The sequence below is a fragment of the Rhodococcus sp. 14-1411-2a genome (assembly GCF_002259485.1).
Lineage (GTDB): Bacteria > Actinomycetota > Actinomycetes > Mycobacteriales > Mycobacteriaceae > Rhodococcoides.
The window spans coordinates 223,795-335,533 of sequence record NZ_NPGA01000015.1; the positions used below are offsets into that span (position 1 = coordinate 223,795).

General features: G+C 65.3%; 122 protein-coding genes (2 of these 122 running past the window's edge). 86 read left to right on the top strand and 36 right to left on the bottom strand.

The window, feature by feature from the left end:
• From CH291_RS14685 to CH291_RS14695, 3 genes are all read left to right on the top strand, one after another.
• Positions 1-84, top strand: the 3' end of a protein-coding gene (locus tag CH291_RS14685; RefSeq protein WP_068046235.1) for a helix-turn-helix transcriptional regulator. Its footprint begins 129 nt before the window's first position; only the last 84 of its 213 coding nucleotides appear in the window; its start codon lies off the left edge, out of view; its stop codon occupies positions 82-84.
• On the top strand, positions 81-602 hold the full coding sequence (locus CH291_RS14690) for a hypothetical protein (protein WP_068046232.1): 522 nt from the start codon (positions 81-83) through the stop codon (positions 600-602). The genes CH291_RS14685 and CH291_RS14690 overlap by 4 nt, the downstream gene beginning before the upstream one ends.
• Before the next feature lie 225 nt (positions 603-827).
• Positions 828-1,262 (top strand): hypothetical protein, encoded by a 435-nt coding sequence (locus CH291_RS14695; protein ID WP_094687890.1) that lies wholly within the window; start codon positions 828-830, stop codon positions 1,260-1,262.
• A gap of 11 nt (positions 1,263-1,273) precedes the next feature.
• Here the strand turns inward: CH291_RS14695 and CH291_RS14700 are convergent, their stop codons facing one another.
• Entirely contained in the window at positions 1,274-2,320 is a 1,047-nt protein-coding gene (locus CH291_RS14700) for an agmatine deiminase family protein (protein WP_179276542.1), read from the bottom strand.
• Complete coding sequence (locus CH291_RS14705; RefSeq protein WP_068046224.1) at positions 2,317-3,303, bottom strand: nitrilase-related carbon-nitrogen hydrolase; 987 nt, start codon at positions 3,301-3,303, stop codon at positions 2,317-2,319. The genes CH291_RS14700 and CH291_RS14705 overlap by 4 nt, the downstream gene beginning before the upstream one ends.
• A gap of 82 nt (positions 3,304-3,385) precedes the next feature.
• Between CH291_RS14705 and CH291_RS14710 the strand changes: the two genes are divergently transcribed.
• From CH291_RS14710 to CH291_RS14720, 3 genes are all read left to right on the top strand, one after another.
• Complete coding sequence (locus CH291_RS14710; protein WP_068046221.1) at positions 3,386-4,003, top strand: TetR/AcrR family transcriptional regulator C-terminal domain-containing protein; 618 nt, start codon at positions 3,386-3,388, stop codon at positions 4,001-4,003.
• A gap of 64 nt (positions 4,004-4,067) precedes the next feature.
• Complete coding sequence (locus CH291_RS14715; RefSeq protein ID WP_068282347.1) at positions 4,068-5,279, top strand: MFS transporter; 1,212 nt, start codon at positions 4,068-4,070, stop codon at positions 5,277-5,279.
• A gap of 18 nt (positions 5,280-5,297) precedes the next feature.
• On the top strand, positions 5,298-6,065 hold the full coding sequence (locus tag CH291_RS14720; protein ID WP_179276543.1) for a MerR family transcriptional regulator: 768 nt from the start codon (positions 5,298-5,300) through the stop codon (positions 6,063-6,065).
• A 16-nt stretch (positions 6,066-6,081) separates the two neighbouring features.
• Here the strand turns inward: CH291_RS14720 and CH291_RS14725 are convergent, their stop codons facing one another.
• From CH291_RS14725 to CH291_RS26555, 5 genes are all read right to left on the bottom strand, one after another.
• A complete protein-coding gene (locus tag CH291_RS14725) occupies positions 6,082-7,599 on the bottom strand; it encodes an APC family permease (protein ID WP_068046212.1) in 1,518 nt (505 codons plus the stop codon).
• The gene (locus CH291_RS14730) at positions 7,592-8,446 is read right to left on the bottom strand and encodes a universal stress protein (protein ID WP_094687893.1); all 855 of its coding nucleotides are present in this window, start codon (positions 8,444-8,446) and stop codon (positions 7,592-7,594) included. The genes CH291_RS14725 and CH291_RS14730 overlap by 8 nt, the downstream gene beginning before the upstream one ends.
• A 28-nt stretch (positions 8,447-8,474) precedes the next feature.
• The gene (locus CH291_RS14735; RefSeq protein ID WP_094687894.1) at positions 8,475-10,412 is read right to left on the bottom strand and encodes a primary-amine oxidase; all 1,938 of its coding nucleotides are present in this window, start codon (positions 10,410-10,412) and stop codon (positions 8,475-8,477) included.
• Positions 10,409-11,848 (bottom strand): gamma-aminobutyraldehyde dehydrogenase, encoded by a 1,440-nt coding sequence (locus CH291_RS14740; protein WP_094687895.1) that lies wholly within the window; start codon positions 11,846-11,848, stop codon positions 10,409-10,411. The genes CH291_RS14735 and CH291_RS14740 overlap by 4 nt, the downstream gene beginning before the upstream one ends.
• 98 nt (positions 11,849-11,946) lie before the next feature.
• Positions 11,947-12,609: a TetR family transcriptional regulator gene (locus tag CH291_RS26555; protein WP_179276544.1), complete on the bottom strand. Its 663-nt coding sequence runs from the start codon at positions 12,607-12,609 to the stop codon at positions 11,947-11,949.
• 70 nt (positions 12,610-12,679) lie between these two features.
• On the opposite strand from CH291_RS26555, the gene mqo reads away from it, so the two are divergent.
• Both mqo and CH291_RS14760 read left to right on the top strand, forming a co-directional pair.
• Entirely contained in the window at positions 12,680-14,002 is a 1,323-nt protein-coding gene (mqo, locus tag CH291_RS14755) for a malate dehydrogenase (quinone) (protein ID WP_094687897.1), read from the top strand.
• A gap of 9 nt (positions 14,003-14,011) precedes the next feature.
• Positions 14,012-15,007, top strand: coding sequence for an MBL fold metallo-hydrolase (locus CH291_RS14760; protein ID WP_256980853.1), 996 nt, complete (start codon positions 14,012-14,014; stop codon positions 15,005-15,007).
• A 6-nt stretch (positions 15,008-15,013) separates the two neighbouring features.
• Here CH291_RS14760 and CH291_RS14765 read toward each other — a convergent pair whose 3' ends face one another.
• A complete protein-coding gene (locus CH291_RS14765; protein WP_094687898.1) occupies positions 15,014-15,802 on the bottom strand; it encodes an LLM class flavin-dependent oxidoreductase in 789 nt (262 codons plus the stop codon).
• 33 nt (positions 15,803-15,835) lie between these two features.
• Complete coding sequence (gene ramB, locus CH291_RS14770) at positions 15,836-17,248, bottom strand: acetate metabolism transcriptional regulator RamB (RefSeq protein WP_068046182.1); 1,413 nt, start codon at positions 17,246-17,248, stop codon at positions 15,836-15,838.
• Between the two features lie 147 nt (positions 17,249-17,395).
• On the opposite strand from ramB, the gene CH291_RS14775 reads away from it, so the two are divergent.
• Positions 17,396-17,800 (top strand): SPW repeat domain-containing protein, encoded by a 405-nt coding sequence (locus tag CH291_RS14775; protein ID WP_094641043.1) that lies wholly within the window; start codon positions 17,396-17,398, stop codon positions 17,798-17,800.
• A gap of 87 nt (positions 17,801-17,887) precedes the next feature.
• On the opposite strand, the gene CH291_RS14780 is transcribed toward CH291_RS14775, so the two are convergent.
• Positions 17,888-18,769, bottom strand: coding sequence for a DUF559 domain-containing protein (locus CH291_RS14780; protein WP_094687899.1), 882 nt, complete (start codon positions 18,767-18,769; stop codon positions 17,888-17,890).
• Between the two features lie 531 nt (positions 18,770-19,300).
• Here CH291_RS14780 and aceA point away from each other — a divergent pair.
• The 4 genes from aceA to CH291_RS14800 all read left to right on the top strand — a co-directional run bounded on the left by aceA (position 19,301) and on the right by CH291_RS14800 (position 23,131).
• Positions 19,301-20,590 carry an isocitrate lyase gene (gene aceA / locus CH291_RS14785; RefSeq protein ID WP_037186862.1) on the top strand — a complete coding sequence of 430 codons (1,290 nt, stop codon included), beginning with the start codon at positions 19,301-19,303 and terminating at the stop codon, positions 20,588-20,590.
• A 162-nt stretch (positions 20,591-20,752) separates the two neighbouring features.
• Complete coding sequence (locus CH291_RS14790) at positions 20,753-21,628, top strand: 3-hydroxybutyryl-CoA dehydrogenase (RefSeq protein WP_094641045.1); 876 nt, start codon at positions 20,753-20,755, stop codon at positions 21,626-21,628.
• Positions 21,629-21,718: 90 nt separating this feature from the next.
• Positions 21,719-21,994, top strand: coding sequence for a hypothetical protein (locus tag CH291_RS14795; RefSeq protein ID WP_068046176.1), 276 nt, complete (start codon positions 21,719-21,721; stop codon positions 21,992-21,994).
• A 96-nt stretch (positions 21,995-22,090) separates the two neighbouring features.
• Positions 22,091-23,131, top strand: coding sequence for an NAD(P)-dependent alcohol dehydrogenase (locus CH291_RS14800; protein WP_068046175.1), 1,041 nt, complete (start codon positions 22,091-22,093; stop codon positions 23,129-23,131).
• Positions 23,132-23,210: 79 nt separating this feature from the next.
• On the opposite strand, the gene CH291_RS14805 is transcribed toward CH291_RS14800, so the two are convergent.
• Positions 23,211-24,068, bottom strand: coding sequence for a PPK2 family polyphosphate kinase (locus CH291_RS14805; RefSeq protein ID WP_068046172.1), 858 nt, complete (start codon positions 24,066-24,068; stop codon positions 23,211-23,213).
• A gap of 33 nt (positions 24,069-24,101) precedes the next feature.
• Here CH291_RS14805 and CH291_RS14810 point away from each other — a divergent pair, with 33 nt between their 5' ends.
• Positions 24,102-24,563, top strand: a complete 462-nt coding sequence (locus tag CH291_RS14810) for a PPOX class F420-dependent oxidoreductase (RefSeq protein ID WP_094688079.1) — start codon at positions 24,102-24,104, stop codon at positions 24,561-24,563.
• Positions 24,564-24,633: 70 nt separating this feature from the next.
• Here CH291_RS14810 and CH291_RS14815 read toward each other — a convergent pair whose 3' ends face one another.
• Both CH291_RS14815 and CH291_RS14820 read right to left on the bottom strand, forming a co-directional pair.
• Positions 24,634-25,623 (bottom strand): iron-siderophore ABC transporter substrate-binding protein, encoded by a 990-nt coding sequence (locus CH291_RS14815; RefSeq protein WP_094687900.1) that lies wholly within the window; start codon positions 25,621-25,623, stop codon positions 24,634-24,636.
• 16 nt (positions 25,624-25,639) lie between these two features.
• Positions 25,640-26,185: a type 1 glutamine amidotransferase domain-containing protein gene (locus CH291_RS14820; protein WP_176460410.1), complete on the bottom strand. Its 546-nt coding sequence runs from the start codon at positions 26,183-26,185 to the stop codon at positions 25,640-25,642.
• A 62-nt stretch (positions 26,186-26,247) separates the two neighbouring features.
• On the opposite strand from CH291_RS14820, the gene CH291_RS26795 reads away from it, so the two are divergent.
• Positions 26,248-26,424, top strand: coding sequence for a hypothetical protein (locus CH291_RS26795; protein ID WP_179276545.1), 177 nt, complete (start codon positions 26,248-26,250; stop codon positions 26,422-26,424).
• On the opposite strand, the gene CH291_RS14825 is transcribed toward CH291_RS26795, so the two are convergent.
• Positions 26,421-27,161, bottom strand: a complete 741-nt coding sequence (locus tag CH291_RS14825) for a TetR/AcrR family transcriptional regulator (protein WP_068046163.1) — start codon at positions 27,159-27,161, stop codon at positions 26,421-26,423. The genes CH291_RS26795 and CH291_RS14825 overlap by 4 nt on opposite strands.
• Positions 27,162-27,234: 73 nt before the next feature.
• On the opposite strand from CH291_RS14825, the gene CH291_RS14830 reads away from it, so the two are divergent.
• The 5 genes from CH291_RS14830 (at position 27,235) to CH291_RS14850 (ending at position 31,301) form a co-directional block, all read left to right on the top strand.
• Positions 27,235-28,509, top strand: a complete 1,275-nt coding sequence (locus CH291_RS14830) for a DUF445 domain-containing protein (protein ID WP_179276546.1) — start codon at positions 27,235-27,237, stop codon at positions 28,507-28,509.
• A 73-nt stretch (positions 28,510-28,582) separates the two neighbouring features.
• The gene (locus CH291_RS14835; RefSeq protein WP_052047273.1) at positions 28,583-29,050 is read left to right on the top strand and encodes a helix-turn-helix domain-containing protein; all 468 of its coding nucleotides are present in this window, start codon (positions 28,583-28,585) and stop codon (positions 29,048-29,050) included.
• Positions 29,043-29,831, top strand: coding sequence for a heparin-binding hemagglutinin (locus CH291_RS14840; RefSeq protein WP_094668994.1), 789 nt, complete (start codon positions 29,043-29,045; stop codon positions 29,829-29,831). The genes CH291_RS14835 and CH291_RS14840 overlap by 8 nt, the downstream gene beginning before the upstream one ends.
• 67 nt (positions 29,832-29,898) lie before the next feature.
• Positions 29,899-30,192 carry a DUF2516 family protein gene (locus tag CH291_RS14845; RefSeq protein ID WP_068046153.1) on the top strand — a complete coding sequence of 98 codons (294 nt, stop codon included), beginning with the start codon at positions 29,899-29,901 and terminating at the stop codon, positions 30,190-30,192.
• Positions 30,193-30,269: 77 nt separating this feature from the next.
• The gene (locus tag CH291_RS14850) at positions 30,270-31,301 is read left to right on the top strand and encodes an alpha/beta fold hydrolase (RefSeq protein ID WP_179276547.1); all 1,032 of its coding nucleotides are present in this window, start codon (positions 30,270-30,272) and stop codon (positions 31,299-31,301) included.
• Between the two features lie 3 nt (positions 31,302-31,304).
• On the opposite strand, the gene purU is transcribed toward CH291_RS14850, so the two are convergent.
• Both purU and CH291_RS14860 read right to left on the bottom strand, forming a co-directional pair.
• On the bottom strand, positions 31,305-32,189 hold the full coding sequence (gene purU, locus CH291_RS14855) for a formyltetrahydrofolate deformylase (protein WP_094687901.1): 885 nt from the start codon (positions 32,187-32,189) through the stop codon (positions 31,305-31,307).
• A gap of 13 nt (positions 32,190-32,202) precedes the next feature.
• Positions 32,203-33,045 (bottom strand): class I SAM-dependent methyltransferase, encoded by an 843-nt coding sequence (locus CH291_RS14860; RefSeq protein ID WP_094687902.1) that lies wholly within the window; start codon positions 33,043-33,045, stop codon positions 32,203-32,205.
• Positions 33,046-33,104: 59 nt separating this feature from the next.
• On the opposite strand from CH291_RS14860, the gene deoC reads away from it, so the two are divergent.
• Positions 33,105-33,758: a deoxyribose-phosphate aldolase gene (deoC, locus tag CH291_RS14865; RefSeq protein ID WP_373455131.1), complete on the top strand. Its 654-nt coding sequence runs from the start codon at positions 33,105-33,107 to the stop codon at positions 33,756-33,758.
• A gap of 94 nt (positions 33,759-33,852) precedes the next feature.
• On the opposite strand, the gene CH291_RS14870 is transcribed toward deoC, so the two are convergent.
• Positions 33,853-34,599: an LmeA family phospholipid-binding protein gene (locus CH291_RS14870; protein WP_068046137.1), complete on the bottom strand. Its 747-nt coding sequence runs from the start codon at positions 34,597-34,599 to the stop codon at positions 33,853-33,855.
• Positions 34,600-34,709: 110 nt separating this feature from the next.
• On the opposite strand from CH291_RS14870, the gene CH291_RS14875 reads away from it, so the two are divergent.
• Positions 34,710-35,297, top strand: a complete 588-nt coding sequence (locus CH291_RS14875; RefSeq protein WP_094687904.1) for a type IV toxin-antitoxin system AbiEi family antitoxin domain-containing protein — start codon at positions 34,710-34,712, stop codon at positions 35,295-35,297.
• Positions 35,298-35,349: 52 nt separating this feature from the next.
• Here CH291_RS14875 and CH291_RS14880 read toward each other — a convergent pair whose 3' ends face one another.
• The 3 genes from CH291_RS14880 to CH291_RS14890 form a co-directional block, all read right to left on the bottom strand.
• The gene (locus tag CH291_RS14880) at positions 35,350-36,048 is read right to left on the bottom strand and encodes a class I SAM-dependent methyltransferase (RefSeq protein ID WP_256980854.1); all 699 of its coding nucleotides are present in this window, start codon (positions 36,046-36,048) and stop codon (positions 35,350-35,352) included.
• Between the two features lie 113 nt (positions 36,049-36,161).
• Positions 36,162-36,665 (bottom strand): DUF2505 domain-containing protein, encoded by a 504-nt coding sequence (locus CH291_RS14885; protein ID WP_032380350.1) that lies wholly within the window; start codon positions 36,663-36,665, stop codon positions 36,162-36,164.
• Positions 36,666-36,676: 11 nt separating this feature from the next.
• Entirely contained in the window at positions 36,677-37,186 is a 510-nt protein-coding gene (locus tag CH291_RS14890) for a DUF2505 domain-containing protein (protein WP_068046123.1), read from the bottom strand.
• Between the two features lie 57 nt (positions 37,187-37,243).
• Between CH291_RS14890 and CH291_RS14895 the strand changes: the two genes are divergently transcribed.
• The 3 genes from CH291_RS14895 to CH291_RS14905 all read left to right on the top strand — a co-directional run bounded on the left by CH291_RS14895 (position 37,244) and on the right by CH291_RS14905 (position 41,155).
• On the top strand, positions 37,244-38,260 hold the full coding sequence (locus CH291_RS14895) for a UDP-N-acetylmuramate dehydrogenase (protein WP_094687906.1): 1,017 nt from the start codon (positions 37,244-37,246) through the stop codon (positions 38,258-38,260).
• 62 nt (positions 38,261-38,322) lie between these two features.
• Complete coding sequence (locus CH291_RS14900) at positions 38,323-39,873, top strand: MBL fold metallo-hydrolase (protein ID WP_094687907.1); 1,551 nt, start codon at positions 38,323-38,325, stop codon at positions 39,871-39,873.
• Between the two features lie 85 nt (positions 39,874-39,958).
• The gene (locus CH291_RS14905; protein WP_179276548.1) at positions 39,959-41,155 is read left to right on the top strand and encodes a L,D-transpeptidase; all 1,197 of its coding nucleotides are present in this window, start codon (positions 39,959-39,961) and stop codon (positions 41,153-41,155) included.
• A 67-nt stretch (positions 41,156-41,222) separates the two neighbouring features.
• Here the strand turns inward: CH291_RS14905 and CH291_RS14910 are convergent, their stop codons facing one another.
• Positions 41,223-41,978: an SDR family NAD(P)-dependent oxidoreductase gene (locus CH291_RS14910; RefSeq protein WP_094687909.1), complete on the bottom strand. Its 756-nt coding sequence runs from the start codon at positions 41,976-41,978 to the stop codon at positions 41,223-41,225.
• Positions 41,979-42,310: 332 nt separating this feature from the next.
• On the opposite strand from CH291_RS14910, the gene CH291_RS14915 reads away from it, so the two are divergent.
• The 16 genes from CH291_RS14915 to CH291_RS14990 all read left to right on the top strand — a co-directional run bounded on the left by CH291_RS14915 (position 42,311) and on the right by CH291_RS14990 (position 60,018).
• A complete protein-coding gene (locus tag CH291_RS14915; protein WP_179276549.1) occupies positions 42,311-43,585 on the top strand; it encodes an ROK family protein in 1,275 nt (424 codons plus the stop codon).
• Between the two features lie 11 nt (positions 43,586-43,596).
• Positions 43,597-44,475 (top strand): alpha/beta fold hydrolase, encoded by an 879-nt coding sequence (locus tag CH291_RS14920; RefSeq protein ID WP_373455132.1) that lies wholly within the window; start codon positions 43,597-43,599, stop codon positions 44,473-44,475.
• 48 nt (positions 44,476-44,523) lie between these two features.
• Entirely contained in the window at positions 44,524-45,852 is a 1,329-nt protein-coding gene (gene mshA / locus CH291_RS14925) for a D-inositol-3-phosphate glycosyltransferase (RefSeq protein ID WP_176460405.1), read from the top strand.
• Positions 45,849-46,337 (top strand): YbjN domain-containing protein, encoded by a 489-nt coding sequence (locus tag CH291_RS14930; protein WP_068046105.1) that lies wholly within the window; start codon positions 45,849-45,851, stop codon positions 46,335-46,337. Before mshA ends, CH291_RS14930 begins: the two co-directional genes overlap by 4 nt.
• 57 nt (positions 46,338-46,394) lie before the next feature.
• Positions 46,395-47,843 (top strand): nucleobase:cation symporter-2 family protein, encoded by a 1,449-nt coding sequence (locus CH291_RS14935; RefSeq protein ID WP_094687910.1) that lies wholly within the window; start codon positions 46,395-46,397, stop codon positions 47,841-47,843.
• A gap of 71 nt (positions 47,844-47,914) precedes the next feature.
• Positions 47,915-49,006, top strand: a complete 1,092-nt coding sequence (locus CH291_RS14940; RefSeq protein WP_231893693.1) for a BMP family lipoprotein — start codon at positions 47,915-47,917, stop codon at positions 49,004-49,006.
• A gap of 3 nt (positions 49,007-49,009) precedes the next feature.
• Positions 49,010-50,512, top strand: a complete 1,503-nt coding sequence (locus tag CH291_RS14945; protein ID WP_094687911.1) for an ABC transporter ATP-binding protein — start codon at positions 49,010-49,012, stop codon at positions 50,510-50,512.
• Positions 50,496-51,743, top strand: coding sequence for an ABC transporter permease (locus CH291_RS14950; RefSeq protein WP_256980855.1), 1,248 nt, complete (start codon positions 50,496-50,498; stop codon positions 51,741-51,743). The genes CH291_RS14945 and CH291_RS14950 overlap by 17 nt, the downstream gene beginning before the upstream one ends.
• Positions 51,740-53,008, top strand: coding sequence for an ABC transporter permease (locus CH291_RS14955; protein ID WP_094687912.1), 1,269 nt, complete (start codon positions 51,740-51,742; stop codon positions 53,006-53,008). The genes CH291_RS14950 and CH291_RS14955 overlap by 4 nt, the downstream gene beginning before the upstream one ends.
• Before the next feature lie 99 nt (positions 53,009-53,107).
• Positions 53,108-54,697, top strand: coding sequence for an AMP-binding protein (locus CH291_RS14960; protein WP_094687913.1), 1,590 nt, complete (start codon positions 53,108-53,110; stop codon positions 54,695-54,697).
• Positions 54,698-54,949: 252 nt separating this feature from the next.
• Complete coding sequence (locus CH291_RS14965) at positions 54,950-55,483, top strand: DUF3558 domain-containing protein (protein ID WP_256980876.1); 534 nt, start codon at positions 54,950-54,952, stop codon at positions 55,481-55,483.
• Positions 55,484-55,510: 27 nt separating this feature from the next.
• Complete coding sequence (locus CH291_RS14970) at positions 55,511-55,900, top strand: hypothetical protein (protein ID WP_256980856.1); 390 nt, start codon at positions 55,511-55,513, stop codon at positions 55,898-55,900.
• A gap of 227 nt (positions 55,901-56,127) precedes the next feature.
• Positions 56,128-57,270: a low temperature requirement protein A gene (locus tag CH291_RS14975; RefSeq protein WP_094688084.1), complete on the top strand. Its 1,143-nt coding sequence runs from the start codon at positions 56,128-56,130 to the stop codon at positions 57,268-57,270.
• Positions 57,267-58,022, top strand: coding sequence for a phosphoglyceromutase (locus CH291_RS14980; protein WP_068046501.1), 756 nt, complete (start codon positions 57,267-57,269; stop codon positions 58,020-58,022). The genes CH291_RS14975 and CH291_RS14980 overlap by 4 nt, the downstream gene beginning before the upstream one ends.
• 137 nt (positions 58,023-58,159) lie before the next feature.
• Positions 58,160-59,332 carry a sensor histidine kinase gene (locus CH291_RS14985; RefSeq protein WP_094641061.1) on the top strand — a complete coding sequence of 391 codons (1,173 nt, stop codon included), beginning with the start codon at positions 58,160-58,162 and terminating at the stop codon, positions 59,330-59,332.
• Positions 59,329-60,018, top strand: coding sequence for a response regulator transcription factor (locus CH291_RS14990; RefSeq protein WP_032380369.1), 690 nt, complete (start codon positions 59,329-59,331; stop codon positions 60,016-60,018). The genes CH291_RS14985 and CH291_RS14990 overlap by 4 nt, the downstream gene beginning before the upstream one ends.
• A 68-nt stretch (positions 60,019-60,086) precedes the next feature.
• On the opposite strand, the gene CH291_RS14995 is transcribed toward CH291_RS14990, so the two are convergent.
• Complete coding sequence (locus tag CH291_RS14995; protein WP_179272174.1) at positions 60,087-60,839, bottom strand: hypothetical protein; 753 nt, start codon at positions 60,837-60,839, stop codon at positions 60,087-60,089.
• A gap of 38 nt (positions 60,840-60,877) precedes the next feature.
• Between CH291_RS14995 and CH291_RS15000 the strand changes: the two genes are divergently transcribed.
• From CH291_RS15000 to CH291_RS15045, 10 genes are all read left to right on the top strand, one after another.
• Positions 60,878-61,192, top strand: a complete 315-nt coding sequence (locus CH291_RS15000) for a Ppx/GppA phosphatase family protein (RefSeq protein ID WP_373454855.1) — start codon at positions 60,878-60,880, stop codon at positions 61,190-61,192.
• Entirely contained in the window at positions 61,189-62,346 is a 1,158-nt protein-coding gene (locus tag CH291_RS15005; RefSeq protein ID WP_094687915.1) for a hypothetical protein, read from the top strand. The genes CH291_RS15000 and CH291_RS15005 overlap by 4 nt, the downstream gene beginning before the upstream one ends.
• Positions 62,347-62,358: 12 nt before the next feature.
• Positions 62,359-63,201: a sugar phosphate isomerase/epimerase family protein gene (locus CH291_RS15010; RefSeq protein ID WP_094641063.1), complete on the top strand. Its 843-nt coding sequence runs from the start codon at positions 62,359-62,361 to the stop codon at positions 63,199-63,201.
• A gap of 22 nt (positions 63,202-63,223) precedes the next feature.
• Entirely contained in the window at positions 63,224-64,081 is an 858-nt protein-coding gene (locus tag CH291_RS15015) for a thioesterase family protein (RefSeq protein WP_094641064.1), read from the top strand.
• Between the two features lie 18 nt (positions 64,082-64,099).
• Positions 64,100-64,915, top strand: a complete 816-nt coding sequence (gene proC / locus CH291_RS15020; protein ID WP_068282380.1) for a pyrroline-5-carboxylate reductase — start codon at positions 64,100-64,102, stop codon at positions 64,913-64,915.
• A 127-nt stretch (positions 64,916-65,042) separates the two neighbouring features.
• Positions 65,043-65,279 (top strand): helix-turn-helix domain-containing protein, encoded by a 237-nt coding sequence (locus tag CH291_RS15025; RefSeq protein ID WP_008713658.1) that lies wholly within the window; start codon positions 65,043-65,045, stop codon positions 65,277-65,279.
• Positions 65,280-65,498: 219 nt separating this feature from the next.
• Positions 65,499-65,600: a 30S ribosomal protein bS22 gene (locus tag CH291_RS15030; protein ID WP_003402602.1), complete on the top strand. Its 102-nt coding sequence runs from the start codon at positions 65,499-65,501 to the stop codon at positions 65,598-65,600.
• Positions 65,601-65,744: 144 nt separating this feature from the next.
• Positions 65,745-66,890 carry an NAD-dependent epimerase/dehydratase family protein gene (locus tag CH291_RS15035; protein ID WP_306437687.1) on the top strand — a complete coding sequence of 382 codons (1,146 nt, stop codon included), beginning with the start codon at positions 65,745-65,747 and terminating at the stop codon, positions 66,888-66,890.
• Positions 66,887-67,936, top strand: a complete 1,050-nt coding sequence (locus CH291_RS15040; RefSeq protein WP_094670491.1) for a lysophospholipid acyltransferase family protein — start codon at positions 66,887-66,889, stop codon at positions 67,934-67,936. Before CH291_RS15035 ends, CH291_RS15040 begins: the two co-directional genes overlap by 4 nt.
• 22 nt (positions 67,937-67,958) lie before the next feature.
• Positions 67,959-68,447 (top strand): GNAT family N-acetyltransferase, encoded by a 489-nt coding sequence (locus CH291_RS15045; RefSeq protein ID WP_094641470.1) that lies wholly within the window; start codon positions 67,959-67,961, stop codon positions 68,445-68,447.
• An 18-nt stretch (positions 68,448-68,465) separates the two neighbouring features.
• Here CH291_RS15045 and CH291_RS15050 read toward each other — a convergent pair whose 3' ends face one another.
• Complete coding sequence (locus CH291_RS15050; RefSeq protein WP_068046474.1) at positions 68,466-69,401, bottom strand: HAD family hydrolase; 936 nt, start codon at positions 69,399-69,401, stop codon at positions 68,466-68,468.
• A 206-nt stretch (positions 69,402-69,607) separates the two neighbouring features.
• Between CH291_RS15050 and CH291_RS15055 the strand changes: the two genes are divergently transcribed.
• The 17 genes from CH291_RS15055 (at position 69,608) to CH291_RS15130 (ending at position 82,084) form a co-directional block, all read left to right on the top strand.
• Complete coding sequence (locus tag CH291_RS15055; RefSeq protein ID WP_068046471.1) at positions 69,608-69,889, top strand: glutaredoxin family protein; 282 nt, start codon at positions 69,608-69,610, stop codon at positions 69,887-69,889.
• A gap of 157 nt (positions 69,890-70,046) precedes the next feature.
• Complete coding sequence (locus CH291_RS15060) at positions 70,047-70,877, top strand: redox-sensing transcriptional repressor Rex (RefSeq protein WP_094687917.1); 831 nt, start codon at positions 70,047-70,049, stop codon at positions 70,875-70,877.
• Complete coding sequence (locus tag CH291_RS15065; RefSeq protein WP_094670492.1) at positions 70,874-72,286, top strand: glutamyl-tRNA reductase; 1,413 nt, start codon at positions 70,874-70,876, stop codon at positions 72,284-72,286. The genes CH291_RS15060 and CH291_RS15065 overlap by 4 nt, the downstream gene beginning before the upstream one ends.
• Positions 72,283-73,260 (top strand): hydroxymethylbilane synthase, encoded by a 978-nt coding sequence (gene hemC, locus CH291_RS15070; RefSeq protein WP_094687918.1) that lies wholly within the window; start codon positions 72,283-72,285, stop codon positions 73,258-73,260. The genes CH291_RS15065 and hemC overlap by 4 nt, the downstream gene beginning before the upstream one ends.
• Positions 73,253-73,423 carry a hypothetical protein gene (locus tag CH291_RS26800; RefSeq protein ID WP_156516050.1) on the top strand — a complete coding sequence of 57 codons (171 nt, stop codon included), beginning with the start codon at positions 73,253-73,255 and terminating at the stop codon, positions 73,421-73,423. Before hemC ends, CH291_RS26800 begins: the two co-directional genes overlap by 8 nt.
• Positions 73,420-74,982 (top strand): uroporphyrinogen-III synthase, encoded by a 1,563-nt coding sequence (locus CH291_RS15075; protein ID WP_068046447.1) that lies wholly within the window; start codon positions 73,420-73,422, stop codon positions 74,980-74,982. The genes CH291_RS26800 and CH291_RS15075 overlap by 4 nt, the downstream gene beginning before the upstream one ends.
• A 46-nt stretch (positions 74,983-75,028) precedes the next feature.
• Positions 75,029-76,003, top strand: coding sequence for a porphobilinogen synthase (gene hemB, locus CH291_RS15080; protein WP_094641072.1), 975 nt, complete (start codon positions 75,029-75,031; stop codon positions 76,001-76,003).
• Complete coding sequence (locus CH291_RS15085; protein ID WP_094687919.1) at positions 76,000-76,638, top strand: hypothetical protein; 639 nt, start codon at positions 76,000-76,002, stop codon at positions 76,636-76,638. The genes hemB and CH291_RS15085 overlap by 4 nt, the downstream gene beginning before the upstream one ends.
• A 96-nt stretch (positions 76,639-76,734) precedes the next feature.
• Positions 76,735-76,908, top strand: a complete 174-nt coding sequence (locus CH291_RS26805) for a hypothetical protein (protein ID WP_176460379.1) — start codon at positions 76,735-76,737, stop codon at positions 76,906-76,908.
• Positions 76,909-76,977: 69 nt separating this feature from the next.
• Positions 76,978-77,418, top strand: a complete 441-nt coding sequence (locus tag CH291_RS15095; protein WP_082898607.1) for a hypothetical protein — start codon at positions 76,978-76,980, stop codon at positions 77,416-77,418.
• Positions 77,419-77,443: 25 nt separating this feature from the next.
• Positions 77,444-77,932, top strand: coding sequence for a hypothetical protein (locus CH291_RS15100; RefSeq protein WP_094670501.1), 489 nt, complete (start codon positions 77,444-77,446; stop codon positions 77,930-77,932).
• Entirely contained in the window at positions 77,929-78,180 is a 252-nt protein-coding gene (locus tag CH291_RS15105) for a hypothetical protein (protein WP_068046434.1), read from the top strand. Before CH291_RS15100 ends, CH291_RS15105 begins: the two co-directional genes overlap by 4 nt.
• 16 nt (positions 78,181-78,196) lie before the next feature.
• The gene (locus tag CH291_RS15110; RefSeq protein ID WP_032393890.1) at positions 78,197-78,478 is read left to right on the top strand and encodes a metal-sensitive transcriptional regulator; all 282 of its coding nucleotides are present in this window, start codon (positions 78,197-78,199) and stop codon (positions 78,476-78,478) included.
• 19 nt (positions 78,479-78,497) lie between these two features.
• Complete coding sequence (locus CH291_RS15115) at positions 78,498-78,701, top strand: heavy-metal-associated domain-containing protein (protein WP_068046431.1); 204 nt, start codon at positions 78,498-78,500, stop codon at positions 78,699-78,701.
• Between the two features lie 123 nt (positions 78,702-78,824).
• On the top strand, positions 78,825-80,000 hold the full coding sequence (locus CH291_RS15120; RefSeq protein ID WP_094688085.1) for a PQQ-dependent sugar dehydrogenase: 1,176 nt from the start codon (positions 78,825-78,827) through the stop codon (positions 79,998-80,000).
• A gap of 111 nt (positions 80,001-80,111) precedes the next feature.
• Positions 80,112-81,287, top strand: a complete 1,176-nt coding sequence (locus CH291_RS15125; protein ID WP_094641075.1) for a PQQ-dependent sugar dehydrogenase — start codon at positions 80,112-80,114, stop codon at positions 81,285-81,287.
• On the top strand, positions 81,287-82,084 hold the full coding sequence (locus tag CH291_RS15130) for a cyclase family protein (RefSeq protein WP_094641076.1): 798 nt from the start codon (positions 81,287-81,289) through the stop codon (positions 82,082-82,084). Before CH291_RS15125 ends, CH291_RS15130 begins: the two co-directional genes overlap by 1 nt.
• A 31-nt stretch (positions 82,085-82,115) precedes the next feature.
• Here the strand turns inward: CH291_RS15130 and CH291_RS15135 are convergent, their stop codons facing one another.
• The 3 genes from CH291_RS15135 to CH291_RS15145 are packed head-to-tail and all read right to left on the bottom strand — an operon-like array spanning position 82,116 to position 85,723.
• Positions 82,116-84,083: an acyl-CoA dehydrogenase family protein gene (locus CH291_RS15135; RefSeq protein WP_094641077.1), complete on the bottom strand. Its 1,968-nt coding sequence runs from the start codon at positions 84,081-84,083 to the stop codon at positions 82,116-82,118.
• Between the two features lie 43 nt (positions 84,084-84,126).
• The gene (locus CH291_RS15140) at positions 84,127-84,333 is read right to left on the bottom strand and encodes an inositol 2-dehydrogenase (protein ID WP_094641078.1); all 207 of its coding nucleotides are present in this window, start codon (positions 84,331-84,333) and stop codon (positions 84,127-84,129) included.
• 46 nt (positions 84,334-84,379) lie between these two features.
• On the bottom strand, positions 84,380-85,723 hold the full coding sequence (locus tag CH291_RS15145) for a serine hydrolase (protein ID WP_094670498.1): 1,344 nt from the start codon (positions 85,721-85,723) through the stop codon (positions 84,380-84,382).
• 72 nt (positions 85,724-85,795) lie between these two features.
• On the opposite strand from CH291_RS15145, the gene CH291_RS15150 reads away from it, so the two are divergent.
• The 4 genes from CH291_RS15150 to CH291_RS15165 are packed head-to-tail and all read left to right on the top strand — an operon-like array spanning position 85,796 to position 89,603.
• The gene (locus tag CH291_RS15150; protein ID WP_094687920.1) at positions 85,796-87,082 is read left to right on the top strand and encodes an adenosylmethionine--8-amino-7-oxononanoate transaminase; all 1,287 of its coding nucleotides are present in this window, start codon (positions 85,796-85,798) and stop codon (positions 87,080-87,082) included.
• A 25-nt stretch (positions 87,083-87,107) separates the two neighbouring features.
• Entirely contained in the window at positions 87,108-88,256 is a 1,149-nt protein-coding gene (locus tag CH291_RS15155) for an 8-amino-7-oxononanoate synthase (protein ID WP_094688086.1), read from the top strand.
• Positions 88,253-88,951 carry a dethiobiotin synthase gene (bioD, locus tag CH291_RS15160; protein WP_094688087.1) on the top strand — a complete coding sequence of 233 codons (699 nt, stop codon included), beginning with the start codon at positions 88,253-88,255 and terminating at the stop codon, positions 88,949-88,951. The genes CH291_RS15155 and bioD overlap by 4 nt, the downstream gene beginning before the upstream one ends.
• A gap of 46 nt (positions 88,952-88,997) precedes the next feature.
• Positions 88,998-89,603, top strand: a complete 606-nt coding sequence (locus CH291_RS15165) for a hypothetical protein (RefSeq protein WP_094687921.1) — start codon at positions 88,998-89,000, stop codon at positions 89,601-89,603.
• Here the strand turns inward: CH291_RS15165 and CH291_RS15170 are convergent.
• Positions 89,600-90,133 (bottom strand): pyridoxamine 5'-phosphate oxidase family protein, encoded by a 534-nt coding sequence (locus CH291_RS15170; RefSeq protein ID WP_068046380.1) that lies wholly within the window; start codon positions 90,131-90,133, stop codon positions 89,600-89,602. The genes CH291_RS15165 and CH291_RS15170 overlap by 4 nt on opposite strands.
• A gap of 76 nt (positions 90,134-90,209) precedes the next feature.
• On the opposite strand from CH291_RS15170, the gene CH291_RS15175 reads away from it, so the two are divergent.
• From CH291_RS15175 to CH291_RS15210, 8 genes are all read left to right on the top strand, one after another.
• Complete coding sequence (locus CH291_RS15175) at positions 90,210-90,638, top strand: DUF1707 SHOCT-like domain-containing protein (protein WP_094687922.1); 429 nt, start codon at positions 90,210-90,212, stop codon at positions 90,636-90,638.
• 71 nt (positions 90,639-90,709) lie between these two features.
• Positions 90,710-92,029: a glutamate-1-semialdehyde 2,1-aminomutase gene (gene hemL / locus CH291_RS15180; protein WP_094687923.1), complete on the top strand. Its 1,320-nt coding sequence runs from the start codon at positions 90,710-90,712 to the stop codon at positions 92,027-92,029.
• A gap of 52 nt (positions 92,030-92,081) precedes the next feature.
• Entirely contained in the window at positions 92,082-92,744 is a 663-nt protein-coding gene (locus CH291_RS15185) for a histidine phosphatase family protein (RefSeq protein ID WP_068046369.1), read from the top strand.
• A complete protein-coding gene (locus CH291_RS15190) occupies positions 92,737-93,324 on the top strand; it encodes a TlpA disulfide reductase family protein (protein WP_094687924.1) in 588 nt (195 codons plus the stop codon). Before CH291_RS15185 ends, CH291_RS15190 begins: the two co-directional genes overlap by 8 nt.
• 8 nt (positions 93,325-93,332) lie before the next feature.
• On the top strand, positions 93,333-94,142 hold the full coding sequence (locus tag CH291_RS15195) for a cytochrome c biogenesis CcdA family protein (RefSeq protein ID WP_068046420.1): 810 nt from the start codon (positions 93,333-93,335) through the stop codon (positions 94,140-94,142).
• Positions 94,139-95,758 (top strand): cytochrome c biogenesis protein ResB, encoded by a 1,620-nt coding sequence (gene resB / locus CH291_RS15200; RefSeq protein ID WP_094687925.1) that lies wholly within the window; start codon positions 94,139-94,141, stop codon positions 95,756-95,758. The genes CH291_RS15195 and resB overlap by 4 nt, the downstream gene beginning before the upstream one ends.
• A 3-nt stretch (positions 95,759-95,761) precedes the next feature.
• Positions 95,762-96,727 (top strand): c-type cytochrome biogenesis protein CcsB, encoded by a 966-nt coding sequence (gene ccsB, locus CH291_RS15205; protein WP_094687926.1) that lies wholly within the window; start codon positions 95,762-95,764, stop codon positions 96,725-96,727.
• Positions 96,728-97,303: 576 nt separating this feature from the next.
• Positions 97,304-98,590 carry a MinD/ParA family ATP-binding protein gene (locus CH291_RS15210; RefSeq protein ID WP_373455141.1) on the top strand — a complete coding sequence of 429 codons (1,287 nt, stop codon included), beginning with the start codon at positions 97,304-97,306 and terminating at the stop codon, positions 98,588-98,590.
• 13 nt (positions 98,591-98,603) lie between these two features.
• On the opposite strand, the gene CH291_RS15215 is transcribed toward CH291_RS15210, so the two are convergent.
• Both CH291_RS15215 and CH291_RS15220 read right to left on the bottom strand, forming a co-directional pair.
• On the bottom strand, positions 98,604-98,801 hold the full coding sequence (locus CH291_RS15215; RefSeq protein ID WP_032393904.1) for a hypothetical protein: 198 nt from the start codon (positions 98,799-98,801) through the stop codon (positions 98,604-98,606).
• 136 nt (positions 98,802-98,937) lie between these two features.
• Positions 98,938-99,153: a BldC family transcriptional regulator gene (locus CH291_RS15220; protein WP_037187021.1), complete on the bottom strand. Its 216-nt coding sequence runs from the start codon at positions 99,151-99,153 to the stop codon at positions 98,938-98,940.
• Between the two features lie 198 nt (positions 99,154-99,351).
• On the opposite strand from CH291_RS15220, the gene CH291_RS15225 reads away from it, so the two are divergent.
• Positions 99,352-99,705, top strand: a complete 354-nt coding sequence (locus CH291_RS15225) for a DUF4229 domain-containing protein (RefSeq protein WP_082899469.1) — start codon at positions 99,352-99,354, stop codon at positions 99,703-99,705.
• Positions 99,702-100,784, top strand: coding sequence for a PLP-dependent cysteine synthase family protein (locus CH291_RS15230; RefSeq protein ID WP_094687927.1), 1,083 nt, complete (start codon positions 99,702-99,704; stop codon positions 100,782-100,784). Before CH291_RS15225 ends, CH291_RS15230 begins: the two co-directional genes overlap by 4 nt.
• Positions 100,785-100,790: 6 nt before the next feature.
• Here CH291_RS15230 and CH291_RS15235 read toward each other — a convergent pair whose 3' ends face one another.
• From CH291_RS15235 to CH291_RS15245, 3 genes are read right to left on the bottom strand one after another with little or no spacing between them, the layout of a single operon-like run.
• On the bottom strand, positions 100,791-101,102 hold the full coding sequence (locus CH291_RS15235; RefSeq protein ID WP_094641482.1) for a hypothetical protein: 312 nt from the start codon (positions 101,100-101,102) through the stop codon (positions 100,791-100,793).
• Between the two features lie 5 nt (positions 101,103-101,107).
• The gene (gene pepN / locus CH291_RS15240) at positions 101,108-103,567 is read right to left on the bottom strand and encodes an aminopeptidase N (protein WP_094687928.1); all 2,460 of its coding nucleotides are present in this window, start codon (positions 103,565-103,567) and stop codon (positions 101,108-101,110) included.
• A gap of 25 nt (positions 103,568-103,592) precedes the next feature.
• The gene (locus tag CH291_RS15245; RefSeq protein WP_143545929.1) at positions 103,593-104,999 is read right to left on the bottom strand and encodes an HNH endonuclease signature motif containing protein; all 1,407 of its coding nucleotides are present in this window, start codon (positions 104,997-104,999) and stop codon (positions 103,593-103,595) included.
• Positions 105,000-105,179: 180 nt separating this feature from the next.
• Between CH291_RS15245 and CH291_RS15250 the strand changes: the two genes are divergently transcribed.
• Both CH291_RS15250 and CH291_RS15255 read left to right on the top strand, forming a co-directional pair.
• Complete coding sequence (locus CH291_RS15250; protein WP_094670939.1) at positions 105,180-105,521, top strand: nitroreductase/quinone reductase family protein; 342 nt, start codon at positions 105,180-105,182, stop codon at positions 105,519-105,521.
• A gap of 44 nt (positions 105,522-105,565) precedes the next feature.
• The gene (locus CH291_RS15255; protein WP_037187032.1) at positions 105,566-105,946 is read left to right on the top strand and encodes a phage holin family protein; all 381 of its coding nucleotides are present in this window, start codon (positions 105,566-105,568) and stop codon (positions 105,944-105,946) included.
• Here the strand turns inward: CH291_RS15255 and CH291_RS15260 are convergent.
• The 3 genes from CH291_RS15260 to CH291_RS15270 form a co-directional block, all read right to left on the bottom strand.
• Positions 105,943-106,812 (bottom strand): 1,4-dihydroxy-2-naphthoate polyprenyltransferase, encoded by an 870-nt coding sequence (locus tag CH291_RS15260; protein ID WP_094687930.1) that lies wholly within the window; start codon positions 106,810-106,812, stop codon positions 105,943-105,945. The two genes, CH291_RS15255 and CH291_RS15260, sit on opposite strands and share 4 nt — an antisense overlap.
• Positions 106,813-106,859: 47 nt before the next feature.
• Positions 106,860-108,116: an Hsp70 family protein gene (locus tag CH291_RS15265; protein WP_143545930.1), complete on the bottom strand. Its 1,257-nt coding sequence runs from the start codon at positions 108,114-108,116 to the stop codon at positions 106,860-106,862.
• Between the two features lie 194 nt (positions 108,117-108,310).
• On the bottom strand, positions 108,311-109,090 hold the full coding sequence (locus CH291_RS15270; RefSeq protein ID WP_094687932.1) for a PIG-L family deacetylase: 780 nt from the start codon (positions 109,088-109,090) through the stop codon (positions 108,311-108,313).
• A gap of 62 nt (positions 109,091-109,152) precedes the next feature.
• On the opposite strand from CH291_RS15270, the gene CH291_RS15275 reads away from it, so the two are divergent.
• Both CH291_RS15275 and CH291_RS15280 read left to right on the top strand, forming a co-directional pair.
• Entirely contained in the window at positions 109,153-110,829 is a 1,677-nt protein-coding gene (locus CH291_RS15275) for an alpha/beta hydrolase (protein WP_179276552.1), read from the top strand.
• Positions 110,830-111,022: 193 nt separating this feature from the next.
• A complete protein-coding gene (locus tag CH291_RS15280) occupies positions 111,023-111,397 on the top strand; it encodes a nuclear transport factor 2 family protein (RefSeq protein WP_094687933.1) in 375 nt (124 codons plus the stop codon).
• Between the two features lie 261 nt (positions 111,398-111,658).
• Here CH291_RS15280 and menE read toward each other — a convergent pair whose 3' ends face one another.
• Positions 111,659-111,739, bottom strand: partial view of an o-succinylbenzoate--CoA ligase gene (menE, locus tag CH291_RS15285; RefSeq protein WP_218829035.1) — the 3' end only. Its footprint extends 1,008 nt past the window's final position; only the last 81 of its 1,089 coding nucleotides appear in the window; its start codon lies beyond the right edge, outside the window; its stop codon occupies positions 111,659-111,661.

Consider the following 111,739-nt stretch of genomic DNA (forward strand, 5'->3'; position numbering starts at 1 on the left):
GTCTACCTGGCGCTGCGATTGGCCCGCGCACTCGATACGACGGTGGAAACACTGTTCGGAAACGAAGGAGAGGCAGAATCATGAGCGCATTCGTCAGAGCAGCCCGATTCGTCGGCGACCTCGACGACGAGTTCTACGCCGACGAACTCCAACGCGACATCTGGAACGAGGCCTCGGCCGTCGGATTCCAGTCGCTGCTGTGGATCGGGCTGATCGCAGGCGCGATCCTGCCCTTCGCGGCAGGCGTCACCGGAGCGTGGGTGGCGTTGGGCATCTACGTCGCGCTGATCGTCGTGGCCTACGTGGTTATCGGGTACGCACGCGCGCGGGGGATCGACATGTACACCGTGCAGGAGCTTCGGCGTGCCCGCATAGCCGTTGCCTCGGCGCTCTTCGTCCTCTGTGGAGGGGGAGCCGCAATTCGTCTGCTCGCTCGTTACGGTGACGGCAATCTCGGGTCGCTGTGGATCGGGGTGGCCGTCGGTGCGCCGCTCGGCTTCGCCGCGGCGGTCGTTGGAGTCAAGGCGCATCAGCGTCGCCGGCGAGAAGCCGAGCTCGCCGCCGAGAAGGCCGAACTACAGGGCTTCGAGGAAACGGACTGACTCTCGTGTCCTTGATCACTCGCGCCGAGTATTACATGGTGCAAGGATACGTAAAGATATCGTTTCGAACAGTCCGCTCGCAGATCGGAGGAGCGAGAGGTATGTTCTGACCGATGACATCGAGATTCCCTGGATGTTCGCGGCTGCGGGTGGGCTGGTCGGAGGCGGGTTCGTAACGCGGACGATTGCGCCCCCGATGTAAAGAGAGGCTCGGGGTCGAGGCCGATGACGACGTGTGAAACCAATCCGTCTTCCATCGCGCCACGAAGCACCAACGAGACCACGTCGGACGTCCACCTTCTGGTGGAGCACGCTAACAGGGAAGTCGAGGCCGTGCGCAGAGACAAGAGTTACCTCAGACTCGTCGGGTCGAGCACGCCGCAGCCCACCATCGAGGCACTCGGCGGACCGAAGGCCATCACGGTCCACGTCGGCAACGTCCTGCCGGGTCAGATGTGCGAGGTTCTGCACAACGGGATGCTGTCGTTGAGTCAGCGCGTGATCGTGGACGAGAACGCCACCAGCATCACCATCACCACGTTCAACCTCAAGCCGGGCGAATACAACGTCTCACTGCGTCTCGACGGACGCTTGGACTGCGTGACCGAATCGCTCACCGTCACCGTCGGCGAGGAGCTCGAGGTTCGTCGCAGCTCGTAGGACCCCACTTCTCACTGGAGATTCCTCGCCGCAGGCTGATGCTGGGTGATGCAGTGGATCCCGCCGCCTCGCTCGAACAGTGGCCTCGCATCGACGGTCACCACATCCCGGCCCGGGTACGCGTCGCGCAGGATCGCGGCCGCTTCGGCGTCGGACGGGTCGTCGTAACTGCAGGCGATCACGCCGCCGTTGACGACCAGATGATTGATGTAGCTGTAGTCGACGAATCCGTCGGCATCACGCAGTGTCCGCGGAGCCGGCACCTCGACGATGTTCCAGTCCGCACCCGAGCCGTCGTGGGTGGCCCGCAAGGTGTCGACGATCAATGAACTGACCTCGTAGTCGGGGTGAGCCCGGTCGTGTTGCCGATGCACCAGCACTGTTCCCTGTGACGGAATGGCCGCGACGATGTCGACGTGTCCTCGGGTACCGAAACGCATGGAATCGCGCGTCAGTCCGCGCGGCAGCCAGATGACATGCTGCGCACCGATGGTTCGTGCCAGTTCCGCTTCGATGTCGGCTTTCGACAGCCCGGGGTTGCGCCCCGGATCGAGCTGTACGGTCTCGGTCACCAGCACGGTGCCTGTGCCGTCGACCGCGATGCCGCCGCCCTCGTTGACGATTGGCGACGTGATTCGCTGCACAGCAGCCTGATTCGCGACGAACTCGCCGATACGACTGTCCTTGTCCCACTGCGCCCAGTCCTGCGCACCCCAGCCGTTGAAGACCCAGTCGACGGCGGCGACCGAACCGTCCTGTGCATGAACGAATGTCGGACCGATATCGCGCATCCAGGCGTCGTTCAACGGTGCTTCGACGATGTCGATGTCGCGCGAGAGGTACGTCGCAGCCACGGCGCGTTCGGCCGGATCGACGACGACGGTCACCGGCTCGAACGCGGCAACAGCGTGTGCGACGGCCGCCCACGTGGAGCGGGCCTCGTGCTTGGCCGCCGGGTCGTCCCCGAGGGAGTAGCCCTCGCACGGGAACGCCATCCACACCTTGTCCTGCGGAGCGGTCTCGGACGGCATCGTGAATGTCGTTGCAGTGGTTGTCATTTGATCACCGGAGTCGCGGGATGTCCGTCACCGTACGGGGCGTCGGTGTTCACCGGTTCGGTGAGGCGGCCGTACGTGTCGGGTCTGCGTGTCAGTAGGAACGGAAAGAGCTCCAACCATTCTCGACGCTGATCGAGGTCGAGATCGGCGACGAGGACGGCCGATTCGTCGCGGGGTGCCTGAACCAGGACGCGGCCGAACGGATCGGAGATGAACGACGAGCCGTAGAAGGTGATCGCGCCTTCGTTGCCGCAGCGGTTGGGTACCACCATGAACAGGCCGTTCGAGATGCCGTGGCCGACGATGACGTGTTGCCACAGCGGTTGGGTGTCGAAGGCCGGGAACGACGGCTCGGACCCGATGGCCGTCGGATATGCGAGAATCTCTGCGCCGCCGAGCGCGTAACTGCGCGCGACCTCGGGGAACCACTCGTCCCAGCATGTGGGTAGGCCCACTCTCGCTCCGCCGAGTTCCGCGGGGGAGTACACGGGATACGGGTCCTCGGCCGGACCGGCCCGGAAGTAGGTGTCCTCGTAGTAGCCGGCCGAGATGGGGATGTGCAACTTGCGGGTTCTCGCCAGCAGTTCTCCCGTCGGCGAGACCATGATGGCGCTGTTGAACCCCAATCCGTCTGCGGCTTCGGACTTCTCGTACAGCGAGGCATGGACGATGACGCCGTTCGCGGCTGCGGCCTCGGCAGCGAGAGTGAACGTGGGCCCGGTCAGCAGATCCTCGGCTTCACTGCCCGGGTTGGCTCCGGCGCGGGTGTCGGCGGGGTAGCGCAACAGGGTGATCTCGGGCAGGAAGACGACCTTCGCCCCGAGGTCTGCGGCAGCGGCGATGGCGTCGAGCAGTTCGGCCTTCAAGCCTGCGGCATCGGGGTTCCAGCGATGCTGCACCAGTCCGACGCGGAGCGGCGCGCGATCGGTCGGGGTGGTGCGGGTCAGAGCCTCGGGGGCCGAGAGATTGGTGAGTGTCAGCATGCTGATCTCCTGTTAAAACGAATGCGATTCGTTAAGTATCGTGGATGTCTGCCTCGAACGCAACAGATACGGGAGAAATGCTGTGGGACGACCGTCGGCACCCCTGCTCGACCTCGATCGCATCACGACGGCGGCCCTGACTCTCGTCGAAGAGTCGGGTGGATTCACCATGCCTCAGCTGGCCAAGAGGCTGAAGGTCAGTCCGTCCTCGCTCTACAACCACGTGGCCGGACGTGACGAGATCATCGAGTTGCTGCGGGGCCGGGCGATGTCCGAGGTGGCGATGCCGGAGGTCGGTGTGCCGTGGCGTGAGGCGCTCGCCTGGATCGCACGCGGCTACCGAAACAGCTACGGACGCTACCCGCGGCTGATTCCACTGCTGACGGCTCAGGCCGTGAACAGCAGCGCTGCGTTCGGGATGTACAACACGCTGGCGCGGGTGCTGACTGACGCCGGCTTCGTGCCGGGCGACGTGCTCCGCATCATCACCGTGCTCGACAGTTACGTGTTGGGTTCGGCGTTGGATCTGGCAGCTCCCGAGGCACCGTGGCTCAGCAGTCGCGACGTGGAACCGGAACTGAGAGCTGCCCTGGACACCGCGGGAGATCTGCGAGAGCGATCCGAGGATGCCTTCGAATACGGACTCCGAGCGCTGCTGGCCGGATTCGATCCCACGCCTGCGGACATGCTCGACGGTTAGGTCTTCGGCAACACCTGCAGGTTCATCTTGACCTTGACGCAACGTCAATGCCGATCATCGAAGCATGAGTCGAATCCGTCTTGCCGTTCCTCTGTACATCGGTGGCGCTTCGTTGTCCCTTTTCGGCAACTCGGCGATCACGATCGTCCTACCCTGGTTGGTGCTGGCCACGACCGGAAGTCTGGCGTCGGCAGGTCTGATCGCTGCGGCAGCGGGCATCGCTGCGGTGCCGGCAACATTCGCCGGTGGTCGCCTGATCGACCGATTCGGAGCACGCAACGTGGCCGTCGTCTCCGATCTCGGCAGCGCAACTGCGGTACTCGGCTTGATCGTGGTGAGTGCGACGGTGGGGTTGTCGGTGCCGTGGTTCGTGGTGCTGGGAGTTGCAGGCGCGGTCTTCGATGTTCCGGGGATGACGGCTCGTCAAGCGATGCTCGCCGACGTCGCGTCGATCTCGGGAACGTCGGTCACCACGGTGGCCGGGTTCTTTCAGACCGGGTTTTCACTGGCGTTCCTGGCCGGACCGGCTCTGGCGGGCCTGCTGTTGAGCGTGCTGGATCCGATCGAGGTCGTTGCCGTCACCGCAGCCTCGTCGGCGGCCGCTGCATTGCTGACTGCGATTGTTCCGGTCATGGGGCAGGCGTTCGCGACGGACTCCACGGGTTCTGGCAGTGCCCTGGACCTGATCCGTGCCACGCCCGCGCTGCGAGCAATGCTGATTTTCGCATTCCTGGCGAGCCTGGTCACCCCGCCGATGATCAGCCTGCTCCTGCCCGGTCACTTCAACGAGATCGGCGAACCCGGGCAGCTGGGCCTGGCGATGTCGGCGTTCGCGATCGGTGCGCTGGCGGGGTCGGCACTGTTCGCTGCGTTGGCCGCCCGATCTCGACGGGCCACCTTCGTGACGGGAATGGCCGCGATGACGGCAGGTATCTGGCTGTTCGCACAGTTGCAAGGGTTCTGGATCGTCGCAGCGGGGATGCTGGTCATGGGTCTCGGATCCGGGCTGTTCGGTCCGATCTGGAACGTCTACGTCGCCGAGCGTGTCCCCGCAGACGTTCGGGGGCGCGTCCTCGGCTGGCTGAACATGGGCGGGCTCGTGGCGGGTCCGATGGGGTTGGGGCTGATGTCGGTGGTGCTCGTCGGCGGAGATCTCGGTCTCGGGGCTGTCGTCATGGGCGTCGGATGGACCGCTGTCGCCGCCTATGCGGTTCTGAGTCCGGGTGCACGTGAGCTGACCGAACCGCTGCCGCAGTCTGCCCGGGTGGACGATTGATCGGCCAGAATGGTTGCCATGCTGCGCATCGGTGAGCTGGCTTCCTACGTGGGAGTGACAACCCGAACCGTCCGGTTCTATCACCAGCAGGGTCTGTTGGACGAGCCGCAGCGCAATACATCGGGCTACCGCCTCTACGACGGGGAGGCCGTCCTGAGGCTGTCACGCGTCGTTGCTCTTGCCTCCGCCGGTGTGCCACTGGCGCGCGTTCACGAGCTACTCGACGCCTCGCAGGAATCACTCGACCTCGCCTTGGCCGAGATCGACGCCGACCTGAGCAACAGGATCGAACGTCTGGAGAAGGATCGCGACAGACTCCGGCTGTTGCGTGCCGGCGACGCGCTTGTCCTTCCAGATGTGATCGTCGGCCTGATCACGCACCTGCGCAAAGCGGGTATCGACCCCGACGTTGTCGATCACTATCGCGATGCCTGGGTGCTGACGTATGCCGTCTACCGGCCCAGGCTCGATCCCTGGCTGGAATCGGTAGGCGGCACCATGCTCAGGGACCCGGGCTATCTGGCACTCATGGTGCGCTCCTTTCGAGCAGCCGAGCTCGAACCCGAGGACCCACAGATCCAGCAGCTCGCGGACGACACGGTCGAGTGGATGGTGAACGCCTGGGACAGTGACGCCCTCGAGTGGTCGTTCGAGCGCGGTCTCGACGATCCGGCGGCCAACTCGCTGCTCGAGGCGCAGTGGGCCGATCGGCCCGCCTGGGTGCGCGTCACCGAGCTGATCGTGCAAGGGCTGCAGGAGCGCGGCATCGAGCACCCTCGACCCTGACGAGGGCCGAGGGGCGTCAGTCTTCGACGATCAGCGACGGAGTATCACGGCGGAGAATGTTGCCCTTGAAGAATTCCGGCTTGCGCAGTGCAACCACTGCCATGACGACCATGCCGAGCACGATGATGCCGACGCCGATGAGGAACACCATGCCGATGCCGAACAGTGATGAGCCACTGCCGAATTCGGGGTCCCAAGCGTCGACCGAGGTCTGCACGAACACCACTGCCATGCCGACGCCACCGAGCAGCGGAGCCAAGAACTTGAAGAACACGTTGCGGGTGCTGGTGAACAGCTCTTCGCGGAAGTACCAGACACAGGCGAATGCGGTGATGCCGTAGTAGAAGCAGATCATCAGTCCGAGCGCGGCGATGGTGTCGGTGAGAACGTTGTCGCTCACCACCCGCATCACGGCGTAGAAGCCTGCGGACGCTCCGCCTGCCACCAGCGTCGCGAAGCCCGGGGTGCTGAATCTCGGTGTGATGGAGGCGAATCGCTTCGGTAGGGCCTGGTAGTGGCCCATCGCCAGCAACGTGCGGGCCGGCGAGATGAACGTGGCCTGCAGCGAGCTGGCGGAGCTGCTCAACACGGCCAGGGACAGCAGGATCGCGAACGGACCCATCACCGGCCCCGCGAGGGCGGCGAACACGTTGTCGGTGGTGTCGGGATTCTGCAGTCCGTTTCCGGTGTCACCTGTGCCGGCGAAGAGCAGGGTTGCCACTGCGGTGAGCAAGTACAGAACGATGATGAAGAACACCGTGACCAGCGCAGCGCGTCCGGGAATCTTTGCGCTGCCGGAGGTTTCCTCGTTGACGGTCAGGCAGACGTCCCAACCCCAGTACATGAAGATCGACAGTGACAGGCCGGCAGTGAACGCGGAGAAGCTCGGGATTCCGAACGGGTCGAACCAGTCCAGGCTGAACGAGATGTCCTCGGCCCCGTCGCCTGCACCGACCTTGACGAACGCGGCCACGATGAACCACGCCATGACCAAAAGCTGGAAGCCGAGCATCGTGTACTGGACACGCTTGGTCTCCTGCATGCCGCGATAGCAGAGCCACGCTGCCAATGCCATGAACACCAGGCACGTGACGATGTTGACGAGCTTGTTGCCGGTCAGGTCGGCCAGTGAGTCGTTGCTGGTGACCTGGGCGAGAAAGAGATAGAAGAAGTCGACGGCCACTCCCGCCAGGTTCGAGAGCACGATGATGGTGGCCGCGATCAGGCCCCATCCGCCCATCCAGCCGACGTACGGGCCGAAGGCCTTCGACGCCCACGTGAACGACGTGCCGCTGTCGGGCTCGGCCGCGTTGAGCTCTCGATAACCCAACGCCACCAACAACATCGGAATGAAGCCGACGATGAAGATCGCGGGCAGATGGACCCCGACCTCGGTGACCGTCGGCCCGAGCGAGGCGGTGAGCGCGTACGCGGGTGCAATGGTCGAGATGCCCAGGACCACACTTGCGAGCAACCCGAGCTGGCCGGCGGACAGGCCCTTGGACTCGACGTCCACTACCTTGTGCTCATTCATCGCCGGCCTCTCTCGGAACAACGATCATCGGAACGGGAACGACCCGGAGCATCTTGGCGGCAACCGATCCCAGGAAGAGACGGTGAGGCTGGGCGAGTCGAGACGACCCCACCATCAATACGTCGCCGTCGTGCCAGTCGAGCGAAGAAGCGGCCTTCTCGATGCCGGAGCCCTCCGCCACCTTCAACTGCACGTCCGATCCCGCGGGCAATTCCGCTCGCACGGTGCGCAGCACTTCCTCGGCCTTGGCAAGACCGCCCTGTCCCTGCGCCGATTGCTCGTCCGCGGAAACGAGGGAGAGCAGGCGCAACGGCAACTCTGCGGTGACGGACAGGTCGGTGGCTGCCTCGATGAGCTCCGCTGCCCCCGGACGATTTCCGATGGCGCAGGTGATCTCTCGAATGCGTTGCGGCGGAGAATGTCGATACCCCCGCGGAGCCAGCGCGAGCGGCACATGCGCCACGTGCAGCAGATCGCTGGTGACGGTGCCGATCGAATGGCGTCCGAGCAGACCGTCACCGGCCGCACCGACCACGATCATGTACGCGTCGAACTCTCGGACGGCGTCGAGCAGGCCCTGAGCGAAGGACTCGTCGAACAACAGGTGCGCGCGTGCCTGTACGTCTTCGGGTACGAGGGTGAGTGCCTCGTCGAGCCAGCCGGTGGCCCGATCGATCAGGATGTCGTCGTATCCGGCCTCGACCGGCGCTTTGGACGGCACCGGACGCTCCTGCGGCAGCACCAGACAGATGTCCAGCGACGCCTGCAGCGAACGCGCAAGCGTTGCCCCCAGGGCGATTCCGTCAGCGCCACTCGGTGTTGCCTGGTACCCCACGATCAGACGCATGGGCGGACCTTCCCTGAGATTGGGCGAGCTAATGGCAGGTGCTACCGGGATCGGTGTGGCACGACTTCGGTTCCGACGGTGCGACGTCGAGCGAGGGATTGCGATCGAAGAACCCGAACGGCTTGAGCCAGAACGAGACCGTGTCCGCGGGCATCACCGGCCAGTCCTCCGGCCGAGTGATGTGGTGGATGCCGAAGGTGTACCAGACGACGACATCGGTGTTCTCGATGCTGCGATCCTTCTCGGTCCACTCCGGGAGCCCGCGGTCGACGCCGCTCTGGTTGACGAACTCGCCGCTGGGCCAACGTTCGTCGGGAGAATTGGGTGTGACCCAGACGGTGTGGCCGATCACCTGGGCACGCTGGAAGATCGGCGATGCGGGATCGAACATCGACGGGATCGCCGCTCCCGGAACCAACTTGTAGGCGGGCCGAGTGCCGAGGCCGTTGGTGACGTTGTCGTTGACGACCTTCCACGCCTTCTGGGTGTTCCAGTCGTAATCCTGCTTGCCCTCGGACTCGGTGGTCAGGGGAGTGTTGACCTGAGTCAGTGCGAGACCGTAAGGATTGTCCGGACCCATCGGAACGCGTTGCGTCTCACTGGCATAGACGGTGTTCTCGGTGCCGTCGATGTCCAGATCGAGTCGGGCCACCAGGAAGTGCTGGTGGTAGGGCGCGTAGGTCCGGTTGTCGACCAGCGTTCCCGACGGGTGCGTGCCGCCCTCGTCGAAGTGGGTGACCACCATGATGCCCGTCGCGCGAACCTCGCACTCAATGTTGCCGTCCTGATAGAACCGCCAGTAGACGAGGTACTCGTAATTCGCCACGGTGGCATGGAAGCTGACCGTGAGCCGACGCATCCGCCGCACCTCGGCTCCGGCGTCGTGATCGACGTGCTTCCACAGCACGGCGTTGTCTTCCTCGTGGATGCAGATCGCGTTGGTGATCGTGTACGGCTCACCCTTGCTGTTGTGCAGTACAGCGTCGAGATAGCGGATCTCGCCGAGGCAGTCGCAGCCCAGCTCGAGCGAGGTGGTCATGAAACCGAGACCCCACTCGCCGATGTCGAACGCGGTGCGGCGGTAGTGGTCCTCGGTGTGATCGCGATAGGGAACGACCATCTCCGCGAACGACATTCGATTGGCGACGGACCGCACGTTCCCGTTGTCGTTGTAGCTGACGGCGTGCAGTGTCATGCCCTCGCGATAGTTGAAGCCGACCCGCAGCGACCAGTTCTGCCACGTCAACTGGTTGCCGTCGAGCTCGAACGAGGGCCCGTCGGACTGAGTGATCTCGAGGCGCTTCAAGGGCGGGCGTGTACTCGCGTTTCTGATTCGCTCCGGGATATGGCGAGGGACGTACTCGCCCATGATCTCCGGACGCTCGACGCGATACGTGTCCTCGATCTCGAGCAATTCCATCGTGTTCACGTCGATCACGCAGTGGAATCCGCCCACCGGTCCGGCGTAGGGATTGGCACCCTCGGCAGCCTTGACCCACGTGTCGGACCAGCCGAGGCGTCGACCCTTGTACTTCTCGGGCGTCACCGCCTCGCCGTAGGTCCAGGTGTCCATGAACACCAGATCCAGATCGGTGATACCGCGATCGGCAAGGGCGGCAATCACATCGGGGTGGGCGCGGAGGGCCGCGTCGGCCTCCTCCCACTCGTCGACGGTGAAGTTGGGCTGCACATCCGGGATGTGCGTCCACGATTCGGTGGTGCGATCGTCCAACGACACGACGGCCTTGAAGGTCGTGTTCTCGGTGCGGTTCAACACCACCGAGACAGCTCGACGCGCAGGCACTGTTCCGTCTGCGTCGAACGCGGCGATCTCGGACTTCGCGGGTTCGATCATCTCGATCGAGGCGTAACGCCAACCGTCGCCGACGCCGTGATCGCGGCCGAGAACCTCGGCCACGGTGGTGAATTCGTCGCTGGACAGGGGGTTGAGGGGATGAAAGGTCATCGAAGAGTCTCCGTCGAGCTCATGACGTGCTTGATGCGGGTGTAGTCCTCGACGCCGTACGCCGAGAGGTCCTTGCCGTAACCGGAGTACTTGAATCCTCCGTGCGGCATCTCCGCCACCAGTGGAATGTGACAGTTGACCCAGACGGCACCGAAGTCCAGCGCTGCCGAGATACGCAGTGTGCGTCCGTGATCGGAGGTCCAGACGCTCGACGCGAGACCGAAGTCGACGTCGTTGGCCAGTGCGATCGCCTCCGCCTCGTCGGTGAACTTCTGCACCGTGAGCACCGGGCCGAATGTCTCTTCCTGCACGATGGGGTCGGACTGCTGCACGCCGGTGATGATGGTGGGCTCGAAGAAGAATCCCTTGTCGCCGATGCGCTTGCCGCCGGTGACGACGGTGGCATGAGCGCCGATGCCGTCGACCTTTGCGCTCACCTGACCGAAGTGGTTGACGTTGTTCAGTGGGCCGAGGAAGGTGTCGGGGTCGTCGGGCAGGCCCACCTTCAGCGTCTTCGCCTTGGCGACAAGGGCATCGACGAGTGCGTCGTGTACCGACTCGTGCACCAGTACGCGGGTGACGGCGGTACAATCCTGGCCCGCGTTGAAGAACGCGGCCTCGGCAATTCCGTCCGCGGCCTTGCTGATGTCGACATCGTCGAACACGATTGCCGGTGCCTTACCACCCAATTCGAGGTGGGCCCGCTTGAGCTGCTTGGCGGCGGCCACGGCCACCGCGATGCCGGCGCGGACAGATCCGGTGATCGAGACCAGTCCTGGAGTCTTGTGTTCGACGATCGCGGCTCCGGTGCCGCCGTTGCCGAGAACGACATTGAACACCCCGTCCGGAACAATGCCCTTGGACAGCTTCGCCAGTACCAACGTGCTCTCGGGGGTGGTGTCACTTGGCTTGAGCACGATGGTGTTTCCGGCGGCCAGCGCTGGACCGATCTTCCAGATCGCCATCATGAACGGGTAGTTCCACGGCGTCACCTGGCCGACGACACCGATCGGTTCGCGTCGAACATAGGAGGTGAAGCCGTCCATGTACTCGCCCGCCGACTTGCCCTCGAGCATCCGGGCCGCGCCTGCGAAGAATCGAATCTGATCGGCACCGACGGTGACTTCCTCGGCGGCGATGGTGGCCTTGGGCTGGCCGGTGTTGCGGCTCTGCGCCTCGACGATCTCGTCGCTGTGCGCTTCGATGGCGTCGGCCAGCTTCAGCAGCACCTTCTGCCGTTCGCCCGGCGTCGTCTTGCCCCAGGTCCCGAACGCGCTGGCAGCGGCCGACATCGCGGCCTCCACATCGGCGGCGTCGGACACGGGGGAGTGGGCGACAACCGACTCGTCCACCGGATTCACCACATCGAGCATCTCGGTGCCCGAGGGCGTCACGAACGCCCCGTCGATGTAGTTCTGCAGGACAGGCACCGTCATCACTGAAACCCCTAGCGTCGACTGTTTCGGTTCTGCAAAGCCTGCACCTACGGACGAGACTTCGCCACCCGACAAGATGTCCAATACTTCCCTTCGAATCAGGACGAGATGTCGGTCTGTCTCGCCAGAGCTCTGACGCCCGCGATGAAGGTATCGAGACCGAGTTTCTCGAACGCCGCTCTAGCCGTGGCATCGCCCAGATGCGGGGCGGCAGCGAGGATGTTCGGGAACTCGTCCGGATCGAGTGATTCCATCGTCGACGCCACCTCGTGCTCGACGTGTGCCCGACGCTCCGGCTCGACCTCGACGCCGGTGAACAACGGTTCCGTGATCAGAGAAATGGCGACCCGAACACCCTGGCGAGCGAGCTGGGTGGCGTCGGGAACGGAGAAACCGGCCTCCCGCAGGAGTTTCAGGCTCAGTTCCATCGCCGCTCTGCTATTGGGAGCGAACAGCATTCGGGGTACCACGATGGTCGCGGCTCCCGGGTGTGCGCGTAGGGCGCGCATGAAGTCCTCGTGCACGGTTCGCAGTTGGTCCCACCACGCAGCGGTGGGATCCGCGGTGATCTCGATGTCCTGGCAGACGCGGTCGCCCATGGCGTCCAGTAGCTCGTCCTTGTTCTCGACGTGCCAGTAGATCGCCATGGGGGACACGCCCAGTTCGGTGGCGATCTTGCGGATGGTGAGCGAGTCCAATCCGCGGCGGTACGCGACGTCCAGCGCGGCGTCGACGACGGCAATCCTGGTCAGGCGGGGCATCGGCAGAACTATACAGCTGTACGAGTTGGTGCTAACGTGACTTGTACTTAGTACGAGAAAGGGGCTGGAGATGGACGACGTCATCCTCGTCGGCGGCGGAATCATGAGCGCGACTTTGGGAACGCTGCTGCAAAGACTGGAACCGAGTTGGTCCATCCGAGTACTCGAGCGATTGCCTCGCGTGGCAGCCGAAGCATCCGACGGATGGAACAACGCCGGCACCGGTCATGCAGGTCTGTGCGAGACCAACTACACGACACTGCGATCCGACGGGTCGGTCGACATCGATCGAGCCGTGGGGATCGCCGAGCAGTTCGCGTCCACCCGGCGCTTCTGGTCGACGCTGCCCCAGGCGGACTTCGTGCGTCCGGTGCCGCACTTGACGCTCGTACGGGGTGCCGAGAACGTCGAGTTCCTGCGCGCACGGCACAGGGCGTTGCGTGCGCATCCTCTGTTCGACGCAATGGAGTACACCGAAGACGCTGCGGTGCTTCGGCAATGGGCACCGCTGGTGGCAGAGGGCAGGACGGGGACGTGGGCGGCGACCCGAGATGCCACGGGTACCGACGTCGACTTCGGCTCCGCGACGCGGCAGCTGTTCGATGTCATGTCTGCCGCGGGCGCGAGCGTCGAGACCGGCCGTGAAGTGCGAGGATTGACGCAGGACACAGATGCATCCTGGCGACTCGATGTGCGCGGCGGTCGGCCGGTGGAGCGTGCTCGTTTCGTGTTCGTCGGAGCCGGTGGCTGGGCTCTGAAGCTGCTGCGCCGAGCCGGAATTCCCGAGGCGCGAGGCTACGGACTGCTGCCGATCAGCGGGCAGTTCCTGCGCTGTGATCGACCCGAGCTGGTCGATAGGCACGACGCCAAGGTGTACGGCACTCCGCCCATCGGAGCTCCGCCGATGTCGGTGCCGCATCTGGACACTCGAATCGTCGACGGGAAGCGATCGGTTCTGTTCGGGCCGTATGCCGGGGCGAACCCGAAGTTTCTGAAACACGGATCCCTGATGGACCTTCCGCGCTCGGTCAACGCGGACAACATCGGCTCGCTGCTGTCGATGGCCCGCAGCAACACTCCGTTGATCGGGTTGCTGCTCTCCGAGTTGACCGCGACGCGGAGCAGGAAGATCGCTGCGCTCCGTGAGTTTCTGCCGCGCGCCGATTCGGCGGACTGGTCCATCGCCGACGCCGGGCAGCGCGCCCAGATCGTGAAGGACGGTGCACTGCAATTCGGCACCGAAGTGGTTGCCTCGAAGGACGGTACGATCGCCGCCGTGCTCGGCGCGTCTCCAGGGGCATCCACTGCAGTGCCCATCTTGATCGAGCTGTTGACTCGGTGCTTCCCGGAACGACGGTGGGACTCCCACCTGAACGAGCTGCTCACCGGCTAGCCTGTGGCGGTGGCAGACACAGAGGTGGGGTACCGACAGATCGCCGACGACACCTGGGCATTCATGCGGCCGCCCGGAAGCTGGGGCCAGACGAATACCGGATTGATCGTGGGGCCGGGTTCTGCGTCGATGCTGATCGACACGATGTGGGACGTGAACTGGGCAGAACGCGTCGTTGCCGACACCGCCGAGCTGGTGGCCGACGCGCCGATCACCGAAGTGCTCAACACCCACTCCGACGGTGATCATTGGTGGGGAAACGACACCGTCCCCGCCACGGCTCGCATCACCACCAGTGCCGCTTCACTGCACGCCATGAAGGAGGAAACACCTCCGAAAGGTGTGCACGCGTTCGCCTCTCTCGGTGCGAAGATCGGTTGGGTGCCGGGACCGGTCGGTGCAATGGGCTCTTACATGAACCGGGTCCGCGGTGACGCCACCTTCCCCGGCGCTCTGCCGCGGCTGCCGGACCACACCTTCGAGACCACCGAGACCATCGATGTGGCAGGACGATCCGTGCACCTGCGCTACCTGGGCCCGGCGCACACCGAAGGCGACCTCATCGCACACGTACCCGACGTCGGAGTGGTGTTCGCCGGCGACCTGTTGTTCATCGACGCCACCCCGGTGCTCTGGCACGGTCCACTGCAGAACTGGATCGACGCCCTCGACCACCTCCTCGAGCTCGATGCCGCCGTCTACGTCCCGGGCCACGGACCCCTGTGCGGCACCGCCGAAATTCGCGCCCTCCGCAACTACTGGACCTGGGTGTCCGAGGCCGGGCGCAGCTGCTTCGACGCTGGACTCGCGCCCACCGAAGCCGCCCAGAACCTGCTGAAATCAAGCGAATTCGGGCAGTATGCGCACTGGGACTCACCCGAACGACTCATCCTGAGCATGAGCACCCTCTACCGCCTGTGGCGAGGTGAGCCGCCTGCGCCACCCACGCTGACGCGTCGAGCACGTGCGTTCGCGGACGCGGGGAGGTACTTGCGAGAGCACTAGGTGTGCTCATCGCGAGTGCGGCTCCGGCGCACCGAACTGCTGTGTCAACGATGCCGCGTGTGCGAACAATGTGGTCGGATCCGGTTCGGCCGCAGAGGGTTCCAGCACGAGGGTGGTGGCACCGGCATCGATCCAGCGTTGCAGGCTGCTCGCCGCGGCATCGGAATCGGAGCCCGCGGCCACGTAGACCACCACGTCGTGGGCGGGTCCGCCGTCGATGTGCCCGATGGCCGTTCGCACCTGATCCGGTGACGTCTCGCTCGTGAGGATGGTTCCCACAGCGGTGCGGCCGCTCAGGGCGAGAGTCTTCGGCCCCGTCGCACCGACGAGCAGCGGCGGCGGTTGCAGCGGAGGCCAATTGAGCTGCACGTTGTCGAGTGAGACGTACCGACCCTGCACGGTGACGCTCTCGCCCGCCAACAGTGCGGTGAGCGCTGTCATCTGCTCGCTCAGCAACGTCAGTGGCGACTGCACGCGCGCCCCGATCTGGCCCATCCACGACTGCACACCGTGCCCGAGCCCGACGCGGAGTCGTCCCGGATGGACTCGGGCGACGGTGGCGATCTCCATGGCGGTGGCTGCCACGTTCCGCATCGGAGTGGGTAGCACCCCGATGCCGACGTTCAGGCGTTCGGTGTTCGCGAGAACCAGTGCAGCGGTAGTCAGTCCGCCGGAGTAGAAGCAGTCTTCCCATATCCACACTTCGTCGATGCCTGCCCGGTCGGCTGCACGTGCCGCCTCGACGAGATCCTCCGGCGCAAGTTCGGGTCTGAGTACGACGCCGATTCGTGTCATTGCAGTCTTCCTTTCTTCTCAGCGAACGTATTCTCAGCGAACGAGGTAGGGGGACACGGAACTTCGGTGCTCGTCGATGTCGAGGTCCTTACCCAGTGGCGGGAATGCGCGTTGCGGGCAGTTCGATCGCTCGCACACCCGACAGCCCGCTCCGATCGGCGTCGCCGCTGCCGAACCCTGTACGTCCAGACCGTCCGCGTACACCAGCCGTCCGGCGTGGCGCAGTTCGCAACCGAGGCCGATGGCGAAGGTCTTGCCGGGCTGACCGTATCGTGCGGCGCGTCGCTCCACGGTCCGCGCGATCCACAGGTAACTGCGGCCGTCGGGCATCTCGGCGATCTGCGTCATGATCTTGCCCGGATACGCGAACGTCTCGTACACATTCCACAGCGGGCATGTGCCGCCGCTGGACGAGAAGTGAAAACCTGTGGCGGACTGACGCTTCGACATGTTCCCGGCGCGGTCGACGCGCACGAACGAGAACGGCACACCCCGCAACTCGGGTCTCTGCAAGGTGGAGAGTCGATGGCAGATGGTCTCGTAGCTGACCGAGAAGAAGGCCGAGAGCCGCTCGATGTCGTACCGGAAATCCTCGGCCACGTCATGGAACTGGTGATACGGCAACACCGTCGCGGCCGCGAAGTAGTTCGCGAAGCCCAGCACCGCCAACTTCTTCGACGACTCACTGGTGAAATTGCCTTCGTCGGCCATCTTCTGCAGCAGGTCCCCGCATTCGAGATACGCGAGTTCGGCGGCGTACTTGAACACCTTCTGCCCGCCGGAGAGATGCGGTGAAATCTCCAGTACTCGCGTCTGGGGATCGAATCGGTGCAGCACGTTCTCGCCGAGGTCGATCCGATTGACGATCTGCACGTCGTGGACCGTCCGCAGCCGCTTGGCGATCTCGCCACCGATATCAGCGCGATGGAACCGGATCCTCGAGGTCAGAGCCTCTGCCGCAGTGTCCAGTTCGTGCAGATAGTTCTGCCGCTGATAGAAGTAGTCGCGCACTTCCTCGTGCGGCTTGCTGATGGAACCGCTGCCACTGCCGTCCGAGAAACGCTCCTCGGTAGCGGCCAACAGCTGAGCCGTCGTATTGCGGTATCGGCGGTGCATGTTGACCATCGCCCGCGCCAGCTGCGGGTGCGAGCTGACCATCTGCGCGATCTCGTGCGCGTCGGCGTCGATCCCCATGTCCTGATCGAGCGCGACCTCACGGAGTTCGGCAACCAGTCTGGTGTCGTCCTCGGAGGAGAAGAACGACGTGTCGACGCCGAACACCTCGGAGATCCGCAGCAGCACCGGCACCGTCAGTGGACGCACGTCGTGCTCGATCTGGTTGAGATAGCTGGCCGAGATTCCCAGCTTCTGCGCCAGCGACACCTGACTCATGCTGCGTTCGCTGCGGAGCTGCCGAAGCCGCACGCCGACGAAGGTTTTGGACATATCGCCAGGCTACGCCTGCGAAGAATTGCCTTAACAGCATTGGCAATCGGCTGCTGAGTCACAATTCGGCGTTCATCGGGAACATTAGCCGAAGTAAAGGCGTATACCGGTATACGAGCTATTCACCACGCACCACGAGGAGCGGTCATGTCCAACCGTCAACGCACATCGGAAATTTTCAGGGACGTCGTCGTATTCGTCACCGGAGCCGTACTCGTCGCATCGACCGTCTGGCTTCCCGTCCAGGGCGACCAGGAAGTCACCGGAGCCATCCTGGTGCTCGGCATTCTCGCTGCATCGACCGCGCTGTGGGCCATCGGATCGTCGTCGAGGCAAAGCCACTGGACCCACGTCGGCCTCGGCCTGCTGCTCGCGGTCTCGCCCGCGCTGATGGTGTTCCCGTCCGGATTGCTGGCTGCTGACCTGTTCGCCATCGTCGGCGGACTCGTGATCGCCGCGATGGGTGCGCTCGGGGTGCTCTCGTCGCGTCGGACACCGACCACGTCGCGAGTGGTTGCGTCCAGTGACGAGCGCAGCGGCGTCCGGATCTGAGCCTTCTTTGCAACTGGTGCTCCACTCCCGGGGGGGCGGACGCGATGAATGTCGTGCACGGCTCCGGGAGTGGAGCATTTTGTGCAGTCATCGCCTCGATTCCCGGCGTCGTCGGATCACCGACGCGATCTCGCCGGCGATGACGTCCGGTGCGGCCAGTACGTCGAATGCCGAGTACCGCAGCACCAGCCAGCGATCGAGCACCAGCGCGTTCTGCCTGCGCCGATCCTTGCTGAATATTCCAGCTGCACTGTGGAATTCGCGTCCGTCCACTTCGATGATCGTTCGGCTGCGACGGTCGACGAGGTCGCAGATGTACGGACCGACTGCCGCATTCATCTCCAGGTACAGCCCGATCCGGTGCAGCGCGCGTCCCAACGCCCGCTCCGGTTCCGAGGCGAACCTGGTCACTGCCAGCCGAACTTGGCGAGCCAACTCTGCGTTGCCGCGTCGACCCGGGAATCGTTCGAGCAGGCGGAGCAACGACGCGGGGTCGAGTCCGAACTTCAGGCGTTCGTCGATCAGCAACTCGGCCTCGGCGCGGGGGAGTACCGCCAGGCAATCGAGAATCGTCTGTGCGGGCGTGGTGCACGGCAGGGTCTCGACCTCGTCGACGAGCCTGGAATCGAGTGCCCGACGATGTAGCCGAAGCCAGGGCGGTGGCCGCAACCTCGCGGAGCGAGGGACCGTGGCGTCGAGGGTGGTCGGTTCGGTCGTCCAGCCCCGTAGGTAGGCGGCCGACCGGTGACTGAGCACGGCGTCCGGTCGCCACAGCGAAACTGCCCGACATCGATCCATCGTCGACGGTTCCCCGCGCATGTGGACCGTCGGCAGAACACGGGTGAAGCGTCGCGAGACGGTGCTGGGGTGGAGTCCGGAGGCCAGGAGCTGCTGAAAGGTGGCGGGGCCGGGAGTGGAGCCTGCGGAATGACCCTGGGGTGTGGGAGTGGAGCCTGCGTCGGGTGTCATGTTTGCAGCTTCGGGGATGGCGCAGATGTCCCCCGAAGCTCGACCTGGGGGAATGGAATGCCCTGTGGATAGCTGCGTGGCTGTGGATGAGTGCACGTTGCGCTCCACTCAGGGGCGTCGGCGGCGTCATTCCCGAGGCAAAGGCGTCGAGTGGAGCACCCCATGCATGTCCACATTTTGAGATCGGAGCACTGTGATGTCGGTCACAGCAGCGTCGGTTTCTGACTCGATTCAGACGGCTGCGCCAAACCGTACAAGCGTCCTGTATGAGTTTTTGTTCATTGCGTTCATCAACTGGGGTTTCATCGCTACTGGCGAGTAACCATGCCGTCCGATCCGAGAGGTTTGCGTCGACCAAAAATTTGCAACATTAGCAAGGTGCTCGGGAAAGCTAGCCAAGATTGGCACTAACAACTGGTAGACGCATGTTTTCGGTTGTGCCATTGTTTTGGAGTACACCAGAAGGGCCTGGCAACGATGTGAAGATTCGTCTCGAGGCAGGCCGAGAAGCAGAAGAGACTGGAGCTGAAGATGTCGACCACCGGCACCCCGAAGACCATCGCCGAGATCCAGCAGGATTGGGACACCAACCCCCGCTGGAAGGGCGTCACCCGTAACTTCACCGCACAGCAGGTCTCCGACCTCCAGGGCACCGTCGTCGAAGAAGCGACCCTCGCTCGCCGCGGCAGCGAGATCCTGTGGGACCTCGTCAACAACGAGGACTACATCAACTCGCTCGGTGCCCTCACCGGCAACCAGGCCGTGCAGCAGATTCGCGCCGGCCTCCAGGCGATCTACCTCTCCGGCTGGCAGGTCGCAGGCGACGCCAACCTCTCGGGCCACACCTACCCGGACCAGAGCCTCTACCCGGCCAACTCGGTCCCCTCGGTCGTCCGTCGCATCAACAATGCACTCCTGCGTGCCGACGAGATCGCCAAGATCGAAGGCGACACGTCCGTCAAGAACTGGGTCGCCCCGATCGTCGCCGACGCCGAAGCCGGCTTCGGTGGCGCACTGAACGCCTACGAGCTGCAGAAGGCCATGATCGTGGCCGGCGCCGCAGGCGTGCACTGGGAGGACCAGCTCGCATCGGAGAAGAAGTGCGGCCACCTCGGCGGCAAGGTTCTGATCCCCACCCAGCAGCACATCCGTACCCTGACCTCGGCACGCCTCGCGTCCGACGTCGCCGACGTCCCGTCGGTCATCATCGCCCGCACCGACGCCGAGGCAGCCACGCTGATCACCTCCGACGTCGACGAGCGTGACCGTGAGTTCCTCGACGGAACCCGCACCGCAGAAGGCTTCTTCGGCGTCAAGAACGGCATCGAGCCCTGCATCGCCCGTGCGAAGGCCTACGCCCCGTACGCAGACCTCATCTGGATGGAGACCGGCGTGCCGGACCTCGAGGTCGCCAAGAAGTTCTCCGAGTCGGTTCGCAGCGAATTCCCGGATCAGCTGCTCGCCTACAACTGCTCGCCTTCGTTCAACTGGAAGGCGCACCTGGACGACGCGACCATCGCCAAGTTCCAGAAGGAACTCGGAGCCATGGGCTTCAAGTTCCAGTTCATCACCCTCGCCGGCTTCCACTCGCTCAACTACGGCATGTTCGACCTGGCACACGGCTACGCCCGCGAAGGCATGACCGCGTTCGTCGACCTGCAGGAGCGCGAGTTCAAGGCTGCCGAAGAGCGCGGCTTCACCGCCATCAAGCACCAGCGTGAGGTCGGTGCCGGCTACTTCGACCGCATCGCCACCACCGTCGACCCCAACACCTCGACGGCAGCACTGAAGGGCTCCACCGAAGAAGGCCAGTTCCACTAGAGGTACCGCCTCTCCTCACCTTCAGCGCACTAGTCAGGCGGTCCGCAACTTCCGTTGCGGGCCGCCTGTTCTGTACAACGAAGGTCTTGGGTGTACCCGGCAAGAGTTACCCCCATCTCACGAGAGATGTTGTAGCGCAACGTTTGTTGAAGGAGTGTCACTGTGGCGGTCGAGAGGGTGGGGATCGTCGGAGCGGGGCAGATGGGGGCAGGAATAGCCGAGGTGTGTGCCCGCGCCCATGTCGACGTGTTGGTCCACGAACAGACCCGCGAACTGACCAGTGCCGGACGCACCCGCATCCTGAGGTCCCTCGACCGCGGAGTGAGCAGCGGCAAGATCACCGAACGCGAGCGAGAACACGCCGCGGCCAGGCTGCGATTCACCTCCGACCTCGCCGACTTCGGCGATCGCCAACTCGTCGTCGAAGCAGTACTCGAAGACGAGAAGATCAAAGCCGACATCTTCGCCGAGCTCGACTCGGTGGTGACCGACCCCGACGCCGTCATCGCCTCGAACACCTCCTCCATTCCCATCGTCAGCCTGGGAGCCGCGACGACGGCACCCGGCCGCGTCGTCGGTCTGCACTTCTTCAACCCGGTCCCGGTACTGCCACTCGTCGAACTCGTCACCACCGACCTGACCGCACCGGCAGTGGCCGACCGCGCCGAGCGCTTCGCAGGCGACGTTCTCGGTAAACAGGTCGTGCGCTCGGCCGATCGCTCGGGCTTCGTCGTCAACGCGTTGCTCGTGCCGTATCTGCTCTCTGCGATTCGCATGGTCGAATCCGGATTCGCCACCAAGGAAGACGTGGACAAGGCGACGGTGCTCGGTCTGGCGCACCCGATGGGGCCGCTCGCACTCGCCGATCTCGTGGGGCTCGACACGGTCAAAGCCATTGCCGACGCCATGTATTCGGAGTTCGGAGAACCTCTCTTCCTGGCACCCCCGCTGCTGCTGCACATGGTCGAATCGGGGCACGTGGGCAAGAAGGCCGGAGCCGGGTTCTACCGCTACGAGAACGGCCGGATCGCAAAGTAGACCCCGCAGCGGGCGGGTTGCCCCGCGGCGGTCATCGGAGCGCTATTGTCGGTCTGCGAACGCAGTCACTTCGATCACAGGAGCGTGTCAGTGAGCAAGTCCACGAAGTCGAACGGTGTGGTTCCCAAGGCATTCGGGATCGGGTTGGCCGCGACCGGTGCCGCCCACTTCGTGGTGCCGGAGGCGTTCGAGGGAATCACCAAGCTCCCGTTCCCAAAGGACACTCGAACCTGGATCAGTCGCAACGGAGCCACCGAATTGGCCGTCGGCGCGGCGATCGCATACCCCGGGACGCGTAAGATCGGACTGGTCGGTCTGGTGGCGTACGTTGGGTGGCTTGGCATCAATATCGCCAAGAACAGCTGACGTTACTGTTGCGAACGACTCGTTTAGAGCAGGAATAGCCTGGTCGAGGCGGTAGCTGCCTTGCGCTCGCACTGATGCGTAGGTAGCAATATAGATATGACTTCAGCTACCGCTTACCAGGCCACCGCTCCGGACGCCCCGCTCGAGAAGGCGACGATCGAGCGGCGCGCCGTCGGACCGAACGACATCCTCATCGACGTCAAGTTCGCGGGCATCTGCCACTCCGACATCCACACCGCCCGTAACGAGTGGGGCGGCACCACGTACCCCGTCGTTCCCGGGCACGAGATCGCAGGCATCGTGGCCGAGGTCGGCTCCGAGGTGACCACCCGCAAGGTGGGCGACCGCGTCGGCGTCGGCTGCTTCGTCGACTCCTGTGGCGAGTGCGAGGCGTGCAAGGACGGCGACGAGCAGTACTGCACCAAGGGCGTCGTACAGACCTACAACTCGGAGACCTACGAGGGCGAATTCACCCACGGCGGCTACTCCACCCAGATCGTCGTGACGGAGAAGTTCGTCCTCGGCATCCCGGAAGGCGTCGAGCTCGACGTCGCCGCGCCTCTGCTGTGTGCAGGCATCACGCTGTACTCGCCGCTCAAGCACTGGGGAGCCGGCCCCGACAAGAAGGTCGCCATCATCGGTATGGGCGGCCTCGGACACATCGGCGTCAAGATCGCCCACGCCATGGGTGCCCACGTCACCGTCCTGAGCCAGACCGACGCCAAAGAGGCCGACGGCAAGGCCTACGGTGCCGACGAGTACTACGCAACCAAGGACACCACGGCGCTGAAGGATCTGCAGGGCAAGTTCGACCTGATCCTCAACACCGTCTCGGCGAACCTGCCCATGGGCAAGTACCTCGGACTGCTCGCCCGCAACGGCACCCTCGTCGAGCTCGGCGTTCCCGAGAAGCCGCTCGAGGTGCCCGCCTTCAACCTGCTGGCCAACCGTCGTTCGTTCGCAGGATCCATGGTCGGCGGCATCGCCGAGACCCAGGAAATGCTGGACTTCTGCGCCGAGCACCACATCGGTGCCGAGATCGAGGTCATCCCGGCCGAGAAGATCAACGAGGCCTACGACCGCGTCATCAAGTCCGACGTGCGCTACCGCTTCGTGATCGACGCAGCCACGCTGTAACTGTCACCTTGGACGAGTGAATGGTCCATCGACCTGCCCAGACGGGGGTCGATGGACCATTCACGTCTTCGAAGTGGGTTCAGCTCTCGGCCAGTCGCTTCTTCTCGTGCTCGACGTCGAAATCCGCAGCGGGCCAATCGAGGTCGAGCTTCTCCAACGTGTCGATCAGAATTTCCGTGACGGCCAAGCGGCTGTACCACTTGCGGTCGGCGGGGACGACGTACCAGGGCGCATGATCGAAGTCCGTGCGATCGAGAACCCGCTGATACGCCGCCCGGTACTGCGGTAGAAAACCACGCTCGGTGACGTCGCCCGGGTTGTACTTCCAGTGCTTCTCGGGTCGGTCGAGTCGCTCCTGCAGTCGCTTCTTCTGCTCGTCGGCCGAGACGAACAAGGCCACCTTGACCACGACGGTGTCCTCGTCGACCAAATCCTTCTCGAAGGCGTTGATCTCGTCGAACCGCTTCTCCCACACCTGCCGCGGCACCAGATCGTGAACCGCGACGACGAGAACGTCCTCGTAATGGGACCGGTCGAACACCCCGATCCGGCCGGCCCGCGGAAGTGCCTTGCGGATGCGCCACAGGTAGTGGTGCTGCTTCTCTTCCTGAGTCGGAACCCCGAACGAGGCGAGGTCGACGCCCTGCGGATCGACCATCCCGATGACGTGCTTGACCATGCCGCCCTTGCCCGCGGTGTCCATGCCCTGCAGCACCAGCAGAACCGACTTGGTTCCGCCCGCGCGACCGTGGGCATAGAGCTTCTCCTGCAGCGCTGCCAGCACTGCACCGCGCTGTTCGAGCACGTCGTTGCCGTGCGCCTTCGCGCCGTCGAAACCCGGAGTTGCCGTGAAGTCGATGTCCTCCACACGGGGAGAGGAACTGGCCCGCAGCACATCGACGGGAGAAAGAGTCCACAGTTTCGACTTGTCGGCCATAGCCGAGAAGACTACTTCTCTACCATGGGATTCATGGCCCCTACCATTGCAAAAGCAGAAACCGTGTCGCGTGAGCAACTGCTCGAATTCGTATCTCCGCGGCACCAACACACCCTGATCACCCGTAAGCGCGACGACGGTCTGCAGGTCTCCCCGGTCTCGGCCGGAGTGGACTCGGAAGGCCGCATCGTCATCGCCACGTACCCCGAGCGCGCGAAGGTGCACAACATCCGCCGCAATTCCGCCGTCACGGTGCTGGTGCACAGTGATGACTGGAACGGCGACTACGTCCAGGTCGACGGCACCGCCGAAATCATCGATCTTCCCGACGCCGTCGAGCCGCTGGTTGAGTACTTCCGCAGCATCGCCGGCGAGCACTCGGACTGGGACGAGTACCGCGCGGCGATGGTGAAGCAGGGAAAGTCGTTGATACGCATCGTGATCGACACCTGGGGCCCGATCGCCGCGGGTGGATTTCCCCCGGGAAGAGTGTGACAAGCCCGCCCGGGAGAGTGTGACAAGCCCACCAGGGAGGGTGTAACAAGCCCCCCGGGGAGGGTGTGATCTAGCCCTTCAGTGGTGCCGCGAACAGTGGCACCGCGTTTTCCAGTGCGTATCGGGTGCCTGCGACCGAGGCGGCCGAGAATGCGTTGGACAGGTCGGTGTCACCGAGGACCACGAGGCGTCCGTCCCGTGCCGACGGCAGGCCCTGGATCGACGGGTTGTCGGTGATCACCTCGGGTCCGGTGCCGATGGGGAACATGACGGTGAGGTCGGCGTCGAGTGCGGAGATGTTCTCCTCGGACAGTTCGATGCTGAACGCTCCGGGTTCGGCGCGGTCCTGGACGGCCGGAGTGTTGGTCAGGCCGAGTGATTCGAGGAAGTCGACGCGGGTGTCGCCGCGGACGTAGGCACCGACCTGTCCGCTGTAGAGAGTGCCGACGGCAACGGTCTTGTCGGCGAATTCGGGGTTGGCCGCGATGGTGTTGTCGAACAATGCCCTGGTGTCGTCGACGAGCTGCTTGCCCTCGTCGACCTTGCCCAGTGCCTGCGCGACGATCTCGGTCTGCCCGTCCCAGGTGGTGCCGTAGGCGACGTCGGTTCCCGGAGGTGCCGCGACGGTCGGCGCGATGTCGGACAGGTCGTCGTAGACGGCCTTGTCGTTGGTGCTGCGCGTCCACAGAATCAGGTCCGGTTCCAAAGCCGCCACCGATTCCATGTTCACGTCGAAGGTGCCGACGATCGTGGGGTCGGTGTCGTAGGACTCGTCGACCCACGGTCCTAGGCCGTTGCCGCCGACGCCGAGCCAGTCACTGGCTCCGACGGGTTGTACACCGAGGGCGAGCGCAGTTTCGGCATCGGACCAACCGAGTGCGACCACTCGCTGCGGGTTCGCAGGGACTTCGACGTCGCCGAACATGTCGGTGACGACGACACCGCCGGCCTGGGAGGAATCGGCGCTGTCGCCGTCGCCGGCGTCGGAGCTGCATGCGGAAAGGGTGAGAGCGAGGGCCAGGACTGCCGCAGGCAGGGCCAAAGAACGAGAGATGCGCATAGGGCACGCTAACCTATCAAGCGCTGAAATGCTCCACGATCTTCGCGCAGAAGGCAGGCAGGTCGTCCGGGTTCCGGCTCGAGATCAGATTGCCGTCGACGACCACTTCCTCGTCGACGACCGTGCCACCGGCGTTGCGAATGTCGGTTCGGATGCTCGGGTAGGACGTCAATGTCCGGCCCTTCAGAACGTCGGCTTCGACGAGTGTCCAGGCCCCGTGGCAGATCACGCCGACGGGCTTGCGGGCTTGTACGAACGAGCGGACGAACTCCACGGCGTCCGCGTCGACGCGGAGTTGATCGGGGTTGGTGGTTCCGCCGGGCAGGATCAGCGCGTCGAAGTCGTCGGCCGAGACGTCGGCGACGACGCTGTCGACGGTGAAGGTGTCTGCGGCATTGACGTCACCCTCCATGGCTTGGATGTCGCCGTGGTCGAGCGAGACCAATGTGACTGAGGCCCCGGCATTTTCGACTGCTTCGCGGGGCTGCACCAGCTCGACCTGCTCGACGCCGTCGGTGGCGAGAATCGCGATGCGGCGTCCGGTCAATGTTTCGGTAGTCATACCCTCTCGGATGTCCGACCGGGCCTGATCTCAAACTGACGAGCGATGGTACGAATGGAGACATGAGCGACTCACCCATCGAAACCCCGACCGAGGATCGCGTCGAACAGAATCTCCCGATCGCGGACGAGCCGGACGAGCCGAACGCAGATGATCTGCCCATCGAGGCCGACGCCCGCGACGTGCTGGATCAACGAGCAGAAGTGCCCGTGGAGGACGACGGGTACGACGAGCGCTAAGGCGTGTTCGGCTCCTCGTCGACCAACGGATGCGGCTGTGACTTGAATTTTGCGGGGGAGCCGTCGGCCATCGCTACCCCGTGGATTCCGCCCCACATCATCATGCAGAGGTAATCGATCAGATCGTCTGCGGACATCGACTTGTTGGAGATCCACCAGTGCGTGGCCAACTGGACCGCGCCGACGATGGCGAAGGCCCACGGCACCGAACCACCGGAATCCATTTCGCGTTGCCGTAGGCGTTCGCCCAGCACCGTGGAGAGCAGCTCGGCGATCATCCGCTCGGACTCGGCGACGACATCGCGGTTGTTGCCGGCGTTGTTCGCCATGACGTAGAGGTAGACCTCGGGATCGGTGGCCACCGTCTCGACGTAGGCGGTCACGACGATGCGGGTGAGCTCGTACTCGTCGAGTTCGTGTGCGATCGCCGAGTAGATGCGCGGGGCAAGCGTGGTCTCGACGTACCGAGACATGGTGGCGCTCGTCAGATCGTTCTTGTCGGTGAAGTAGCGGTAGAGCACCGTCTTGGAGATACCGATCTCCGACGCGATCTCGTCCATCCCGATCTCGCGGCCGCGCAACCGGATCGCGGCCAACGTGCCGTCGACGAGCTCCTCGCGGCGAGCGATCTTGTGCTCACGCCACCGACGTTTACGGCCGTCCGGCTTCTCGACCTTCGGCTTGTCCTCGCTCGGCTCGGACTCGTCCAGCTTTGCCTCCGTCGTATTTCTCGCCACAACCCCACCCTATGCGCCTTGTCCGACACCATTGCAGGCTGCGTCCGGTTGGTCTGCCGAGATTCTGGGCACAATGTCGGTTGTGCAGCTCATGAACTTCGACGACGAGACCAAACGTCGCGACCTCCGCAAGATGAAAACAGTCGCGACGGGCTTTCTCGTCTTCGCATCGATCGTCTACCTCTTCTGCCGGTGGCAGGAGTCGACGGGTGCAGGTGCCTGGGTCGGCTACGTCCGCGCGGCGTCGGAAGCGGGCATGGTCGGCGCACTCGCGGACTGGTTCGCGGTGACGGCACTGTTCAAGCACCCGCTCGGTATTCCGATCCCGCACACGGCTCTGATCAAGAAGAAGAAGGACCAGCTGGGCGCGAGCCTGAGCTCGTTCGTCGGTAGCAATTTCCTCGCTCCCGAGGTGGTGTCCGAGAAGGTCGCGTCGGCGCAGGTTCCGTTGCGGCTGGGTACCTGGCTCGCTCAGCCCGACAACGCCGAACGCGTCGCGGCCGAGGCGGCGACCGTGTTGCACGGCGTCGTCGACGTGCTCAACGACGAGGACATCACCGCCGTCATCGACAGCACCATCGTGCGGCGTCTCGCCGATCCGCAGTGGGGCCCGCCCATCGGCCGGATCCTCGACGAGTTGCTCCGCGAGAACCGTCAGCTGCCGTTGATCGACATGCTCGCCGAACGCGCTCACCAATGGGCGCTCGGCAGCCAGGAGATGATCGATCGCGTCGTGGCGCGGGACTCGCCGAACTGGTCGCCGAAGTTCGTCGACACGTTGCTGGGGGAGAAGGTCTACAAGGAACTCGTCGAGTTCACCTGGAAGATCAGGTCCAACCCCGAGCACGACGTGCGTCTGGCCGCCAACAAATTCTTGGTCGACTACGCCAACGATCTGCAGCACGACCCGACGACCATCGAGAAGGCGGAGAAGCTCAAGGCGCAGATCATGGGCCGCGAGGAGATCACCGGGCTCGCGGCAGCGACCTGGAAGGTGGCCAAGCGGCTGATCACCGAGTCGGTCGACGATCCGACGAGCACGCTGCGCACCAAGATCAAGGAGAACACCGTCAACCTCGGCGTGCGGCTCCGCGACGACGAGGAGCTGCGCGCAAAAGTGGACGGTTGGCTGCTCGGCGGAGCGAGCTACATCGCCGCGAACTATGCCGACGAGATCACCACGATCATCGGTGACACCGTCGCTCGGTGGGACGCCGAGGAAGCGAGCAAGAAGATCGAACTGCAGGTCGGACGCGATCTGCAGTTCATTCGAATCAACGGAACCGTCGTCGGATCCATCGCCGGACTGGCCATCTACACGATCTCGGATCTCATCTTCGGACACTAGTGCTAGCAGAGTGCTTGCAATAGTTAGCACCCTTCGGTACCGTCCAGTAGGACACCGAAAACAGGAGGCCGAGATGGCCGATGACGAGGGGGATCTGGTCGCCAAGGCGACCGAGGCGACGCAGGTCGTCGCCGAGGCGGGGGATCTTGTCGCCGCAGTCGTGACGACTGCAGCTCAGGACATCGGAAGCTACATCCGGTCGCAACGGGAAGCCGCGCAGGTATCGATGCGGCAACTCGCCAGCCGAGCCGGAGTGAGCAACCCCTACCTGAGCCAGATCGAACGCGGACTGCGCAACCCGTCCGCAGAAGTGCTAGCGCAGATAGCCAAGGGTCTGCGCGTCTCCTCGGAGGTGCTGTACGTCCGGGCCGGGATCTTGGAAGCGCGTCCCCACGGTCCGGTGCGCGAAGCTCTGCTCGGCGATGAGCACATCACCGAACGGCAGAAGCAAGTGCTGATCGAGATCTACGACTCGTTCTGTCGTGAGAACGAGTCGACGCAGGAGCCCGAACCCGACGAACAGGAGACACCCGATGTCTGATTCCAAGAACTTCGAGAACGTCAAGACCCCCATCTTCGCCGCCGTCGGCGCGGGCGACGCCGTCGTCCAGGCAGTAGCGGACGTCGTCGCTCAGGTGCGTTCGCGCGCCGAGAGCCGCACCAGCGAGGTCAACGCCCGCATCGCCGACCTCTCCGAGGACGTCACCGAAGGCGTCGAGAGCCTGCGCGAGCGGCTGGCGAACCTGCCTGCAGAGCTTCCCGACGAGATCGCCGAACTGCGCGAGCGCTTCACCCCCGAAGAGCTCCGCAAGGTTGCCGAGGCATACCTCAAGGTCGCCTCCGACCTCTACACCTCGCTCGCCGAGCGCGGCGAAGAGACCGTCGAGCGCATCCGCCGCACCCCGGCCGTCGAAGAGAGCCTCGAGCGTGCCAACACCGCAGCCAACGACGTCGTCGACCTCACCGAGCAGGCCCTCGGAACCGTTGCCTCGCAGACCCGCGCAGTCGGCGAGCGCGCCGCTGCCCTGGCCGGCCTCGCGTCGGACAAGGTTCGTGAAGGCGCCGAGGAGATCTCCGAGGCCGCCGACGAGCTCGCCGAGAACATCGACGAAGCAGGCGACGAGGCCAAGGACAAGGCCGTCGAGGCTTCGGACAAGGTGAGCGGCGTGGCAGGCAAGGTCGAGGCCAAGACCCGCAGCAGCGCGAACTCGCCGATCAAGAAGACCCCGGCTCCGGCCAAGAAGACGGCTCCGGCACCGGCTGCCAAGAAGACCGCACCGGCTCCGGCCAAGAAGGCTCCGGCGAAGAAGACCACTCGCTAAAGCATTCGTAAAGAAAACGACCCCTGCGCCGCGCGGCGCAGGGGTCGTTTCTCGTACACTGGCGCACGTGAGCATCGCCGGCAGCTTCAGCTACTACATCCTGACCTTTCTCCAGATCCTCGGAGTGGTGGGCGCAGGATTCGCGATCTTCCACGCACTGCGCCAGCGCCCCGACGCCTTCCCTGCCGTGGACAAGCTGACGAAGACCAAATGGCTGGCCATTCTGTTCATCGGTCTACTGCTCATTCTCGTCTCGGGGGTGATCGGCTTCCTGGGCATCATCGGCGTCGTCGCCGTGTGCGTGTACCTCGTCGACGTCCGTCCCAAGGTCGACAGCATCCAGCGCGGACCCCGCTGGTAGGTAAGTCGCATCGACGCCCACTTCTGTGTGGGCGTACCCTCTACCGCACCCGCTCGGGGGGACACAGGTAGAGGGGAATGTCAGTGGTTTCACGCAAGGTAATCGAACGCGCGCTGCTCGGAATAGGCAGCGCGGCCGCGGCGGCCTCCGTCGGAGCTTTCGTCGTTCGGCGGCGTCGCCTGCACTCGTTCACCAAGACGACCGACGTGCAGCCCGACGAGTTGCTCGAGCGTCCCACGTTCGAGCCGCACATCACCGAGGTGGTCACCGACGACGGTGCGCACCTGCACGTCCGTAGCTACGGGGACGCCGATGCCGAACCGATCGTCTTCAGCCACGGGTGGACCTGCTCGGCCGATTACTGGTACCCACAGATCAATGCCCTTGCCGGCCGCTACCGCGTCGTCACCTACGACCAGCGCGGTCACGGTCGAAGCGACGTCGGGACGCGACCGTTGAGCCCCGACGTGCTGGCCGACGACCTCTCCGCGATCCTTTCCGCCACGGTGGCCGAGGACAACAAGGCCGTCATGGTGGGACACAGTATGGGCGGCATGTCCATCATGGCCTGGGCCGGCAACTATCCCGAACAGGTCGACCGACTCGTCAGCGCTGTGCTCCTCGCCAGCACCGCAACCGACTCCCTGATTCGCGAAACCACCGTCATCCCGCTGCCGCAACGCTTTCCACGGGTCCCTACCCCGGTGGGGCGCGCGGTACTCGGCTCGGCACTTCCGCTGCGGCCGTCACCGGTGGTGCGCCAAGCCATCAAGTACATCTCGATGGCACCCGGAGCGACACCCGCCGAGGTGGCGTTCTGCGAGAAGATCGTCCTCGAATGCGCCCCGCGCACCCGCGGTATCTGGGGTGCAGCGCTCACCGACCTCGACATCCGCGAGGCCCTGGCGAACATGTCCGTCCCCACCAGCGTGCTCGTCGGGTCTGCCGATCGCTTGACCCCACCGGTGCACGCCCGCAAACTCGCCCGCGCCCTGGACGACCACGATCACCTGAGCAGACTGATCGTGATTCCCGGCATCGGACACATGAGCTCCGTCGAGGCAATCGACGAATTCAACACCGAAGTGGTTCGGCTCCGGAATCTCTAGATTTCAGCTGAACACCACGGTCTTGCGGCCGTGCACCAGGACACGATCCTCCAGGTGCCACCGCAGACCGCGGGAAAGCACCAGCTTCTCGATGTCGCGGCCCTGACGCACCATGTCGGCCACCTCGTCGGAATGATCGACGCGGATGACGTCCTGCTCGATGATCGGACCCGCGTCGAGCTCGGCCGTCACGTAGTGGCACGTCGCACCGATCAGTTTCACGCCCCGCGCGAATGCCTGGTGGTACGGACGAGCGCCGACGAACGACGGCAGGAAGCTGTGATGGATGTTGATGGCCCGGCCAGCCCAGTGCGCGCACAGCGACTCGGGGAGAACCTGCATGAACCGTGCCAGCACCACCGCGTGCGGGTCGTAGGAATCGACCAGCGACCGCACCTCTTCGAAGGCGGGACCGCGCTGGGCCGGATCCTTCGCGAACTCGACGTGATGGAACGGTGTGCCGTGTGCGGCGGCGATCGGCTCGAGTGACTTGTGGTTGCCGATCACCGCGGAGATCTGAGCGGGCAGTTCGCCGCCCGCGGCGCGGCCGAGGAGGTCGTGCAAGCAGTGCGCTTCCTTGCTGACGAGCAGGACCACGCGCTTGGGCTCACCCGAATCATGAAGTGTCCATTCGGTTTCCGGGCCGAGTTCGGCGGCCACCGCGGCGAAACGTGTGCGCAGCTCCTCGATGCTCATGTCCACGGACGACGCGCGTACGGCCTGCCGGGTGAAGAACCACCCGGTGTCGGGATCGGCGTGATAGGCGGCCTCGACGATCCATCCACCGACCTCGGCGAGGAAGGTCGAGATACGGGCGACGATGCCCGTCTTGTCGGGGCAACCGAGCGACAGAACGTAACGGCGATCCTCGGATACTGAAGAACTCATGACGCCGATTGTCTCAGGGCGTCCGCACCCCGGTTGCCACCAGTGTCCCGAGATCGATCGAATCGATTCCACGCTCGGTCAGCAGCGCGGAGAACTCGACACGGATCTGCGTCCGGGTCGCCTCGTCGAACGGTGTCAGTGCGCCCCGCATCGCGCTGCCCAGCACGAGATCCCACACGAACGACTCCGTCGCGGGAACGTGATTGGACAGCTCCACGACCTCGACATCGGTGGTGCCTGCCGCGGTGAGCCATGCGGACAGAAGGTCTACCGTCTCCATCCGCCGGATCGGGTGCTTGTCGTAACCGTCCTGCGCGAGTGGCCCGTCGTGCTCGCTCGGCGGTGAATGCGCGCCGATCACCTCGAAGTACGTGCCCGCGAACGCCTCGATCGCACCCTTGCGCCACACCGTCACCCCGACGCGACCGCCCGGACGAACCAGAGACACCAGACGAGCGAAATCCCCCTCGGGATCGGGCAGAAAGAAGATGCCGTACGAACAGGCCAACGCGTCGTAGCCGGCATCGGGAACCGTCGACGGCGGCTCCCACTCGGTGGCGTCGGCGAGGACGAAGTCGATGTTGCGCAGCGCACGGGCGGTGGCTTTCACCCGGCCCACCTCCAACAGGTCGTCGGCCAGATCGATGGCATGCACGAGACCGTCGGGGCCCACAGCCGCCGCCGCGGGAATCGCCGACGCCCCGGTGCCGGAACAGACGTCGAGAACCGCGTCCCCGGTGGCCAATTCGAGCGCGAAGGCGAGCGACTGCCCGGCCGGGCCCCACACCTGCGGCGTCAGGCCGTCGAACTCCCTGCTGGTGGCGTTGAAGGTGGCGGCGAGCGAGGCTGCGGTCATGACCGAAAATCGTAGACCGACAGGGTTACGAATGGCAGAGCTGTGAAAAGCTGGACCGCATGACACTCACCCGCGCCGCCCTCGCCGGAATGGTCGACCACACGCTGCTCAAGCCCGAAGCCACGCAGGCCGACGTGGCCGCCCTCATCGAGGAAGGTCGCGAACTCGGAGTGCTCGCGGTGTGCGTATCGCCCTCGATGCTGCCGATTCGCGCCGAGGGAATGCTCACCGCCGTCGTCGCGGGTTTCCCGTCGGGCAAGCACCATTCGTTGATCAAGGGATCCGAGGCCAGGCTCGCGGTACAGCAAGGTGCCGACGAGGTCGACATGGTGATCGACGTCGGCGCGGCCATCGCAGGCGACTACAACGCTGTGCTGGCCGACATCGTCACCGTCCGAGAGGGGATCGCCGGAAGCGCTGTCCTGAAGGTGATCATCGAATCGGCAGCACTGTCCGACGAGGCGATCGTCGAGGTGTGCCGCGCGGCCGAGAAGGCCGGTGCCGACTTCGTCAAGACGTCCACCGGATTCCACCCGGCCGGCGGCGCGAGCGTCGAGGCCGTGCGATTGATGGCAGAGACCGTCGGCGGGCGACTGGGTGTCAAGGCCAGCGGCGGCATCCGCACCACGGACGCCGCCCTGGCCATGATCGAGGCGGGCGCAACACGATTGGGACTGTCGGGAACACGCGCGGTACTGGACGGTCTGGACTAGAGCGACTGCGTCGCATGTGCACGCTGCGCCTTCGGGTCGTTCCGCAGGCTCCACTCCTGCCTCGTAGCAGGCTACGAGGTTCCGCGCACGTGGGTTAAGCGACGAGCGAGCAACCCTCGGGAGTCGGCTGGCTCTGATCCTGCTGGGTCACCGGAATCGTGTACTGCCCGCCTTCGAGGGTGAGCTCGATGCCGGAGTCGGTGACGGTCAGCGACGTCGGAGCCATGTCCAACGGGTAGGCCTGCAGGCTGTCGGTCAGCACGCCGACGACCGAGTCGACCAGATCGGTGGGAATGCCGAGACCCAGGATCGACGCGTCGACGGTCTGGACGTCGACTCTGCCGTCCACGACCTCCGGCTTGACAGTCAGATTCGCCAGAGCGCCGACGGCGAAGTCGAGGGTGCCCGCCGATGCGTCCGAGGTGACGCCGGAGACGATCGCACCGATGCCCTGGCTCTGCAGGGTGCGGGTGATGCCGTCGGTGGACCACGAGATGTCGGCACTCGAGCTGCCGATGGTGCCGCCGGAGTCGGCGGTCTGCGTCAGGTTCAGGTCACGTGCCTCGGCCTGGACGACCATGCCCTCGGCGGGTCCGAAGCGTGCGTCGTTGCTGTCGACGGTCACCGAGGAGACCTTCTTGTCGACCAGTGAGAGCAGGACCGGCTTCAAGCCGAGACCGACCTCGACCTGGCTGCCGAGCTCGGATTCGAGCTGACCGGCGAGGCAGGATTTGATTTGCTGACGCACGAACAACTCGCCACCGATGACGGCGACGAGGAGGACGACAACGACGGAGACTGCGATCAGCGGTGCTGTGCTGCGCCTGGCTGTGGATGACATTCCTGGCAGTCTTCCCGATGATTCTGAGCAAGCTCTGTGAAACTCGCCGAACCTGTGTAGCCGGTACCAAAGTTTGTGACCTGTAACACATTGTGACGTACTCTTGCGTTATGAGTACGACAGGACCGAGCGTGCACGAGCTGCACTCGTTGGCCACTCGTCAGGACGGCTATTTCACCGCCGAGCAGGCCGCTGAGCTCGGCTTCGATTCTGCGATGGTGCGCGTCAATCTGGCCACGAACACGTGGACTCGCGTCGAGCGCAACCTGTTCCGACTCGGCCAGTGGCCGCACAGCGAACTCGAACTGTTCGCCATGTGGTGCGCCTGGTTCGGCGGCGAGGCCGTGATCTCGCACCAGAGTGCGGCCGAGCTACACGGATTCGGGCACCTCCACCCGCAATTCGTGCACGTCTGCGCATTCGGCGACCTACGACTGACCGACACCAGGCTGGCGGTTCATCGTCTGAGGCTCGAGCCGCGGGACGTCGAATCGGCTGGCACGTTCAACCTCACCACCCCGGTGCGCACGGTGCTCGACCTCGCCGCAGGTGGCATCTCGCAGATCACCCTCGACGAGGTGGTGTGCGACGCCGTCGCGATCGGTCGCGTCGACCCGCACGCGCTGTACACCGAGGCCGGAAACAGCACCGATCGAGTGGCCGAACGCGTCGAACTGGCACTGTCCGCCTGTACGTAGCCGCGAAATCGGGTGCAGTTGACCGCGCTCACCGCGGTCAGCTGCACCCGATTCACGGTGCAGGTGCGACCGAGGACCACGGGACCGTGAGCACGTTGTCTCGCATTCGTCGGCGGGGGAGTGTGATCGGAAGACCTTGTTCGGCAAGCACTTTCATGGCGGCGCGCCATCGAATTCGAGGCCCGAACGGTGCCAGCGGTGCCGACACCGACCACGCTCTGTCGGCCCGTCGAAGCAGATCGTGCACGAGCTCACCCTCGATGTTGCGATGAATCAACACCTTCGGTAGCCGCTCCGCGATGTCCGACGGCATCTCGACGTCGAACGGATCCCATGCCAGGGTCAGCGAGCGCGGCCCATCGGCGTCGAGCAACACCCAGGCGCAGCGTCGACCGAGCTCGTCGCAGGTGCCGTCGATCAGCAGGCCGCCCGGCGCCAGGCCCGACAGAATGCGTTGCCAGGCAGCAGGTACCGCATCCTCGGGATACTGCCGCAGTACGTTGAACGCCCGGACCAGGTTGGGGCGCAATCCCGCCAGCTCGAAACCGCCGCGGGCGAACTCGACGCCGTCACTCCCCGGAACGACGCGTGCGGGGTCGATCTCCAGACCGGTGACTCGGAGATCGGGCCGGACGGTGCGCAGTCGACCGGCCAGCTCGAGGGTCGTGTTCGGCATCGCCCCGTACCCGAGGTCGACGACCAACGGGTTCGGTGATTCGAGCAGAACGCGTCGAACATCGGGACTGTGCATCAGCCACCGGTCGCTACGACGCAACCGATTGATGCCGGTGGTGCCGCGGGTGATGACGCCTTCGGGGGCAGGAGTGGAGCCTGCGGAACGACCCCTGTTCGGTTTGCTCAGGGCTAGGCGTTCTTTTCGAGCCAGTCGGCGGTTACTTCGCCTTCACCGCGCCACAGGTCGATGAGGTTGACGAGCATGAGTTGCTCGAGTTTGCCGCCGATGAACGGCAGGAAGACCTTGGCCTCGGAGGAGGTGCGCAGCGTCGAACCGCCGTTGGTGGGGAAGAGCGAGGTGGTGCCCTTCAGCGAGCCGGGTCCGGCCGGAATCGACGCGTCGTAGTGGCCCGCGGTGACTTCCTCGTAGGCGTCGAAGTGCACGTTGCGGGTGATGACCATGTCTTTCTTCATCACCGTCTGCGCGATGTCGGGCAATTCGGTGCGCGGGATGACGTGGTGCATCACGATGTCGATTCCGGCGTCGGACACCTCGAAGCTCTTCAGCTCGTTCTCCGAGTACTTACGCATCTCCTCGATGCGCGCATCCCAGTGATCGCGACTGGAGAGCGCTGCATAGACCTGCTGCGTCGAGTGGGTGAACCGGGCGGAGTAGTTCATTCGGCGAGCCATAGTGCGCCAGGCTAGCCGTTGCCCTGCGCGGCGATCCAGTTACCGGTGAAGTCCTGCTCGTTGTCGATGAGCGAGAGCACCTGCTCGCTGATCATCGCTTCGATCTTGCCGCCGAAGATGGGGACCTTGACCTCGGTGGTGCCGGCCAGTGCGATGGTCGTCGTCTCGCCGGTGGCGTCGAGCGTGGTGGTGCCGGTGATGCGGGCCGGTGCGCCTTCGACGGTCGCTCCGAAGGTGCCGGCAGCGTGGGTACCGTCGAAGGGTCCCCAGCTCTCGGTGCGTTCGATGATGAGGTCGCCCTTCTTGAACGCAGTCACCGCGGCCGGCAACTCCTCTTCGGGGACGGCCTGGGTCATGACGACGTCGATGGTGCCGTCGCCGACGGTGATGCTCTTCACGCTGGCGCTGGGGCCGCCGATCTGCTCGATGCGGTCCTTCCAGTACTGCTCGGACGTCAGTGCAGCGTGGACCTTGTCGGCGGAGGCGGGCACAGTCGAGCTGTGCTCAATGGGGCGAGGCATCCCCGCAGGTTACCGGGTGGGTCCGACGCTTGTGCGCGACCGGTAGCGTGAGAGTCCGTGCCTACTGCAATTTCGGAGCTCACCACCATTCGGGTGGGCGGCCCGGCCCGTGAATTCTGCGTCGCGACGACCGGCGACGAGCTGGTCTCCCTCGTGCGCGACGCGGATCGCGCGGAGACCGATGTGCTGGTCGTCGGCGGTGGATCCAATCTGGTCGTCGGCGACGAGGGGTTCGACGGCCGGGTGATTCGGGTGACCGGTTCGCGGCTGGACATCGACGGCGAGATCGTGACGGTCGACGCCGGTGTCGAGTGGGATGCCGTCGTGCAGGCGACGATCGAAGCGGGGCTGTCCGGCATGGAGGCGCTGTCGGGCATTCCAGGAACCACCGGCGCGACGCCCATCCAGAACGTGGGCGCGTACGGCGCGTCGACGTCGGAGTTGCTGCACGCTCTCACCGTCTACGACCGACAGACCCAGGAGACTTCGGTGTGGACGCCGGAGCAGTGTGGTTTCGGAACGCATCGATCGTCGGTGTTCAAGCGGTCCTCGCGGTACGTGATTCTGGACGTGAGCTTCGCGCTGAAGAAGACGACCGAGTCGCTTCCGGTGCGGTACGCGGCGTTGTCGGAGCGTCTCGACGTGCAGATCGGCGACGTCGTACCGGTGCCGGACGTACGCGCGGCCGTGCTGGCTCTGCGCGGTGAGCGGGGCATGGTGCTCGACGCCAGCGATCACGACACGTGGAGCGTCGGATCGTTCTTCCTCAACCCGGTACTGCCCGAGGTGCCCGAGGCCGCCGCGCACGCGCCCAGCTTCCCCGACCCCGCGGGAACCAAGATCCCGGCTGCCTGGCTGATCCAGAACGCGGGCTTTCCTCGCGGTTACGGCACCGAATTCGGGCGCGGCACTGCGGCGTTGTCGTCCAAGCACGTGCTGGCCGTCACCAACAGGGGTGGGGCCACCGCGTCGGACATCATGGCGCTGGCCGCGCACGTGCGAGACGGGGTGCAGGAGAAGTTCGGCGTTACGCTCACGCCCGAGTGTGACCTCGTCAACTGCGCGCTGGGTTAGGACCGGTCGAAACGGCGCATACGATGGAGCTTTGCAAGTGAAAGCTCGTAGGAGGTAAATCAGTGCAGGTCACCAGCGTGGGACATGCGGGATTCCATATTCGGACCGACGCCGGAAGCATCCTGTGCGATCCGTGGGTGAACCCGTCGTTCTACGCGTCGTGGTTCCCGTTTCCCGACAACTCGGGCCTGGACTGGGACGCTCTGGGTGATTGCGACTACCTCTACGTCTCGCACCTGCACAAGGACCACTTCGACCCTAAGAATCTGGCCGAGCACGTCAACAAGGACGCCACGGTTCTGCTGCCGGACTATCCGGTGCTCGATCTCAAGCACGAGCTCGAGAAGCTCGGGTTCCACAAGTTCTACGAGACGACGGACTCGGTCAAGCACACGATCTCCGGGCCCAAGGGCGATCTCGACATCATGATCATCGCGCTGCGTGCGCCCGCCGACGGTCCCATCGGCGACTCGGGTCTGGTCGTCTCGGACGGCAAGACCGTCGCGTTCAACATGAACGACGCGAGGCCGGTGGACCTGGACGTGATGACCGAGAACTTCGGTCCCGTTGACGTGCACATGCTGCAGTACTCGGGCGCGATCTGGTACCCGATGGTCTACGACATGGTCTCGCGCGCGAAGAAGAACTTCGGCATCCAGAAGCGTCAGCGCCAGATGGATCGGGCGCGCCAGTACATCGAGCAGGTCGGCTCGACGTGGGTGATTCCGTCCGCGGGCCCGCCGTGTTTCCTCGACGACGAGCTGCGCTCGCTCAACGACGTCTACGGCGACCCGGCCAACGTGTTCCCGGACCAGATGGTGTTCCTCGAGCAGATGCGACTGCACGGGCACGACAAGGGCCTGCTGATGATGCCGGGCACTGCCGCAACCTTCGACGGTTCCGAATTGCTCTCGCACGAGCATCCGATCCCGACCGCCGAAGCCGAGGCCATCTTCACCACCGGCAAGGCCGACTACATCGAGGCCTACGCCCAGCGTCAGGCGTCGGTCATCGCTGCCGAGAAGGCAGCCTGGGCCCCGGTCGAGGGCGAGCCCCTGCTCGAACCGATGCGAGGCCTGTTCGAGCCGATCATGGCGCAGACCGATCTGATCTGCGACGGCATCGGCTACCCCGTCGGAATCACGATGGGTGACGAAACCGTCGTACTCGACTTTCCGAAACGGATTGTGCGCGAACCGATTTCGGACGAGAAGTTCCGCTACAGCTTCACCATCCCACCGGAGCTGGTACGCACCGCCATACGTGACCAGGAGCCGGACTGGGTCAACTCGATCTTCCTGTCCACCCGCTTCCGGGCCCGACGCGTGGGCGGCTACAACGAATTTCTCTACACGTTCTTCAAGTGCCTCACCGACGAGCGCATCGCCTACGCAGACGGTTGGTTCTCCGAGGCGCACGACGACACCGCCACGATCACGATGGGCGGCTACGAGATCCAACGCCGCTGCCCACACCTGAAGGCGGACCTGACGAAGTTCGGCATCGTCGAGGGAAAGAAGCTCACCTGCAATCTGCACGGATGGGATTGGAACCTCGAGACCGGCCGCTGCCTCACCTCGAAAGGCCACGAACTGCGCACGCGCAAACTCTGAGTTCATTCCGCAGGCTCCACTCCTGCACCTGTGATCCTGCCCCCGAAAATCGGGGTAGTTCGCAGACGCAGGTACGTTGGACAACGTGCATGAGCAGGTAGAACAGACAAAACGGACGCGCACGGTGTGGTTGATCGCCGTGCTCGTCGCCTTGGTGGCACTCGTGGCAGGCTGCACCGTCGGATCGGGCGATGGCAGCTCGGGTGCCGCGGCCCCGACCACCGAGGCAGCTCCCGTCGCCCAGGTCACCGAGAACCCGGTCGCAGGTGCCGTCGACGTCAGTCCCGTCGCCCCGATCTCGGTCTCGGTCGCCGACGGAACGCTCACCCAGGTGGCGTTGACCAACCCCGACGGCAAGGTCGTCCAGGGCGCGCTCTCGCCCGACAAGACCTCGTATGCCGTCACCGAGCCCCTCGGCTACGGCGTGCAGTACACGTGGTCCGGCACCGCACTGGGCAGCGACAACAAGACCGTCGACATCACCGGGGCCTTCACCACCGTCGAACCCGACAGCCGTACGTCGGTGAGCACCAACATCGGCGACGGCCAGGAAGTCGGCATCGCCGCGCCGATCATCCTGCAGTTCGACTCGGCGATCGCGGACAAGGCGGCCGTCGAGAAGGCATTGACGGTGACCACCAACCCGCCGACGCCCGGCGCGTGGGCCTGGTTCCCCGACGACAACGGCTCGCGCATCCACTGGCGTCCCACCGACTACTGGGCTCCCGGCACGACGGTCTCGGTGGACGCCAAGCTCTACGGCGTGAACTACGGCGACGGCGCGTACGGTGCCGACGACGTCACCCTGAACTTCAGCATCGGACGCAGCCAGGTGGTCATCGCCGACGCGACCAGCCACCGCATGCAGGTGGTCCGTGACGGCCAGACGATCATGGACATCCCCGTCAGCTACGGCGAGGGCAACGAGGATCGCAACGTCACCCGCAGCGGCATCCACGTCGTCACCGAGAAGCACGAGGACTTCCTGATGTCCAACCCGCCGTTCTACGAGAACGTTCGCGAACGCTGGGCGGTGCGCATCTCCAACAACGGTGAATTCATCCACGCCAATCCGCTGACCACCGGAGTGCAGGGCGCGTCGAACGTCACCAACGGGTGCATCAACCTCTCCGACGCCGATGCGCAGGAGTACTTCCAGACGGCGATGTACGGCGACCCCGTCGAGGTCACCGGAACTCGCATCGACCTCTCGGCCGCGGACGGCGACCTGTACGACTGGGCCATCGACTGGCCGACGTGGGAGTCGATGAGTGCGGTGTGAGCGCTGCGCGCAGGTGAGCGAAAACTCGTAGCAGGGGTCGAGTTTCCGCTCACGTGCGGCGAAGCCGCTACGTGCGGGAGAAGCGCCCCGGACCGGCCTGGTCACGTGGCTTGATGATGATCTGGTCCAGGTTGACGTGCGAGGGGCGCGAGGCCACGAAGCCGATGACCTCGGCGATATCGCTCGCCACCAGCGGTGTGATGCCCTGGTAGACGGCATCGGCCTTGGCCGCGTCGCCGTCGAACCGGACGAGGGAGAACTCGGTTTCCACGGCACCCGGCGCAACCTCGGTCAAGCGAACCGGCTTGCCCAGCAACTCTCCGCGCAGCGTCCGATGCAGCACTGCCTGAGCGTGTTTGGCCGAGGTGTAGCCCGAACCGTTGTCGTAGGCCTCGAACGCGGCAACGGATGTGATGGTGACGATCAGGCCGTCACCGGAGTCGATCAGCTTGGGCAGCAACGACTTCGTCACCCGCAATGTACCGAGCACGTTGGTCTCCCACATCCAGCGCCAATCGTCGAGGTCGGCGTCGATCACCGGGGCCAAGCCCTTGGCGCCGCCGGCATTGTTGATCAGCACGTCGACGCGGGGAATGACCGCGGTGAACGCCGCGACCGAATCCTCCTCCGTCACATCGAGTTCGAGGGCAGTACCACCGATCTCCGACGCCAACTCCTCCAGCCGGTCGAGGCGGCGGGCTCCGATCACGACGTGGAATCCGTCGGCGGCGAGTTGGCGGGCGGTGGCCGCGCCGATGCCGGAGCTCGCTCCGGTGACGACGGCGATTCGGGCATCGGGGGAAATGTGTTCGGACGAGGTCATGGCGAAATTCTATGCCCGGCGTACCCCGTTCTTTCCGATGCCCGATTGGACACCGGACGCGAGGGTGCTAATTTTGGACCCATGTCCGCCAGTGAGACCACCGCGATGCGGGTCACCTATGTGACCGCGTCCCTCGGTTCTCGCTTGCCGCTTCCTCGGGAACTGTGTTGTCCCGGCCAAGGAATCTGTCTCTAGCCTTTCCGCTACGGGCAGTCGATTCGCGTGCCGTGGTCCCTTCGTGGCCGCCGCATTCACCCTTGACCTGCATCACTTCGCTCTTCCGTCGTTGTCCGTTCACGGCGGAGGTCTGCCACTGCCGAGGATCACAACGAATGTCCGTATCAACGCTGCACCACCACTCCGGCCCAACCTCCGTGCGGTCTCTGCCGAGGCCTCGATCGCGCGTCCAACTCGTCGCACCCGATCTGCGGATCGCCGACAGTCCCGCCGCGTCGGTGCTTCGAGTCGCCTGCGTCGAAGGGCCCATCTCGCGCGAGCGTGCCGCTCGCGCAACCGGTTCGAGTATCGCCACGGTCAACCGTCAGGTGTCGGCCCTGCTCGCCGTCGGACTGCTCCGCGAGCGCGCAGACCTGACGGCACCCGGCGCGATCGGACGCCCGCGGGTGCCGTTCGAGGTCAACCACGAACCGTTCTCTACCATCGGCATCCACATCGGAGCCGTGGTCACCGGCATCACCGTCAGCGATCTGCGCGGACGCATCCTCGGTGCCGTCGAAATACCCACGCCCGCCGGCTCTTCCGAGGCAGCGCTGGCGTCCGTCACCCGCAGCGCAAGTGCCTTTGCCGGACGTTGGCACCGCCGCACCCCGCTGTGGGTCGGGGTGGCGATCGGTGGACGCGTCGACACCACGAGCGGCACCGTCGACCACCCGCGGTTGGGATGGGAGAACGGCCGAGTCGCCGGCATCATCGGCGGTGGCCTGGGGCTGCCGATCTCGGTCTCCGGCCACGTCGAGGCCATGGCGGCGTCGGAGCTGCTCCTTGCACCGCGGCTGTCGGACAGCGATGTGGCGCAGAGCACCAGCGGAACGTCGCTGTACTTCTACGCCCGTGAGACCGCGGGCATGGCGCTGACCATCGACGGCCGCGTGCACACCCCCACGAGCGGACCGGGCTCCATCGCGCATCTACCCACCGGATCATCGGCGTTGTGCGACTGCGGGAATCGTGGATGCCTCGAGGCGTCCGTGAGCGATCGAGCGGTGGTCGCCGCAGCCGTGGACCGCAAAATTGTTGCACCGCAGCCTAATTCGAGCATCGCGGCGGTGTACCAGGCGGCGCGGGGTGGCTCGGAGGCGGCGCGGGAGCTGCTCGTCGAGCGGGTGCAGATTCTGGGTCGGACGGTGGCGCTGCTGCGCGACATGTTCAATCCGGACCGCGTCGTACTCGGAGGTCAGGCGTTCACCGCTTACCCGGCCGGAATTCCGCACGTGGGACAGGCCTTCGCTACCTATTCGACGTTGGAGCGCAGGGACATTCGGGTGACCGGCTTCGGTGACAAGGTGCAGGAGTATGCCGCAACCGTGGTCTCCCTCAGCGCCCTGTACTCCGATCCGCTCGCCTCGATGCGCAGAGCCGCCGCGTAGGTTCACTCACTATGAGCATGCCCGATACGAGCACCCGTGCAGCAGGACCGATCCGTCAGGCCACCGGCATCGACGGAGCCAACATCGTCTACCGCGTCAGCGGTGACCCTGCGGCGCGGCCACTGATCCTGCTGCACGGGTGGGCCCAGAGTTCGGCCTGCTGGGGCGAGGGACTGCTGGCCGACCTGGCCGAGCGCTATCGCGTTCTCGCGGTGGATCTACGCGGACACGGCTACTCCGACGCCCCGTCGGCCGGTTACGAAAACTCGAAGAACTGGGCGGGAGACGTGGCTGCCGTGCTGGCCGCCGAGAACATCACCGCCGACGCGGTGCTGCTGGGGTGGTCGTACGGCGGACTGGTGATCTGCGACTACCTCGCCGAACACGGCACGGTCGCGGTGGCGGGCATCGTGCTCGTCGGCGCGATCACCAGCATCGGCAGGGGAGAGGCAGGCGGCCGCGTCGGGACGGCGATGCGAGCGGCGATCCCCGGGGCGATGGCCGAGGAGCCTCGCGTCGCGATCAAGGCGCTCGGGAGTTTCGGGCACGCGCTGACCGGGCCAACGGACGGTAAGGGCACCGAAGCGCAGGCGCTGTTCGGGCTGACACTGTCCACGAGGCCACGGGTTCGCGCCGCCCTGTTCGATCGAGCGGTCGGCCACGACGACCTGCTGCGCGGCCTCGACATCCCGGCGTTCGTGCTGCACGGAACCGAGGACACCGTCGTCGACGTCTCTGCCGGACGGCACGCTGCGGAGCTGATTCCCACGGCGGTGGCGTCGTACTGGGAGGGCGTCGACCACGGCCCGTTCGTGGCCGATCCGCAGCGATTCCTCACCGAGGTGAGCGAGTTCGTCGACGGTCTCGGTGTGACGCAGGGCCAGCCGTGAGAAGGGGTAGTTATCGAGACGTAATGTGGAGGCGTGCACACTGAAGAAGTGACTGGACGCCAGCTGAACAGGGTCGCTGTGTTGTCCTTGCATACCTCCCCGCTGGCGCAGCCCGGAACGGGCGATGCGGGCGGCATGAACGTCTATGTGCTGCAGAGCGCGAAAGAGCTGGCCAAACGAGGTGTGGAGGTCGAGATCTTCACCCGCGCGACGGCGTCGACCGATGCTCCCGTCGTCGAGGCAGCTCCCGGTGTGCTGGTGCGCAACATCGTCGCGGGTCCGTTCGAGGGCCTGGACAAGCACGACCTGCCCACACAGCTGTGCGCCTTCGCGGCCGGGGTGCTGCGCGAGGAAGCGCGCCACGAACCCGGCTACTACGACCTGGTGCACTCGCACTACTGGCTCTCCGGTCAGGTCGGCTGGCTGGCGCGCGATCGCTGGGGAGTACCGCTGGTCCACACCGCGCACACTCTCGCCGCCGTCAAGAACGCGTCTCTGGCGCAGGGCGACTCGCCCGAGCCCGCCGCGCGTCAGATCGGTGAGCAGCAAGTGGTCGCCGAGGCGGACCGGCTCATCGCCAACACCACCGAGGAAGCGAAGTCCCTCGTCGAAATCTACGGGGCGCAGCAGGGTTCGATCGACGTGGTGGCTCCGGGAGCCGATCTGGCGCAATACAATCCGGGGGACAAGCTGGCGGCGCGCGCGGAACTCGGGTTGAACCCCGACGAGTCGATCGTCGCATTCGTCGGACGCATCCAGCCGCTCAAGGCTCCCGACGTGCTGATCGCCGCGGCTGCCGAAGTGCTGCAGCGCAATCCGAGAACGCCACTGCGCGTCCTCATCGTCGGCGGCCCGTCCGGCAGTGGACTGGATCGACCCGACAGCCTCATCGATCTGGCCGAGAACCTGGGGATAGCTGCTCGGGTGACGTTCATGCCGCCGCAACCGTCGGCGCGACTGGCCCAGATCTACCGCGCCGCGGACATCGTCGCCGTGCCGAGCTACAACGAATCGTTCGGCCTGGTCGCCATCGAAGCCCAGGCCTGCGGAACTCCTGTCCTGGCCGCCGATGTGGGCGGACTCGGCGTGGCGGTGCGGTCGGGCGAAACCGGACGCCTGGTGCAGGGCCACCGCACCGACGATTGGGCCGATGCGCTGTCGTCGATGCTGTCGGACCCAGTTGCGTTGGCCGACATGGCGACCGCAGCACCGCTGCACGCCCGCAACTTCTCGTGGGAGCACACCGCCGACGGACTCATCGAGAGCTACCGGCAGGCCAAGTTCCACTTCGACCGCGGTGAGGGACCGAGCGAGTTCTCTCCGCGCCGCGTCCGAGGATTGTCGAAACTACGCAGATCAGGAGCTGTGACTGCATGAGCGAGACTGCCGAACTGATCGACCGGGCACTGAAGGACCGCGAGCTGGACTACACCCGGCGCGGGGACGTGTTCACCGTCGAACTGCCCGGGGAACGCAAGCTCAAGACAACGACGATGCTGACCGTCGGGCATCACGGGGTGCGCATCGAGGCGTTCGTCTGCCGCAAACCCGACGAGAACTTCGAGGGCGTCTACAGGTACCTGCTGCGACGCAACCGCCGCCTGTACGGAGTGCACTACACGATCGACAAGGTCGGCGACATCTACCTCGTCGGCCGAATCTCGTTGCACGCCGTCACCGGTGACGAACTCGATCGCATTCTCGGACAGACCCTCGAAGCCGCGGACGGCGACTTCAACGTGCTGCTCGAACTGGGATTCGCCGAGTCCATCAAACGCGAATGGGCGTGGCGCGTCTCGCGCGGCGAATCGTTGGCGAACCTGAAGGCATTCGAGCACCTGGTGGACGAGCGGGAAGCGTAACTCGCCGGAAATGGGACGGCGTTGCTGCCGGTAACGTCCGGTTCCTAGCCTAGGGCCATGACCAGGCCAGAGGACGCTCGCCCACCGGTGCTGCAGATGTTCGGCTACGGCCTGCAACACATTCTCTCGATGTTCGGCGGCGTCATCGCCGTTCCGATCATCGTCGGTGGAGCGGCCGGACTGTCGGGGACCGATCAGGCACTGTTGATCTCCTGCGCACTGTTCGTCAGTGGCGTGGCAACTGTGCTGCAAACGATCGGCATCCCGTTCTTCGGCTCGCAACTGCCGCTGGTGCAGGGCATTTCGTTCGCGTCGGTCTCGACGGTTCTGACGATCATCGGTAGCGCGGAGGACGGGCGAACCGGACTGCGCACGGTACTCGGAGCCGTTCTGGTGGCCGCGCTGATCGGATTGGCCATCGCTCCGTTCTTCTCCAAGATCGTTCGGTTCTTCCCGCCGTTGGTGACCGGAAGCATCATCACCGTCATCGGACTGTCCCTGATGCCGGTGGCCGCGCGCTGGATCACCGGCCAGGAGATGGTGGGCGGAGCGCCGAACCCGAACTATCTGGACCCCGGCAACATCGGGCTGGCGATGTTCACCCTCCTCGCCGTGCTGGTGATGACCAAGATCCCCGGACTGTCGCGGCTGTCGATCCTGCTCGGACTCGTCGTCGGCACCATCGCGGCTCTGATCGTCGGCAGGACCGACTTCGACGGCGTCGCCGACGCGTCCGTGGTGGCCGTCCCAACACCCTTCGCCTTCGGCTCACCGATCTTCGCAGTCGGTGCCATCGTGTCGATGACCATCGTCATCCTGGTGATCATGGTCGAGACCACCGCCGACATCCTCGCCGTCGGCGAAGTGGTCGGAACCGACGTGGACTCCAAGCGCGTCGGCGACGGTCTGCGCGCCGACATGGTCTCCTCTGCCGTCGCCCCGATCTTCAACACCTTCCCGGCCACGGCCTTCGCACAGAACGTCGGCCTGGTCGCGATGACCGGCATCAAGAGCCGCTTCGTCGTCGCAATGGGCGGTGGCGTGCTTGCGCTGCTGGGCCTTTCGCCGATTCTGGCGGCCGTCGTCGGGGTCGTCCCGTTGCCCGTGCTCGGCGGCGCAGGAATCGCGCTGTTCGGAACCGTCGCCGCCAGCGGTATCCGCACCCTCGGCAAGGTGAACTACGACAACAACTCCAACGTGGTCATCGTGGCGGTGACCTTGGCGTTCGGTCTCATACCTGTTGTCGCGAGCGACTTCTGGGACGAGTTCCCGGACTGGTTCGTCACGATCTTCCACTCCGGAATCAGTGCCGCCAGCATCGTGGCGGTGGTACTCAACGTATTCTTCAACGTGTTCAAGCCCGGTACTCCGCCGAACCCCTCGGTGGTGGCAGCGGGGCCGGCAGTGATGGTGCGTGAGGACGAAGCACGAATACTCCGTGAAGGCGGCAGCTTGCCCGACGATCTCTCTTCCGAGAAGGCCGTGCCCGACAAGACACCTGAGTGAAATCCTGCGCACCCTCGCCCGCGCGAGTAGCGTCCCGACCCAGACGAAGTACACCTAAATTGGAGGACATCTTGTCATTCGTTACCCGCACGAGTACGCGGAAGGCAGCACTCGGCGGCGTTGCGTCGCTCGGTGCCATCGCCCTGATCGCAGGCTGTGGATCTGCCCCCGAAGACGAAGGATCGGGCGGAAGCGCATCGAGTGACTTCCTGCCCTGCATGGTCTCCGACAGTGGCGGATTCGACGACAAGTCGTTCAACCAGCTCGGGTTCGAGGGCCTGACCGAAGCCTCCGAGGAGCTCGGCGTCGAGCCGCGCACCGTCGAGTCCGCGTCGCCCACCGACTACGGCCCCAACATCAACAACCTCGTCGATCAGGGCTGCAACCTCATCGTCACCGTCGGATTCGATCTGGCCGACGCCACCAAGGTCGCCGCCGAGGCCAACTCCGACATCGACTTCGCGATCATCGACGACTCCACCATCGATCTGCCGAACGTCAAGCCGCTGACCTACGACGCGTCGCAGTCGGCATTCCTCGCCGGTTACGCGGCCGCCAGCTACAGCACAACCGGAGTGGTCGGTACGTTCGGTGGCTCCCAGCTGCCGACCGTCACCATCTTCATGGACGGTTTCGCCGACGGCGTGAACTACTTCAACGAGCAGAAGGGCGAGGCAGTCCGCGTCATCGGCTGGGACGTGCCCTCGCAGAACGGCTCGTTCACCGGCGGATTCACCGCCAACGAGGTCGCCAAGAACACCGCCCAGGGTCTGATCGACCAGAACGCCGACGTCATCTTCCCGGTCGGTGGACCCATCTATCAGAGTGCGGCACAGGCCATTCGGGATTCCTCGCGTCCGGTCGCCCTCATCGGTGCCGACGCCGACGTCTTCGAATCCGACCCGTCGGTCGGCGACCTGTTGCTCACCTCGGTGACCAAGGGGCTCAAGACCAGCGTCGACGAGGTCGTCGCCAACTCCGGTGCCGATGCATTCGACAACACCCCGTACGTGGGCACGCTCGAGAACGACGGAGTCGGTATCGCACCGTTCCACGATTTCGAGTCCGAGGTCGACCCCGCACTGCAGGGCGAGCTGGACACGATCAAGGCCGGCATCATCGATGGGTCCATCACCGTCGAGTCTCCCTCGGCACCCAAGTAGTTCATGAAGCTCGAACTTCGCGGTATCACCAAACGATTCGGCTCGTTGGTTGCCAACGACCACATCGATCTGACCGTCGAATCCGGCGAGATCCACTGCCTCCTCGGCGAGAACGGTGCAGGCAAGTCCACGTTGATGAACGTGCTCAGCGGCCTGTATCGCGCCGAGGAGGGCCAGATCCTGCTCGACGACGTCGAGCAGAACTTCGCCGGACCGGGCGAGGCCATGACTGCCGGGATCGGCATGGTGCATCAGCACTTCATGCTGATTCCGGTGTTCACCGTTGCCGAGAACATCGTGCTCGGCAACGAAACCACCTCGCTCGGTGGACGTCTCGACCTCGTGGCAGCGCGGAAGCTGGTGCGGGAGATATCCGCGAGGTTCGGCTTCGACCTCGATCCCGATGCTCTCGTCGACGACCTCCCCGTCGGCGTGCAGCAGCGGGTCGAGATCGTCAAGGCACTCTCTCGTGAGGCCAGGGTGCTCGTGTTCGACGAGCCGACTGCTGTGCTGACGCCGCAGGAAACCGACGATCTGATGCGGATCATGCGGGAACTCGCGGCGTCGGGCACCACGATCGTCTTCATCACCCACAAGCTGCGCGAAGTACGCGAAGTAGCCGACAAGATCACCGTCATCCGGCTCGGCAAGGTCGTCGGAGAAGCAAAGCCCACCGCCAGCAACACCGAGCTCGCTGCACTGATGGTGGGACGCGATGTGCAGCTGACCGTCTCGAAGGATCCGGCCACGCCGGGGGACGCGGCACTGGTGATCGAGAACCTGTCGGTGTTCGACGCCCAGGGCAACAAGACAGTCGACGACGTCAGCCTCGAAGTCGCGGCGGGAGAGATCCTCGCCATCGCCGGCGTGCAGGGCAACGGTCAGACCGAGTTCGTCGAAGCCCTACTCGGGTTGCAGGACAACGTATCCGGCAAGATCAGCCTCGACGGCAAATCGCTCGTCGGGTCGACGGTCCAGGACGTGCTCGACGCAGGCGTCGGCTTCGTCCCCGAGGACCGCACCGTCGACGGACTGGTGGGTGAATTCTCCATCGCCGAGAACCTGATGCTCGATCGCTCCAACAGCATGCCGTTCGTGCGGCGCGGCGCGGTGCAACGCCAGTATCTGGACACGTTCGCGTCGGAGAAGCTCAGCGAATTCGACGTTCGCGCACCGGGAATCGGCACCGCCGTCGGACGCCTGTCCGGCGGTAATCAGCAGAAGGTGGTGCTCGCGCGAGAACTGAGCCGAGACCTGCGTCTGTTCGTCGCAGCGCAGCCCACTCGCGGAATCGACGTGGGATCCATCGAATTCGTACACAAGCGCATCGTCGCCACCCGGGATTCGGGGATCCCGGTCATCGTGGTGTCGAGCGAACTGGACGAGGTCGCCGCACTGGCCGACCGCATCGCCGTCATGTATCGAGGAGCAATCGTGGGAATCGTCCCCGGGGATACGTCCCGCGAAACACTCGGCTTGATGATGGGCGGTGAGCGTGGTGAGTGAGGCCGAACAGCCCCCCAAATCCCAGGAACCGTCGAAGTCGCATGTGGTGCTTCGGCAGATCTTCACCGGCAGTGCGATCATCTCGGTTCTCGCGGTACTCCTGGCGCTGATCGTGGGTGCGGTGCTCATCGCCGCCACCAACTCCGGCGTCCAGGAATCGGCCGGGTACTTCTTCTCCCGTCCCTCGGACATGCTGACGGCGATCTGGGATTCTGTTTCCGGGGCGTACTCGTCGCTGTTCCAGGGTTCGGTCTACAACTTCCGTCGACCCGGATTCGAGAACGGCATCCGGCCACTGATGGAGACGCTGACCTTCGCCACCCCGCTGATCGTCGCCGGACTCGGTGTGGCCCTTGCCTTCCGCGTCGGCATGTTCAACATCGGTGGTCGAGGCCAGATGCTCATCGCCGCGGCGTGCGCCGGCTGGGTCGGGTTCGGCGTGAACCTGCCTGCCGGGTTGCACCTGTTGGTCGCCGTTCTCGCCGGTGTTCTCGGCGGCGCGGTGTGGGGCGGCATCGCCGGATTCCTCAAGGCGCGCACCGGCGCTCACGAGGTGATCGTCACCATCATGCTCAACTACATCGCGTTCTACCTCGTCGCGTACCTACTGCGCACTCCCGGCGCTCTGCAGGCCCCGGGATCGAACAACCCCAAGACCGCGCCCATCGCGTCGACGGCGGTGTTCCCGAAGCTCTTCGGCGACCGATACAGCCTGCACCTCGGTTTCGTGCTGGTGATCTTCGTGACGATCGCGGTGTGGTGGCTGCTCGAGCGATCGAGCCTCGGATTCCGTTTCCGCGCTGTCGGTGAGAACCCGCACGCGTCCCGCGTTGCCGGCATGAACGTCAACCGGATCTACCTGTACGCCATGATCATGTCCGGTGCGCTCGTCGGTCTGGCCGGAGTGTCGCAGGTACTGGGCACCGTCACCACCGGCTTCAGTGCCGACATCGACGCAGGCATCGGATTCGACGCCATCACCGTCGCACTGCTCGGCCGATCGAAACCGTGGGGCGTGTTCGTCGCGGGAATCCTGTTCGGCGCGTTCAAGGCCGGCGGATTCGCGATGCAGGCAGGCGAGGGCATCCCCATCGACATCGTGCTCGTCGTGCAGTCCGTGATCGTGCTGTTCATCGCCGCACCGCCGCTCGTGCGAGCGGTGTTCCGATTGCCGAAACCAGGCGAGGAGAAACTCGCGAAAGCCGAGACCGCGAAGGTGGGTGCACTGTGACCACCTCGACCGACACCGCCGCTGACGCGGTACTCGGCCGGAGCTGGAAGGTCCCGTCGATCCTCGGTCTCGTGACGCTGCTGGCCCTGCTGCTGTTCGTGGTCCGAAAGGGTTCGGGAACAAGCACATTCGCATTGGCGTCGGAGGACGATTTCTTCGCACTGCCGGCCGTGGGCGTGCCGTCGTACGGCACCGGTCTCGTCGTGGTCGTGTTGCTCGCCGTCATCACTGCATACGCGGCGTTGCTCGCCTCGCAGTACCGCTCGACGCCGCTGTGGCTGCTGGCAGTATTCGCGGTGCTGTTCGTCTTCGGTTTCCTCGCCTGGGCAGCGGACGGCGAGACCATCCCGGTGCCCGGATTGCTCATCGGCGCAGTCGCTCTGAGCACGCCACTGATCTTCGGTGCCATGGGCGGCGTCATCTCCGAGCGAGTCGGCGTCATCAACATCGCCATCGAAGGTCAGTTGCTTGCAGGTGCATTCGTCAGCGCTGTCGTCGCGTCGATCACCGGTTCGACCTATGTGGCTCTGCTCGCGGCTCTGGTAGCCGGAGCGCTGACCGCGTCGTTGCTGGCGGTGTTCTCCATCCGCTACTTCGTCAACCAGGTCATCGTGGGTGTAGTGCTCAACGTGCTGGTCGTCGGGTTGACCAGCTTCCTGTACTCGGTGGTGCTGACCAAGAACGCCGAGACGCTCAACTCGCCGCCACGGTTCGGGCGCATCGACATCCCGGTGCTCTCGCAGATTCCGATTCTCGGACCGGTGCTGTTTCGGCAGACACTCATCGTGTACCTGATGTACATCGCCGTCGCGCTCGTGTTCTTCGGCCTGTTCCACACCAAGTGGGGACTGCGACTGCGCGCCGTCGGCGAGCATCCCCAAGCCGCCGACACCGTCGGAATCAACGTCGCACGCACCCGGTTCTGGAACGTCTGCCTCGCCGGTGCCATCGCCGGACTCGGTGGTGCGTACTTCACTCTCGGCTCCGTCGGCGCTTTCGGCAAGGAGATGACAGCCGGTGCCGGCTACATCGCTCTCGCCGCCGTGATCTTCGGCCGCTGGGATCCGGTACGCGCGACGCTGGCCGCACTGCTATTCGGATTCGCGTCCAACCTGCAGAACGTACTGGGCATCATCGGCTCGCCCGTGCCCAGCGAATTCATGCTGATGCTGCCCTACGTGGTGACCATTTTCGCCGTCGCAGGCCTGGTGGGCCATGTTCGCGGGCCGGCCGCGGCAGGCAAACCGTATGCGTCGCGAAGTTAGCGCCCGCACTACCTGACTCGGCGGTAGGGTCGCTGTCCGTTGTGACCGCTTTCACTGTAGGGTTCGGTCATTGTTGCCGCAGTTTTTCGAAGGAGAGCCATGAGCTTCCGCAGTCCCTTTCCCGATGTCGAGATTCCCGACCTCAGCGTCTACGACTTCCTGTTCGGATCGATCGCCGAGTCCGACCTCGACAAGCCTGCACTGATCGACGGAACCTCGGGTGACGTCACCACGTACAAGTCGCTGATCGGTCAGATCGACGCCATCGCGGGTGCTCTGGCCGCACGTGGACTCGAAGTCGGCGACGTCGTCGGACTCCACTCGCCGAACGTGCCCGCGTTCGCGTCGGTGCTGCACGGCATCCTGCGCGCAGGCGGAACCGCAACGACCATCAACGCGCTGTACACGGCCGAGGACATCGCCAAGCAGCTCACGGGCTCCGGCGCGAAATTCCTGTTCACCGTGTCCCCGCTGTACCCGCAGGCCAAGGCTGCCGCGGAGAAGGTCGGCCTCGACGCCGATCACGTCATCGTGCTCGACGGCGCAGAGGGCCACCCGAACCTGCGCGACCTGCTCACCCAGGGCGCACCTGCCCCCGAGGTCTCGTTCGATCCAGCGACACACGTCGCGGTGCTGCCGTACTCCTCCGGTACGACGGGTGTGCCGAAGGGCGTCATCCTCACCCACCGCAACCTCGTCGCGAACGTGGCGCAGATGGAACCGCGCGTGGGTATCGACAGCAACGACGCGATCCTGGCGCTGCTGCCGTTCTTCCACATCTACGGCCTGACGGTGCTGCTCAACATCGCCCTCAAGCTGCGTGCACACCTGGTGACGATGCCGAAGTTCGACCTCGTCGACTTCCTCCGGATCATCCAGGATCAGAAGCTGACGTACCTGTTCATCGCACCGCCGGTGGCCGTCGCGCTCGCCAAGCACCCGATGATCGATCAGTACGACCTCTCCAGCGTGCACACCATCTTCTCCGGTGCGGCACCGCTGGACGAGGAGCTCGGCAAGGCCGTCGCGAAGCGTCTGAACACGCGGGTGCGTCAGGGCTACGGCATGAGCGAGCTCAGCCCCGTCAGCCACGCCATCCCGTTCGATCGCGACGACATGCCGCTCAGCTCGGTGGGTCAGCCGCTGGCGAACACCGAGAACAAGCTCGTCGACCCGGGCACGCTCGAGGAGATCGAGCTGCCGGCAGAGGGATTGAGCAAGCCCGGTGAGCTGTGGGTCAAGGGACCGAACGTGATGGTCGGGTACCTCAACAACCCCACCGCCACCGCCGAAACCCTCGACTCCGACGGTTACCTGCACACCGGCGACATCGCCGTCGTCGATCCCGAGGGCGTCGTCTACATCGTCGACCGCCTCAAGGAACTGATCAAGTACAAGGGCTACCAGGTGCCCCCGGCCGAGCTCGAGGCTCTGCTGCTGACACACGAGGAGATCGCCGACGCCGCCGTCATCGGTGTGCTCGACGACGAGGGCGAAGAAATCCCCAAGGCATTCGTCGTCCGCCAGCAGGGTGCCACCATCGACGAAGAGGGCATCATCGCCTTCGTCGCCGAACGCGTGTCGCCGCACAAGAAGGTACGACGCGTCGAGTTCATCGACATCGTCCCGAAGTCCGCGGCCGGCAAGATTCTGCGCAAGGACCTGCGCGCCGCGGAGGCCGGAAAGTAAGACTCCGATTCACATCGACACCCCGTCCCACACTCAGTGGGGCGGGGTGTTGTTCGTGTGCGGTCGATGGGGGACCTCACACCCTTTTTGTGGACCGCGCGGCCCTTCTCCGAGGCGAGTAGGGGCGCGCGGTTGGCAGTAGGGGTGTGAGGTTGTGGTGGAACCAGGTGGGTGTTCGCTGCGTCCAAGGGGTGGGTGGGTTCGACGAAGGGGAGCGGTGTGAGCGTGACGCGGTGGTGGGTGGCAGGTCTGGTGGGGGTTTTGGCGTCGGTCGCTGGATGTGGCGGGGGGACAGAGGGTGCGCCGATTGCAGAGTCGTCGACGAGCTCGGTGGTTGCGACACCGGTGGCGGACGAGCCGTGGGATCCCTGCACCATTCCGGACAGTGCCGTCGAGGCTGCGGGGTTGGATGTGGAGAGCAAGAGTACGAATCTGTTCGGAGACGCGCCGCTGTCCACCGAATGGAAGACGTGTATCTGGACGGACCCTGATCCTGGGTCGTGGTATTTCCTGGGAGTGTTCTCCGGCTTCCATACATTGAACGATCTGCAAAGCAACGACCGCTTCGGCCAGTTCACGAAAGTCGATGAACTGGGCGGATATGAGTTCCTGCGCGCAGACCGACCTTCTGGTCGCAGTTGCGGATTCGCCCTCGAAGTTGAACAGGGACTGGTGTACCTCGTTCTCGACACAATGGGTTCCGAAGAGCCACAGGGCGACCCATGTGTGGAGATCATGCGGATCGCAGGCTCATTGCACTCGTCGCTGCCTCCGGCAGCAAGTTGACCGAAGGAGGCTTGAGTGGGAACCAACGTGGACAGTCTTGCGGCGTCGATGCAGCAGTGGCGCAACCTGTCCGAGCAGGCGGCCGCGGGGGCGCTCGACATTCCTGAGGGCGTGGCGTTCGCGTGCGACCAGGCGTGCGTCGAATACCTCAGGCACCTGAATGGCATGTTGCAAAAGACCGAGTTTCTCGTCGATGTCGAAGCTTTCGGCACACTTCCGTCAGCTCAGCAGTTGGGTCGCAAGTTCAAGCGACTTGCCGACGGGGAAGAAAGGTCGGCGGCTGTGGCGATCCGGCAGCACATCGAGGTCATTCAATTGATGCGGTCGGTGTTTCGTCGCTATTTCGTCGCGACCGAAGAAGTCGATCGGAGTGTGGGAGCTCGCATCGGCGATATCGGGTCGGGCGTGGGGGAGTGAGCCCGCAACCTCACACCCTTTCTGCACACCTCACACCCCTGCTATTGCCTGAACCCCGGCGCGCGGTCGGCACAAAGGGTGTGAGGTCCCGCAATCCCCGCGGCCAAGCGTCGAACATTGTCTGAAATGTCCGTAATATCAACCCTCGCAACATAATCGAGACAACATTCGCGAATCGGATGACTTAGTCTGCGATCGTGAATCTCTCCGCTGCCCGTCTGGTGCCGATGCGACCGCGCGATCCGAAGGAACCGCATCGCTCCGCGAGCCCGCTCGAGTTGTTCTTCGACCTGGTGTTCGTGGTGGCCGTCAGCATTGCAGCGGTTCAACTCCATCACGATCTCACCGAGAATCACATCGCCGACGGCCTGCTCGGCTATGCACTCGTGTTCTTCGCGATCTGGTGGGCGTGGATGAACTTCACGTGGTTCGCCACATCCTTCGACACCGACGACTGGCTGTATCGCGTGCTCACCGTCGTGCAGATGGCCGGCGTTCTGACACTGGCCGCCGGGATCGAGCCGTCGGTCGTCGACGAGAATTTCACGATCGTGGTCATCGGGTACGTGGTGATGCGCGTGGCGATGGTGACCCAATGGTTGCGGGCATCGCGAAACCCCGAACATCGACAGACCGCGCTGGTCTACGCGATAGGTATTGCGGGAGTTCAGGTTCTGTGGATTGCCTGGGTGCTGCTGCTCGACGGTACCGCCGCGATCATCGGCTTCGTCGTGCTCGCAGGCGTCGAGATGTCGGTACCGATCATCGCCGAGCGCAAGGGCGCAACACCCTGGCACCCTCATCACATCACCGAGCGCTACGGACTGTTCACGCTGATCCTGCTCGGCGAATCTCTGCTCGCGTCGGCCAACGCCATCATCGAAGCGCTGCACGACGAAACCGCGCTGGCACCGCTGATCTCGATCTCCATTCTCACCGTCGTCGTCACCGCGAGCCTGTGGTGGATCTACTTCTGGCCCCCGCATCACCGTGCGATCGGCAGACTCGGCAACTCGCTGTTCTACGGCTACGCCCACTACTTCATCTTCGCGGCCGCAGGCGCGTTCTCGGCCGGCATCGAGGTCGAGATCGACGTGCTGACCGAACACAGCAAGCTCGGCGACGTCGCCGCGTCGTTCACCGTCACGATCCCGATCGCGGTGTTCGTACTCGGTGTCTGGTTGATCGCGATCCGCGCCAACGCCGACCGGCTGGTCAACATCGTGGTGCCCGCTGGTGCCGTGCTCGTGCTGTTCGACCCCGTCATCCCCATCCCGATCACCCTCACCGCTGTCGTGATGATCGTCGTCGTCGCGGTCCTGGTCGCACGCGGGCCAACGCGAGTGGAACATGAGAAACTGACCACATGAGTATCGGAACCTTGATTCTGCTTCGTCACGGCGAGAGCGAATGGAATGCGTCCAACCAGTTCACCGGCTGGGTCGACGTGCGACTGACCGAGAAGGGCGAGGCCGAGGGCAAGCGTGCCGGCCAACTCCTCGCCGAGGCAGGCATCCTGCCCGACCTGCTGTACACCTCGCTGCTGCGTCGCGCGATCAGCACCGCCAATCTCGCACTCGACGCCGCCGATCGGCACTGGATTCCCGTCGTCCGCGACTGGCGTCTGAACGAGCGGCACTACGGCGCACTGCAGGGCTTGAACAAGGCCGAGACCAAGGACAAGTACGGCAACGAGCAGTTCATGCTGTGGCGTCGTAGCTACGACACCCCGCCGCCGCCCATCGAGATCGGCAGCGAGCACAGCCAGGACGCCGATCCGCGCTACGCGGACCTGGACAGTGTTCCGCTGACCGAATGCCTCGCAGACGTCGTCGAGCGTCTGATCCCGTACTTCGAGGAGACGATCGTCGCCGATCTGAAGGCCGGCAAGAACGTGCTCGTCGCCGCGCACGGCAACTCGCTGCGTGCTCTCGTGAAGTACCTCGACGAGATCTCCGACGCGGACATCGCCGAGCTCAACATCCCTACCGGCATTCCGCTGAAGTACGACCTCACCGAGGTCGACGGCAAGCTGAAGCCCACCAACCCGGGCGGCACCTACCTCGACCCCGAAGCAGCGGCCGCAGGTGCAGCTGCCGTGGCAAACCAGGGCGGCAAGTAACTCGACCGCGCTCGAACCGACGTTTTGTCGTAACTGCAGGTGAACGATCGAAGAACACTGCCGACGGGGACTATGACGACCAGGGAAATGCCTGCACCCTGCGTATGTGAGCTGTCCATCGAACGTACGATTCCGGTGTGAGTGTTGCATCGGCCGTACTACTGGCTATCGCCGCGGCCTTCGTGGGATACCTCGTCGGCGGTGTTCTGATCCCGTACCTCAACACTCGACACTCGGAGCGCCGCCGAGCTACGTCCGGCTTGACGATGTCGCAGGTACTGGATCTGATTGTCCTCGCATCGGAGAGCGGCATCGCCGTCGTCGACCAATTTCACGACGTCGTGCTGTTCAACCCGCGTGCCGAGGAGTTGGGGCTGGTGCGTAACCGGCTGATCGACGATCGGGCGTGGGACGCCGTCCTCAAGGTCCTCGCCGACGGCAACCCCGTCGAAGTGGACCTCAGCTCGAAGAACCCCAGAACCGGCCGAGACAAGATCGCCGTCCGCTGCGTCGCCCGGTTGCTCAGCAAGGAAGACAAGCGGTTCGTGGTGCTGTTCGCCGACGACGATTCCGAGCAGGTCCGGATGGAGGCGACGCGTCGGGACTTCGTGGCCAACGTCAGCCACGAACTCAAAACCCCCGTCGGCGCGATGAGCCTGCTGGCCGAGGCCCTGCTCGAATCCGCAGACGACCCCGATTCCGTCCGGCACTTCGGTGGCAAGGTCGTCGCCGAATCCAAACGGCTCGGCAACATGGTGACCGAACTGATCGCACTCTCGCGACTGCAGGGCGCCGAGAAGCTACCCGACCTCGAGGTCGTCGACGTCGACACCGTCGTCAACGAGGCGATGGATCGATCCAAACTCGCCGCCGAGAACGCCGGCATCTCCGTCACCACCGACCACCCGAGCGGCCTCGAAGTTCTCGGCGATCAAGCGCTGCTGGTGACGGCCCTGGCCAACCTCATCCAGAACGCCATCGCCTACTCCTCGGACGGTGCGCCGGTCTCGGTGAGCCGCGCCCTACGCGGAGACAACGTGGCGTTCGCCGTCACCGATCGCGGTATCGGCATCGCCAAGGAAGACCAGGAACGCGTCTTCGAGAGATTCTTCCGCGTCGACAAAGCTCGGTCGCGGGCAACCGGCGGCACAGGCCTGGGCCTGGCCATCGCCAAACACGTCGCAGCCAACCACAACGGCAGCATTTCGCTGTGGAGCAAGCTGGGCACCGGATCCACCTTCACCCTCCAGATCCCTGCGTACTTCGAAGAAGAAGACGACGCTTCGGTTACAGAAAGAGAGAATCAGTGACCAACGTTCTGATCGTGGAAGACGAAGAGTCGTTGGCCGATCCATTGGCCTTCCTGCTCCGCAAGGAAGGTTTCGAGGCCACAGTCGTCGGAGACGGACCGTCGGCACTCGCGGAATTCGATCGCGCAGGAGCAGACATCGTGTTGCTCGACCTCATGCTCCCCGGCATGAGCGGAACCGACGTGTGCAAGCAATTGCGTTCGCGCTCAGGCGTTCCCGTGATCATGGTGACCGCACGTGACAGTGAGATCGACAAGGTCGTCGGCCTCGAACTCGGTGCCGACGACTACGTCACCAAGCCGTACTCGGCACGCGAACTCATCGCCCGCATCCGTGCAGTTCTGCGGCGCGGCTCCGACGCCGAGGTCGACGGCGGAGTCGACACCGGAGTGCTCGAAGCCGGACCGGTGCGCATGGACGTCGAACGCCACGTGGTGATGGTCGGATCCGAGCAGATCACGTTGCCGCTCAAGGAATTCGATCTGCTCGAATACTTGCTGCGCAACTCCGGTCGAGTGCTGACCCGCGGACAGTTGATCGACCGCGTGTGGGGAGCCGACTACGTGGGCGACACCAAGACCCTCGACGTGCACGTCAAGCGACTGCGCTCGAAGATCGAAGCGGACCCGGCCAAGCCGGAACACCTCGTCACCGTGCGCGGACTGGGCTACAAACTCGAGGGATAGAGCCTGCGGCATGTGAGCGGAAACTCGTAGTGGGCTACGAGGTTTCGCTCACGTGCGGCGCAGCCGCTCTATCGACGCTGCGCCTCACGGGTGGCCGGATGCACCGCGATCAGACCAAGACCGCGGCGGCGCTTGCACAGGGACGCCAATTCCTCGTAGGCGGCCTTGCCGAGCAGCTCGGTCAGTTCGGGCTTGTAGGACTCGAACACCTGCTTCGATCCGACGTGCGCATCGGGCGAGCCCGAGCAGTACCAGTCCAGATCGAGACCACCCTCGCCCCAGCCGCGTCGGTCGTACTCGCCGATCGTGGTCTTGAGGATCTCGGAGCCGTCCGGCCGCGTCACCCAGTCCTGGGTGCGCCTGATCGGCAGCTGCCAGCACACGTCGGGCTTGACCTCGAGCGGCTCGATGCCCTTGCGCAGCGCCATCGAATGCAGCGCGCACCCGATTCCGCCCTCGAACCCGGGACGGTTCTGGAAGATGCAGGCACCCTTGTAGCGCCGCGTCCGCAGCGACTGCTCGTCGTCGAGATCGTCGTATTCGACGTACCCCTTCTTGCCGAGACCCTTGTCCATGAGCTGCCAATCCTGCGGAGTGAGCAACTTCACGGACTCGTCGAGCTTGCGCTTGTCGTCCTCGTCGGACAGGAACGCGCCGTGGGAGCAGCAACCGTCGTCGGGTCGGCCCGCGACGGTTCCCTGACATGCCGGAGTTCCGAACACGCAGGTCCAGTTGGACAACAACCACGTCAGATCCGCAGCGATGAGATGTTCCGAATTGTCGGGGTCGGGAAACTCGACCCATTCTCGCGGGAAATCCATCTCGACCTCTGCAGCGAACGACTGCTGCTCACGACCTGCTGTCACAAACGACGACGGTAGACCCAGTACCGTGGGCATGTGCGAATAGGGGTGCTCGACGCCGGTACGGACGCGGCTCGAGGCGACTCGTAGCGTTCGTAACGCGGATCGTCGTGGCCGACCGTGCAGAATTGGAAGGTGTCAGCGCCGACAGGTCGCCACCACTGGTGGCCGGGGCTCTGGTAGCGGAGGCGAGCATGCGGGCATCGACAACGAAGTCACCCGAGATATGCCCGTGGGCGCTGAAGGAAGGTTTGATGTTGAGGAAGCTGGACCCCGAAACCGACGGCGATCCGGTGGTGAGCTCGAGATGAGCGACACCAACCCGGAGGACACCGGACAGATCTCGGTTGCCGAGCTGCTGGCTCGAAACGGTCAGAAGACGAACCTGAGCGCAGGCGGTCGCCGTCGCCGCGGCGTCAAGGGCGGCATCTCCGTCGCCGAGCTGACCGGTGAGATCCCCGTCGTACGCGACGAGCCCGGCAACCGCAGCGCCGTGGTGGTCGAAACCCCGGCTCCCGACGCGTCCGGGCCCGAGACGCCCGAGACCCCCGACGTCGCCCCGGCAGCGCCGCAGAGCAGCGATGCGCCCGAGGACGACGCACCCGCCGCCGGCTCCTCCCGGCCGCAACCGGCCAAGCCGCAGACCACTCGCCCCACCCCGTTCCAACCGGCAGGCAAGCGCGAGAAGCAGCAGCCCGAGCCTGAACTGCTGTCCGGATCCACGACGGTTGCCGGTGACCTGCTGAACCGCTCACACGACGACACCGAACGGTCCAAGCGCCCGGCTGTGTCCACGGTGCCTGCGTCGGATCGGCTTCCGTACGGATCCACCCCGGCCGAGCAGGGCCGGGCCCGCAAGCCTGTGGGATTCCGAGCCTCGCGGCAGGTCGAGGTGGTCGAGCCGAACACCGACGTCGCTCCGCGTGCCGCGCTCGTCGACGTCGACGACGTGGCCAAGACCGCGGTGTCTCCGCGCATCCGACGCACCGACGATACGACGGCCGAGTCGGCCGACGAGTCGGCGGTCGATACGTCCGCCGCCACCGAGGTCGTCGATCTCGTGAAGCCGGAGATCGACGACGAACCGAAGACCGCGACCGACGTCGAGGCCGACACCGACGACGCACCGGACGCGGCGGCCGACAGCGCTACTGCGGCCTCGCGCACCGACCGCCGGGCAGCGGCGGTCAAGGGTAAGGGCGGTGCCGTCCGGCAATGGCTGGTGCTGATCGGTCAGGCAGTGGTGTCGATCGCCGTCGGCGCGCTGCTGTTCAAGGGCTTCGAGCAACTGTGGGACGTGTTGCCGTGGGTCGCTCTGGTGCTGTCGGTGCTGGTCATCGTCGGACTCGTCGCGGTGGTGAGGATTCTGCGACGCACCGACGATCTGATCTCGATCGTCATCGCGATCGCCGTCGGTGTATTCGTCACGCTCGGTCCGCTCGCCTTCCAGCTCAGTACCGGCTGAGTCGGCACACCGATGGGCGCGAAGCGAATTCAGGTAGGACTGTCCACGGCGTCGGTCTACCCGCAGAACACCGAGGCGGCGTTCCGGTATGCGGCAGAGCTCGGGTACGACGGCATCGAGCTGATGGTGTGGGCCGAGTCCGTCAGCCAGGACGTCGACGCGGTGGCCGCGCTCTCGCGGGAGTACTCGATGCCGGTGCAGGCCATCCATGCGCCGTGTCTGCTGATCTCGCAGCGAGTGTGGGGATCCGATCCGGTTGCCAAACTCGCCCGCTCGGTCGAGGCGGCCGAGAAGCTGGACTCGGCGACGGTCGTGGTGCACCCACCGTTCCGGTGGCAACGCAAGTACAGCGACGGCTTTGCCGATCAGGTCGCCGAACTCGAATCGAACTCGCACGTGGTGGTCGCCGTGGAGAACATGTTCCCCATGCGCGCCGATCGCTTCTTCGGGCGCAAGGAGAAATCCGCACAGCGACTCGAACGACGCGGTGGTCCGGGGGCCGCACTGTCGGCGTTCTCGCCGTCCTACGACCCGACCGACGTCGGCCACGGGCACTACACCCTCGACCTCTCGCACACGGCCACCGCGGGCTCGGACGCGCTCGAGATGCTCGACCGGATGGGCGAGGGCATCGCGCACCTGCATCTGGCCGACGGCCGGGGCGCATCGGTGGACGAGCACCTCATCCCCGGCCACGGCAGTCAACCGTGCGTGGAGGTGTGCACCGAACTGGTGCGCCGCGGCTTCGAGGGACAGGCAGTGATCGAGATCAACACACAGAACGCGCGCACGGTCCCCGAGCGTTCCTCGATGCTCGGGCAAGCACTGCAGTTCGCCCGCGCACACCTGTCCTGAGGCCGCCGGTAAGTTGTCGGAAATGAGTTCCGCCAGCCCCTTCACCGCCGCCACCACCCTGACCGCGCTCGAGGTCGCCGCCGACACCGCGTCGTTCGCGGGCGCGATCGACTCCACCTGGACCATCGGTCCGAAGGTGCACGGCGGTGTGATGCTCGCCGTCTGCGCGGCAGCAGCGCGCAAGCACATCGTCACGACCGACCCGGAGCAGGCCGAGATCCAGCCGCTCGCGGTGAGCGTCAGCTACCTGGCCGCTCCCGATCCCGGCGAGGTCGCGCTGACGACGGTGGTACGCAAGCGCGGCCGTCAGGTCTCGCACGTCGACGTCGAACTCACCCAGGCCGGACGCGTTGCCGTGCGGGCGGTGGTGACCCTCGGTCGTCCCGATTCCGAGGAACCCCACCACGAGACGCCGACGTCGCTGGCGTCGATGGCAGCCGAACCGCCGGCGGAGACCCTCGCGGTGGCGGGCGATCATCCGATGGCGTCGATCGTGCACGTCGCCAAGGGCTGCGAGATGCGGATCGACGCGTCGTCGGCGTCGTTCCTGACCGGCCAGCAGGGCGAGGCGGAGATTCGACTGTGGGTGCGTCCATTCGCGGGCGACGAGGCCGACCTCGACACCGCAGTGCTGTTCGCACTGATGACCGGAGACATCTCGGCTCCGGTGACCATGAACCGCGGAATGTTCGGTTGGGCTCCGACCGTGCAGTTGACGACCTACCTGCGACGCCGTCCGGCACCGGGGTGGCTGCGGGTGGCGGCGACCAGCACCGTCATCGGCAGCACCTGGTTCGAGGAGGACCACGTGGTGCTGGATTCGACCGGTGCCGTCGTGGTGCAGAGCAGACAGTTGGCGATGGTGCCGCGCTCGAACTGACATGGCAGGCTTGGTCGTATGACGAGAATTGCAGTGATCGGCGGCGGACGGATCGGTGAGGCGTTGATTGCGGGACTCCTCGAGTCCGGCCACGCAGTGCGCGATCTGGTGGTCGCCGAGAAGTCCGAGGCCCGCGCCAAGGAGATCGCCAAGGAATTCGGAGTACTGACCACCACCGTCGGCGACGCATCCGAGGGAGCCGATGTGATCGTGCTGGCGGTCAAGCCGGCCGACGTCGAAGCGGCACTGACCGAGATCACGAAGATCGAACTCGACGGCGATCGCGAACAACTCATCGTCTCGCTGGCCGCAGGAGTCCCTACCGCCAAGTTCGAGCCCAAGCTCCCCGCCGGCTTCCCGGTCGTTCGGGTCATGCCCAATACCCCGATGCTGGTGGGGGAGGGCGTCAGCGTGTTGGCACCGGGCAAGTACGCCCGCGCCGAGCACCTCGAACTCGTGCGCTCGATCCTCTCGGCCGTCGGCAAGGTGGTCGTGGTCAAGGAGAACCAGCTCGACGCCGTGACGGCCGTGTCCGGCTCCGGGCCGGCCTACTTCTTCCTCGTGGCCGAGGCCATGATCGACGCCGGAGTGGGCCTGGGATTGAGCCGCGACGTGGCGTCGGCGCTCGTGGTTCAGACGATGGTGGGGTCCGGGGCGATGCTCGATCGCTCCGACGAGAGCGCGAGCGAGCTTCGATATGCGGTGACTTCTCCGGGCGGAACGACCGCCGCAGCAGTGCGTGAATTGGAGAGAAAGGGCGTCCGAGCAGCGTTTTTCGATGCCCTCGGTGCCGCAAATGCCCGATCCATTGAGATGGGCATCACAGCAGAATAGAAAATCTTTTCCCCACTCCCGTCGCAGTAACCCCATCTGTCCCTATAGGCTCGGGGGCAGCACGTGCGTGTCTGTTCGGCAGGAGGGGAAGCCTGCCGCATGAGACGTGCCGGAGGTATGTGGATTGATGGCGTCTATAAACAAGCCGTCCAAGGGTTCGTCCCCGGACGGTCAACCGGCCCTGGCCGGAACGCAGTTCCTCACGGTCGCCGAAGTGGCGACGCTGATGAGGGTTTCGAAAATGACCGTGTACCGGCTGGTGCACGGCGGAGAATTGCCCGCTGTACGAGTGGGTCGGTCTTTTCGTGTGCACGCCAAGGCGGTCCACGACTATCTCGAGACCTCGTACTTCGACGCAGGCTAGTAGTGCACGTGGGGCCGGTTTCGTAAGTCCTGGTTCACACCGGTAGGATTGGCGCTCGTCGTGCCAGCCAGCCGGTGTGCAGCCGTGGGCGAGTACGTGGCCCCAGCGCCAGCTCGGTGACCAAGGCTTTTGGCTCGAAGCCCTCAGGGCTTGGTTGTCAGGTAGGCGTACGCAAACGGCGTGCGCGAAAACGCTAGAGAAGAACGTGAGGACACCCGCATGGGTTCAGTGATCAAGAAGCGTCGCAAGCGCATGTCGAAGAAGAAGCACCGCAAGTTGCTTCGTCGTACCCGCGTGCAGCGCAGGAAACTCGGCAAATAAGCCTGCCGTCATCTGCTTCATGGGGAAGCCCGTCACCATCGGTGGCGGGCTTCTTCCGTTCGAAGAACGGGCTTTGCTTCTCACCCGCGCCGAGCCCGGTCGATCCAGTAGGCTTTGCAGCGGAACCGACGTTGGGGGTGCGCAGTGAGTCCGAGCGATCGTGGATCGTCTGGGCCCCGAGTGGTCCTCGTGACCGGAGCGAGCCGATTCCTCGGCGGCTACCTCGTCACCAGACTGGCCCAGAATCCGAACATCGAGCGCGTCATCGCCGTCGATGCGGTCTCGCCGAGCAAGGATCTGTTGCGCCGCATGGGACGCGCGGAATTCGTCCGCGCCGACATTCGTAATCCGTTGATCGGCAAAGTGATTCGCAATGCCGGCGTCGACACCGTCGTGCACGCCGCCACCGTCGCCAAGCCCCCGAAATCCGGCGGCCGCGCCACGATGAAAGACCTCAACGTCATCGGCGCGATGCAGCTGTTCGCGGTCTGCCAGAAGTCACCGACCGTCGAGAGGGTGGTACTGCGTTCGTCGTCCTCGGTGTACGGCTGCAGCGCGAAGGACCCGGTGAAATTCACCGAGGAGATGAGTGCTCGACGCCCCCCGAGCGGTGGGTACGCGCGGGACTCGATCGACATCGAGGGATACGTTCGCGGTCTCGGGCGTCGACGGCCGGACATCGCGGTGTCGATCCTGCGCATGGCGCCGCTGATCGGTCCACGACTGAACGGCACCATCTCGCGCTACATGACCTCGCCGCTGATTCCCAGCATCGTCGGTCGCGACGCACGCATGCAGTTGCTGCACGAGGAAGACGCTCTGGCTGCGCTCGAGCGCGCGACTCTCGGTGGGTCGGCGGGCACGTTCAACATCGGAGCCGACGGCACGATCATGCTGTCCCAGGCGATTCGCCGAGCCGGCCGCGTTCAGGTGCCGGTGCCGTTTCCGCTGTTCAAGAGCGTCGGCCGCGCACTGATGGGCGGCATGATGCGCGAGTTCACCACCGAGCAACTCGACTACTTCCACTTCGGCTGCGGACTGGACACCACCCGCATGCGGTCCGTCCTTGGCTTCGAGCCGCGGTGGACTACGGTTCAGGCATTCGACGACTTCGTCCGAGGCGCCGCGCTGCGGCCTGTCATCAGAACCGAATGGGTGGACAGCGTCGAAGATCGACTGGTCTCGGCCGTAGAGACAGGCGCGTCCACGGCGCGGGCACTGGCGGCACTGCGTAGTTCGGGAGCGGTGCGTAGTTCGGGAGCGGTGCGTAGTTCGGGAGGGGACAGGTGAGCGAAGTGGCCAAAGTGATTCCATTGCACGGCGGCACGTCCGGCCGCTCGGCGCGAGCGGCTGCGGGCTCGCGTGAACGCCACCCCTCCGCCTACGCCGATCCTCGCGAGCCGACGCCGTTGTCGGCCCCGGCTCCTGCCGACGCGTCGGCAGTGACGCCCTCGCTCCCCACTCCGTTGCTGTCGATGATCGACGACACCAAGTCCACGATCGTCGACCAGATCTCCTCGGTCGCCGAGTTCGTTCGCAGGCGGCTGGCCGGTGACTACAGTGTCGACGAGTTCGGTTACGACCCGCACTTCGCCGACGCGGTCTGGCTTCCGTTGCTGCGGCCGTTGTTCGACAAGTGGTTCCGCGTCGAGGTCAAGGGCATCGAGAACATTCCGTCCGACGGCGGCGCGCTCGTCGTCGCCAACCATGCGGGCGTCGTGCCCGTCGATGCGCTGATGGCGTCGGTCGCCGTACGCGATCACCACCCGGCGCACCGCCCTCTGCGAATGTTGGCCGCCGACATGGCATTCGAGATGCCCGGCGTCGGCACGATCGCGCGCAAGGCCGGGCACACGCTCGCGTGCAACCCCGACGCCGAACGACTGCTGCGTACCGGCGAGGTCGCCGCCGTGTTCCCGGAAGGGTTCAAGGGCATCGGCAAACCGTTCAGCGAGCGCTACAAGTTGCAGCGATTCGGTCGCGGCGGATTCGTCTCGGCTGCTCTGCGGACGGGTGTGCCGATCATCCCGTGCTCCATCGTCGGCTCGGAAGAGATCTACCCCAAGATCGGCGACATCGCACCATTGGCCCGGTTGATGGGCGTCCCCTACTTTCCGGTGACGCCGTTCTTCCCGCACCTCGGCCCGCTGGGTCTGATCCCGTTGCCGTCCAAGTGGTACATCGAATTCGGCAAGCCGATCCCCACCGACGGGTACGACTCCACCGCATTCGAGGATCCGATGGTGCTGTTCGAGTTGACCGACCACGTGCGCGAAACCATTCAGCACACGCTCTATCGACTGCTTGCCAAGAGGCGCAACGTCTTCCTGGGTTAGACGCTCGGGTTATCGTGTGGCAGTGCATATTCGCGACACCTCCGCTGCCGATCTACCCGAGATTCTCGACATCCACAACGATGCGGTCGCCAACACCACCGCCATCTGGGACGAAGAACAGGTCGATCTCGCCGATCGCACAGCCTGGTTCGAGGGCAGGATCGCCGCGGGATACCCGGTACTCACCGCGGAGGTCGACGGCCGGGTGGCCGGGTACGCGTCGTACGGGCAGTGGCGGGTCAAGAGCGGCTACCGACACTCGGTGGAACACTCGGTGTACATCCATCGAGATTTCTACCGTCGCGGGCTGGCCAGTGCGCTACTGAGCGAGTTGATCGAGCGAGCGAAAGCGAGCGACATTCACGTGTTGGTGGGGTTCATCGAGTCCGAGAACACCACGTCGATCGCGCTGCACGAGAAGTTCGGGTTCGCCACCGTCGGACAGATGCCGCAGGTGGGCGTCAAGTTCGGTCGGTGGTTGGACCTGACGCTGATGCAGCTCACTCTCTGATCACCCGCGGTCGGACGATCAGGCCTTGCGTCGGCCGATCACCGCAGCCAGCCCGCCGCCCACCGCGCCCAACGCCAACGCCGTGGGCACACCGATCTTGGCGGCCTTGCGTCCGGTGCGGTAGTCGCGGATCTCCCAACCCCGGTTCTTGGCCAGCTCACGCAGATCGGTATCGGGGTTGATCGCCACGGCGGTGCCGACCAGCGAGAGCATCGGCACGTCGTTGTGGCTGTCCGAATACGCGGTGCAGCGCTTGAGATTGAGACCCTCACGCACCGCCAGCGAGCGCACCGCGTGCGCCTTGCCGATGCCGTGCAGGATGTCGCCGACGAGACGGCCGGTGAACACTCCGTCCTTGCTTTCGGCGACGGTTCCGAGCGCGCCGGTCAGGCCGAGACGCTTGGCGATGATCTGGGCCAGTTCGAGGGGAGTGGCCGTCACCAGCCAGACCTGCTGACCGGCGTCGAGGTGCATCTGCGCCAGAGCCCGGGTGCCGGCCCATATCTTGTCGGCGATCATCTCGTCGTAGATCTCCTCGCCGAGCCGGGTCAGCTCCGAGGTGGGACGGCCGGTGATGAACGAGAGCGCCTTCTCTCGTCCGCTGGCCACATCCTCGCTGTTCTCCTTGCCGCTGACCCTGAATTTGACCTGCTGCCAAGCGAATTGGGCCAGATCGCCGCTGGTGAAGTATTTCCGGGCGGCCAACCCGCGAGCGAAGTGAATGATCGACGCGCCCTGCACCATCGTGTTGTCCACGTCGAAGAAGGCCGCAGCAGTCAGATCCCGGGGAACGGCCCCCTCGGACTCGATCTGCAACGCCAGCGCGGCATCGGCACTGGCCTGGCCTGCAACGTTGGCGCGAACCTCGGCATCGCTCGGACCGAACGGATTGCGGATTCTGCGGATGCGGCGCTTGAACTGCTTGTCCTCGCGCGGATCGTTCGTATCGACCATGTCGATATCGGGCGTGTTCTCGATCGGCAGGTCTGTTCCCCCGTCACTCACTTCTGTCCACCTCCCAGTCGAGTCGCTCGCCGCAAGCCTAGTCGGGGTTGTCCGGACGACAGGCGAAGGGCAGCACTCGACCCCTGTCGGTCGGCCCCACGTGAGACCGGGGACTGTGACCTTCGTCTCCGTTACGGCCGTGTCACAGTGGAGGCATGCAGACGACCCCCACCGGCGTGGCTCTTCTCACCCGTGCAGGCTGCCATTCCTGCACTCACGCGCTCGAGGTCCTGAACGAGGTGTGCCGCGAATTCGACGTGGCAGTGACCGTCGTCGACGTCGACGAGGCGGCAGCGGAATCGCCTGACCTGCGTGCGGAGTACGGGGATCGCGTGCCCGTGGTGCTGCTCGACGGCATCGAACACAGTTACTGGGAGGTAGACGTGCCGCGGTTGCGGGCCGATCTGACCCGGGCAGGGCACCCTAAGAACGTGTGATTGCTCTCGCGTGTGCAGGTGAGGGCCGGTGTGCGCAACTTTGTTCATTCGTTCACAAGCAGTTACCGTGGTGTGAACAGCGTCCGTGAAATAGACACGAACGCAGGATCAGCGTGAAGATCGGCCGTCGTTGCCGTTCGGACGAGGAGCCCCAGACGTGACCGAAGAGCGCCCGTCGCCCAGCGGCGTAGAGCGGGTCATCCCTCAGGCTACGGTCACCCGTCTGGCGACGTACCTGCGGGTCCTCTCGATCCTCGCAGACGAGGGCGTTCTGATCGTCTCCAGTGAAGAACTGGCCACCGCAGCAGGCGTCGGATCGGCGAAACTGCGCAAGGACCTCTCCTTCCTCGGCCCCAACGGCGTCCGCGGAGTCGGCTACGACGTGGCCCGCCTGCGCGCCAAGATCGACAGCGCACTCGGACTCGACCGCGGCCACCGCGTCGTCCTCGCCGGAGTCGGCAACCTCGGGCAGGCGCTGGCCGGCTACGGCGGATTCGCTCGACGCGGCTTCACGATGGTCGGCCTCTTCGACAGCGACCCGGCGCGAGTGGGCACCGACGTCGACGGACTCACCGTCCGGCACGTCGACGAACTCGTCGTCGCCTGCCGCGAACTCGAAGCGACCATCGGCGTCATCGCCACCCCCGACCAGGCCGTGCGCAGCGTCGCCGAGAAGCTCGTCTCCGGTGGCGTCGAATGCATCCTGAGCTTCTCACCCATGGTTCTCGACGTCCCCGAGCACGTCGAGGTGCGACGCGTCGACCTGGCCGTGGAGATGCAGGTGCTCTCCTTCAACAGCTCCCGCAACGTCTCCGGACCTGCCGATATCGCCGGTCCGGCCATCGTCACCGCGCCCCGACCGCAGCCGGTCTCGCCGCCCCCGCTCACGTCCACGGCACGTCTCGGCCGCAGTCACGGCCCGCGCATCGCCGGCAACCCAAGCCCAGTCAACAGTTCGACAAGAAACGGATCGGTGATTGCACCGTGAGTGTCCTTCTCGTCGGGATTTCGCACCGTAGCGCTCCCGTCGCAGTCCTCGAGCGTGTCGCCATCACGGACACCGATCGCCCGAAACTGACCGACAAGTTGATGGCCAGCGGAAGCATTTCCGAGGTCATGGTGGTATCCACGTGCAATCGCGTCGAGATCTACGCCGTCGTGGACGCGTTCCACGGCGCGCTGACCGCCGTCGGCGAAGTTCTCGGTGAGCACTCCGGTCTCGAGGTCGCGGACCTCACCAAGCACGCCTACGTCCGCTACAGCGAGGCCGCCGTCGAGCACCTCTTCGCCGTGGCCAGTGGCCTCGACTCGATGGTCATCGGCGAGCAGCAGATCCTCGGCCAGATCCGCTCGGCGTACGCCGCCTCGGACGGGCAGCAGGCATCGGGCCGGGTGATGCACGAACTGGCTCAGCAGGCCCTGCGCGTGGGCAAGCGCGTGCACAGCGAAACCGGAATCGACGCCGCCGGAGCCTCGGTGGTCTCGGTCGCCCTCGACCGCGCTGCGGACCTGTTCGGCGGTTCCCTCGCCGGCCGCAAGGCCGTCGTCCTCGGAGCCGGTGCGATGGGCGGACTCGCCGTCGCGCACCTGGGCCGCGCCGGAATCGGCAGCCTGACCGTCGTCAACCGCACTCGCGAGCGAGCCGACCACCTGGCCGAGAACGCCGTGTCCAACGGCATCACGGCAACCTCGGTCGCGCTCGAGAACCTGGCCGACGCAGTCGCCGAGGCCGACATCCTCCTCACCTGTACCGGAGCGGTGGGGGCCGTGGTCTCCATCGCCGACGCCCACCTCGCTCTCGCCCGCCGCGGCTCCGATCGACCGTTGGTGATCTGCGACCTCGGTCTGCCGCGCGACGTCGACGCCGCGGTGTCGGGTCTGCCGGGCATCACCGTCTTCGACATGGAGTCCCTGCAGCGTGATCCTGCTGCCGGTGCCGCGGCGAACGACGCGTCCGCAGCTCGCGAGATCGTCTCGAGCGAACTCTCGGGATACCTTGCCGGACAACGACTTGCCGAGGTCACCCCCACTGTCACGGCACTGCGTCAGCGTGCCGCCGAGGTGGTCGAGGGAGAGCTGCTGCGGCTGGAATCGCGGCTGCCCGGACTCGACTCGCCGCAGCGCGACGAGGTGGCCCGCACCGTGCGCCGCGTCGTCGACAAGCTGCTGCATTCGCCCACCGTGCGGGTCAAGCAACTAGCCAGCACGCCGGGCGGGGATTCCTACGCCGCTGCGCTGCGTGAGTTGTTCGAGCTGAGCCCCGGCTCGGTCGACGCGGTTGCCATGCCGATGGAGATCGGCTCGCTGGAGCTGGTCGACGATTTCACCGCCAGCCGTACCGATCTGCGCTCGGACTCCTACCCCAGCGATGCCACCGGTCAGGAGCGTGCCGAATGACCGGCATCGTCAAGATCGGCACTCGCGGAAGCCTTCTCGCGACCACCCAGGCCGACACCGTTCGGGTGGCCCTCGCGGCAGCCGGAGTCGAGGCGGAACTGGTGATCGTCAAGACCGCGGGCGACCTCTCTGCTGCGCCCGTACAGACGATCGGCGTCGGTGTCTTCACCGCGGCGCTGCGTGAGGCGCTGGCCGACGGCACTGTCGACATCGCCGTGCACTCGTACAAGGATCTACCGACTGCGGCCGACGACCGGTTCACCATCGCCGCCATTCCCGCTCGCGAGGACCCGCGCGACGCCCTGGTCGCCCGGGACGGACTGGTACTCGGTGAACTGCCCGCCGGCGCGAAGGTCGGCACGTCCGCGCCCCGCCGGATCGCTCAACTGCGTGCTCTCGGACAGGGATTGAACGTTCTGCCGTTGCGCGGCAACCTCGACACCAGGATCGGCAAGGTCGCGTCGGGTGAGCTCGACGCCGTCATCGTCGCCCGCGCCGGCCTGTCCCGTATCGGCAGGTTGGATGTCGTCACCGAAGCGCTCGACCCGGTGCAGTTGCTCCCGGCACCCGCCCAGGGCGCGTTGGCAGTCGAATGTCGCGTCGAGGACACCGATCTCGTGACCGCGATCGCCACCCTCGACGACGCACACTCACGCGCCGCGGTGGCGGCCGAACGCGGACTGCTCGCCGAACTCGAAGCCGGCTGCACCGCTCCGGTCGGCGCGATCGCAGAGGTAGTCGAATCCATCGACGAGGACGGCCGCATCTTCGACGAACTGTCGTTGCGGGGCTGCGTCGCCGCCATCGACGGCAGCGACACCATCCGCGCGTCGATCGTCGGATCACCCGACCGAGCCGAGGCGCTGGGCCGAGAACTGGCCCGCGAACTGCTCGATCTCGGTGCGCGCGAACTCGTTTCAGTCACCGAACCAGCACAGGCCGGTTCTCAGGTACAGGGTGGATCTCATGTCTAGGGCCATAACGGCACCCGTCCGCGGACGCGCCAAACGCAAGGCGACTCGTCCGGTGGTGCGAAGAGAGTCGATCGCCACCGCTCGACTGATTCCGAAACGGGGCACCGCAACCCCGATAGAACTGCAGTACCCACACAAGACAGCACTGGAGAACAACCGATGAGCCCAGTCCGCAAGAACACCAACGGACGGATCCTGTTCGTGGGATCCGGGCCGGGTGACCCGGCTCTGCTCACGGTCCGGGCACGGGAAGTGCTCGGAGCGGCCGAGCTCGCGTTCACCGACCCCGACGTCGACAAGGGTGTCACCGCCCTCGTCGGTGCCGACGTTCCGCGTGACCCGGAGACGGGTGAGAACGGTGTCGAGGTTCGTCCGGCACTCGGCGAACCGGCCGAGGTCGCCAAAACCCTTCTCGCCGAGGCCAAGAACGGCCACGACGTGGTTCGCCTGGTCTCCGGTGATCCGCTCACCACCGACTCGGTGATCGCCGAGGTCAGCGCCGTCGCTCGCACGCACGTGCCGTTCGAGGTGCTCCCCGGCCTGCCGTCGGGATCGGCCGTCCCCAGCTACGCAGGCATGGCACTCGGCTCGGGTCACACCGAGGCCGACGTCCGCGGCGAGGTCGACTGGGCAGCACTCGCAGCTGCTCCGGGCCCGCTCGTACTGCACGCCACGTCGGGTCACCTGGCCGAAACCGCCAGTGCCCTCGTCGAACACGGCCTCGCGCCGCAGACGCCCGCGGCCATCACCGTCCGCGGCACCACCCGTCAGCAGCGCACCGTCGAGGCCACCCTCGCCACCCTCAACGACGCCGGATCCGAGCTCGTCGGATCGCTCGTCGTCACCGTGGGCAAGGTCGTCTCCGGCCGAAACAAGATGTCCTGGTGGGAATCTCGCGCACTCTACGGCTGGACCGTACTGGTGCCGCGTACCAAGGATCAGGCCGGGGAGATGAGCGATCGCCTCGTCACCCACGGAGCCATCCCCATCGAGGTCCCGACCATCGCCGTCGAGCCCCCGCGCAGCCCGGCCCAGATGGAACGCTCCGTCAAGGGCCTGGTCGACGGCCGCTACCAGTGGGTCGTCTTCACCTCCACCAACGCCGTGCGCGCCGTGTGGGAGAAGTTCGAGGAGTTCGGTCTGGACGCTCGCGCGTTCTCCGGCGTCAAGATCGCCTGTGTCGGTGAGGCAACCGCGGCGAAGGTGCGCTCGTTCGGCATCAACCCCGAGCTCGTGCCCTCCGGTGAGCAGAGCTCGCTCGGACTGCTCGAGGACTTCCCGCCGTACGACGAGGTCTTCGACCCGGTCAACCGAGTTCTGTTGCCCCGCGCCGACATCGCCACCGAGACTCTCGCCGAGGGCCTGCGCGAACGGGGCTGGGAGATCGACGACGTCACCGCCTACCGCACCGTCCGGGCAGCACCGCCCCCCGCCGAGACCCGCGAGATGATCAAGACCGGCGGCTTCGACGCAGTGTGCTTCACGTCGAGTTCCACCGTCCGGAACCTGGTCGGCATCGCCGGAAAGCCACACGCCCGCACGCTCGTTGCGTGCATCGGACCCAAGACCGCCGAGACGGCCGTCGAATTCGGTCTGCGCGTGGACGTGCAGCCCGAGTCGGCTCAGGTCGGACCGTTGGTCGAGGCACTCGCCGAGCACGCGGCTCGCCTGCGCGCCGAGGGTGCGTTGCCCCCGCCGCGAAAGAAGTCACGTCGGCGCTAGGTCCCACCAGAAGAGCCGAATAGCACCCGGTCCGTAAGGAGTTCGCTTGTTCCCCACCGACCGTCCCCGACGCCTGCGCCGTACCCCGGCACTGCGTCGACTCGTGGCCGAGACCTCGCTCGAGCCACGGCATCTGGTGCTGCCGATGTTCGTGGCCGACGGCATCAGTGAGCCTCGGGCGATCAGCTCGATGCCCGGGGTCTATCAGCACACGCTGGATTCGCTGAGCGCTGCAGCCGAAGAGGCCGTCGCGGCCGGCGTCGGTGGCGTCATGCTGTTCGGGGTGCCGAGGCCCGAGGACAAGGACGAGACCGGCTCGGGTGCAACCGACCCGGACGGGATTCTCAATCGGGGTCTGGCGCGGCTGAAGGCCGACCTCGGGGATTCGACCGTCATCATGGCCGATACCTGCCTGGACGAGTTCACCTCCCACGGGCACTGCGGAGTCCTGGGGGAGAACGGTTCGATCGACAACGACGCCACCCTGCTGCGGTACGTCGACATGGCCGTCGCGCAGGCGGAGTCCGGTGCGCACCTGCTCGGACCCAGCGGAATGATGGACGGGCAGGTCGGTGCCATCCGCGCCGGACTCGACGCAGCCGGACACGTCGAGGTCGGTCAGCTGGCGTACTCGGCGAAGTACGCCTCGGCGTTCTACGGGCCGTTCCGCGAAGCCGTCGGCTCGTCGCTGCAGGGCGATCGCCGCACGTACCAGCAGGACGCGGCCAACCGTCGTGAGGCCACCCACGAAGTAGAGCTCGATCTCGCCGAGGGTGCCGACATGGTGATGGTCAAGCCGGCCATGTCGTATCTCGATATTCTTCGCGACGTCGCCGAGATGTCACCGGTTCCGGTTGCGGCGTACCAGATCTCCGGGGAATATGCCATGATCACCGCCGCCGCTCAGAACGGCTGGATCGACCGCGACGCAGCGGTACTGGAATCGCTCGTCGGCATCCGGCGCGCCGGTGCCGATGTCGTACTGACCTATTGGGCTACCGAAGTGGCGGGCTGGTTGTGAACGAATATCCTCCGAACAACAACCCGGACGGCAACCCCGACAGCAACACCCCGGGTAACCCACCGCCGCAGCCGGATTGGCAGCGCTGGGAGATGGAGCACGGGTTCCCGCAGCCAGGACCGGAGCTGGAGCCGACCCCGCGTCCGGCCCCCGTCGACGTCGAGACCGCTCGCCACCTGTGGTGGGGAGTGGCGCTGATCGGAGCGCTCTCGGCACTGTTCTCGGTGTGGACGCTGTTCGGGGCGCGCGAGGAATTTGCGCAGTCCTTGCTCGACGACCTCGCAGCGCAGGACGCGGCCGCCGACATGACGGTGGAGTCCACGCAGTCGATGGTGACGGTGATGCTCGTCGTCACGGTGTTCGTCGTACTGGGATTCGGGGCCTTGTTCCTGTTCTGGGTGAAGCGAATGCGAGCGGGCAAGACGTGGGCGCGCATGCTGCTCACCGTCATCGGATCGTTCACCGTGTTCACCACGATCCTGGAACTGTTCTCCATCGCGTCGAGCGCGGGCGCGATGAACATCGTGATGAGTGTGCTCGGTATCGGCCAGGGAGTGCTGGCCGCCGGGGCGATCTACCTGATGCACCGTCGGGAATCCAACGAATACTTCGTCGCCGCTTCGGGACAGCGGTAGTTTTCAGAACTCGATAGTTTCGGGCGTGTTCGCGGCTCCCACCCCGCTGTGTGACTAGCATCACTCTCGATATCTTCTCGAGTGATCGGACCCGACATGGCAGAAAACATCCCTGCAGCAGCGAGCATGACGCAGCCGACCGCAGTACCGGCTGCCGATCGCGAGCCCTGTCCCGCCGAGAGCGGTCGCCCCGGCTGGGCCCTGCTGGGGCTGCTGCTCGCCGTCTCGGCCGCCATCGCAATCATGGCGCTGGGAATCTCTGCAGGCTGAGCGCGTCGCGTCGGCGAGAATCTCTGCCGGCCGGACTCACAGCTCGCCGACGGTGGCAGGATGTCTGGCGTGAGCGCAGACACCGACGCACCGATCGCCCGGCCCCGAGTTGTTTCCGCCGCCTACTGGCTGTGGTTGGCCTCGGCAGTGCTGCTGATCGTCGTATGCATGATCGCCCTGACGCTCCCCGCCGACCAGATCCGTGCGTCGTTCACCACCGGCGGTGCGACGGACGAGCAGATCGACTCCTTCCTGACGGTGTTCCGCGGACTCGGGGTCATCTTCGGAGTGGTCGGCTTGGCCGTCGGCCTGATGTCGGGCCCCGTCCGCGCCGGAGACCGCAGGTTCCGACGCGCCCTGGTGGCACTGTCGGGAGCCGTGGCGCTGCTGCTGACGTTCGCCGCGCTGGTGTTTCCGTTCGTGCTGCTGGTGATCACCGTTGCGCTGGTGGTCGCAGCCGTTCTGGTCTATCGGCCGTCGGCGCGGGAGTGGTTCGTCCGTGAGCAGTGAGATGAACAGCGAGATGAACAGTGACATGAACAGCGAGACTCCCATCGACGAGCTCGTGCTCTTCCACGAGCCCGGTGGTCGGTGGCGCATGCTGGCGTGGGGGCCGGTGTTCTGCCTGGTGGTACTCGCAGTCGAACTCGCATCGGGACCGGTGATCCACTGGTTCGCACTCGCACTGTTCTCGTTGATCCTCGTCGGTCTCACGTACGTCCAGCTGCGCGCCGCGCGGATGCACGTGAGCGTCGAACTCACCACGCGTCGGCTGCGGCAGGGGACCGAGACCGTCGATCTGGACGAGATCGACGACATCCTGCCGCCGGCGGAGTACGCCGACGGTGACTACGAACCGAAGAAGTGGGAGACCGCGCGGGTACTCGGCGAGCTGTCGGGTGTGCCGCGCAAGCGTCACGGCATCGGGCTGCGGCTGGTGGGCGGTGGGCTGGTGCAGGCCTGGGCGAAGGACGACGACGGGCTGCGTGCAGCTCTGGAAACGGCGAAGCGGGAGTACCTGTGAGGAAGTCCCTCGGGTGGGCGGAGCTGGGGCTGGCTCTGCTCGCGGTGATCGGAGCTGTGGCGTGCTGGAATGCGGGCGTGCGCACCACCGAGTTTCCCGCGGTTGCCGACGTGTCCCCGGCATATTCGGGGACGTTCTACTCGGGGTCCTGGATCGCGCTGGCCGCTCTGGTCGTCACGGTGGCCGCACTGTTGATGGTCGACGGCGTCCGTCGGGTCCTCTCGGGACGTGCACCCCATACCGGGTAGGGGTATGGTGGGCGTTATGAGCAGCTACAGCGCCGAGCAGGACGATCTGCTGAAGCGATTGCGCCGAATCGAGGGCCAAGTGGCCGGCATTTCGCGAATGGTCGCAGACGACCGCTATTGCATCGATGTCCTCACCCAGGTGTCTGCGGTGACCAAGGCGCTGCAGTCGGTCTCGTTGAAGCTGCTCGACGCCCACCTCGCAGGATGCGTCGTGGAGGCCGCGAAACACGGCGGACCCGAGGCGGACGCGAAAGTGAAAGAGGCCTCGGAGGCCATCGCGCGCCTGGTTCGTTCCTGACGGAAGAGGGGAAATTCAGATGCAGACGACGTATTCGGTCGAGGGCATGACGTGCGGGCATTGCGCCGCGTCGGTGAGAGAAGAAGTATCGGAGATCGCAGGAGTCACCGGCGTCGACGTCGATGTGGATTCCGGGGCAGTCGTGGTGAGCAGCGATTCGGCGCTCGATGACGCGACGGTGGACGCAGCGGTCGTCGAAGCCGGGTATCGACTGGTGTCCTGACTCGACTGCGATCCGTCGGTGGTTCGGAAATCGCGAAAACGGTGATACCGGAGAAATGGGACTTACCGAACATCGTCAGGAGAGCTCGTGAAGAAACCGGTCACCGGCGCAGCGGTCATCGCCATGAGTGTGGCCTTGCTAGCGGCCTGCTCGACGGACACCACCGAACAGGGCAGTAGTGCAGAGCCAACCGAGTCGTCCGCGACCTCGCAGGGCTCCGATTCCGACTCTGCTCCCTCCCCGGCCGCGCCTGCCGGGCCGCTGCCGAACCTGTCGGTCACCACCGTGCTCGACGGCCTCGACAAGCCTTGGGACGTGGTGGTTGCTCCCGATGGCACGGTGCTGACCGGAGAGCGCTCCGGTCGGTTCGTCATCCGCGACTCCGCAGGAGTCCAGCGTGAACTGAACGCGGACCTCGGTGATCTCTACGCCGCCGGTGAGACCGGGCTCATGGGTATCGCACTGGCGGTGGATTTCGAGTCCTCTCGAACCGTGTTCACCTGCCAGGGGCGCGAGGGTAGCGGCGAGAACAGCATTGCCGTCGTGTCGTGGACCGTCGATCCGCAGTGGACTGCCCTGACGAGAACCGGCACTGTCGTCGACGACATTCCGGTCGCCGACGGCGGGCGGCACGGAGGCTGCCGAATCTTGGCCCACCCCGACGGCACTCTGTACATCGGCACCGGCGACAACGCGAACCCGACTTTTCCTCAGGATCGGAACTCGCTGGGCGGCAAGGTGTTACACGTCAACGCCGATGGCACCGCCGCAGCCGACGCGCCGGATCGCATCTTCACTCTCGGTCACCGCAATGTGCAGGGACTGGCGATCCGTCCCGGCACCGATCAGATCTTCGAGGTCGAGCAGGGGACGAGCCGGGACGACGAGCTGAACCTGTTGGTGCCGGGCGGAAACTACGGCTACAGCCCCGATCGACGCCCGTCGGTCTACGACGAATCGGTCCCCATGACCGATCCCGATCGGGTTCCCGGTGCCCTGCCTGCAGTGTGGAGTTCGGGTGATCCGACCATCGCCACCCCCGACGTCACGTTCACCGACGGTGAGCAGTGGGGCTCCTGGAACGGTGCCGCGGTGATCTCGAGTCAGCAGGGGCAGAAGCTCGTCTTCCTGGCCTTGTCGGAGGACGGAACCGAGTACGTCGCCGAGGCGGAGGCACTGGACGGCACCTACGGCAGGTTGCGTTCGCTCACCCCCTTCGGAAGCGACGGCGGCTTCCTGCTCACCACCGACAACGGATCCGACGATCAGGTTCTGCTCGTCACGCCCGAGGTCGGCTGAACCACGGGCAACGAATTGCGTCGTGAGTCGGCGAGCATCCCCTCGACTGTGTTTAAAATCATGTGATATCGGTCATATCAGACCGGTCGCGGATCGTCGTCAGGAGTGTGGATGAACAAGCTGGTGTCCAGTTCCGGAGTACTCGCCGCCAGCGTCTTCCTGACGCTCGCGGCTACGACCACCGCGACGGCACAGGCCGATCCGCTACCCGGCCTGACGGTCACCACGGTGATCGACGGACTCGCGAAGCCGTGGGACGCGGTGGTCGCGCCCGACGGAACGGTGCTGACCGGGGAGCGCTCCGGCCGGTTCGTGATCCGCGCCGTCGACGGGACCATCCGCGAGCTCGCCGCCGATCTCGACGACCTCTACGCGTCCGGCGAGACGGGCCTCATGGGCATCGCCCTCGCGACGGATTTCGCCGCGTCCAGAACCATCTACACCTGCCAGGGTGTACAGAGCTCCGCAGGCGGAACCGGTAGCGCCGGAACAGGAAGTGCCGGCGGCGGCAGCGACAACCACATCGCCGTCCTGTCGTGGACCGTCGATCCGGAGTGGACCGCACTGACGCGCACCGGCACCCTCGTCGACGACATTCCCGTCGCCGACGGCGGTCGCCACGGCGGCTGCAGAATTCTGGCCCACCCCGACGGCACCCTGTACGTCGGCACCGGAGACACGGCGTCGCCGACGGTTCCGCAGGATCGGAACTCGTTGGGCGGCAAGGTTCTACATATCAACGCCGACGGTTCTCCGGCCGCGGGATCACCGGATCGCATCTTCACTCTGGGGCATCGAAACGTGCAGGGCTTGGCGATTCGTCCCGGCACGGATCAGATCTACGAGGTGGAGCAGGGCACCTCCCGAGACGACGAGCTGAACCTGCTGGTGCCCGGCGGCAACTACGGATACCGCCCCGATCGACTTCCGTTCATCTACGACGAGTCGGTACCGATGACCGATCCCACCCGCGTGCCCGGAGCACTCGCCGCGGTGTGGAGCTCGGGTAGCCCCGCCATCGCCACGCCCGGGCTGACCTTCGCGGACGGCGCGAGTTGGGGTTCCTGGAACGGGGCCGCAGTGATATCGAGTCAGCAGGAAGAGAAGCTCGTGTTTCTCAAGCTGTCCGAGGACGGCACAGAATTCGTCGACGAGGCCGACGCCCTGGTGGGTACCTACGGACGACTGCGCTCACTCACCAGCTTCGGCGGCGCCGGCGCATTCCTGCTGACCACCGACAACGGATCGGACGACAAAGTTCTGCTCGTCACCCCCGCTGCCGACTGATGTGCGGCCCCGAGGTCGTCGAGACGGTCAACCGCAGAATCGGACGTAGGGCACTGTTCGGGTCGTTGGGGGCCGCCGCGTTGACCGTTGCTACGGCCGGAGCGGTGCGCGCCGAACCCGTTGTGGCGTCGGCAATTCCAGCGGGCCGACTCGTGGACCTGACCCACACCCTGAGCCCGGCGTTCCCGGTGTGGCCGGGGAGCGAACCGTTCTCGATGCGGCCGGTCGCCGCCTACGAGCTGGGCGGGTTCCTGGTGAACAAGCTCTCGTACTGGGAGCACACGGGCACGCACATCGACGCCCCGGCACACCGCGTTCGCGGCGGCGCGACGGCCGACATCCTGCCCCTCGAAGATCTGATCGCCCCGCTCGTCGTACTGGACATCTCGGCCAGGTCCGCATCGGATCCAGAAGCTGTGGTGACGACCGAGGACATCGCGCAGTGGGAGCGCGAGCACGGTCGAATACCCGATCGCGCATTGGTGGCGATGCACAGCCGATGGCAGAACAGGCTTGCCGAGCGTGCTGCCCCCGGCTTCGGCGCAGACGCGGCACAGATGCTGGTCCGCGAGCGCAACGTCGTCGGGATCGGCGTCGACACGCTCAGCCTCGACCGCATGAACGACCGCGAATACCCGGCTCACACAGCAGTTCTCGGGGCAGGCCGATACGGAGTCGAGGCACTGGCGAATCTGGACGCGGTGCCCCCGGCAGGGGCGACGGTCGTTGTCGGCGCACCGAAGCACGCGGGCGCGACCGGCGGTCCCTGCCGGGTCTTCGCGATAGTTCCCGGCTGACCCGGGTTTCCGGCTGAACCCCGGCTACGCGTCAGTGCGCGTGGCTGGGGTTCGCGGCCGGCTCTTCCTCGGTTCCCGCCCCTGGCTCTCCGAGCATCGCGGCACCGACCAACGCGTCGGGAACCCCGAAGCCGTCGACGAGCAGTTCGGCGTGCGGACGCAGCGTCCGGCACCGCTCGTTGATGGCACGGGTGACGGCCTTGGATCGCTCGGTCGACAGGTAGCGGTGCTCGATGAACCAGGCCTTGTCCGCCTCGATGACCGACAGCGCGTACAGGTCGCAGACCTCGTCGAGCAGTTCCTTGGTGGTGGCGTCCTCGCAGGATTCGATGCCGGCGATGAACGCCTCGAAGATGATCCGATCGATGTGCGCACTCGCGGCATGCAGCACGTGATCCTGCACCGCGTTGAACGCCTCGAAAGGAGTGGTCTCCTTGGACTTGGACTGCAACCGGCGCGCGACGGTCGAGAGCAGGTACTCCTCACGATCTTCGAACATCTTGACCTGGGTGCCGCGGTTGAACAGCGAGCCCTCTTCCTCGTTGTCCTGACGGCGGTCGAGGATGGTCTGCATGATCGCCTGAGCCGCAGTGCGTTTGACGACGCGGTCGCCCACCATGTCGGCGGCGAACTTGACCCATTCGACCGGGCTCATGGACTTGACGTCGTCGGCGTACGCGGTGAGCAGTTCCTTGGCCACCAGCTGCGTCAGCACATGGTTGTCGCCCTCGAACGTGGTGAACACATCGGTGTCGGCCTTGAGTGAGATCAACCGGTTCTCGGCGAGATAGCCTGCGCCGCCACAGGCTTCGCGGGCTTCCTGGATCGCGGCGGTCGCATGCCAGGTGTTCGCGGCCTTGAGGCCTGCTGCCCTGGACTCGAGCTCGCGCTGCTCCTCGGCGTCGGGGTTGTCCGCGGTCTGCAGCTCGTGCATCTTCGACACGAGCTCGTTCTGCGCGAACTGCAGGGCGTAGGACTTGGCGATGAGCGGGAACAGTCGACGCTGATGCACCAGGTAGTCCATGATCAGGACCTCTTGGTCGGAATCGGGTGCGGAGAACTGCCTGCGCTGCAACGCGTATCGCGTCGCGATGTCGAGAGCGACGCGGGCCGCAGCAGCGGCACTGCCACCGACTGTGACGCGACCGCGGATCAACGTACCGAGCATCGTGAAGAACCGTCGAGACTTGTTCTCGATGGGGGAGGAGTACGTACCGTCGTCGGACACATCGGCGTACTTGTTGAGCAGGTTGTCTCGCGGGATGCGGACGTGATCGAACATCAGGCGGCCGTTGTCGACGCCGGGGAGACCGCCCTTGTACTGACAGTCCGAGGTGGTGACACCGGGCAGGTCGTCACCGTTCTCGTCGCGGAGCGGAACGAAGAAGCAGTGCACACCGTGGCTCTCGGGCTCCTCGCCCGGGCCTGCAGTGATGAGCTGAGCGAACACCGCGGCGACGGTCGCGGTCTCGGCGGCACCGCCGATGTAGTCCTTGCGCGAGGACGGCGTCGGCGAGTTGATGACGAACTCGTCCGTCTTCGGGTCGTACGTGGCCGTGGTCTCGAGGGACTGCACGTCGCTGCCGTGTCCGGTCTCCGTCATGGCGAAGCAGCCGAGCAGATCGAGACTGATGATCTTGGGGACGTAGGCCTCGTGGTGGCGTTCGGTGCCGAGATTCTCGATGGCACCGCCGAACAGCCCCCACTGGACGCCGGCCTTGACCATCAGGGAGAGATCGCTCATCGCGAGCATTTCGATCATCGTCACCGCGGCACCGACATCTCCGGTGCCGCCGTGCTCCTTCTTGAAGCCGTTGTCGGCTGCACCGGCAGCGGCGAGCAACTTCATCTGTTCCATTGCCTTGGTGCGGGCGATGACGGTGTTCGGCGTGTAATGCGGACGGAACTCGTCGCGTGCAAGTTGCTGACGCGCCTGGTTCTTCACATCTCGCCAGCGGCCGTCCAGAGTGTTCCGAAGGTGATCCGTTGTGGTTGCCATACTCGACGGTAACCTTTTGCGGCCGCCTGTGAAGGCCGGAAAGTCAGACCGGCCAGACGAATTCTCGCAACACGGCCCGGCAGCTGCGCCAGAAGCCCTTTTTCGCGTACGGACCGTCGTGGAACAACGACGCGCAGTTGTCCTCCATGGCCCGGTTCACCAGGGGACTGAAGTCGGTGAACTCGCCGACCAGGAACTCCTTGAAGCCCTCCGGCCACGCGTGCTGGGCTGGTTCGTGTTGTGCCTCCACGACCGCGAGTGTAATGCAGCGGTAACACCGATGTTACAAATCCCACTCACTTCATCAACGCGAACGCCTGCTGCGCGACGAGGAACGCGTAGCTGGACGGAATCAGATCGATCGCGCCGTCGGCCCGGAACTGCTCGGTCACGATCCAGTCCTGGCCGGCCGCGTCCGTGGCGAGGAATGCGCCGGCCAGATCACCGGGAGCGCTGCCGCCCTTGAAGCCCGAGTACGGCCACAGCGCCGCGTCGAGCTGCACGCCCGGGGTGATCGCGAGAATGCGGCGGTTCTCCTCCGCTCCCGGGCCGTTGGCCAGATACCCCATGGCAGCGCAGACGTCCTGCGCATTGGCGAACCATTCGACACCGTCCGCCGACGCCGGATTGTCGAGGAAGTTCTCGAAGTCGATTTCGAGCGGCCTCGCGTCCGCCCGTTCGAGCAGCTCTGCCCGGGTGGCGGGGTCGGCCCCGGACCACTCTTCCCGCATGTCTGGATCGCCGAATCCGATGACGAAGAACTGCCGGGTGTCCATCATCGGCGTCATGACGGACGGGTCGTGATGACCCATGACGCCGAGTTGGCGTTCGACCCGGTCGCGGCCGAGGCGTTGCATCAGCAGGTCGGTTGCGGTGTTGTCGGACAACGAGATCATCTTCTCGGCCGCCTCCCGAACCGACACCTTCGTGCCGTCGGGCAGATTCTGCAGTTCACCCGACGGCGCACTCTTGGTGGCATCACGAACGGTGAGCTGGTCTTCCCAGCGGATGTTGCCTGCGTCGATCTCGTCGGTGAGCGCGCCGAGAACGTACAGCTTGAACACCGATCCGAGGGGAAGCACCGAGTCCGCGTTGACGGAGTAGATCGATTCGCAGTCGCCGCCGTTGAGTCGAGACGCGCTGTAGGAATAGTTCGGGGCGACCTTCGACAGTGCCGCGTCGAGATCGTCGAACGACGAGATCGTGGGGGTGTCCGGCCGGGCCAGGAAGCCGTCGAGCTTGCCGTCGGTGCCGATCGACGTCGTGATCGTGGCCGGGATGCCCGCGGTGGTGAAGTGCAGGACACCGGAGTTGGGACCGGCCTCGAAGCTCGTGGCCACGTTCGGTGCGCCTGCCCGCAACTGTTCGAGTGGGGTGGCGAGCCCACCCAGCGGTGCGACGGCCTCGGCCAGCTCGGGGCCGGTGACTGCCTCGACCTCGGCGGGGTCGGGTGCGTTCTCGGCGTTGATCCACCGCAGGATGCGTTCGTTGACTGCGCCCACGGGAGTGGAGGTGTCGACGGCGAAGTCCGGAGCGGTCGTGGTGGGCACGGGCGCAGCGGACGTGCCCCCGCAGGCGGAGAGCGCCAGAGTGGCGGCAACGACCACTCCCACGAGTCTCGTCACGGTGCGCGTCGTCATGCTGCGATGCTAATGGATTCGGACATTTCGCCACCCGTCCAGTCTCGGTACGGCCGGACGGGCGCTGTGGCAATGTGCTCTGGCGTGCTGACTTCCGAAGACGTCCGTCGAATCGACTCCGACCATCTCTGGCACCCCTACAGCCGGTTCCCGGCGGATGCGACGCCGCTGCTGGTCGACAGCGCGTCGGGAGTGCGACTGACGTTGGCCGACGGCAGGCAACTCGTCGACGGCATGAGCTCGTGGTGGGCGGCGGTGCACGGCTACCGGCATCCGGTGCTCGACGCCGCCGCGCACGATCAGCTGGGTCGAATGAGCCACGTCATGTTCGGCGGACTGACACATGCTCCGGCGGCCAGGTTGGCCGAGCTGCTGGTCGACATCACCCCCGCGGGGCTCGAGAAGGTGTTCCTCGCAGATTCCGGATCGGTCTCGGTGGAGGTCGCGGTGAAGATGGCGCTGCAGTACTGGCGCGGACGCGGCGAGAACGGACGCACTCGGCTGTTGACCTGGCGCGGCGGATACCACGGAGACACGTTCGCGCCGATGAGCGTGTGCGACCCGGACGGCGGCATGCACACGCTGTGGACCGATGTGCTCGCGAAGCAGGTGTTCGCTCCGGCTCCGCCCGCGGAGTTCGACGCCGGCTACGTCGCCGAATTCGAGCGGGTACTCGCCGAGCACGCGCACGAACTGGCGGCGATCATCGTCGAGCCGATCGTGCAGGGCGCAGGCGGAATGCGGTTCCACGACTCGCGCTATGTGCTGGAACTGCGCCGATTGGCCGACGAGTACGGCGTACTACTGATCTTCGACGAGATCGCGACCGGATTCGGTCGAACCGGGGAGTTGTTCGCTGCCGACCACGCGGGTGTCGCACCGGACATCATGTGCGTCGGCAAGGCACTGACCGGTGGATATCTGACCTTGGCGGCGACGTTGTGCACCACCGAAGTGGCCGAAACCGTCTCGGGCGGCGAGGCCGGGGGTCTGATGCACGGGCCGACGTTCATGGGTAATCCACTGGCGTGTGCGATCGCGGTGGCGTCGGTGGAACTGTTGCTCTCGCGCGACTGGCGCGCCGAGGTCGCACGTCTGGCGTCGGGGTTGGCCGACGGCCTCGCGCCGGCCCGGTCCTTGCCGGGAGTCGCCGATGTTCGCGTTCTCGGCGGCATCGGCGTCGTCGAGATGCGCAGTCCGGTGGACATGGTTCGAGCCACGGCAGCGGCCGTCGACGCGGGTGTGTGGCTGCGTCCGTTCGGCCGTCTGGTGTACGCGATGCCGCCGTACATCTGCACCGAGGAGGACGTGGCGGCCATTGCAGGCGCGATGCTGGCGGTGGCCCGAAGCCATACTTGAACAGCGTTCAAGTATGGTCGCTGCCATGACCGCTCTGGAGTGGCTCGACGCCACCGCGCACGCCCGACGCGAGGCCGGACTCGAGCGCGTCGTGATCCCCCGCACGGCCGAGGAGGCGATCCTCGACCTGGCTTCGAACGACTACCTCGGCCTGTCCAGGCATCCGGCCGTCATCGACGGAGCCTGCGCTGCCGTGCGCCGGTGGGGCGGCGGATCCACCGGATCGCGGCTGGTCACCGGCACGACGACGGCGCACGAGCGACTCGAGGAGAACCTCGCCGATTTTTTCGGAGCCGAGGCGGGACTGGTGTTCTCCTCCGGCTACACCGCCAACCTCGGGATCGTGACGGCACTGGCGGGCCGCGACGCGTTGGTGATCTCCGACGCCGCGTCGCACGCCTCGCTCATCGATGCCTGTCGCCTGTCTCGGGCCCGAGTGGCCGTCGCTCGGCACTGCGATACCGGCCATGTCGACGAGCTGTTGCGGGAGCGTCCCGAACAGCGGGCCCTGGTGGTGACCGACTCGGTGTTCAGTGCCGACGGCGATCTCGCGCCACTGGCCGAGCTGTACGCGGTGTGTCGGAGGCGAAACGCGGTGCTCGTCGTCGACGAAGCGCACGGGTTGGGCGTACGCGGCGACGGTGGCCGGGGAGCCGTCCACGAAGCAGGCCTCGCCGGAGCGCCCGACCTGGTGATCACCGCAACGCTGTCCAAGGCCCTCGGATCGCAGGGCGGAGTGGTTCTCGGGCCGGCAGCGGTGCGCACTCAGGTGCTGCACAGTGCGCGCACGTTCGTGTTCGACACCGGCCTCGCGCCCGCCTCCGTGGGCGCGGCAGCGGCCGCGTTGACCGTCCTGCGCGGCGAACCCGAACGGGTGCACTCGATCGGTGTGCGAGCAACGCAACTGGCCGCCGCAGCGGGCGTCGAAGCGACGAAGTCGGCGGTGGTCCCGGTGGTTCTGGGCGACGCGCAGCGTGCGGTGCAGGCGGCTGCGGACTGCCTCGAGCTCGGCGTCCGCGTCGGATGCTTCCGGCCACCGTCGGTTCCGGCCGACGGGTCTCGACTCCGACTGACCGCGCGCGCCGATCTCACCGACGCCGATATCGACCGTGCCGCGTCGGTCCTCGCGGCTGTGTTGAATGCGGCGGTATCGAATGCGGCGGTGTTGTGGTGACGGTTCTGCTCGTGACCGGAACGTCGACCGGCGTCGGCAAGACCGTGGTGACCGCGGGTATCGCGGCGGCCGCGCGCGCAGGCGGATGGACGGTGGCGGTGTGCAAACCGGCGCAGACCGGCGTCGGAGGTGACTACCCGGACGAAGCCGATATCGATGTGGTGCACCGGCTTTCGGGAATTCGGGGAGTGGAGCTGGCGCGATACCCCGAGCCACTGGCTCCGGACGTTGCGGCGCGCCGATCGGGTCGGCCGATGCTCGAACTCGACGCCGTGGTCGACACCGTGCGCACGCTGGACGCGGCCCACGACCTCGTGCTTGTCGAAGGTGCGGGTGGAGTGGCGGTGCGTCTGGGCGCAGGAGGATTCACCGTGCTCGACATCGCCGGGGCCGTGTCTGCGCCGATCGTCGTCGTGGCCGGTGCAGAGCTGGGAACGCTCAACCACAGCGCGCTGACCACTGCCGCGGCGCAGGCGGTCGGGGTCGACTGCGCAGGGCTGGTGATCGGATCGTGGCCCGCCGAGCCGAGCCTTGCCGCGCGGGTCAACCGCGACGAGCTGCCCCTCGTGACGGGGGTCGGGCTGATCGCGCGCATCCCGGAAGGAGCCGGCCGACTCGCATCGCGGGCCTTCGAAGCCCTGGCCGTGGGTGCCTTCGGCGAGTTTACCGAGTCGTTACTCGGGTACCCGCCGTAGAGAATCTGCCGTCTCGGCATTCGAAAACAGACGGGAAACAGACACCATGAACACCACCGTATGGATCATCGTTGCAGTAGTAGTCGTTCTCTTGGTCATTGCCATCGCCGTGGTCGTTGCCCGCAAGAGCAAGGAACGTAAGAGATTGGAAGCGAACGAGATTCGCGAAAAGGCTGCCGATCAATCCTCTGTCGTCGAGGAGCGTGAACTGATGGCGCGCGAAAGCGAAGCCAAGGCACGCCGCGCGCAGGCAGAGGCCGACGTCAAAGCAGCCGAGGCGGAGAAGCTCGCACAGCAGGCGCAGTCTCACCAAGGAGTTGCGGCGTCGTCACGCGACGAGATGGAATCGCAGTTCGAGCGTGCGAATCGAATCGACCCGGACGTGAAGAACGGCAAGAACATGACAGGCGATCGGAACGTCACAGGTGACCGGAACATCGCCCATGACCGCACTGTGGCACATGACCGGACCGTGGCGGATGACCGGACTGTAGCGCATGACCGGACCGTGGCAGACGACCGGAACATTGTCGGTGACAGGAACGTCGTCGGTGACCCGAATGTGGCGGACGACCGGAACATCGCCGGCGATCGGAACGTGATGGGCGATCCGGATGTGCCCCCGACGGCACCCCGGCACGAGCGGAACTAGTCGGTCGAGTTGTGCGGTAGTTCGAGCTCGACGACATCGTGCTCGCCCAGGTTCGGGCGCTCGTTGGTGATCTTCGCCTTGGCGTAGGCCAGCAGGTTCGACACCTTCGAGCCGGGCGTGGACCAGTACTCGGCTCCCTCGGCGGCCACGTGGATCAGAGCGACCTCGCGCGAATCGGGGTTCTTCTCGAACCATGCGGCCGCCCGGGTGTTCCACAGCTCCTCGGCCTTGGTGGTGTTCTCGACCACCGCGGCCGTACCGGACAGCGACACCCAGCCCTCACCGGATTGGAACGAGACGTTGACCGTCGGGTTCGCCGCGATGTCGCCCACCTTCCGGGAATCGGTGGCGGCGAAGAACCACAGGTCGCCGTCGAACTCCGCTTCCTGAAGCGCCATCGGGCGCGAGATGAGGTGGCCGTCCCGGCCGACGGTGGTGAACATGCAGAGCCCGGCTTCGGACATCAATTGAGCGACTTTCGTGACGCCGTCCCCGGGGTTGTCGGCGCTTGTTCTCTCGGTGTTCGTCATCGAAACCAACTACCCGGTGTGTAGCTCGCTCAACCGTTAAGGTGACAAAACGGACACGAGTACCGGGAGGCTGCGCATGGGAAAGAACCTCGACAAGAACAATCGGCCGGACCTGCGCGTGAGCAACGACGAACGTGAGGCCGTCGTGACCACCCTCGGTCTGGCGATGAGCGAGGGCCGCTTGACGTTGGTCGAGTACGAACAAAGGCTCGACGCGGTGTGGGCGTCGACGACTCGCGGTGATCTGGACGAGGTCGTGCGCGACTTGCCGGCCCCCGAGAAATCGACGGCAACGGATGTCGCTCGTACGACGAGCGAGTGGCGGGAGTATCTGGACGAGTGGCGCTGGTGGCTCGGTGGTGCCGTCGTCATGAACGGAATCTGGGCCGTTCAATGGATTTCCGACGGAGAGCCGAACAATTACTGGCCGCTGTGGCCACTGGGCATCTGGGGCGTCATTCTCATCGCGATGGCATTCATGCCCGAGGACAAGCACGACGACTGACGCAACGCGAAGCCGATGGATTATTACGCCCTGTAGTTGGTGATTTCGCCGAACCTGGGACACTGGAAGTCGTGACTGTTTCTCCCGGCGACGACGCCCCCGTATCTGCCCAACTGTTCGCCCGCGCGAGCGCGGTGATTCCCGGTGGCGTCAACTCGCCGGTGCGGGCGTTCGCATCGGTCGGCGGCACGCCTCGCTTCATCACGCAGGCCAGCGGATACACGATGACCGACGCCGACGGGAAGTCCTACGTGGACCTCATCTCGTCGTGGGGTCCGATGATCCACGGACACGCCCACCCGGCCATCGTCGAGGCCGTCCAGAAGGCAGCCGCCACAGGCCTGTCCTTCGGTGCACCCACCGAGCGCGAAATCGAACTCGCCGAGGAAATCGTGCGTCGCGTCGGCCCCGTCGACCAGGTTCGCCTTGTGAATTCGGGCACAGAGGCCACCATGAGCGCCGTGCGCCTGGCCCGTGGATTCACCGGCCGAACCAAGATCCTTAAATTCTCCGGCTGCTACCACGGCCACGTCGACGCCCTCCTGGCCGACGCCGGCTCGGGACTGGCCACCTTCGGGCTGCCGACCTCCCCGGGAGTCACCGGCGCACAGGCGTCGGACACCATCGTCGTTCCCTACAACGACCTCGCCGCCGTCACCGCGGCCTTCGAGGCCAACCCCGGCCAGATCGCGTGCATCATCACCGAGGCAGCCGCAGGCAACATGGGAGCTATCCCCCCGGTCACCGGCTTCAACGAGGGACTGCGCAACCTCGCGACCGAGCACGGCGCACTGCTGATCATGGACGAGGTGATGACGGGATTCCGCGTCAGTGCCTCCGGTTGGTACGGCATCGACGGTGTAGCCGGTGACCTCTACACCTTCGGCAAAGTCATGTCCGGCGGATTGCCTGCCGCCGCATTCGGCGGTCGCGCAGACGTGATGGCCTACCTCGCGCCCGCCGGACCGGTGTACCAGGCAGGGACGCTCAGCGGTAACCCCGTCGCCGTCGCGGCCGGTCTGACGAGTCTGCAACTGGCCGACTCGGCCGTCTACGAGAAGCTGCAGACCAACTCGCAGCGACTCGGAACACTGCTCGGCGACGCCCTCACCGCCGAAGGCGTCACCCATCACGTCCAGTTCGCGGGCACTATGGTGAGTGTGTTCTTCGCCGATGGACCCGTCACCGATTACGCGCAGGCCAAGGCCGCGCAGACGTGGCGATACCCGGCGTTCTTCCACGCCTTCCTCTCCCGCGGTGTGTACCCGCCGCCGAGCGCCTTCGAGGCCTGGTTCGTCTCGGCTGCTCTCGACGATCGAGCCTTCGAGATCATCGCCGACGCCGCCCCCGCCGCTGCGAAAGCAGCGGCCGCCGCCACCGCTCCTCAGTGACGTCTGCACCGAACTGATTGCCCACCCGACTAGCGAGAAACAGGACCCCGACGTGACCGAGGCCCCCGCAACACATCCGCACTCGACGACGCGCACCATCGTGCACGTCCTCCGGCACGGCGAGGTGCACAACCCCAAGGGCATCCTCTACGGGCGGTTGCCGGGCTTCAAGCTGTCGGTGACGGGCCAGGCTCAGGCCAGGTCGGTCGCGGACGCGCTCGCCGGCCACGACATCACCCACGTCGTGGCATCGCCGTTGCTGCGCGCGCAGGAAACCGCCGGACCCATTGCCGCAGCGCACGGCCTGACCATCGCCGAGGACGAGAACCTCATCGAAGCAGGCAACGAGTTCGAGGGACTGCGCGTGGCCGTGGGCGACGGTGCACTGCGTAGGCCCCGGCACTGGTGGAAGCTGCGCGACCCGTTCACCCCGTCCTGGGGCGAGCCGTACCTGCAGATCGCACACCGCATGCTCGCCGCAGTCAATGCGGCGCGCGTCGAAGCCGTAGGGCACGAAGCCGTCTGCGTCAGCCACCAACTCCCGGTGTGGACACTGCGCCGCTTCCTGCAGGGCGATCGGCTCTGGCACGACCCGCGCAACCGTCAGTGCGGGCTCGCGTCGCTCACCTCGTTGGTCTACGAGGGGGACCAGCTCGTCGACCTCGTCTACTCCGAGCCCGCGGGGGCATCCGATCCGAGGATCTCCGGTGCGTAGGTTTCTGCTGGGTGTGGCCGCAGCGGCCCTCGTCGCGGGGTGCTCCACCGGCACCGACGCGGTGGCGCAGGGCGGAACCTTCCAGTTCGTCTCACCGGGCGGACAGACCGACATCTTCTACGAGCCCGACGAGCGCGGCACCATCGGCGAGCTGTCCGGGCCGGACCTGATGACCGAGGGCAAGACGACCTCCCTGTCGGACTACGACGGTGACGTCGTCGTCCTCAACGTCTGGGGCCAGTGGTGCGGACCGTGCCGCGGTGAAGCCGACGACCTCGAAGACGTCTACGAGGCCACCAAGTCCTTGGGCGTCGAATTCCTCGGGATCAACGTCCGCGACGAGTCGCAGACCGCCGCGCAGGACTTCGTCGTCAGCAACAACGTCAGCTACGCCTCGATCTACGATCCGCCCATGCGCACTCTCACTGCGCTCGGCGGCGTCCCCACCTCCGTCATCCCGACGACCGTCGTGCTCGACCGGCAGCATCGCGTCGCGGCAGTGTTCCTGCGCGAACTGCTCGCCGATGACCTGCGGCCCGTCGTCGAACGCGTAGCAGCCGAGGAGCCAGTGCAGCCGTGACCGAGACGATGTACCTCGCCGGGATAGGCGCGAGTTTCCAGGAAGCTGCGGCCTCCGGGCCGCTCGTCCTGGCCCTCGGAGCCTGCGTCCTGGCCGGGCTCGTCTCGTTCGCGTCGCCGTGCGTGGTACCCCTGGTGCCCGGATACCTCTCGTACCTCGCCGGAGTCGTCGGAGCCGACGCCCCTGCCGTCAGCGCCGACGAGGCAGCCGTGAAGACGAAGGTGCGCAGCGGGCGGTTGCGCGTGGCCGGAGCGGCGGGTCTGTTCGTCCTCGGATTCACGGTGGTGTTCGTTCTCGCCACCGCATCGGTGTTCGGAGCGATCTCCGTCCTGGCGATCAACCGCGAACTGCTCATGCGGATCGGCGGCGTCGTCACCATCGCCATGGGCCTGGTGTTCGTCGGACTGATTCCCGCGCTGCAGCGCGACGTGCGCTTCGAGCCGAAGCAGATCGGCTCACTGGCCGGAGCGCCGCTGCTCGGGGGCGTGTTCGCGCTCGGATGGACCCCGTGCCTGGGGCCGACGCTCGCGGGCGTCATCTCACTCGCCGCAGGGACAGACGGCACGACGGCAGCGCGGGGCGTCGTTCTGATCGTGGCGTACTGCCTCGGTCTCGGCTTACCGTTCGTGATCCTCGCGTTCGGTTCGGTCAGCGCGCTGCGTGGCGTCGGCTGGCTACGTACACATGCACGACAGATACAGGTGTTCGGCGGAATCATGTTGATAGCGGTAGGAATTGCACTGGTCACCGGTGCCTGGGATCAATTCGTCGGCTGGGTGCGCGACGCCTTCGTCTCCGATGTGGTGTTGCCGATATGACCACCGACATCGAAGAGCGCACCGAGGCATCGCCGCCGCGCAAGCAATCCGCGCTGGGCAGGGGAGCGGCGCTGGTCCGCAACACCTGGCGCGGCCTGACCAGCATGCGAACCGCGCTGGTGCTGCTGTTCCTGCTGGCCTTCGCCGCGGTGCCCGGTGCCCTGGTGCCGCAGCGCAGTCTCAACGCCGGCAAAGTCGACGAGTACATCGCCGACCGCCCGACCCTCGGCCCGATCATGGACAAGCTCGAACTGTTCGACGTGTTCGGCAGCTTCTGGTTCACGGCGATCTACGCGCTGCTGTTCATCTCGCTGATCGGCTGCATCCTGCCGCGCTGCATCGAGCACGCGAAGCAATTGCGCACCAAACCCGTTCGTGCGCCCCGCAACCTCTTCCGACTGCCGCACCACAGCCGCTACGACGTGGACGGAACGCCGGAGGAGATCGCAGCGCAGGTACGCACCCAGTTGCGCGGTTGGCGCGTCGCCCAACGAACCGAGGACGGCGGAGCCGTGACGCTGTCGGCGGAGAAGGGCTACGTCCGTGAACTCGGAAACCTCGTCTTCCACTTGTCTCTCGTCGGACTGCTCGCCGCGATCGCCATGGGCAAGCTGCTCGGGTACGAGGGCAACCGCATCGTCATCGCCGACGACGGCCCAGGCTTCTGCACCTCGACCCCGGCCAACTACGACTCGTTCCGCGCAGGCAACCTCGTCGACGGCACCGACCTCGAACCACTGTGCGTGCGCGTCAAGGACTTCAGAGCCGACTACCTCGACACCGGCCAGGCCGAGATGTTCACCTCCAACATCGAATACCAGGCAGGCCAGGACCTCGCGAACAACGTCTGGCGCGACGACCAACTGCAGGTCAACCACCCGTTGCGCGTCGTAGGAGACCGCGTCTACCTCCAGGGCCACGGCTACGCACCCACCTTCACCGTGACATTCCCGAACGGCGAAACCCGCACCGACACCATCCAATGGCAACCGACGGACGCCACGACCTTCCTCTCCAGCGGAGTGCTCCGTGTCGACCCGCCCGGCGGCTTGTATACCGATCCCCTGGACCGGCGAAAGAACCAGATCGCCATCGAAGGACTGTTCGCGCCGACGGCGTCGTTCCACGGCAGCCTGCTGTCGTCGAGCTTTCCCGCCATGAACGACCCCGCCGTCGCCATCGACATCTACAAGGGCGACACCGGCCTCGACACCGGACTGCCGCAGTCGATCTTCTCGCTCGATCAGGAAATGATCGCCCAGGGCAGGCTCGTGAAGCAGGACCGCGTCAACCTGATGCCAGGAGAATCGGCGACGCTCAGCGACGGAACGGTCGTCACCTTCGACGGAGCGAAAGAATTCGTCAACCTTCAGGTCTCACACGACCCGGCCCAGACCTGGGTGCTCGTCTTCGCACTCACGATGATGGGCGGACTGCTCGTCTCACTGGTGATCAAGCGTCGCAGAATCTGGGTCCGACTCACCGCCGACGCCCAAGCACGACGTACTGTAGTAGACCTCGGCGGACTTGCACGCACCGATCAGGCGGGGTGGGGCGAAGAGTTCGACCGCCTGTGCACCCGCCTGCTCGGCGACACCTCGAAACAGGAGAACTGACCGATGCCGATCAACGAGACCCTCTCGCAGTACAGCGACTGGTCCTTCGAATCAGCGTTCACCATCTACGTGCTCGCATTCGTCCTGCTCATCGCCCAGTACGCCTCCGCCAAGGCCACGGCCGCTCAGGCGAAGGAACTCGTCGGTGCCGGTGCGCCGGTGGCCCAGTCGCGACCGGGACTGGTTGTCGAAACGCCGAAGCGACCGCTGTCCGAGCGACTCGCAGGCATGGGCTTCGCCCTGCTCGCCCCGGCTCTCGCGCTGCACATCGCGTCGGTGGTGCTCCGCGGGTTCGCCACCCACCGCTTCCCGCTCGGCAACATGTACGAGTTCGTCACCATGGCCACCGCAGCCGCCGCCCTCACCTCCGTGATCGTGCTGCGCAAGAAGACCATGCGCCCGATGCTCGTGTTCGTTCTCGCACCGATCATCGTGCTGATGTTCTTCGCCGCCACCAAGCTCTACGCCGATGCCGCACCCGTCGTCCCCGCGCTGCGCTCCTACTGGCTGCCCATCCACGTCACCATCGTCAGCGTCGGCAGCGGCATCCTCCTGGTCTCCGGCGTCGCCTCCCTGCTGTTTCTGCTGCGCATCAAGCAGCCCATCGGCGAGGAAAGCGTTGGGTTCTGGGGCAAGTTCGCATCCAAGCTGCCCGACGCCCAGGCCCTCGACCGACTCGCCTACAAGACGACCATCGTCGCTTTCCCGCTCTTCGGAGCCGGCGTCATCCTCGGTGCAATCTGGGCCGAAGCCGCATGGGGCCGCTTCTGGGGCTGGGACCCCAAAGAGACGATGTCGTTCATCACCTGGATCATCTACGCCGCCTACCTGCACGCCCGCGCCACCTCCGGATGGCGCAACACCCGCGCCGCCTGGATCAACATCGCCGGATTCACCGCCATGCTCTTCAACCTCTTCATCATCAACATGGTGGTCTCGGGACTGCACAGCTACGCAGGACTGAACTAGTTCTCGCCCGCTGGCAGCCTCCACGCGGGACTGTCAGCTGGTAGCGTCCGATCCGGCTCGATGGGGGACACATCCGAGCTCGGATCTTCGATGTGGGACGCGAACTGGGGGGAATCGGTCATGGCCGATCGGCACGAGAACAACTGGCAACCCGTCCGGCCATTGGACGACGACGTGCCCGAAGAAGACGTAGCTCGCCCCACGGAATCCGAGCCGGTCGTTGGCGTAGGGGCGGCGGAGGCCACACCCGCACCGCCGCGGGAGCCCTTCAGATCGACCCCCATCACGATGCCGCCCGAAAGCATCGACAATCAGCCCGTGCCGCAGCCCGAGGCCGCCCACACATCACCGCCGCTTCCCGGGTCGCGGGACGGTGAAGCCCACGGTGGCGCAGGTGGTGAGGCGGCGTCGGTCGCGGTGCCACCTGCCGGGGTCGACAAGACCGTCGTCGCACCACCGAGGCCCGTGGAACCGCCGACGACGGCTGTGGCACCGACCGCGAAACCGACTCCTACACATGCGCCGCCCGTCGCATCAGGGCCGCCACCGTCCCAGAATCCGGTGCCGCAGAATCCGGTGCTGCAGAATTCGGTGCCGCAGAACCAAGGTGGGCCACAGAACTATTGGGCCCCGCAGAATCAAGCCGGGCCGCAGAACTATTGGGCACCGCAGAACCAGGGCGGTCCGCATGGGCGATGGCCGTCGGAGGGTCACTGGAATCCCCAGAATCAGTGGAACGGTCAGAATCAATGGGGGCCTCAGCCCGGCCAGTGGCCTGGGCCGCAGCATCAAAATCAGCCGCATCAAAATCAGCTGTATCGGAATCAGCCTCAGCAGGTTCGGCAAGGCCCGGGTGACGCGTTGATCGCCACCCCGGGAGCGGTACCGACCGTCGGCCCGAGTCGGTCGGATGAGCAGCCGGTGCCCTCGCTCGATCTCGGTAGTTCGTTGCTCGTCCGATCGGGGAATGCGCCGCCGGTGGCAGGGTGGCGTCGGGCGTTGTATCTGATGTCGCGTGGTCGCCTGAATGTGGGCAACAGTGCCGCTCAGCAGCGACGCCTGGTTCTGACCGCGGAGGTGGATCGGCCTCTCGTCGGGTGTCATCGCGTCGCGGTGCTGTCGCTGAAAGGGGGCGTGGGCAAGACCACGACGACGGCCACACTCGGCTCGACGTTCGCCGAGATCAGGGGTGATCGGGTGATCGCCATCGACGCGAACCCCGATCGGGGAACGCTGGGGCAGAAGGTGCCGGCCGAGACGACCGCCACCGTCCGTAATCTGTTGCGCGACATCGAGTCTCTGGACCGTTACAGCGACGTCAGGGCTTACACGTCGCAGAACGTGCATCGACTGGAGGTGTTGGCGTCCGATTCGGATCCGGCGGCTTCGGAGGCATTCAGCGGTGAGGATTACGATCGCGCCGTGTCGTTGTTGGAGAAGTTCTACAGCATCGTCATCACGGACTGCGGCACCGGTCTGATGCACTCGGCGATGGAGAGCATTCTCGAAGGAGCCGACACACTGGTGGTGGTCAGCTCGGGCTCGGTGGACGGCGTGCGGAGCGCGTCGGCGACGTTGGATTGGCTCGATGCGCACGGCTACCGCGAGTTGGTCGCTTCATCGGTCGCCGTGGTCAACGGCGTTCGGCCGAGAGCTGGAAAAGTGGACCTGCGCAAAGTTGTCGAGCACTTCGAGCAGCGGTGCGCGCGAGTGCGAACTATTCCGTTCGACCCACATCTCGAGGAGGGGGCAGAAATCGAACTGGACCGTCTTCGTGGGCGCACGCGGAAGGCACTGTTGGAAGTCGCGGCGGCGGTAGCGGCAGGTTTCCCCGACGCGCCCACCGCTGCCCACCGCAACTGAGAGCTACCGAACCTTATTCGCTGGGTTCGGTGCCTGCCTCGGTCCCGTCTTTCCCTCCGCGGCGAGCTTCACGGTTGATTCGCCACAGAAAATCGGGATCGTCATCGGGTCCGACAGTGCGGGTGGGTGGAGCCTGTGTGCTGGGTCCGAATGCCTTCCAGAACAGCACGATGACTGCCACCAAGCCGATCAACGCCAATAGATAGATCACGACGCACCTCCTACTACGAGGGTAGCCGCGATGCAACATCCTCCGCACCCGTCGAGCGTCGAAGATTCCTGAGAATGTTCGATGAGTTCGAGCGGGTGCGGAGATCGAGAGTATTTCGTACGTCAGGACGTCCGAATCAGTGGTGTGCGCCGGCTTCCGTGGTCAGAGAGGTCAGTAATTGCATGACCTCGGTCTCGCGGAATCGACGGTGCCCGCCCGGAGTGCGGAGCGATCCGAGGCGACCGGCGTGTGCCCAGCGTGTCACTGTCTTGGGATCGACGTGAAAAAGCGCGGCTACCTGACCCGGCGTGAGAAGTGAGTCCTGAGCCTTGTGAAATGTGGGTGCGCTCATCTGTCGTGTCCTCCTACGATTCGGTTCGGTGCATATGCGTCGAACCGGAGATATCGGTCTGCTGCGTTCGAACCCCATGGTTGCACTCGAACCCCTAGGTACTCGACTGATACAAGGTTGGTAAAGGGGAGGTAATGGACAAATCGGTCACGCCGGGGGTGGGTCGGAGTGCTTGCCGAGCCCGGTAACCTGGGACCCGTGAGTGACGCGACGAACGCCGACAGCAGCGAACCTACCAGCGGAAACGGCGCGAAAGGTAGGTCGGCGAAGAAGTCTCTCGCCGTGAACCTGGGTGTCTACACCTTCGCGCGCCTGGCGCTCGTCATCGTGATCGGCGCACTCATCGTCGGCATCGGTTTACTCTTCGGCGTCGAGGTTCCGGTACTCGTCGCCGCGATCTTCGCCGTGCTGATCTCGCTACCCCTGTCGCTGCTCCTGTTCAAGAACATGCGCATCCGCGTCAACGAGTCCATCGCAGCAGTCGACGAGGACAGGCGCACCGCGCGTGCGGATCTGCAGTCGAAGCTGCGCGGTGAAGACGGCAAGAAATGACCAGGACGGTCGATCACTCGGGGTCACGGGCGTGGGTCGACAATGCGGTCCGGTTGATCGAGGCCGATTCCCAGCGCAGCGCCGACACGCACCTGTTGCGATACCCCCTTCCCGCGGCCTGGGGAATCTCGCTGTACCTCAAGGACGAATCGACGCACATCACCGGCAGCCTGAAGCATCGACTGGCTCGGTCGCTCTTTCTGTACGCAATCTGCAACGGATGGGTCACCGAACGCACCACGGTGATCGAAGCCTCGTCGGGCTCCACTGCCGTCAGTGAGGCCTATTTCGCCGGACTGCTCGGACTGCAATTCGTCGCGGTGATGCCTCGGAGCACCAGCCCGGCCAAAATCGCACTCATCGAGTCCCACGGCGGGAGATGTCATTTCGTCGATCAGCCCGGCGAGATGTACACCGAAGCGCATCGTCTCGCGGCCGAGCCGGACAGCCACTACATGGACCAGTTCACGCACGCCGAACGAGCCACCGACTGGCGCGGAAACAACAACATCGCCGAGTCGATCTTCGACCAACTTCGGCTGGAGGAATGCCCCATTCCAGACTGGGTGGTCGTCGGTGCGGGGACCGGGGGGACCAGCGCCACCATTGGCCGCTACATCAGATATCGCAGGCATGCAACGCAATTGGCGGTGGTGGACCCCGAGAATTCGGCGTTCATCGGCGGCTACGAGTCCGGAGACGCGGGCTACGAGACAGGGCTGTCCTCCCGCATCGAGGGCATCGGCCGACCGCGCGTCGAGCCCTCGTTCGTCGGCCAGGTGATCGATCGAATGATCGCAGTGCCCGACGCCGCCTCCGTGGCCGCCGCACGGTTCACCTCGGACGCACTCGGCAAACGAGTGGGCGGATCGACCGGCACCAACATCTGGGGTGCCTTCGGACTGATCGCAGAAATGATCGCAGCAGGCCGCAGCGGGAGCGTGGTGACACTGCTGTGCGACGGCGGAGACAGGTACACGCAGACCTACTTCGACGACGCCTGGGTTTCGAGCCAGGGTATGGATCTCGACGAACCGACCGCGGCCCTCGAAAAGTTCGTTCGTACCGGGGTGTTCTGAGGAGATCTACTTGCTCACCGCCATCGACGCCGCGGCAGTTGCAGCGGCGACGGTGACGACCGCCGGCCATGCACCGATCTTCTTGGCCAGCGGGTGCGAGGCACCGAACGCGACGAGATAGGTCCCGAGCAGCGCACCGGCGCGGGTCGAGCCCGAGGACTTCTGCCACCGGGTCGTGCACGCCACACCCGCAGCGGCCAGTACGGCTCCGCCGAGCTGACGGTTGTGCGACTGCCGGGCGACGGCGAAGCCGCCGAGCAATCCACCGGCAGCGAGTGCGGACGTGGCGATCGAGCGTCGAGTGTCGTTGGTGGCCATGATCATCACCCTAGCCGCGCCTGCACCCGCAGGCTCCTCGCCAGATGGTCTCGTTGCTCGATCACCAAGCGCCGCAGGGCGGCCGGTGCCCACTCGTGCTCGGCCAGCCAGCTGTCCGCGGCTACCGTCGACGATTGCTGCGGGAACAGTCGGACGACGATGCGCCGTGCGATTTCGATGCTGCGCGAGGTCCACAACGACGCGATGGATTCGAAGTACCGGTCGTGATAGCCCTGCGTCAGGTCCGGCCGGTGCCCGGCCCCGAAGCCGGTGATGAAGGCGTCGAGAACATCGTTGGACGCATCGTCGCGCTCGGTGATGGCAGCCCACGCCCTTGCCTTGACCTCTGCGTCGGGGAGCGCCGTCGACGCCGCCGTGTGTGAGGTGCGTCCGGACGACGTGTTGTCGGAGGCCAGCTCTGCATCGAGCTCGGCCGAGGTCGCGTTTCCGGTCGCGGCCAGGGCCAGCCAGAACGACCAGCGCTGGTCGGGATCCAGGCGCAGACCTGGCACGGTCGCCGTGCCGTCGAGAAGTGCGCGTAGGTCGGCTGCGCGGGAGCCGTCGAGTTGGGCCGCGGCCGCGGTGGCTCGCGCCCACACCAACTGGGTATCGCTCCCTGGCTCACTCGTATGCAGCTGCGTCCACGACGCCTCCAGCCACTGCCGAGTGGGTTCGCGCCGTCGGTCCTCCGGGAGGTAATGCTCGAGGGCGTACGCCACATTGGCCGTGACTGCGGACAACAGACCGATCTTGGGCTCGTTGGGTGCGAATCTGGTTGCGATGTCGATGTATTCGAGTGCAGACAGCTCGGCGTCGCGGGTGGAGTTCCACAACGCCGACCACACCAGGCCCCGGGCGAGAGGGTCGACGATGCGATCGAGGTGGTTTCGCACAGTGGTATTGGAGCGCTCGTCGAATCGGATCTTGGCGTATGTCAGGTCATCGTCGTTGAGCAGCACCAGCGCGGCCTCGGGAAGGTCGACCGGCGTTCGTGCCTCGGCGATGTCAAGTTCTCGGCGGTGGGTTCTCGTCAGATGTCCGGCCTCGTCGAGGTCGTAGAGCCCGACGGCAATTCGGTGGGGCCGCGGGTTCGTCTGTTCGACGGCATCGCCGGTGTAGCTGAGCGTGGAGACGCCGGTGGTCTGCAGCCATGCTGCAGCCCAGGTGTCGAGGTCGCGTCCGCTGGCGGTCGACATCTCGCTCAGCAGGTCCGTCAGCGTCGTGTTTCCGAAGGCGTGCGTGCGAAAGTAGTTGCGGGAGGCGGCGAAGAAGGCATCTGCGCCCACGAACGCCCCGAGCTGCTTGAGGACGCTCGCCCCCTTGGCGTAGGTGATGCCGTCGAAGTTGAGCTTCGCGGCCTCGAGGTCGGTGATGTCGGCGACGATCGGGTGGGTGGTCGGAAGTTGGTCCTGCAGGTACGCCCACGCTTTTCGTCGGTTGGCGAAGCTGACCCAGGCGTCGGTGAATCGGGTCGCTTCGGCCGATGCGTATGCACCCATGAAGTCGGCAAAGGATTCCTTGAGCCACAGGTCGTCCCACCACTGCATCGTCACGAGGTCGCCGAACCACATATGCGCCATCTCGTGCAGGATCGTGTTCGCGCGGGCCTCGTACTGGGCTTCGGTTGCCGCAGAACGGAATACGTACGACTCGGTGAACGTGACGAGGCCGGGATTCTCCATCGCGCCGAGGTTGTACTCGGGGACGAAGATCTGGTCGTACTTTCCGAAGGGATACGGGTAGTCGAACTTGTCGTGAAAGAAGTCCAGGCCTCGTTTCGTGATGTCGAAGATGTCCTCGGCATCGAAGTACTCGGCGAGAGACGCCCGGCAATAGGCACCGAGGGGGACGGTGAGTTCGCCTCGCGTCCAGGATGATCGGACGCGGTGATACGGACCGGCCGCAACTGCGGTGATGTAGGTCGAGATCGGCAGGGTCGGCGCGAAGGTGGTGACCGTGTCTGTCGTGACACCCTCGCGGTTCGACAGTACGGTCCACGTCGGCGGAGCCGTGACAGTCAGAGTGAAAGGGGCTTTGAGGTCCGGTTGCTCGAAGTTCGCGAACACTCGGCGTGCATCGGCCGGTTCGTACTGCGTGTAGAGATAGACGTTGTCGTCGACGGGATCGACGAACCGATGCAGTCCTTCACCCGACCGGCTGTATCGTCCGCGCGCGCAAATCCGCACGATGTTGTGCTCGGTGAGCCCGACCAGTTGAATCCGCGAGCCGTCGTAGTCGACCGGCGTGTCGATACCGTTGACGGTCACTTGGTCTACTGCCGCACCGATGAAGTCCACCCAGGTCGCAGCCGTGGTCGCGTCGAATTCGATGGTCGTCACGGTCTCGAAGGTGTCGAGGTCCGCGTCCTCTGCGCGCAGGAGATCGAGGTGAACGCGATACTTCACCCCGTCGATGTGGCGCGATCGCCTGCGAGTTTCGGTCCGGGTCAGATTCGCGGTGCTCACCGAACCAACCCTAGGCGATCGGTTTTCACAGGGTCGGCGCGGTGAAGTAGTGGTTTCCGAGTGGGTCCACGATATGCAGGACTCCTTCCGGGAGTAATTCGGTGCGCCAGAGCTTTCGCGTTTTGAGGTTGTGGTGGAGCCGGCAGCGCGGGCCGATGTTCGTCCGGATCGTCCATCCTCCTCGTTCCGGATTCTGCCGATCGAATTCGACGATGTGGTCGAGGTCGCACCGTTCCGAAGGCACGTTGCAGCCAGGATGCAGGCAGTACGGATGTTCGGCGCGAACCTGCGCGGCAAGGGCTCTGCTCGGCGCATAGGTCAGTGCCCCCGGCGGCGGAATCGTCATGCCTCCGTGGCCGTCGGGGTGTAGGGCGTGGACGCCGCGCGGGTTGTTCTCGACGATGGCACGCCAGCGTTCGATCAACGTCCCTCCGCCCGGTCTCGATCGAGTCGCTGTATCGGGTGGCGGTACGTCGGGTCTTGGTGCGTCGGGTGCTGGTGAGACGGGTGGTGGTGTGTCGGGTGGCAGCGGGCCCGTCAGTGCCCTGCCCAGTGGCTCCCTCGTCGGGTGCTCGGACCCCGGCCGTGCGGAACCCGAACCCTCGGTGGCTGTTTCACCGGTGGCGTCGGCATTCGCATCCGAACGGTCGGGCATTGCTGCCACCGGCTCACCGTGTTCGGGAGTTTCGGCATCCGCGACGTCACCCCGAGAGGTCAGGCACGTCGAGCACCCGCACAGCAGTGTCTCGCCGCGCATCAGCGCGGTCTGTGCGTCGCCCCGTCGTTGATCGTCCGAACGTGGATCCTCGGGGTGCAAACGGGAGACTTCGGCGTCGATACGCGAAAGCTGTTCGTCGGCTTCGCCATCGGTCATCACCGTGGTGAGGCTCGACAGCCCTCGTGCCCGTCGCCGAACCCGGACGCGCTTCTCGGTTCGCGCGGCACGTGTGCGTACTGCGCGGTCCCACTCGGCATCGGTCTCGACGAGCAGTCGGTCGATCTCGCGACCCAGGGGGCCCGGTGCCATCTCTCCGGCAGCTTTGAGTACCTCGGCTTCGATGGCGACTACTGTCTCCGGACGCGCATGAAGCAGATGGTCGTGGATCGTTTTGACTCGCTCTTTGTCGAGCGATCCGTTGATGAAACTGTTCCGTACGAGGGGACGTAGCTGACGCCACATCTGAAGCTTGTTGTGAATGGCGGCGAAGGTGGACGACGTTGCCGCGGCCAGCTCGCAGATCGCCGAGCTGTAGAGATCCTTCTCGGTCACTCCTGTGTCCCACGGCGAGGCGCATGCCGTTCGGCCGCGAACGTAGTGGTCCATGAGCGCCAGTTCCGATGCGGCAGCGGCGTTTATCGTCCGGCGCGCACCGAGGACGTCGGCGAGTGCAGAGTGATCGTCCGCCATCCACGTCGACTCACGTAGCCCCATGTCACCCCCCAGCGACGAAGGGCCGAACACGTATTCGACCCGTTGCCGAGAAGTGTAGAACCGGGCACCGACAAGTTTTGGTGCCGATGCAGGACGGTGTGTCTTCGCAGTGACGAACCCGTCGAGCAGCTACGCCGCTACGCTCGTCATCACGTGCAGGGCAAGCCCGGAGGCGGCGCAATGAATACCTTTCAGAAGTCGGCAGCAGCGTTCAACAAGGTTTTTGTGGTCGTCATGAAGGCACCGGTGCTCGACAGGGTTCTCGGACGGTCGATGGGGATTCTGACCTATACCGGCCGCAAGTCCGGCAAGGAGTTCTCACTGCCGGTGGCCTTCAAGCGAACAGGCAATCACGTGAAAGTTGTCGTGGCCGTGCCGGACAAGAAGAATTGGTGGCGAAATTTCGAGAACGACGGCGGACGGGTCGATGTCGACCTCGGCGGCGTCCATCATGCCGGCCTTGCCGTGGCGACTCGCGACGATCGTGGGCGAGTAACTGTCGACATCGACTTGGAGCGCTGAGTACGTCGTAGCCGTCGGGCGCTGACGAACCCTACGATGGCGCCATGAACTTTTTGATTCGGCTCGTGATCAATGCCGTTGCAATCTGGGTTGCCAAGGAATTCGTGGATGGCATCACTGTCACCAGCTCGGGGCGCGGCGATGGGTGGGACATCGTGGTCCTGCTCGGTATCGCGGCCGTGTTGACGGTCGTCAATGCGTTCATCAAACCGCTGGTGCAGCTCATGTCGCTGCCGCTGCTGATTCTGACGCTCGGGTTGTTCACTCTTGTGATCAACGCGTTGATGCTGTTGTTGACGGGTTGGTTGTCGTCGCAGACCGGCTACGGCCTCGAGATCGTCGGGTTCGCCGCGGCGTTCTGGGGCGCGATCATCATCTCGATCGTGAACTTTCTGCTGGGCGCGTTCGTTCCCGACAAGCGCTAGGCGAAGGCCAACGCCACGCCGGTGCTCGCTCCCCAGACGAGCATCGCCAGGCCCGAATCGCGCAGTGCCGGAATCAGTTCGAATCCGTGAGCGCCCTTGCGTACCGGGGAGTTGGCACGTGCGGCGAAAGGCAGCGCGAGCAGGCCGACCAGTGCCCATGGAGTGCGGGCGATCAGTGCCACCGTCATCGCGAACGGCATCACCAGTAGCGCGAGATGCAGGTAGCGAGTGCGCATGTCACCCAATCGCACTGCCAGCGTGAGCTTTCCGGATTCGGTATCGGTGGGGATGTCGCGAAGGTTGTTGGCGACGAGTACTGCGCTGGAGAACGATCCGACTGCCACTGCAGCCAACACGCCTGCCCAATCGATCTGCTCGGCTTGTACGAACTGGGTGCCGAGTACGGCGACGAGACCGAAGAACACGAACACGGCTATCTCGCCGAAACCGCTGTATCCGTACGGCTTCGAGCCGCCGGTGTAGTACCAGGCACCGGCGATGCAGACGAGTCCGACGATGACCAGCCACCAGGCGCTGGTCGCTGCCAGAACCAATCCGGCCACGGCACCCACTGTGAAGCAACCGATGGCGGCCTTCTTGACGGCACCGGCGGACGCGGCCTTCGAGCCGACCAGTCTCAGTGGCCCGACTCGGTCGTCGTCGGTGCCCCGAATTCCGTCGGAGTAATCGTTGGCGAAGTTCACGCCCACGATCAGCGCCAACGAGACGACCAACGCCAGCAGCGCCTTCCACCACACTCCTCCGTCCAGCGACGCGGCCGCGCCAGTGCCGACGAGGACGGGGGCGATCGCATTCGGGAGTGTGCGCGGTCGCGCACCTTCGATCCATTGCGCTGTGGTGGCCATGAGCGACGATCTTTCCGTATCTGTCCGACGGGTGAGAACGCGGCCGGTCAGAACGGCAGGCGTGGCAATACCGGCAACGGGATGACGGGCATCTGGACACCGGGAATCTGTGGCAGGGGCACCGTGGGTGCGGGCGGAGGTGCCGGCGGGTAGTAGTGCGGCTGCTGGTACTGCACGTAGGGCGCGGAATTTGCGGCGGCCGGCGCCGGTGCGGTGGTTGTCAGTGGGGGAGGAGGGATGTCGGGAAGCGGTGCCGGCGTGGTCGTCGTCGTGCTGGTGCTCGACGGTCTGGTGGATTGCGATACTGATTCACCGACGCTCGACGGGGTGCTCAGCGGTTGACCCTCGTCGCTGGATCCGAGAGCCGTGAACAGTCCGATGGCGGCAATGACGCCGGCGATCGGAAGTGCGATCATGCCGAGTCGCGCCAGGGCTGGACGGTGCGAGACGAGGGGCGGCACGTGGGTGGCGTCGACGTGGGCGGCGTGTACCGCGGCACCGCCGGCGACGACGAGCTCGGGCCGGTCCGGGACGATGACCGGTAGCTGCAGGAAGCGTTCGAGGGTGGCGCGGACCAGCGGAATGTTGGACGTTCCGCCGATCGCGACGACGGCGTCGGGGTAGAACTCGGCCTCGCGGCCGAGTCGGCGCACTGTCTCGGCGGCCTGCTCGGTGGAGCGCGCGATGGACAACTCGAAGATGTGCCGCTCGAGGAGGATGTGCTCGCCGTCGGGGGTGCTGGTGGTCAGGTGCGAGGACAGCGCTTCCTTTATCCCGCGGCAGAAGGCCGTCAGCGCACTGTCCTCGTCCGGAGATTGGGGCGGACGCACTATGCCGAGTCCGAGTATGTGTTCTCGGACCACCGCGTCGAAGGAGGCACCGCTCATGGCGGTGGTCCGCGCGGAACCGTAGGAGCGGCCGGATTCGACGTCCACGATGTCGACGTCGACACCGGTCTCGCCCGCGTCGAACAGCGCGATGGTCCGGTGGTGGGAGGGGAGCCCTGGGCGCAGGTACTCCATGGCCGCGCCGGTCTTGTCGATGAGGTGGACGTCGGAGACGTACTCCTCGGCCAGTGAGTCGGCGATCTGGGTGCGTTCCTCGGAGGTGCGATAGGCGACGCCGAGAGATTGGGGCGCGTCCGGACTGTCGACGATGCCGCGGACGACGCGCGCGACGTCGGATGCCGTGGGGGAGAACTGCCAGTCGTCGAACGGGGTGCCGTCGGTCCATGCACCGTCTTCGGTGGTCCGCGCCGTGCGAATGCCGCACGTGCCCAGGGACACACCCACTGACGAACGCATCGCTTCTCCGGCCTCTCCATTTCGATGACGGTGTTCTGGTCTGAAGAACTCGCCCTCATGACAGGCGACGTGGACACTGTACCGTCTCGCGGTTTGGTTAGAGGCTGGAAACAATCCGATGGTCAGCTCTATGGAGTTGCATCATCGATCTACGATCTGGTTGCCGTCGCGCTTGCGTCCGCTGTTCGGCCAGTTCAGAGCGGGAGTGAGGTCTCCGTGAGGCCGACGCCGCCCGTGCCGCGCAGCTTTCGGAACCATTCGGTACCAAAGGTGGAGGCGAGGTCCTCGACGGACATCTGCAGAAACGGTCCGAAGTCACCGACCTGTGTTTCGTGGGCCTCCATTGCACCCCGCTTCGCGTCCATGACGCTGGAGACGTCGACCACCGTCGTGATCTCGGTTTCCGGCAGACCGAACGTGTCCATGTCCGGCGGTGATGCCTCCTCGCCCCAGTGCGGATTGGCCTCCATCAGTCGGCGCATGTGGTCGCGGTTGGTGGTGGTTTCGTAGACGAATCGAGTGTCGGCGATCTCGGTGGCGCGCTTGCCGACGACGTGAACCTGGATGTGGTCGGGGTGCCCGTAACCACCGTTCGGGTCGTAGATCGTCACGACGTCCGCCTGCTCTTCGAGCAGTACCTCGGCCAATCGCTGTGCTGCGGTGTCGACGTCGACGTTGCAGAAGGCTTCCGGGTTCGCATTCTCCGGAGTACCGGCCATTCCGGAGTCGGCGTAGTGCAGCCGCACGACGCGGGAGACTCCGAGAACGGCTGCCGAACGATCCAGCTCGACGCGTCTGCGCTCGGCCAGTGTCTCACCGGCGGTGAGGATGCCGTCTGGAAACTCACCGAGGGCACCGTCGGTCGCGGTGACCAGGACGACGCGGTGGCCGGCATCGGCGGCGAGCCGCATGACTCCGCCGGTGCCGAATACTTCGTCGTCGGGATGTGCGTGGAAGCAGACCAGAACACTCATGCGGTGAATGCTTGCATGTCGAAGAGGGTGCAGCCCAGTCGGCGCGCAAATACGATCTGCGGATGACCACACAGCGGTCGGCCGCGATTCGTTCGTATTGGCAGGACTCACGAGCGGATCGGTACTGCCGCGCACTGCATCCCGTCGGGATCCTCTTCGCTCTGGTGTTCTTCGCGCTGTCCATGACTCCGTCGCTGCTGCCCAGGGTCTGGTATCTGCAGGCGGTCGCCACCGGAATCAGCGTCGCGATCGGATACGGCGTGGGTTGCCTGATCGCGTGGGTGGTGCGGATCTGTGGAGTGTCACCCGACTGGTCGGAGCAGTGGCGTCGACGCGGGTGGTGGGCGCTGGCCGTGGCCGCGGTGGTGGTGATTCCACTGTTCCTGATCCTGGGATCGTGGTGGCAGCAGATCGTCCGCAAGCTCGTCGGTGTGGAGGATCCCGGGAGGCCGCTGTACATCGCGGTGCTGGTGGTCTCGCTGGTGGTTGCCGTGGGAGTGCTCGCCTTGGGTCGTCTGCTACGGCGAGCCACCCGTGCGTTGACGCGATGGGGCAAGCAGTACGTGCCGAGGCCGGTCGCGAGGATCGCGAGCGTGATCGTCGTAGCCCTGCTGGTGGTGTTCGCCGTCAACGGCGCGCTGATTCGCGGCATCGTGGCGGTCGCGGAGAGATCGGCCTCCACTGCGGACCGCGGCAACCACGAGGGCGTCGAGAAGCCCACCGCGGCCGAACTGTCGGGTTCGGACGCCTCGAACGAGGAGTGGGATTCCCTGGGGCAGGAGGGTCGACGCTTCGTCGTGTCCGGGGTATCGCCGGACGAGATCAGTGAGTTCACCGGAAGGCCTGCGGTGCAACCGATCCGTGCCTACGCGGGCGTGGAGTCCGCGGACACCGTCGAAGGCGTCGCCCAGCGGGTGGTGGCAGAGCTCGAACGTACCGGCGCATTTTCTCGCGCTGTGCTCGGTGTCGCGACGACCACCGGGCGCGGGTGGGTGAACGAGAACGTCGCTCGCCCTCTGGAATACCTGTACGACGGTAACTCGGCGATCGCGTCGATGCAGTACTCGTTCCTGCCGAGCCCGATGGCATTTCTCGCCGATCGCCAGACTCCCCAGGATGCCGGACGGGCCCTCTTCGAGGCGGTGTACGAGGTGTGGAGCGAACTCCCCGAGGATTCGCGACCGAAGCTGGTGTTGTTCGGCGAGAGCCTCGGTGCCTACGGCGGACAGGATGCGTTCAGCGGCGCGCAGGACATGATCGCGCGCATCGACGGTGCCCTGTGGGTCGGCAACCCGAACTTCACCCCGCAGTGGGCCCGCATCACCGGTGGGCGCGACGCCGAATCCCGCGAGATCCTGCCTGTCATCGACGGCGGCGAGCACGTTCGTTTCGCCAGCTCGTCCGGTGACCTCGACATCGGCGGGCAATGGGAAGAGCCCCGAATCGTGTACTGGCAGCATGCATCCGACCCCATCGTGTGGTGGTCGCCGGATCTGATCCTGAACCGGCCCGACTGGCTACGCGAACCCCGCGGCGCGGACGTCGACCCAGGAGTGCAGTGGTTCCCGTTCGTGACCTTCTGGCAGTTGACGTTCGATCAGGTCTTCTCCACGAACGTCGACGACGGCCACGGCCACAGCTACGGAGCCGACGCGGTGCACATGTGGGCTGACATCCTCGAGCCTGCCAACTGGTCCGACGCGGACGTCGAGCGGTTGTACGAGAAATTGGCGGGCTGAGGCGTCGGCTGCTCGGTCGTTCGCCCACCCACCACCGGCGCAAATGCGCGCGCGTTTGCCGAACGCGCGCAGGTTCGCTACCTGCTGGCCGACGACTTCGCGTGCACCTGACGAACGCGCGCGCGTTCGTGCGTGAGGTGGGTGGGCGTGAGGTATTCGTGCGTGAGGCGTTCGTGCGTGAGACAGTGCAGCAATGCCGCCTGCCTCTGCCGGTCGACCCAGCGCTGACAAAGATCTGTCGACAGTTCTCGCGCTGGAACGAGAGCTGCAGACTGCGGAGTGTCGACGCGATCGCGAGAGGCTTGCCCTCCTGCTCGCCGACGACTTCACCGAAGTCGGAGCCTCGGGAACGGTGTGGGACAAGTCGTCGATACTCGACTTGCTCGGCAGCGAAAGCTCCGTCGAGATCGAGGTGATCGAACCGATCGGGCGGGTGATCGGTGCAGATTGTGTTCTGCTGCAATGGGTTTCGAGAACATCCGATGCGCGAGCTCGCAGAACCTCGCTGTGGCGACGCACGAACACCGGTTGGGAATTGGTGCACCATCAAGGCACGCCGCTCGAGTGACCATTCCTGCGCAAACGCGCGCGCGTCTGCTGAACGCGCGCAGTGTCGCCACCTGTCCGCTGACCAGTCCGCGCGCACCTGACAAACGCGCGCGCTTTTGCGGTCAACCCGGAACCGCTGCGCAAGATCCGAACCGCTGCGCTCAACCCGGAACCGCTGCGCACGATCCGAACCGCTGCGCACGATCCGGACCGCTGCGCTCAACCCGGAACCGCAGTGCTCAACTCGAGACCGCTGCGCTCGGGCGAAATCCCCAGTCGCTCAGCGTTTTTCGAGCACCGTTCGCAGTTTCGCCCGATTCAGTTTTCCCGGCCCTCGTGTCGGCAGTGAGTCGAGGAGGAA

Excerpts from the sequence above, each read along its gene's own strand:
- CH291_RS14690 (WP_068046232.1), top strand. The coding sequence starts at position 81 with ATGAGCGCATTCGTCAGAGCAGCCCGATTCGTCGGCGACCTCGACGAC.
- CH291_RS14695 (WP_094687890.1), top strand. The coding sequence starts at position 828 with ATGACGACGTGTGAAACCAATCCGTCTTCCATCGCGCCACGAAGCACC.
- CH291_RS14700 (WP_179276542.1), bottom strand. The coding sequence starts at position 2,320 with ATGACAACCACTGCAACGACATTCACGATGCCGTCCGAGACCGCTCCG.
- CH291_RS14705 (WP_068046224.1), bottom strand. The coding sequence starts at position 3,303 with ATGCTGACACTCACCAATCTCTCGGCCCCCGAGGCTCTGACCCGCACC.
- CH291_RS14715 (WP_068282347.1), top strand. The coding sequence starts at position 4,068 with ATGAGTCGAATCCGTCTTGCCGTTCCTCTGTACATCGGTGGCGCTTCG.
- CH291_RS14720 (WP_179276543.1), top strand. The coding sequence starts at position 5,298 with ATGCTGCGCATCGGTGAGCTGGCTTCCTACGTGGGAGTGACAACCCGA.
- CH291_RS14725 (WP_068046212.1), bottom strand. The coding sequence starts at position 7,599 with ATGAATGAGCACAAGGTAGTGGACGTCGAGTCCAAGGGCCTGTCCGCC.
- CH291_RS14730 (WP_094687893.1), bottom strand. The coding sequence starts at position 8,446 with ATGCGTCTGATCGTGGGGTACCAGGCAACACCGAGTGGCGCTGACGGA.
- CH291_RS14735 (WP_094687894.1), bottom strand. The coding sequence starts at position 10,412 with ATGACCTTTCATCCCCTCAACCCCCTGTCCAGCGACGAATTCACCACC.
- CH291_RS14740 (WP_094687895.1), bottom strand. The coding sequence starts at position 11,848 with ATGACGGTGCCTGTCCTGCAGAACTACATCGACGGGGCGTTCGTGACG.
- CH291_RS26555 (WP_179276544.1), bottom strand. The coding sequence starts at position 12,609 with ATGCCCCGCCTGACCAGGATTGCCGTCGTCGACGCCGCGCTGGACGTC.
- mqo (WP_094687897.1), top strand. The coding sequence starts at position 12,680 with ATGGACGACGTCATCCTCGTCGGCGGCGGAATCATGAGCGCGACTTTG.
- CH291_RS14765 (WP_094687898.1), bottom strand. The coding sequence starts at position 15,802 with ATGACACGAATCGGCGTCGTACTCAGACCCGAACTTGCGCCGGAGGAT.
- ramB (WP_068046182.1), bottom strand. The coding sequence starts at position 17,248 with ATGTCCAAAACCTTCGTCGGCGTGCGGCTTCGGCAGCTCCGCAGCGAA.
- CH291_RS14775 (WP_094641043.1), top strand. The coding sequence starts at position 17,396 with ATGTCCAACCGTCAACGCACATCGGAAATTTTCAGGGACGTCGTCGTA.
- CH291_RS14780 (WP_094687899.1), bottom strand. The coding sequence starts at position 18,769 with ATGACACCCGACGCAGGCTCCACTCCCACACCCCAGGGTCATTCCGCA.
- aceA (WP_037186862.1), top strand. The coding sequence starts at position 19,301 with ATGTCGACCACCGGCACCCCGAAGACCATCGCCGAGATCCAGCAGGAT.
- CH291_RS14800 (WP_068046175.1), top strand. The coding sequence starts at position 22,091 with ATGACTTCAGCTACCGCTTACCAGGCCACCGCTCCGGACGCCCCGCTC.
- CH291_RS14805 (WP_068046172.1), bottom strand. The coding sequence starts at position 24,068 with ATGGCCGACAAGTCGAAACTGTGGACTCTTTCTCCCGTCGATGTGCTG.
- CH291_RS14810 (WP_094688079.1), top strand. The coding sequence starts at position 24,102 with ATGGCCCCTACCATTGCAAAAGCAGAAACCGTGTCGCGTGAGCAACTG.
- CH291_RS14815 (WP_094687900.1), bottom strand. The coding sequence starts at position 25,623 with ATGCGCATCTCTCGTTCTTTGGCCCTGCCTGCGGCAGTCCTGGCCCTC.
- CH291_RS14820 (WP_176460410.1), bottom strand. The coding sequence starts at position 26,185 with ATGACTACCGAAACATTGACCGGACGCCGCATCGCGATTCTCGCCACC.
- CH291_RS26795 (WP_179276545.1), top strand. The coding sequence starts at position 26,248 with ATGAGCGACTCACCCATCGAAACCCCGACCGAGGATCGCGTCGAACAG.
- CH291_RS14830 (WP_179276546.1), top strand. The coding sequence starts at position 27,235 with ATGTCGGTTGTGCAGCTCATGAACTTCGACGACGAGACCAAACGTCGC.
- CH291_RS14835 (WP_052047273.1), top strand. The coding sequence starts at position 28,583 with ATGGCCGATGACGAGGGGGATCTGGTCGCCAAGGCGACCGAGGCGACG.
- CH291_RS14840 (WP_094668994.1), top strand. The coding sequence starts at position 29,043 with ATGTCTGATTCCAAGAACTTCGAGAACGTCAAGACCCCCATCTTCGCC.
- CH291_RS14850 (WP_179276547.1), top strand. The coding sequence starts at position 30,270 with ATGTCAGTGGTTTCACGCAAGGTAATCGAACGCGCGCTGCTCGGAATA.
- purU (WP_094687901.1), bottom strand. The coding sequence starts at position 32,189 with ATGAGTTCTTCAGTATCCGAGGATCGCCGTTACGTTCTGTCGCTCGGT.
- CH291_RS14860 (WP_094687902.1), bottom strand. The coding sequence starts at position 33,045 with ATGACCGCAGCCTCGCTCGCCGCCACCTTCAACGCCACCAGCAGGGAG.
- deoC (WP_373455131.1), top strand. The coding sequence starts at position 33,105 with ATGACACTCACCCGCGCCGCCCTCGCCGGAATGGTCGACCACACGCTG.
- CH291_RS14870 (WP_068046137.1), bottom strand. The coding sequence starts at position 34,599 with ATGTCATCCACAGCCAGGCGCAGCACAGCACCGCTGATCGCAGTCTCC.
- CH291_RS14875 (WP_094687904.1), top strand. The coding sequence starts at position 34,710 with ATGAGTACGACAGGACCGAGCGTGCACGAGCTGCACTCGTTGGCCACT.
- CH291_RS14880 (WP_256980854.1), bottom strand. The coding sequence starts at position 36,048 with ATGCACAGTCCCGATGTTCGACGCGTTCTGCTCGAATCACCGAACCCG.
- CH291_RS14885 (WP_032380350.1), bottom strand. The coding sequence starts at position 36,665 with ATGGCTCGCCGAATGAACTACTCCGCCCGGTTCACCCACTCGACGCAG.
- CH291_RS14890 (WP_068046123.1), bottom strand. The coding sequence starts at position 37,186 with ATGCCTCGCCCCATTGAGCACAGCTCGACTGTGCCCGCCTCCGCCGAC.
- CH291_RS14910 (WP_094687909.1), bottom strand. The coding sequence starts at position 41,978 with ATGACCTCGTCCGAACACATTTCCCCCGATGCCCGAATCGCCGTCGTC.
- CH291_RS14915 (WP_179276549.1), top strand. The coding sequence starts at position 42,311 with ATGTCCGTATCAACGCTGCACCACCACTCCGGCCCAACCTCCGTGCGG.
- CH291_RS14920 (WP_373455132.1), top strand. The coding sequence starts at position 43,597 with ATGAGCATGCCCGATACGAGCACCCGTGCAGCAGGACCGATCCGTCAG.
- CH291_RS14930 (WP_068046105.1), top strand. The coding sequence starts at position 45,849 with ATGAGCGAGACTGCCGAACTGATCGACCGGGCACTGAAGGACCGCGAG.
- CH291_RS14935 (WP_094687910.1), top strand. The coding sequence starts at position 46,395 with ATGACCAGGCCAGAGGACGCTCGCCCACCGGTGCTGCAGATGTTCGGC.
- CH291_RS14945 (WP_094687911.1), top strand. The coding sequence starts at position 49,010 with ATGAAGCTCGAACTTCGCGGTATCACCAAACGATTCGGCTCGTTGGTT.
- CH291_RS14960 (WP_094687913.1), top strand. The coding sequence starts at position 53,108 with ATGAGCTTCCGCAGTCCCTTTCCCGATGTCGAGATTCCCGACCTCAGC.
- CH291_RS14975 (WP_094688084.1), top strand. The coding sequence starts at position 56,128 with ATGCGACCGCGCGATCCGAAGGAACCGCATCGCTCCGCGAGCCCGCTC.
- CH291_RS14980 (WP_068046501.1), top strand. The coding sequence starts at position 57,267 with ATGAGTATCGGAACCTTGATTCTGCTTCGTCACGGCGAGAGCGAATGG.
- CH291_RS14995 (WP_179272174.1), bottom strand. The coding sequence starts at position 60,839 with ATGGATTTCCCGCGAGAATGGGTCGAGTTTCCCGACCCCGACAATTCG.
- CH291_RS15005 (WP_094687915.1), top strand. The coding sequence starts at position 61,189 with ATGAGCGACACCAACCCGGAGGACACCGGACAGATCTCGGTTGCCGAG.
- CH291_RS15010 (WP_094641063.1), top strand. The coding sequence starts at position 62,359 with ATGGGCGCGAAGCGAATTCAGGTAGGACTGTCCACGGCGTCGGTCTAC.
- CH291_RS15015 (WP_094641064.1), top strand. The coding sequence starts at position 63,224 with ATGAGTTCCGCCAGCCCCTTCACCGCCGCCACCACCCTGACCGCGCTC.
- proC (WP_068282380.1), top strand. The coding sequence starts at position 64,100 with ATGACGAGAATTGCAGTGATCGGCGGCGGACGGATCGGTGAGGCGTTG.
- CH291_RS15025 (WP_008713658.1), top strand. The coding sequence starts at position 65,043 with ATGGCGTCTATAAACAAGCCGTCCAAGGGTTCGTCCCCGGACGGTCAA.
- CH291_RS15030 (WP_003402602.1), top strand. The coding sequence starts at position 65,499 with ATGGGTTCAGTGATCAAGAAGCGTCGCAAGCGCATGTCGAAGAAGAAG.
- CH291_RS15050 (WP_068046474.1), bottom strand. The coding sequence starts at position 69,401 with ATGGTCGATACGAACGATCCGCGCGAGGACAAGCAGTTCAAGCGCCGC.
- CH291_RS15055 (WP_068046471.1), top strand. The coding sequence starts at position 69,608 with ATGCAGACGACCCCCACCGGCGTGGCTCTTCTCACCCGTGCAGGCTGC.
- hemC (WP_094687918.1), top strand. The coding sequence starts at position 72,283 with ATGACCGGCATCGTCAAGATCGGCACTCGCGGAAGCCTTCTCGCGACC.
- CH291_RS26800 (WP_156516050.1), top strand. The coding sequence starts at position 73,253 with ATGTCTAGGGCCATAACGGCACCCGTCCGCGGACGCGCCAAACGCAAG.
- CH291_RS15075 (WP_068046447.1), top strand. The coding sequence starts at position 73,420 with ATGAGCCCAGTCCGCAAGAACACCAACGGACGGATCCTGTTCGTGGGA.
- CH291_RS26805 (WP_176460379.1), top strand. The coding sequence starts at position 76,735 with ATGGCAGAAAACATCCCTGCAGCAGCGAGCATGACGCAGCCGACCGCA.
- CH291_RS15100 (WP_094670501.1), top strand. The coding sequence starts at position 77,444 with ATGAACAGCGAGACTCCCATCGACGAGCTCGTGCTCTTCCACGAGCCC.
- CH291_RS15110 (WP_032393890.1), top strand. The coding sequence starts at position 78,197 with ATGAGCAGCTACAGCGCCGAGCAGGACGATCTGCTGAAGCGATTGCGC.
- CH291_RS15115 (WP_068046431.1), top strand. The coding sequence starts at position 78,498 with ATGCAGACGACGTATTCGGTCGAGGGCATGACGTGCGGGCATTGCGCC.
- CH291_RS15120 (WP_094688085.1), top strand. The coding sequence starts at position 78,825 with ATGAGTGTGGCCTTGCTAGCGGCCTGCTCGACGGACACCACCGAACAG.
- CH291_RS15125 (WP_094641075.1), top strand. The coding sequence starts at position 80,112 with ATGAACAAGCTGGTGTCCAGTTCCGGAGTACTCGCCGCCAGCGTCTTC.
- CH291_RS15130 (WP_094641076.1), top strand. The coding sequence starts at position 81,287 with ATGTGCGGCCCCGAGGTCGTCGAGACGGTCAACCGCAGAATCGGACGT.
- CH291_RS15135 (WP_094641077.1), bottom strand. The coding sequence starts at position 84,083 with ATGGCAACCACAACGGATCACCTTCGGAACACTCTGGACGGCCGCTGG.
- CH291_RS15145 (WP_094670498.1), bottom strand. The coding sequence starts at position 85,723 with ATGACGACGCGCACCGTGACGAGACTCGTGGGAGTGGTCGTTGCCGCC.
- CH291_RS15150 (WP_094687920.1), top strand. The coding sequence starts at position 85,796 with ATGTGCTCTGGCGTGCTGACTTCCGAAGACGTCCGTCGAATCGACTCC.
- CH291_RS15155 (WP_094688086.1), top strand. The coding sequence starts at position 87,108 with ATGACCGCTCTGGAGTGGCTCGACGCCACCGCGCACGCCCGACGCGAG.
- CH291_RS15165 (WP_094687921.1), top strand. The coding sequence starts at position 88,998 with ATGAACACCACCGTATGGATCATCGTTGCAGTAGTAGTCGTTCTCTTG.
- CH291_RS15170 (WP_068046380.1), bottom strand. The coding sequence starts at position 90,133 with ATGACGAACACCGAGAGAACAAGCGCCGACAACCCCGGGGACGGCGTC.
- CH291_RS15175 (WP_094687922.1), top strand. The coding sequence starts at position 90,210 with ATGGGAAAGAACCTCGACAAGAACAATCGGCCGGACCTGCGCGTGAGC.
- CH291_RS15195 (WP_068046420.1), top strand. The coding sequence starts at position 93,333 with ATGTACCTCGCCGGGATAGGCGCGAGTTTCCAGGAAGCTGCGGCCTCC.
- resB (WP_094687925.1), top strand. The coding sequence starts at position 94,139 with ATGACCACCGACATCGAAGAGCGCACCGAGGCATCGCCGCCGCGCAAG.
- ccsB (WP_094687926.1), top strand. The coding sequence starts at position 95,762 with ATGCCGATCAACGAGACCCTCTCGCAGTACAGCGACTGGTCCTTCGAA.
- CH291_RS15220 (WP_037187021.1), bottom strand. The coding sequence starts at position 99,153 with ATGAGCGCACCCACATTTCACAAGGCTCAGGACTCACTTCTCACGCCG.
- CH291_RS15230 (WP_094687927.1), top strand. The coding sequence starts at position 99,702 with ATGACCAGGACGGTCGATCACTCGGGGTCACGGGCGTGGGTCGACAAT.
- CH291_RS15235 (WP_094641482.1), bottom strand. The coding sequence starts at position 101,102 with ATGGCCACCAACGACACTCGACGCTCGATCGCCACGTCCGCACTCGCT.
- CH291_RS15245 (WP_143545929.1), bottom strand. The coding sequence starts at position 104,999 with ATGGGGCTACGTGAGTCGACGTGGATGGCGGACGATCACTCTGCACTC.
- CH291_RS15250 (WP_094670939.1), top strand. The coding sequence starts at position 105,180 with ATGAATACCTTTCAGAAGTCGGCAGCAGCGTTCAACAAGGTTTTTGTG.
- CH291_RS15255 (WP_037187032.1), top strand. The coding sequence starts at position 105,566 with ATGAACTTTTTGATTCGGCTCGTGATCAATGCCGTTGCAATCTGGGTT.
- CH291_RS15260 (WP_094687930.1), bottom strand. The coding sequence starts at position 106,812 with ATGGCCACCACAGCGCAATGGATCGAAGGTGCGCGACCGCGCACACTC.
- CH291_RS15265 (WP_143545930.1), bottom strand. The coding sequence starts at position 108,116 with ATGCGTTCGTCAGTGGGTGTGTCCCTGGGCACGTGCGGCATTCGCACG.
- CH291_RS15270 (WP_094687932.1), bottom strand. The coding sequence starts at position 109,090 with ATGAGTGTTCTGGTCTGCTTCCACGCACATCCCGACGACGAAGTATTC.
- CH291_RS15275 (WP_179276552.1), top strand. The coding sequence starts at position 109,153 with ATGACCACACAGCGGTCGGCCGCGATTCGTTCGTATTGGCAGGACTCA.
- CH291_RS15280 (WP_094687933.1), top strand. The coding sequence starts at position 111,023 with ATGCCGCCTGCCTCTGCCGGTCGACCCAGCGCTGACAAAGATCTGTCG.